General features: G+C 36.3%; 117 protein-coding genes and 1 tRNA gene (2 of these 118 cut by a window edge). 96 read left to right on the forward strand and 22 right to left on the reverse strand.

The window, feature by feature from the left end:
- The 9 genes in view from KUA55_RS02530 to KUA55_RS02570 are tightly spaced (at most 13 nt apart) and all read left to right on the forward strand, a layout consistent with a single transcriptional unit that may run on beyond the window.
- Window positions 1-894, forward strand: the 3' portion of a protein-coding gene (locus KUA55_RS02530; RefSeq protein ID WP_218324596.1) for a V-type ATP synthase subunit I. The gene continues 1,080 nt to the left of window position 1, outside the view; 894 of the gene's 1,974 nt are visible here — the last part of the coding sequence; its start codon lies beyond the left edge, outside the window; the stop codon is at window positions 892-894.
- Window positions 891-1,361, forward strand: a complete 471-nt coding sequence (locus KUA55_RS02535; protein WP_218324597.1) for a V-type ATP synthase subunit K — start codon at window positions 891-893, stop codon at window positions 1,359-1,361. Before KUA55_RS02530 ends, KUA55_RS02535 begins: the two co-directional genes overlap by 4 nt.
- 12 nt (window positions 1,362-1,373) lie before the next feature.
- Entirely contained in the window at window positions 1,374-1,958 is a 585-nt protein-coding gene (locus tag KUA55_RS02540; RefSeq protein ID WP_218324598.1) for a hypothetical protein, read from the forward strand.
- A 10-nt stretch (window positions 1,959-1,968) separates the two neighbouring features.
- Window positions 1,969-2,961, forward strand: a complete 993-nt coding sequence (locus KUA55_RS02545) for a V-type ATPase subunit (RefSeq protein WP_218324599.1) — start codon at window positions 1,969-1,971, stop codon at window positions 2,959-2,961.
- Entirely contained in the window at window positions 2,951-3,262 is a 312-nt protein-coding gene (locus KUA55_RS02550; RefSeq protein WP_218324600.1) for a V-type ATP synthase subunit F, read from the forward strand. Before KUA55_RS02545 ends, KUA55_RS02550 begins: the two co-directional genes overlap by 11 nt.
- A gap of 13 nt (window positions 3,263-3,275) precedes the next feature.
- On the forward strand, window positions 3,276-5,057 hold the full coding sequence (locus KUA55_RS02555; RefSeq protein WP_218324601.1) for a V-type ATP synthase subunit A: 1,782 nt from the start codon (window positions 3,276-3,278) through the stop codon (window positions 5,055-5,057).
- Complete coding sequence (locus KUA55_RS02560; RefSeq protein ID WP_218324602.1) at window positions 5,050-6,426, forward strand: V-type ATP synthase subunit B; 1,377 nt, start codon at window positions 5,050-5,052, stop codon at window positions 6,424-6,426. Before KUA55_RS02555 ends, KUA55_RS02560 begins: the two co-directional genes overlap by 8 nt.
- A gap of 6 nt (window positions 6,427-6,432) precedes the next feature.
- Window positions 6,433-7,065, forward strand: a complete 633-nt coding sequence (locus KUA55_RS02565) for a V-type ATP synthase subunit D (protein WP_218324603.1) — start codon at window positions 6,433-6,435, stop codon at window positions 7,063-7,065.
- 12 nt (window positions 7,066-7,077) lie between these two features.
- Window positions 7,078-8,418: a TrkH family potassium uptake protein gene (locus KUA55_RS02570; RefSeq protein WP_218324604.1), complete on the forward strand. Its 1,341-nt coding sequence runs from the start codon at window positions 7,078-7,080 to the stop codon at window positions 8,416-8,418.
- 35 nt (window positions 8,419-8,453) lie between these two features.
- Here KUA55_RS02570 and gloA read toward each other — a convergent pair whose 3' ends face one another.
- Window positions 8,454-8,825 carry a lactoylglutathione lyase gene (gloA, locus tag KUA55_RS02575; RefSeq protein ID WP_218324605.1) on the reverse strand — a complete coding sequence of 124 codons (372 nt, stop codon included), beginning with the start codon at window positions 8,823-8,825 and terminating at the stop codon, window positions 8,454-8,456.
- Window positions 8,826-8,998: 173 nt separating this feature from the next.
- Between gloA and KUA55_RS02580 the strand changes: the two genes are divergently transcribed.
- Window positions 8,999-9,433 carry an NUDIX hydrolase gene (locus tag KUA55_RS02580; protein ID WP_246601350.1) on the forward strand — a complete coding sequence of 145 codons (435 nt, stop codon included), beginning with the start codon at window positions 8,999-9,001 and terminating at the stop codon, window positions 9,431-9,433.
- Window positions 9,434-9,465: 32 nt separating this feature from the next.
- Here KUA55_RS02580 and KUA55_RS02585 read toward each other — a convergent pair whose 3' ends face one another.
- Together KUA55_RS02585 and KUA55_RS02590 are read right to left on the reverse strand one after the other, a co-directional pair.
- Window positions 9,466-10,809: an HD domain-containing protein gene (locus tag KUA55_RS02585; protein ID WP_218324606.1), complete on the reverse strand. Its 1,344-nt coding sequence runs from the start codon at window positions 10,807-10,809 to the stop codon at window positions 9,466-9,468.
- Window positions 10,799-11,602, reverse strand: coding sequence for a lipoate--protein ligase family protein (locus KUA55_RS02590; protein ID WP_218324607.1), 804 nt, complete (start codon window positions 11,600-11,602; stop codon window positions 10,799-10,801). Before KUA55_RS02590 ends, KUA55_RS02585 begins: the two co-directional genes overlap by 11 nt.
- Window positions 11,603-11,741: 139 nt before the next feature.
- Here KUA55_RS02590 and KUA55_RS02595 point away from each other — a divergent pair, with 139 nt between their 5' ends.
- Both KUA55_RS02595 and rpoE read left to right on the forward strand, forming a co-directional pair.
- Window positions 11,742-12,176: a YwiB family protein gene (locus tag KUA55_RS02595; protein WP_218324608.1), complete on the forward strand. Its 435-nt coding sequence runs from the start codon at window positions 11,742-11,744 to the stop codon at window positions 12,174-12,176.
- Window positions 12,177-12,248: 72 nt separating this feature from the next.
- A complete protein-coding gene (gene rpoE, locus KUA55_RS02600) occupies window positions 12,249-12,866 on the forward strand; it encodes a DNA-directed RNA polymerase subunit delta (RefSeq protein ID WP_218324609.1) in 618 nt (205 codons plus the stop codon).
- Between the two features lie 116 nt (window positions 12,867-12,982).
- Here the strand turns inward: rpoE and KUA55_RS02605 are convergent.
- Window positions 12,983-13,054 (reverse strand) — tRNA-Arg (locus tag KUA55_RS02605).
- Window positions 13,055-13,107: 53 nt separating this feature from the next.
- On the opposite strand from KUA55_RS02605, the gene rpoN reads away from it, so the two are divergent.
- From rpoN to pyrG, 18 genes are all read left to right on the forward strand, one after another.
- A complete protein-coding gene (rpoN, locus tag KUA55_RS02610) occupies window positions 13,108-14,409 on the forward strand; it encodes an RNA polymerase factor sigma-54 (RefSeq protein ID WP_218324610.1) in 1,302 nt (433 codons plus the stop codon).
- 181 nt (window positions 14,410-14,590) lie between these two features.
- On the forward strand, window positions 14,591-15,628 hold the full coding sequence (locus tag KUA55_RS02615) for a sugar-binding transcriptional regulator (RefSeq protein WP_218324611.1): 1,038 nt from the start codon (window positions 14,591-14,593) through the stop codon (window positions 15,626-15,628).
- Window positions 15,629-15,669: 41 nt separating this feature from the next.
- A complete protein-coding gene (gap, locus tag KUA55_RS02620; RefSeq protein ID WP_218324612.1) occupies window positions 15,670-16,671 on the forward strand; it encodes a type I glyceraldehyde-3-phosphate dehydrogenase in 1,002 nt (333 codons plus the stop codon).
- A 138-nt stretch (window positions 16,672-16,809) separates the two neighbouring features.
- Window positions 16,810-18,000 carry a phosphoglycerate kinase gene (locus tag KUA55_RS02625; RefSeq protein WP_218324613.1) on the forward strand — a complete coding sequence of 397 codons (1,191 nt, stop codon included), beginning with the start codon at window positions 16,810-16,812 and terminating at the stop codon, window positions 17,998-18,000.
- Between the two features lie 34 nt (window positions 18,001-18,034).
- Window positions 18,035-18,790 carry a triose-phosphate isomerase gene (gene tpiA, locus KUA55_RS02630; protein ID WP_218324614.1) on the forward strand — a complete coding sequence of 252 codons (756 nt, stop codon included), beginning with the start codon at window positions 18,035-18,037 and terminating at the stop codon, window positions 18,788-18,790.
- A 109-nt stretch (window positions 18,791-18,899) separates the two neighbouring features.
- Window positions 18,900-20,210 carry a phosphopyruvate hydratase gene (gene eno, locus KUA55_RS02635; RefSeq protein WP_218324615.1) on the forward strand — a complete coding sequence of 437 codons (1,311 nt, stop codon included), beginning with the start codon at window positions 18,900-18,902 and terminating at the stop codon, window positions 20,208-20,210.
- A 302-nt stretch (window positions 20,211-20,512) separates the two neighbouring features.
- A complete protein-coding gene (locus KUA55_RS02640) occupies window positions 20,513-22,102 on the forward strand; it encodes a hypothetical protein (protein ID WP_218324616.1) in 1,590 nt (529 codons plus the stop codon).
- 237 nt (window positions 22,103-22,339) lie between these two features.
- A complete protein-coding gene (locus KUA55_RS02645) occupies window positions 22,340-24,028 on the forward strand; it encodes an amidohydrolase (RefSeq protein ID WP_218324617.1) in 1,689 nt (562 codons plus the stop codon).
- A gap of 14 nt (window positions 24,029-24,042) precedes the next feature.
- A complete protein-coding gene (locus KUA55_RS02650; protein WP_218324618.1) occupies window positions 24,043-26,007 on the forward strand; it encodes an oxidoreductase in 1,965 nt (654 codons plus the stop codon).
- Between the two features lie 164 nt (window positions 26,008-26,171).
- Window positions 26,172-27,362: an MFS transporter gene (locus tag KUA55_RS02655; RefSeq protein ID WP_218324619.1), complete on the forward strand. Its 1,191-nt coding sequence runs from the start codon at window positions 26,172-26,174 to the stop codon at window positions 27,360-27,362.
- A gap of 11 nt (window positions 27,363-27,373) precedes the next feature.
- A complete protein-coding gene (locus KUA55_RS02660) occupies window positions 27,374-28,285 on the forward strand; it encodes an amidohydrolase family protein (RefSeq protein WP_218324620.1) in 912 nt (303 codons plus the stop codon).
- Window positions 28,286-28,296: 11 nt separating this feature from the next.
- A complete protein-coding gene (locus KUA55_RS02665) occupies window positions 28,297-29,196 on the forward strand; it encodes an amidohydrolase family protein (RefSeq protein ID WP_218324621.1) in 900 nt (299 codons plus the stop codon).
- 17 nt (window positions 29,197-29,213) lie between these two features.
- Window positions 29,214-29,579: a nuclear transport factor 2 family protein gene (locus tag KUA55_RS02670; protein ID WP_218324622.1), complete on the forward strand. Its 366-nt coding sequence runs from the start codon at window positions 29,214-29,216 to the stop codon at window positions 29,577-29,579.
- A gap of 128 nt (window positions 29,580-29,707) precedes the next feature.
- On the forward strand, window positions 29,708-30,535 hold the full coding sequence (locus tag KUA55_RS02675; RefSeq protein ID WP_218324623.1) for a helix-turn-helix domain-containing protein: 828 nt from the start codon (window positions 29,708-29,710) through the stop codon (window positions 30,533-30,535).
- 21 nt (window positions 30,536-30,556) lie between these two features.
- Window positions 30,557-31,480 carry a nitrilase-related carbon-nitrogen hydrolase gene (locus tag KUA55_RS02680; RefSeq protein ID WP_218324624.1) on the forward strand — a complete coding sequence of 308 codons (924 nt, stop codon included), beginning with the start codon at window positions 30,557-30,559 and terminating at the stop codon, window positions 31,478-31,480.
- Window positions 31,481-31,741: a hypothetical protein gene (locus KUA55_RS02685; protein WP_218324625.1), complete on the forward strand. Its 261-nt coding sequence runs from the start codon at window positions 31,481-31,483 to the stop codon at window positions 31,739-31,741. It abuts the gene before it with no gap.
- A 65-nt stretch (window positions 31,742-31,806) separates the two neighbouring features.
- The gene (locus KUA55_RS02690) at window positions 31,807-32,253 is read left to right on the forward strand and encodes a YueI family protein (protein ID WP_218324626.1); all 447 of its coding nucleotides are present in this window, start codon (window positions 31,807-31,809) and stop codon (window positions 32,251-32,253) included.
- A 171-nt stretch (window positions 32,254-32,424) separates the two neighbouring features.
- Window positions 32,425-34,035: a CTP synthase gene (pyrG, locus tag KUA55_RS02695; protein ID WP_218324627.1), complete on the forward strand. Its 1,611-nt coding sequence runs from the start codon at window positions 32,425-32,427 to the stop codon at window positions 34,033-34,035.
- A gap of 41 nt (window positions 34,036-34,076) precedes the next feature.
- Here pyrG and KUA55_RS02700 read toward each other — a convergent pair whose 3' ends face one another.
- A complete protein-coding gene (locus KUA55_RS02700; RefSeq protein ID WP_218324628.1) occupies window positions 34,077-34,865 on the reverse strand; it encodes a MerR family transcriptional regulator in 789 nt (262 codons plus the stop codon).
- Window positions 34,866-35,048: 183 nt separating this feature from the next.
- Between KUA55_RS02700 and KUA55_RS02705 the strand changes: the two genes are divergently transcribed.
- The 5 genes from KUA55_RS02705 (at window position 35,049) to KUA55_RS02725 (ending at window position 40,680) form a co-directional block, all read left to right on the forward strand.
- Entirely contained in the window at window positions 35,049-36,545 is a 1,497-nt protein-coding gene (locus tag KUA55_RS02705) for an AcpB/EbpR/MafR family transcriptional regulator (protein WP_218324629.1), read from the forward strand.
- 167 nt (window positions 36,546-36,712) lie between these two features.
- Window positions 36,713-37,582, forward strand: coding sequence for a class II fructose-bisphosphate aldolase (locus KUA55_RS02710; RefSeq protein ID WP_218324630.1), 870 nt, complete (start codon window positions 36,713-36,715; stop codon window positions 37,580-37,582).
- A gap of 160 nt (window positions 37,583-37,742) precedes the next feature.
- Complete coding sequence (locus KUA55_RS02715; RefSeq protein ID WP_218324631.1) at window positions 37,743-39,020, forward strand: UDP-N-acetylglucosamine 1-carboxyvinyltransferase; 1,278 nt, start codon at window positions 37,743-37,745, stop codon at window positions 39,018-39,020.
- A gap of 1 nt (window position 39,021) precedes the next feature.
- Window positions 39,022-40,317: a transcription termination factor Rho gene (rho, locus tag KUA55_RS02720; RefSeq protein ID WP_218324632.1), complete on the forward strand. Its 1,296-nt coding sequence runs from the start codon at window positions 39,022-39,024 to the stop codon at window positions 40,315-40,317.
- Window positions 40,318-40,416: 99 nt separating this feature from the next.
- Window positions 40,417-40,680: a type B 50S ribosomal protein L31 gene (locus KUA55_RS02725; protein ID WP_218324633.1), complete on the forward strand. Its 264-nt coding sequence runs from the start codon at window positions 40,417-40,419 to the stop codon at window positions 40,678-40,680.
- 92 nt (window positions 40,681-40,772) lie between these two features.
- Here the strand turns inward: KUA55_RS02725 and KUA55_RS02730 are convergent, their stop codons facing one another.
- On the reverse strand, window positions 40,773-41,138 hold the full coding sequence (locus tag KUA55_RS02730; RefSeq protein ID WP_218324634.1) for a hypothetical protein: 366 nt from the start codon (window positions 41,136-41,138) through the stop codon (window positions 40,773-40,775).
- A 236-nt stretch (window positions 41,139-41,374) separates the two neighbouring features.
- Here KUA55_RS02730 and KUA55_RS02735 point away from each other — a divergent pair, with 236 nt between their 5' ends.
- On the forward strand, window positions 41,375-42,541 hold the full coding sequence (locus KUA55_RS02735; RefSeq protein ID WP_218324635.1) for a pyridoxal phosphate-dependent aminotransferase: 1,167 nt from the start codon (window positions 41,375-41,377) through the stop codon (window positions 42,539-42,541).
- 38 nt (window positions 42,542-42,579) lie between these two features.
- On the opposite strand, the gene KUA55_RS02740 is transcribed toward KUA55_RS02735, so the two are convergent.
- Window positions 42,580-42,780 (reverse strand): hypothetical protein, encoded by a 201-nt coding sequence (locus KUA55_RS02740; RefSeq protein WP_218324636.1) that lies wholly within the window; start codon window positions 42,778-42,780, stop codon window positions 42,580-42,582.
- A 201-nt stretch (window positions 42,781-42,981) separates the two neighbouring features.
- Here KUA55_RS02740 and KUA55_RS02745 point away from each other — a divergent pair, with 201 nt between their 5' ends.
- Complete coding sequence (locus KUA55_RS02745) at window positions 42,982-43,860, forward strand: phosphate ABC transporter substrate-binding protein PstS family protein (protein ID WP_218324637.1); 879 nt, start codon at window positions 42,982-42,984, stop codon at window positions 43,858-43,860.
- Between the two features lie 40 nt (window positions 43,861-43,900).
- On the opposite strand, the gene KUA55_RS02750 is transcribed toward KUA55_RS02745, so the two are convergent.
- Together KUA55_RS02750 and KUA55_RS02755 are read right to left on the reverse strand one after the other, a co-directional pair.
- A complete protein-coding gene (locus KUA55_RS02750; protein WP_218324638.1) occupies window positions 43,901-45,640 on the reverse strand; it encodes a sensor histidine kinase in 1,740 nt (579 codons plus the stop codon).
- Complete coding sequence (locus KUA55_RS02755) at window positions 45,637-46,338, reverse strand: response regulator transcription factor (protein WP_218324639.1); 702 nt, start codon at window positions 46,336-46,338, stop codon at window positions 45,637-45,639. The genes KUA55_RS02750 and KUA55_RS02755 overlap by 4 nt, the downstream gene beginning before the upstream one ends.
- 172 nt (window positions 46,339-46,510) lie before the next feature.
- Between KUA55_RS02755 and KUA55_RS02760 the strand changes: the two genes are divergently transcribed.
- Genes KUA55_RS02760 through ffh form a run of 3 tightly spaced genes read left to right on the forward strand, consistent with a single transcriptional unit; the run spans window position 46,511 to window position 48,735 of the window.
- Window positions 46,511-46,978, forward strand: a complete 468-nt coding sequence (locus KUA55_RS02760) for a 2-thiouracil desulfurase family protein (RefSeq protein ID WP_218324640.1) — start codon at window positions 46,511-46,513, stop codon at window positions 46,976-46,978.
- Window positions 46,968-47,306: a putative DNA-binding protein gene (locus tag KUA55_RS02765; protein WP_218324641.1), complete on the forward strand. Its 339-nt coding sequence runs from the start codon at window positions 46,968-46,970 to the stop codon at window positions 47,304-47,306. Before KUA55_RS02760 ends, KUA55_RS02765 begins: the two co-directional genes overlap by 11 nt.
- A 13-nt stretch (window positions 47,307-47,319) precedes the next feature.
- Window positions 47,320-48,735 (forward strand): signal recognition particle protein, encoded by a 1,416-nt coding sequence (gene ffh / locus KUA55_RS02770; protein WP_218324642.1) that lies wholly within the window; start codon window positions 47,320-47,322, stop codon window positions 48,733-48,735.
- Window positions 48,736-48,786: 51 nt separating this feature from the next.
- On the opposite strand, the gene KUA55_RS02775 is transcribed toward ffh, so the two are convergent.
- The 5 genes from KUA55_RS02775 to KUA55_RS02795 are packed head-to-tail and all read right to left on the reverse strand — an operon-like array spanning window position 48,787 to window position 52,425.
- Window positions 48,787-49,299 carry a VanZ family protein gene (locus KUA55_RS02775; RefSeq protein WP_218324643.1) on the reverse strand — a complete coding sequence of 171 codons (513 nt, stop codon included), beginning with the start codon at window positions 49,297-49,299 and terminating at the stop codon, window positions 48,787-48,789.
- A 15-nt stretch (window positions 49,300-49,314) separates the two neighbouring features.
- A complete protein-coding gene (locus KUA55_RS02780; protein ID WP_218324644.1) occupies window positions 49,315-49,926 on the reverse strand; it encodes a VanZ family protein in 612 nt (203 codons plus the stop codon).
- 18 nt (window positions 49,927-49,944) lie between these two features.
- Window positions 49,945-51,147, reverse strand: a complete 1,203-nt coding sequence (locus KUA55_RS02785) for an ABC-2 family transporter permease (RefSeq protein ID WP_218324645.1) — start codon at window positions 51,145-51,147, stop codon at window positions 49,945-49,947.
- Window positions 51,140-52,042, reverse strand: coding sequence for an ATP-binding cassette domain-containing protein (locus tag KUA55_RS02790; protein WP_218324646.1), 903 nt, complete (start codon window positions 52,040-52,042; stop codon window positions 51,140-51,142). Before KUA55_RS02790 ends, KUA55_RS02785 begins: the two co-directional genes overlap by 8 nt.
- Window positions 52,039-52,425, reverse strand: coding sequence for a GntR family transcriptional regulator (locus KUA55_RS02795; protein WP_218324647.1), 387 nt, complete (start codon window positions 52,423-52,425; stop codon window positions 52,039-52,041). The genes KUA55_RS02790 and KUA55_RS02795 overlap by 4 nt, the downstream gene beginning before the upstream one ends.
- Before the next feature lie 109 nt (window positions 52,426-52,534).
- Here KUA55_RS02795 and KUA55_RS02800 point away from each other — a divergent pair, with 109 nt between their 5' ends.
- Window positions 52,535-53,113 carry a DNA-3-methyladenine glycosylase I gene (locus tag KUA55_RS02800; protein ID WP_218324648.1) on the forward strand — a complete coding sequence of 193 codons (579 nt, stop codon included), beginning with the start codon at window positions 52,535-52,537 and terminating at the stop codon, window positions 53,111-53,113.
- A complete protein-coding gene (locus KUA55_RS02805) occupies window positions 53,114-53,635 on the forward strand; it encodes a dihydrofolate reductase family protein (protein ID WP_218324649.1) in 522 nt (173 codons plus the stop codon).
- Window positions 53,636-53,673: 38 nt separating this feature from the next.
- On the opposite strand, the gene KUA55_RS02810 is transcribed toward KUA55_RS02805, so the two are convergent.
- A complete protein-coding gene (locus tag KUA55_RS02810) occupies window positions 53,674-54,237 on the reverse strand; it encodes an NADPH-dependent FMN reductase (RefSeq protein ID WP_218324650.1) in 564 nt (187 codons plus the stop codon).
- A 194-nt stretch (window positions 54,238-54,431) separates the two neighbouring features.
- Between KUA55_RS02810 and rpsP the strand changes: the two genes are divergently transcribed.
- The 41 genes from rpsP (at window position 54,432) to KUA55_RS03015 (ending at window position 95,867) form a co-directional block, all read left to right on the forward strand.
- On the forward strand, window positions 54,432-54,707 hold the full coding sequence (gene rpsP, locus KUA55_RS02815) for a 30S ribosomal protein S16 (RefSeq protein WP_218324651.1): 276 nt from the start codon (window positions 54,432-54,434) through the stop codon (window positions 54,705-54,707).
- Between the two features lie 11 nt (window positions 54,708-54,718).
- On the forward strand, window positions 54,719-54,964 hold the full coding sequence (locus KUA55_RS02820) for a KH domain-containing protein (RefSeq protein WP_218324652.1): 246 nt from the start codon (window positions 54,719-54,721) through the stop codon (window positions 54,962-54,964).
- Between the two features lie 99 nt (window positions 54,965-55,063).
- Window positions 55,064-55,858, forward strand: coding sequence for a hypothetical protein (locus KUA55_RS02825; protein ID WP_218324653.1), 795 nt, complete (start codon window positions 55,064-55,066; stop codon window positions 55,856-55,858).
- A gap of 18 nt (window positions 55,859-55,876) precedes the next feature.
- Window positions 55,877-56,404: a ribosome maturation factor RimM gene (gene rimM, locus KUA55_RS02830; RefSeq protein ID WP_218324654.1), complete on the forward strand. Its 528-nt coding sequence runs from the start codon at window positions 55,877-55,879 to the stop codon at window positions 56,402-56,404.
- On the forward strand, window positions 56,394-57,131 hold the full coding sequence (gene trmD, locus KUA55_RS02835; protein ID WP_218324820.1) for a tRNA (guanosine(37)-N1)-methyltransferase TrmD: 738 nt from the start codon (window positions 56,394-56,396) through the stop codon (window positions 57,129-57,131). The genes rimM and trmD overlap by 11 nt, the downstream gene beginning before the upstream one ends.
- A 134-nt stretch (window positions 57,132-57,265) precedes the next feature.
- Window positions 57,266-57,613, forward strand: coding sequence for a 50S ribosomal protein L19 (gene rplS, locus KUA55_RS02840; protein WP_218324655.1), 348 nt, complete (start codon window positions 57,266-57,268; stop codon window positions 57,611-57,613).
- Window positions 57,614-57,957: 344 nt separating this feature from the next.
- Window positions 57,958-58,602 carry a hypothetical protein gene (locus KUA55_RS02845; protein WP_218324656.1) on the forward strand — a complete coding sequence of 215 codons (645 nt, stop codon included), beginning with the start codon at window positions 57,958-57,960 and terminating at the stop codon, window positions 58,600-58,602.
- A gap of 109 nt (window positions 58,603-58,711) precedes the next feature.
- On the forward strand, window positions 58,712-59,695 hold the full coding sequence (locus tag KUA55_RS02850) for an ABC-three component system protein (RefSeq protein WP_218324657.1): 984 nt from the start codon (window positions 58,712-58,714) through the stop codon (window positions 59,693-59,695).
- Window positions 59,682-59,915 carry an ABC-three component system middle component 6 gene (locus KUA55_RS02855; RefSeq protein ID WP_218324658.1) on the forward strand — a complete coding sequence of 78 codons (234 nt, stop codon included), beginning with the start codon at window positions 59,682-59,684 and terminating at the stop codon, window positions 59,913-59,915. Before KUA55_RS02850 ends, KUA55_RS02855 begins: the two co-directional genes overlap by 14 nt.
- Window positions 59,906-61,624: a DUF2326 domain-containing protein gene (locus KUA55_RS02860; protein ID WP_218324659.1), complete on the forward strand. Its 1,719-nt coding sequence runs from the start codon at window positions 59,906-59,908 to the stop codon at window positions 61,622-61,624. Before KUA55_RS02855 ends, KUA55_RS02860 begins: the two co-directional genes overlap by 10 nt.
- Before the next feature lie 91 nt (window positions 61,625-61,715).
- Entirely contained in the window at window positions 61,716-62,066 is a 351-nt protein-coding gene (locus KUA55_RS02865; RefSeq protein ID WP_218324660.1) for a hypothetical protein, read from the forward strand.
- Window positions 62,067-62,068: 2 nt separating this feature from the next.
- Window positions 62,069-62,479: a DUF961 family protein gene (locus KUA55_RS02870; protein ID WP_218324661.1), complete on the forward strand. Its 411-nt coding sequence runs from the start codon at window positions 62,069-62,071 to the stop codon at window positions 62,477-62,479.
- A gap of 59 nt (window positions 62,480-62,538) precedes the next feature.
- A complete protein-coding gene (locus tag KUA55_RS02875; protein ID WP_246601351.1) occupies window positions 62,539-64,059 on the forward strand; it encodes an FtsK/SpoIIIE domain-containing protein in 1,521 nt (506 codons plus the stop codon).
- Window positions 64,060-64,076: 17 nt separating this feature from the next.
- On the forward strand, window positions 64,077-64,388 hold the full coding sequence (locus KUA55_RS02880; RefSeq protein WP_218324662.1) for a hypothetical protein: 312 nt from the start codon (window positions 64,077-64,079) through the stop codon (window positions 64,386-64,388).
- 395 nt (window positions 64,389-64,783) lie between these two features.
- Complete coding sequence (locus KUA55_RS02885) at window positions 64,784-66,034, forward strand: replication initiation factor domain-containing protein (RefSeq protein WP_218324663.1); 1,251 nt, start codon at window positions 64,784-64,786, stop codon at window positions 66,032-66,034.
- Entirely contained in the window at window positions 66,024-66,572 is a 549-nt protein-coding gene (locus tag KUA55_RS02890; RefSeq protein ID WP_218324664.1) for a hypothetical protein, read from the forward strand. Before KUA55_RS02885 ends, KUA55_RS02890 begins: the two co-directional genes overlap by 11 nt.
- Before the next feature lie 16 nt (window positions 66,573-66,588).
- The gene (locus tag KUA55_RS02895) at window positions 66,589-67,074 is read left to right on the forward strand and encodes an antirestriction protein ArdA (RefSeq protein WP_218324665.1); all 486 of its coding nucleotides are present in this window, start codon (window positions 66,589-66,591) and stop codon (window positions 67,072-67,074) included.
- Window positions 67,075-67,104: 30 nt separating this feature from the next.
- Window positions 67,105-67,605: a hypothetical protein gene (locus KUA55_RS02900; RefSeq protein WP_218324666.1), complete on the forward strand. Its 501-nt coding sequence runs from the start codon at window positions 67,105-67,107 to the stop codon at window positions 67,603-67,605.
- Window positions 67,606-67,777: 172 nt separating this feature from the next.
- Entirely contained in the window at window positions 67,778-71,053 is a 3,276-nt protein-coding gene (locus KUA55_RS02905; protein WP_218324667.1) for a VaFE repeat-containing surface-anchored protein, read from the forward strand.
- A 62-nt stretch (window positions 71,054-71,115) separates the two neighbouring features.
- Window positions 71,116-72,075 carry a class A sortase gene (locus KUA55_RS02910; protein ID WP_218324668.1) on the forward strand — a complete coding sequence of 320 codons (960 nt, stop codon included), beginning with the start codon at window positions 71,116-71,118 and terminating at the stop codon, window positions 72,073-72,075.
- Between the two features lie 164 nt (window positions 72,076-72,239).
- On the forward strand, window positions 72,240-73,643 hold the full coding sequence (locus tag KUA55_RS02915; RefSeq protein ID WP_218324669.1) for a glucosaminidase domain-containing protein: 1,404 nt from the start codon (window positions 72,240-72,242) through the stop codon (window positions 73,641-73,643).
- A gap of 43 nt (window positions 73,644-73,686) precedes the next feature.
- Entirely contained in the window at window positions 73,687-74,262 is a 576-nt protein-coding gene (locus KUA55_RS02920; RefSeq protein ID WP_246601352.1) for a hypothetical protein, read from the forward strand.
- 364 nt (window positions 74,263-74,626) lie between these two features.
- Window positions 74,627-75,004 carry a hypothetical protein gene (locus tag KUA55_RS02925; protein ID WP_218324670.1) on the forward strand — a complete coding sequence of 126 codons (378 nt, stop codon included), beginning with the start codon at window positions 74,627-74,629 and terminating at the stop codon, window positions 75,002-75,004.
- Window positions 75,005-75,021: 17 nt separating this feature from the next.
- Window positions 75,022-75,753, forward strand: coding sequence for an LPXTG cell wall anchor domain-containing protein (locus KUA55_RS02930; protein WP_218324671.1), 732 nt, complete (start codon window positions 75,022-75,024; stop codon window positions 75,751-75,753).
- A gap of 34 nt (window positions 75,754-75,787) precedes the next feature.
- Entirely contained in the window at window positions 75,788-76,744 is a 957-nt protein-coding gene (locus KUA55_RS02935; RefSeq protein WP_218324672.1) for a conjugal transfer protein, read from the forward strand.
- 18 nt (window positions 76,745-76,762) lie between these two features.
- Window positions 76,763-76,981, forward strand: coding sequence for a TcpD family membrane protein (locus KUA55_RS02940; RefSeq protein WP_010743153.1), 219 nt, complete (start codon window positions 76,763-76,765; stop codon window positions 76,979-76,981).
- Between the two features lie 2 nt (window positions 76,982-76,983).
- Window positions 76,984-77,373, forward strand: a complete 390-nt coding sequence (locus KUA55_RS02945) for a TcpE family conjugal transfer membrane protein (protein WP_218324673.1) — start codon at window positions 76,984-76,986, stop codon at window positions 77,371-77,373.
- 243 nt (window positions 77,374-77,616) lie between these two features.
- Entirely contained in the window at window positions 77,617-80,136 is a 2,520-nt protein-coding gene (locus KUA55_RS02950; protein ID WP_218324674.1) for a cation-translocating P-type ATPase, read from the forward strand.
- 136 nt (window positions 80,137-80,272) lie between these two features.
- A complete protein-coding gene (locus KUA55_RS02955) occupies window positions 80,273-82,789 on the forward strand; it encodes an ATP-binding protein (RefSeq protein WP_218324675.1) in 2,517 nt (838 codons plus the stop codon).
- 79 nt (window positions 82,790-82,868) lie between these two features.
- Window positions 82,869-83,867, forward strand: a complete 999-nt coding sequence (locus KUA55_RS02960; RefSeq protein WP_218324676.1) for a hypothetical protein — start codon at window positions 82,869-82,871, stop codon at window positions 83,865-83,867.
- Between the two features lie 71 nt (window positions 83,868-83,938).
- The gene (locus KUA55_RS02965; protein WP_218324677.1) at window positions 83,939-86,002 is read left to right on the forward strand and encodes a CD3337/EF1877 family mobilome membrane protein; all 2,064 of its coding nucleotides are present in this window, start codon (window positions 83,939-83,941) and stop codon (window positions 86,000-86,002) included.
- 48 nt (window positions 86,003-86,050) lie between these two features.
- Window positions 86,051-87,907 (forward strand): phage tail tip lysozyme, encoded by a 1,857-nt coding sequence (locus KUA55_RS02970; protein ID WP_246601353.1) that lies wholly within the window; start codon window positions 86,051-86,053, stop codon window positions 87,905-87,907.
- A 23-nt stretch (window positions 87,908-87,930) separates the two neighbouring features.
- Entirely contained in the window at window positions 87,931-88,572 is a 642-nt protein-coding gene (locus KUA55_RS02975; protein WP_218324678.1) for a hypothetical protein, read from the forward strand.
- A gap of 337 nt (window positions 88,573-88,909) precedes the next feature.
- Window positions 88,910-90,988, forward strand: coding sequence for a BglG family transcription antiterminator (locus KUA55_RS02980; protein ID WP_218324679.1), 2,079 nt, complete (start codon window positions 88,910-88,912; stop codon window positions 90,986-90,988).
- A gap of 17 nt (window positions 90,989-91,005) precedes the next feature.
- A complete protein-coding gene (locus KUA55_RS02985) occupies window positions 91,006-91,608 on the forward strand; it encodes a KpsF/GutQ family sugar-phosphate isomerase (protein ID WP_218324680.1) in 603 nt (200 codons plus the stop codon).
- A gap of 23 nt (window positions 91,609-91,631) precedes the next feature.
- Window positions 91,632-92,093: a PTS sugar transporter subunit IIA gene (locus KUA55_RS02990; protein ID WP_218324681.1), complete on the forward strand. Its 462-nt coding sequence runs from the start codon at window positions 91,632-91,634 to the stop codon at window positions 92,091-92,093.
- Window positions 92,094-92,114: 21 nt separating this feature from the next.
- Entirely contained in the window at window positions 92,115-92,534 is a 420-nt protein-coding gene (locus KUA55_RS02995; protein ID WP_218324682.1) for a hypothetical protein, read from the forward strand.
- Complete coding sequence (rpe, locus tag KUA55_RS03000; protein ID WP_246601354.1) at window positions 92,527-93,177, forward strand: ribulose-phosphate 3-epimerase; 651 nt, start codon at window positions 92,527-92,529, stop codon at window positions 93,175-93,177. Before KUA55_RS02995 ends, rpe begins: the two co-directional genes overlap by 8 nt.
- A gap of 16 nt (window positions 93,178-93,193) precedes the next feature.
- Entirely contained in the window at window positions 93,194-94,270 is a 1,077-nt protein-coding gene (locus KUA55_RS03005; RefSeq protein WP_218324683.1) for a galactitol-1-phosphate 5-dehydrogenase, read from the forward strand.
- A gap of 22 nt (window positions 94,271-94,292) precedes the next feature.
- The gene (locus tag KUA55_RS03010) at window positions 94,293-94,586 is read left to right on the forward strand and encodes a PTS sugar transporter subunit IIB (protein ID WP_218324684.1); all 294 of its coding nucleotides are present in this window, start codon (window positions 94,293-94,295) and stop codon (window positions 94,584-94,586) included.
- 18 nt (window positions 94,587-94,604) lie between these two features.
- A complete protein-coding gene (locus KUA55_RS03015; RefSeq protein ID WP_218324685.1) occupies window positions 94,605-95,867 on the forward strand; it encodes a PTS galactitol transporter subunit IIC in 1,263 nt (420 codons plus the stop codon).
- Window positions 95,868-95,960: 93 nt separating this feature from the next.
- On the opposite strand, the gene KUA55_RS03020 is transcribed toward KUA55_RS03015, so the two are convergent.
- Together KUA55_RS03020 and KUA55_RS03025 are read right to left on the reverse strand one after the other, a co-directional pair.
- Window positions 95,961-96,608, reverse strand: coding sequence for a cadmium resistance transporter (locus KUA55_RS03020; protein ID WP_218324686.1), 648 nt, complete (start codon window positions 96,606-96,608; stop codon window positions 95,961-95,963).
- Window positions 96,609-96,814: 206 nt separating this feature from the next.
- Window positions 96,815-97,015, reverse strand: coding sequence for a hypothetical protein (locus tag KUA55_RS03025; RefSeq protein WP_218324687.1), 201 nt, complete (start codon window positions 97,013-97,015; stop codon window positions 96,815-96,817).
- Window positions 97,016-97,384: 369 nt separating this feature from the next.
- On the opposite strand from KUA55_RS03025, the gene KUA55_RS03030 reads away from it, so the two are divergent.
- From KUA55_RS03030 to KUA55_RS03060, 8 genes are all read left to right on the forward strand, one after another.
- Window positions 97,385-97,858 carry a hypothetical protein gene (locus tag KUA55_RS03030; protein ID WP_218324688.1) on the forward strand — a complete coding sequence of 158 codons (474 nt, stop codon included), beginning with the start codon at window positions 97,385-97,387 and terminating at the stop codon, window positions 97,856-97,858.
- The gene (locus KUA55_RS03035; RefSeq protein WP_218324689.1) at window positions 97,851-98,246 is read left to right on the forward strand and encodes a sigma-70 family RNA polymerase sigma factor; all 396 of its coding nucleotides are present in this window, start codon (window positions 97,851-97,853) and stop codon (window positions 98,244-98,246) included. Before KUA55_RS03030 ends, KUA55_RS03035 begins: the two co-directional genes overlap by 8 nt.
- 70 nt (window positions 98,247-98,316) lie before the next feature.
- Entirely contained in the window at window positions 98,317-98,526 is a 210-nt protein-coding gene (locus KUA55_RS03040) for a helix-turn-helix domain-containing protein (RefSeq protein WP_218324690.1), read from the forward strand.
- A gap of 428 nt (window positions 98,527-98,954) precedes the next feature.
- Window positions 98,955-99,221, forward strand: coding sequence for a DNA-binding protein (locus tag KUA55_RS18260; RefSeq protein WP_246601355.1), 267 nt, complete (start codon window positions 98,955-98,957; stop codon window positions 99,219-99,221).
- Between the two features lie 109 nt (window positions 99,222-99,330).
- Window positions 99,331-100,512, forward strand: coding sequence for a tyrosine-type recombinase/integrase (locus KUA55_RS03045; RefSeq protein ID WP_218324691.1), 1,182 nt, complete (start codon window positions 99,331-99,333; stop codon window positions 100,510-100,512).
- Between the two features lie 234 nt (window positions 100,513-100,746).
- Window positions 100,747-101,646 (forward strand): NAD(P)-dependent oxidoreductase, encoded by a 900-nt coding sequence (locus KUA55_RS03050; RefSeq protein ID WP_218324692.1) that lies wholly within the window; start codon window positions 100,747-100,749, stop codon window positions 101,644-101,646.
- A 96-nt stretch (window positions 101,647-101,742) separates the two neighbouring features.
- The gene (locus KUA55_RS03055; protein ID WP_218324693.1) at window positions 101,743-102,720 is read left to right on the forward strand and encodes a tRNA dihydrouridine synthase; all 978 of its coding nucleotides are present in this window, start codon (window positions 101,743-101,745) and stop codon (window positions 102,718-102,720) included.
- 122 nt (window positions 102,721-102,842) lie between these two features.
- Window positions 102,843-104,612 carry a 1-deoxy-D-xylulose-5-phosphate synthase gene (locus KUA55_RS03060; RefSeq protein ID WP_218324694.1) on the forward strand — a complete coding sequence of 590 codons (1,770 nt, stop codon included), beginning with the start codon at window positions 102,843-102,845 and terminating at the stop codon, window positions 104,610-104,612.
- Between the two features lie 39 nt (window positions 104,613-104,651).
- Here the strand turns inward: KUA55_RS03060 and KUA55_RS03065 are convergent, their stop codons facing one another.
- A complete protein-coding gene (locus tag KUA55_RS03065) occupies window positions 104,652-105,428 on the reverse strand; it encodes an SDR family NAD(P)-dependent oxidoreductase (protein WP_246601356.1) in 777 nt (258 codons plus the stop codon).
- 279 nt (window positions 105,429-105,707) lie between these two features.
- Between KUA55_RS03065 and KUA55_RS03070 the strand changes: the two genes are divergently transcribed.
- Genes KUA55_RS03070 through KUA55_RS03080 form a run of 3 tightly spaced genes read left to right on the forward strand, consistent with a single transcriptional unit; the run spans window position 105,708 to window position 109,471 of the window.
- Complete coding sequence (locus KUA55_RS03070) at window positions 105,708-106,109, forward strand: YbaN family protein (RefSeq protein ID WP_218324695.1); 402 nt, start codon at window positions 105,708-105,710, stop codon at window positions 106,107-106,109.
- A complete protein-coding gene (locus tag KUA55_RS03075; protein ID WP_218324696.1) occupies window positions 106,106-107,815 on the forward strand; it encodes an ABC transporter ATP-binding protein/permease in 1,710 nt (569 codons plus the stop codon). Before KUA55_RS03070 ends, KUA55_RS03075 begins: the two co-directional genes overlap by 4 nt.
- Entirely contained in the window at window positions 107,816-109,471 is a 1,656-nt protein-coding gene (locus KUA55_RS03080; RefSeq protein WP_218324697.1) for an amino acid ABC transporter ATP-binding/permease protein, read from the forward strand.
- Between the two features lie 17 nt (window positions 109,472-109,488).
- Here the strand turns inward: KUA55_RS03080 and KUA55_RS03085 are convergent, their stop codons facing one another.
- From KUA55_RS03085 to KUA55_RS03095, 3 genes are all read right to left on the reverse strand, one after another.
- Entirely contained in the window at window positions 109,489-110,409 is a 921-nt protein-coding gene (locus tag KUA55_RS03085) for a LacI family DNA-binding transcriptional regulator (RefSeq protein ID WP_218324698.1), read from the reverse strand.
- Window positions 110,409-110,690: a hypothetical protein gene (locus KUA55_RS03090; protein WP_218324699.1), complete on the reverse strand. Its 282-nt coding sequence runs from the start codon at window positions 110,688-110,690 to the stop codon at window positions 110,409-110,411. Before KUA55_RS03090 ends, KUA55_RS03085 begins: the two co-directional genes overlap by 1 nt.
- 74 nt (window positions 110,691-110,764) lie before the next feature.
- On the reverse strand, window positions 110,765-111,649 hold the full coding sequence (locus KUA55_RS03095; protein ID WP_218324700.1) for a LysR family transcriptional regulator: 885 nt from the start codon (window positions 111,647-111,649) through the stop codon (window positions 110,765-110,767).
- A gap of 265 nt (window positions 111,650-111,914) precedes the next feature.
- On the opposite strand from KUA55_RS03095, the gene KUA55_RS03100 reads away from it, so the two are divergent.
- A complete protein-coding gene (locus tag KUA55_RS03100) occupies window positions 111,915-113,969 on the forward strand; it encodes an NAD(P)/FAD-dependent oxidoreductase (RefSeq protein WP_218324701.1) in 2,055 nt (684 codons plus the stop codon).
- Window positions 113,970-114,006: 37 nt separating this feature from the next.
- Here KUA55_RS03100 and KUA55_RS03105 read toward each other — a convergent pair whose 3' ends face one another.
- Window positions 114,007-114,870 (reverse strand): SPL family radical SAM protein, encoded by an 864-nt coding sequence (locus KUA55_RS03105; protein WP_218324702.1) that lies wholly within the window; start codon window positions 114,868-114,870, stop codon window positions 114,007-114,009.
- 167 nt (window positions 114,871-115,037) lie between these two features.
- On the opposite strand from KUA55_RS03105, the gene alsS reads away from it, so the two are divergent.
- A protein-coding gene (gene alsS, locus KUA55_RS03110; RefSeq protein ID WP_218324703.1) for an acetolactate synthase AlsS crosses the window boundary here: on the forward strand, window positions 115,038-115,343 show its start. The gene runs 1,353 nt beyond the window's last position; only the first 306 of its 1,659 coding nucleotides appear in the window; it begins with the start codon at window positions 115,038-115,040; the stop codon falls past the right edge of the window.

Here is a 115,343-nt window from a genome sequence, read left to right on the forward strand (position 1 = left end):
CCGACACCTTGGTTCACGCCGTTTTATTTAGTGTTTTTTGGCATGATGGTCGCTGATATTGGATATGGATTATTGATGTTGATAGCAACGACAATAGTTTTAAAATCGCAAATATTACCAAATGGGACCAAGCGATTCATGGAATTCTTTCAAATTTTGTCCATACCAACTATTGTATGGGGACTCATTTATAATGGATTCTTTGGTTTTTCATTACCATACAAACCAATATTGTCTACCAGTAATGATGTAATTACGATTTTAATTTTATCCATCATTTTCGGATTGATCCAAATTTTCGTTGGCTTAGGATTGGCAGCTGCAGAAAATATTAAAGCAAAAAATTATTTGGCAGCTATTTCTCAAGGCTTTGCTTGGCAAGGGATTTTTGTAGGCGGTATTATTGCTGCCGCTGGGAAGATGCTTTTAACTAGTTCGCCAATCTTTATTTTAGGGATAATTATTGCTGGAATTAGCGCTCTTTCAATAGTCGTTTTACCGATGGTTGGCAGTAAATCAAAATTGGCAGCGTTAGCCGGTGGGGCCTATGATTTATACGGCATCACAGGTTATATCGGAGATTTAGTAAGTTATACACGTTTGATGGCTTTAGGTATTTCAGGTGGGAGTATCGCCGCAGCGTTTAATATGCTGGTGGGTTATATGCCACCGGTTGCAAAATTTAGTGTAGGGATTTTGCTAATGTTGGTCTTGCATGGCTTGAACATTTTCTTATCCTTATTAAGTGCTTATGTTCACGGTGCACGATTACAATACGTAGAGTTTTTCGGCAAATTTTATCAAGGTGGAGGCAAACCCTTCAAGCCTTTGAAAACAGAGGAAAAATATATCAATATTGAAAAGAAAGATAAATTGGAGGAAATTTCAAAATGACAGAGTATTTAATTAACAATAGTGGTGGGATTATTTTTGCGATTTTGGGTATGGCAACAGCAACAATTTTTTCAGGAATTGGTTCTTCGAAAGGTGTGGGGATGACCGGTGAAGCAGCGGCAGCTCTAACAACTAGTCAACCTGAAAAATTTGGACAATCATTGATTTTACAACTATTACCCGGAACACAAGGATTGTACGGGTTCGTAATTGCCTTCTTAATTTTTACTAATCTATCGTCTGATTTAACAGTTGTTCAAGGGTTAGGCTATTTAGGAGCATCTTTACCCATTGCTTTTACTGGTTTATTTTCTGGAATTGCCCAAGGGAAAGTGGCTGCAGCGGGTATCCAAATCTTGGCTAAAAAACCTGAGCACGCAACAAAGGGAATCATTTATGCAGCAATGGTAGAAACTTATGCCATTTTAGGCTTCGTTATTTCTTTCCTATTAGTAGGTCAAGTATAAGGAGCGATTTAAATGGATGCTATTGAAAAAATCATTGATCAATTAAATGAAGAAGCACAACTTAAGCAAACAGAATTTCAAGTAACGGAAAAAATGCGAATTGAGCAAGAATTTCAAGCTAGTTTACAAGAGATTGAATTGGAACAGAAAAAAAGATATGAAAATCAATTAGATCAATTAGAAGAAAAAAATAAGCAATTAAAAAATCGCCAACAAGTAGCAGCTAAACAAGCTAACTTAAATTTAAAACAACAATTATTGGATGAAATGTTTATTGCCGCACAAGAAGCCATGAATGACTGGTCAATTGAAGAACACCAAAATTTTGCTAATGGAGCATTAAAAAAATTAGCAGTTTCTGGCTCGCTGAAATTCATTTCTGGTGGAATAACTAAAGATGTTTACACCGAAGAATGGTTGGCTATCCAAAATGCACAGTTAAAATACCAACTAACATTATCAGATGAAGTGATTCCCAATCAAGCGGGGTTCATTTTAGATCAAGCAGGTATTCAATATAATTTTCTCTATCAAACATTAATCGAGGAACAAAAAGAAACATTAAGCTTCGAACTGGCACAAACCTTTTTGGATTAAGGAGGTCTAAATGAAAACTTATAGCTATCATGAGTTAAATCCTCTGATTCGCTTAAAAGAACTTGAATTGTTAACCCCAGATATGTTTGATCGTTTAGTTGCTGCAAAAGACTTAAAAGAAGTTCAGCAATTGCTAAATAGTACTTTTTATGGGGAATTTTTACAGGGAGATTTTGCTGAGACTTTTGAAGAAAGCTTACAAAACTCTTTTAATCAATTAATTACAGAATTAATCGAACTGGCACCTGAGCCGGAAGTGATATGGATTTATACGATGCGATTTACTTATCATAATTTAAAAGCCCTGATGAAGGCAGAATTACTTGAACAAAACTTTGATGAATTATTTTTGTATGATGGATTTTATTCTTTAGAACAAATTAAAAGTGTGGTTAAAACTGGACAATCTAATAGTTTACCTGATGAGATTATCGGTACGGTAAATGCGGTTAAGGCACATTTTTCAGAGTCTAATAGTCTACAAGGAATCGATATTATCTTTGACCGTGATTTTTTGCGTAATCAAGAAATAGTAGGAGAAAAGTTAGGCTATGTCGCGCTACTATCAGAAATCACAGCCTTTATTGATTTTACTAATTTAATTATTTTAGGTCGTGGCATTCGTCAAAAACGAAGTAAAGCCTTTCTATCTACAGTTCTTTCTAGTCAAGGAAGTATCGCCAAAGAAGATTTATTAGCGATTATTGAACAGCCCCAAACATTTGCTGATTTTATTTTGGCTAGTCCTTATGGAAATGAAGCAGCTTCAGCGGTAGTAGATGGAAAAGTTGACTTAGCAAAATTGGAAAAGGCCAAAGATGATTATTTGGCAAGTTTATTTGAAGCTTATCAAGTTGAAGCTTTCGGTCCATTACCAATGTTAGCTTTGTTGCACGGAAAAGAAACTGAAATAAAAAATCTGCGTTTATTAGTTGTTGGAAAAAAAATCGGAATGGATCAATCTGATATTAAGGAAAGGATGCGAGTAACCCATGACGCATAAAATTGGTGCAATTGGCGATAAAGACTCGGTATTGCCTTTCAAATTATTTGATTTTGATGTAAGAACGGATAAACAACCAAGTGCTATTCGAAAAAATATTGAAGAAATGGCTCAGTCAGGTTATGGGATCATTTATCTGACTGAACAATTTGCGCAACTGGTTCCTGAAACTGTCAAAAGATATGAAGAAGAGATGATCCCTGCGATTGTTTTAATTCCAAATTTTGCAGGAACAGATGGACTGGGGCAAAAAATGATTCAAGATCAAGTAGAACGAGCAGTCGGAATGAATATATTGTAAAGGAGCAGACAGCTTGCAAGAAGGAAGAGTAATCAAAGTATCTGGGCCGTTAGTAATGGCTGAAAATATGGGTCACGCAGCAATTCAAGATATTTGTTATGTTGGAGAGCTGGGGGTAATTGGCGAAATTATTGAAATGCGAAAAGATGTCGCCTCCATCCAAGTATATGAAGAAACTGCTGGGATTGGACCAGGGGAAGTCGTAAAAACAACGGGAGAAGCTTTATCGGTTGAATTAGGTCCAGGAATTGTGTCTCAAATGTTTGATGGCATTCAACGACCCTTAGATAAATTTCAAACGTTGACCCAAAGTAATTTTTTGAGTCGAGGTGTCCAATTACCGGCTTTAGATCATCAAAAAAAATGGTGGTTTGAAGCAGCTTTAGAAATTGGTACAGTTGTTTCTGCTGGAGATGTAGTAGGAATCGTAGAAGAAACGAAAGTACTAACACATAAAATTATGGTTCCGAATGGTGTTAGCGGCACCATTACAAAAATTCACTCAGGTGAGTTTAATATCACTGAAACCGTTTATGTTTTAGCGACTGAAGAAGGTGAAAAAAGTTTTTCAATGCTGCAAAAATGGCCTGTTCGTCGCGGTCGACCAGTCAAAGAAAAATTAAATCCAGAAGCACCAATGATCACTGGTCAACGAGTAATTGATACTTTCTTTCCAGTGGTAAAAGGTGGAGCGGCTGCTGTACCAGGACCATTTGGTGCTGGGAAAACGGTTGTGCAACATCAGATAGCCAAATGGGCCGATGTCGATTTAGTAGTTTATGTTGGCTGTGGTGAACGTGGTAATGAAATGACCGATGTGTTGAATGAATTTCCGGAATTGATTGATCCTAAAACAGGAGAATCCTTGATGGAACGAACGATTTTAATTGCCAATACATCGAATATGCCAGTGGCAGCACGAGAAGCATCTATTTATACTGGGATTACCATTGCTGAATATTTCCGTGATATGGGTTATAACGTAGCAATTATGGCAGATTCAACCTCTCGCTGGGCTGAAGCTTTGCGAGAAATGAGTGGACGTTTGGAAGAAATGCCTGGTGATGAAGGTTATCCCGCTTATCTAGGTTCTCGCTTGGCGGAGTATTATGAACGTGCTGGGCGAGTCGTGGCACTGGGATCAGATGGGCGTGAAGGTTCCATTACTGCAATTTCGGCTGTATCACCATCAGGGGGAGATACTTCAGAGCCTGTCACGCAAAATACTTTACGAGTTGTAAAAGTATTTTGGGGGTTGAGTGCAAACCTAGCCCAACAAAGGCATTTCCCATCAATTGATTGGTTGTCCAGTTACTCATTGTATTCAAATGAAGTGGGATTATATTTAGACCAGCAAATGCAAGTTTCTTGGTCAGACTTAGTAACTGAAGGAATGAAAATTTTACAAGAAGAATCGCAGTTAAGTGAGATTGTTCGTTTAGTGGGGATTGATTCACTGTCTGAAAAAGATCGCTTAACTTTGGAAGTAGCGAAATCTATTCGCGAAGATTATTTGCAACAAAATGCTTTTGATGATGTGGATACATTTACTTCAAGAGAAAAGCAATTTAAAATGTTAAACAATATTTTGACTTTTTATAGTGAGAGTCGCAAAGCGCTAGATCTAGGTGCCTACTTGAAAGAAATCATGGAGGGAACAACTGATTTGCGAGATAAAGTTGCCCGCAGTAAGTATTTACCAGAAGCAGAGATTGAAAAATTGAGTGATATTCATCAAAGCATACCAATTATTTTACAAGAGATAGTTGCTAAAGGAGGGATGACCAATGATTAAAGAATATATGACAATCAGCGAAGTGGTAGGTCCCTTAATGGCTGTTGATAAAGTTGAAGGCGTCAAGTATGAAGAATTGTTAGAAATTCGTATGAAAAATGGCGAGATTCGAAGAGGACAAGTTCTTGAAATTAGTGAAGATAAGGCCTTGGTTCAAGTGTTTGAAGGAACTAGCGGAATTCATTTGCAAGAATCTACAGCTCGATTTTTAGGTCATCCACTTGAATTAGCCGTTTCTGAAGATATGATTGGCCGGGTGTTTGATGGACTAGGACGTCCTAAAGATAATGGTCCAGCAGTTTTAGCAGAAAAACATCTAGATATTAACGGCGAAGTAATCAATCCAGTTTCTCGTGATTACCCTGATGAATTTATTCAAACAGGGATTTCAGCGATTGATCATTTAAATACTCTTGTTCGTGGACAAAAATTGCCAGTTTTTTCTGGTTCAGGTTTGCCCCATAAAGAATTGGCAGCTCAAATTGCTCGCCAAGCAGCAGTTTTAAATGCTAATGATGATTTTGCTGTAGTTTTTGCAGGGATTGGGATCACCTTTGAAGAAGCCGAATACTTTATGGAGGATTTCCGTAAAACCGGCGCGATTGATCGCTCTGTCGTATTTATGAATTTAGCTAACGATCCGGCAATTGAACGAATCGCGACACCTAAAATGGCCTTAACAGCGGCTGAATATTTGGCTTACGAAAAAGGGATGCATGTCCTAGTTATCATGACAGATATGACCAATTACTGTGAAGCTTTGCGAGAAATTTCTGCTGCGCGGCGAGAAGTTCCTGGTCGTCGAGGCTACCCTGGTTATTTATATACTAATCTAGCTACTTTATACGAGCGGGCTGGACGGATACGCGGTTTGAAGGGTTCAGTCACGCAAATTCCAATATTATCAATGCCAGAAGACGATAAGACTCATCCGATACCCGATTTAACTGGTTACATTACAGAAGGTCAAATTATTTTATCTCGAGATTTATACAAGAGCGGAATCAAACCACCAATTGATGTTTTGCCATCCTTATCTCGACTAAAAGATAAAGGGACCGGTGAAGGAAAAACACGAAAAGATCATGCTGCTACCATGAATCAATTGTTCTCTGCTTATGCCCAAGGTAAACAAGCCAAAGAATTAGCAGTTGTTTTAGGCGATTCAGCTTTATCTGATACCGATAAAATATATGCAAAATTTGCAGATTGTTTCGAAGCCGAATATATTAATCAAGGTTATTACACAAATCGCTCAATTTTTGAAACCTTAGATTTAGGCTGGGAGCTATTATCAATGTTGCCGCGTACTGAATTAAAACGAATCAAAGATGATATGCTTGATGAGTATTTGTCAAAAGGAGTGTGATCACTCATGGCAAAGTTAAATGTCAACCCAACCCGAATGGAGTTGTCAAAACTAAAAAAACAATTAGTCACAGCGACACGAGGGCACAAATTATTAAAAGATAAACAAGATGAATTGATGCGTCGTTTTATTATTTTAATCAAAAAAAATAATCAGTTGCGTAAAGAAGTTGAGGTAGAATTAAATCAAGCGATGAAAGATTTTGCCTTAGCTGACGCTATGATTAATGATAAATTTATTGATGAGCTATTAGCAGTGCCAAAAGATCGCGTATCAGTAGATGTGATTGAAAAAGATGTTATGAGTGTCAAAGTGCCGGTAATGAATTTTCAACATCAAAATGATTTGGCTGATGGACCGCTAGAGTATGGATTTTTAAATTCTAATGAGGAACTTGATCAAAGTGTCGCTCGTTTTGCAGAAGTATTACCAAAGCTTTTGGAACTGACAGAGATTGAAAAAACTTGTCAATTGATGGCTAAAGAAATTGAAAAAACTCGACGTCGTGTGAATGCCTTAGAATATATGACCATTCCTCAGTTAGAAGAAACGATTTATTTTATTCAAATGAAGCTCGAAGAAAATGAACGGGCCGAGGTTACACGTCTAATAAAAATCAAAAATATGGGGAATAATTAAAGGATAAAGCGAATGAAAAAATTGAGGAATGTTTCTAGAATCCACAGTATTCAATATATCCCTTTGGGCTTTTTAGCATTGATTCTGATAGGTAGTGGTTTATTAACATTGCCTTTTTTTAGTCAGTCGGGTGAAACAACACCCTTTATTGATGCACTATTTACCGCTACATCGGCTACATGCGTTACTGGATTGACCACTTTGCCGACAGATTTACATTGGAATTTTGGTGGGCAAGCCATTATTTTATGTTTAATTGAAGTCGGTGGTTTAGGCTTTATGATGATCCCTATTTTATTTTTTTCAATGTTTCGAATGAAGGTGGGATTGCGAGCACGGATTGTTTTGCAAGAAGCCTTAAATTTGGAGTCATTGTCTGGAGTCATGAAATTAATGCTTTATATTATTCGGCTGGCTCTATGTATTCAATTATTAGGAACCTTCTTGTTGGCAATAGATTTTTTACCTAAATATGGTATTGCGCAAGGACTTTGGTTGAGCATATTTCATGCTGTATCAGCTTTTTGTAATGCTGGCTTTGATTTATTTGGCGATAGCATGGTGGGATTTGAAGATAATCCTTATGTCTTAATGATTATTGCCGGCTTGATTATTGCTGGTGGGCTGGGTTTTATCGTGTGGCGAGATTTGTTGGATTTTACAAAAAGGAAAAAATTCTCTCTTCATAGTAAAATTGCTTTGACCGTGACGATTGGCTTATTAGTTGTCGGAACTGGATTGTTCTATCTAACTGAAACTAATGGAAATGGTGGCTTAACTAGATTAGTTGATATGTTCTTTTTAGCTGTCACGCCAAGAACAGCCGGCTTTTTCTCGATCGATTATTTCAAAATGAGCTCTGCTGGGATTATTGTGACAATCCTTTTGATGTTTATTGGAGGAACGTCGGGTTCGACAGCTGGTGGGTTAAAGACGACTACCTTCGGAGTATTATTGATTCAAATATTTTCAATGCTAAGAGGGCGTAATAAAGCAGAAGCTTTCGGTCGAACGATCAAACCATCAGTGGTCTTTAAAGCTCTAACAATGTTCTTTTTAGCTTTGTCGATTTGTATCGTTGCGGTGGTGATTTTATCAATTACGGAAGAATTGCCTACAACTGCTGGAGTGGAATATTTCTTTTTTGAAGTTGTCTCAGCTTTTGGAACAGTTGGCTTAACTATGGGATTGACACCTGATTTGACAGTAGTTGGCAAATTAGTCATCATTTTGTTGATGTATATTGGTCGGGTAGGAATCTTGACCATTGGCTTGTCATTGACTATTCAGATTGCAAAAAATCAAGCAACTGGACACTATAAATTGCCAGAAGAAAGTGTCATGATCGGATAAAAAAAGGTGAACTGAATTTTCAGTTCACCTTTTGATTAGGCACGAATAACTTCGATTTTGTAACCATCAGGATCAACGATAAAATAATAAGAAGGATCAGTACCAGGTAATCCTTTTAAATCTGTTACGTTAAAGCCAGCTGCTTGATGCTTTTCATGTAATGCTTCCAAATCATCTACGCTGATAGCGATATGACCATAACCGTTACCTAAGTCATAAGCTTCATGATCGTAATTATAAGTTAATTCCAATTCGTAGTCATCTCCAGCTAAGGTCAAGTAAACCAAAGTGAATTTTGATTCAGGAAAATCTCTACGGCGAGAAACTTCGAAATCGAAAGCTTTTTGATAAAAAGCTAGTGAAGCATCCAAATCCTTTACACGAACACAAATATGAGCCATTTTCATAAATATATTTCCTCCTATTTAATCCACGTAAGAAAAATAAGTGAAGTGGATTGAAATGAATTGTTAACTGTATCATAGCATAATTAAAAAAGAAGCTGGAAATATTTGCTTGTTGGCTTGTTTGTGGGATTTTTATCAGGTAAACTAAAATAAAACATCTTAGGAGGAGAATTATGATTCCAACATTTGGTACGAAAGAAGAAAAAGATTATCAGGCACGTTATGCAGCTTATGCGATTTTAGTTAATCAACACGGGAAGATAGCGATCGTGGAAGCGCCAAATGGAGCATTCTTTTTACCAGGTGGAGAAATCGAAGGTTCTGAAACGAAAGAAGAAGCGATTGATCGCGAGATGATGGAAGAATTAGGTTTTAAAGTCGACTTGGCAGAATACTTGGGTCAGGCAGACGAGTATTTCTATTCCCGCCATCGAGATACTTATTTTTATAATCCAGGCTATTTTTTTGTAGCAAAAAATTGGGAAAAAGTTTCTGAACCAACCGAAGAAGGAAGTTTGAGCCGCTGGGTTGCTCCTGAAGAGGCCATGGTTTTATTAAAAAGAGGCAGCCATAAATGGGCTGTTGAAAATTGGTTAAAAAAAGTTTAGTGACCGACAACATGTGGTCACTAAACTTTTTTTTATTTTGCCAATGCACCATTGTGAATGTGGCTACTGAAAGCTTGATAATAATCTTCAAACAAATTTGTCGGATCTTTTTGAATCATTTCTTTTGGAAAATAAAAACGAGCATCCCCTTGCCCTTGACCTGCTAGAGCTGCAACCAACTGACTGGCTTTCGATAATTCCACCAATGAGCCATCTTTTTCCATTAGTTCTATTTGAGTGCGATGACGTCCTTGTTCGGGGCGGTAAAAGTCGTAAGGTAAGTCGTAACTGGAATTTATTGCTGTATAATAATTAGGGTTAAAACCAGCTTTTTCCACTAAATCCCGCATGATTGGTAGATTAGGGTTGTCAACTGAATCAATCGTAATTGATTTCAATGGTTTACGATCTAGAAATCGGCGAGCCAGATCACTTAAAATCAAATCTTTTTCCGAAATCCACTGAGAAAAGTAGGTATTTAATACACCGTCATCTAAACGTAGATAATCTTCTAAAGTAAATTTCCCTTTTAAAAAGGGTTTTAAAAATTGTGAATGGTACTCGAATAATTGATTGTCCTCATGGAATAATTCATGGGCGCGATCTAATAAATGAGCCAATATTACTTCCATGCCACGAGAAACAGGATGAAAATAAACTTGAACATACATTTGATAACGGCTGACAATATAATCTTCAACTGCATGCATCCCATTGATTGAAAAGGCAATTCCACCGCGATAAGGACGAATTACTCGTAAGATTCTAGTTAAATCAAAGGTCCCATATTCTGTGCCGGTAAAATAAGCATCTCGTAATAAATAATCCATCCGGTCAGCGTCAATTTGACTAGAAATCATTTGTACGACCTGTTGATTAGGATAGGTTTTAGTTATGACGCTAGCAACCTTTTCAGGAAACCCTTCAGCCACCCGATTTAAAATTTGAAATACTTCTGTTTCCGGTGAAGTGATAATTGCGACTGTTAAAGCTTCATGATCAGTATTAAAAATATGCTCAAAGGTATGGGAATAGGGACCGTGGCCCACATCGTGTAATAAAGCGGCACATAAAGTAACCAAACGCTGACTGTCATCCCAACCATCAGGACCAATTTTTTCAATTGAATAGTTACGTTTAAAAATATCGCAAATCTGACGCGTGATTTCATATACGCCAAGTGAATGGGCAAAACGGCTATGTTCGGCACCGTGAAAAGTAAAAGATGAGGTGCCTAACTGTTTGATTCGTCTTAAACGTTGTACTTCGCGAGAATTAATCAAATCTAAAATCACTTGATGTTGGACATGGATATAATTATGGACCGGGTCACGAAAAACTTTTTCCATTGGTAATGCTTGATTATTAATTTTCATGAGTCACCTCTGTTAGTAGTTGGTTGCGCTGAATCATGCTATCGATTCGCTTGCGGTAGTCTTCTGTATGGTAAAAATTTTCTAAAAAGTCTGTCTGATGATCAATTGATAAGGGTGCAATTAAGTCCGCTTTAATTTCTTCGACGGATAGATTTGTTTGATACGCATCAGCGAGAGTTGTCATACTATTTGGATTAACTGGTGGGTAACCATGTTCACCAAAATCTTTTTTAAGTCCAGCTAAATAAAAATCTCTGACAATTTCCCCACGTTCGAATTGCTTTCCATTGACACTTAAATACATCATAATAGCCACACCGTCTTTCACACGACGTTGTGCAATCCCAGCAATTTTTTTGCCAGCTAAAGACAAGTCAAATTTTCCTGGACAATAAGAATCAGTGACTTCTCCACTAATTAAGGGTTGTTTTGCAATCATCGTTTGTTCTAACCAAGCAATCATTTTTTGATAGCCTTGATCAATTGATAAATCTCCTTTTGGCAAAATTAAGGAGACATTCAAAATGCCCAAATCGCTGATTACACCTAAGCCACCAGCATTTCTAAGCAAAGCTTGATAGTCAGTTTGTTGGATAGATTTTAACCCATCTGCCAAAAAAGGAACACGGCTGTCTTTCATGCCTAAGATTAACGTTTTATCTAATTGCCAAAAATGTATGATAGGTTGTTTCTGATCACCTGCAAAGGCTGTTAGCACATCGGTTAGAGCAAAAGGGGAGAAATTTTCTGATGGTTTTACTAAGCCTTGATCAAAAAATAATAGTTTATCCATAATAGCTCCTTCATTTGAATTTTCTTCATTATTATAAACAATATTTGGTAGTTATTGGATTAATCTGCTTAAAAAGTTAGAAGTAGTTGACAAAAATTAAAAAACCGTCAAAAATATATGCTGAAAGGGGCGGATTCAAATGAGTATCCAACAAGGAAGTCCAGCAAAAATAAAATTACGTACAACAGTGATTCAAAATAATCAAAAAGAAGAATTTGCCTTCGATTTAAATGGCCAAGTTGTTCAAATGGGAGATACGCTTTACATTCGTTATAAAGAAAAACAAGAAGATGGAGAGACTGTCCCAGTGACAGTAAAAATCACGCCTGACAGCACAATATCCATCATTCGCTCTGGCAATGTTCGCATGCAGATGAAATTTGCTTATCGAAAGAAGATGGATACGAACTATCGGACACCTTATGGGATTTTTCTAATTTCTACTTATACAGAAGATTTACATGTCAGTTTAAAAGACCGGCCGTTTTCTGGAATCGTGACAATCGATTATGGTTTGTACATGAAAGATGCCAAAGTGGGTGACTATCATATGGTATTAGAATTTACCACTTAAGAAAAGAAAGGTTTGCTTTTTGAAGATCAATTTTGTATGATAAAGAGTAGACTTTGAAAGGACGTGTCATACTTGGAACTTAGTATATTTGAGAGCTTAAACAAAGATGAATTGTCAATGATTGAAGTGGCTCATGCAATTTTAGAAGAACGTGCCGATGTGATGGATTTTTCTGATTTGGTTAACCAAATTCAAAATTATTTAGGCAAATCTGATGGAGAAATTCGTGATGCTTTGGCACAATTCTATACTGATTTAAATATTGATGGCAGTTTCATTTCTTTAGGCGACAATCGTTGGGGCTTACGCTCATGGTATGCGATTGATTCCATCGATGAAGAAGTCAACCATGGTTTGGAAGACGATGAAGAAGATGCGCCACGTCGTAAGAAACGTAAAAAAGTGAATGCCTTCATTAATGATGATGAAGATGCAATTGACTATAACGATGACGATCCAGAAGATACAGATCTTGTGGACGATGAAGAAGATGAAATCGATGACGATGACGATGATGACGATGATGATGAAATCGCAGAATACAATACTGATTTACAAGAAATCGGTGCTGATGAAGAAAATGAAGATGATGAAGAAATCGTACCCGGCGGAATCGAAGATGAATTAAGCGTTATTGACGATGATGATTTCGACGATGATGATGAAGATGACGACGAAGAGGATATTTAAAGGAAAAATGCCAAGTGAGCGATTGCTTACTTGGCATTTTTAAATAAAAAAACTCGCCGATTGAAGGGCGAGGAAGCTTTAAAAAAATAAAAAATTCAGTTATACTTGTAAAAAAACGCGCCCTGAGGGAATCGAACCCCCGTCTCAAGAACCGGAATCTTACGTGATATCCACTACACTAAGGGCGCAGGCACAATTGATAGTTTAGCATAAAAATTAGAAAATACAAGGGGAAATTCCAATGAAGTTTCAACAACAACAAAGTCAAAAACAACAACAGACGCAAAAATTGGCCATGACCCAACAATTACAGCAATCTATCCAAATTTTACAATATAATACTGAAGAACTGTTAACTTTTGTTGAAAGTGAAGCTTTGGAAAATCCATTAATCGAAGTCCGGGCACCAAAACTGCAAAGTGATTTAATGAAGAGTCAAAGTCCCGCCAGTCAAGACAATCAAACAATTCAAATTCCTGATGTACAAATCTCCCTGTTTGAATATGTAATGAATCAGATTCATCTAAATTATCGTGATACTTTTTTACGCAAAATTGTTCTAGTTCTTGCGGAATCACTAGATTTAAATGGTTATTTGCGCGTAGATGAGGCAGAAGTTAAAGCCCAACTTCAGGCTAGTGACATTCAATTTTTAGATGGCTTAACCTTATTACAACAATTAGATCCTGCTGGTGTAGGCGCTAGGAGCTTGCAGGAATGTTTAATGCTTCAGACAGAGCGAGATGACAATGCACCTGAACTAGCTTATTTAATATTAGAAGAAGCCTTTGAAGCGATTGCCAATCGACAGTTTCAGCAGATTGCCAAGAAATATCAATTGAGTTTACCAGAAGTACAAAATATTTTAGACTATATTCGTAGTTTGGATCCTTTTCCCGGAGCAAGCTTTGGAGATAATCAAGCGGAATTTATTATTCCAGATCTGACTTTAATGAGAGACGGCGAAAAGTTAAACGTGGTCTCTAACCGACGAGGTCAATTGAAAGTGAATTTCCAAACCAAGTATTTTGAGCGATTAAGCAAAGAAGCGGATGAAGAGACATTACAATATTTAAAAGAAAAACAGCAACGTTTCCAATGGTTGGAAAAAACTTTGGGTCAGCGGCAAGATACAATTTTAACTGTTGGAGAGATTATTGTTGAGCGGCAGAAAGATTTCTTCTTAAATCAATCTGGTGCCTTAAAACCGCTTCAATTGAAAGAAATTGCTGAAATTGCGGGTGTTCATGAATCAACTATTAGCCGCGCTGTCAATGGAAAGTATATTGAAACAGATTTTGGGACCTTTGAGTTGCGTCAATTTTTTGTTAATAAAGTTAATAATGAAGATAGTTCAGCTGATGGTATTAAGTTGAAGATTAAAGAAATGATTGATCAAGAAGACAAAAATAAGCCACTGTCTGATCAAAAGTTAGTTGAATTATTAGCAAACGATGGCGAAAAATTATCTCGCCGAACGGTTGCAAAATATCGTGAAAATTTGAAAATTCCAAGTTCTGCTAAGAGAAAACGTTTTGATTAAGCCAAGGGGGAAACTTCTTGGTTTTTTATCTTGCAGAAAATGGAAAAAACTGATACACTCTGTTTTGTAGGAAGTTTGAAATAAATGAGTTTATTTTTACAATTTCTTACTTTTTTTTAAGCTTGATGGGTCAAAAAAAGTCTATGAGGGACTAATTAAGTCCAAAGGCGGAGGATTCCTTTTGTTAAGTGAATTAAAAGTATTGGAAACAATCGTCCCTGACATTTTAGAACAAGTCAATAAGCGCTACCGAATTTTGCAAAGTATTTTTTGGATGCAACCGATTGGACGTCGAAATCTTGCTGAATCACTTCATCTAACAGAACGTGTTTTAAGAAGTGAAACAGATTTTTTACGAGAACATCAGTTAATCGATGCAACAAAAAGTGGCATGCAGTTAACCGATAAAGGTACGGCATTACTCGCTCAGTTGGAAGACTTAATGGATCAGTTCTTTGGAATGGATCAATTGGAAAAAAAGCTAGCTGACGAACTAGGGATTGAACGCTGTTTAATTGTTTCAGGAAATTCTGACGAACAGCCTAAGGTTATTAGTGATTTCGGTACAATCATTGATGAAACATTAAATGAAAGACTTCCCGATGGAGAAAATATTATTGCAGTAATGGGTGGCACAACCATGGCGGAAATTGCACAGCAATTGACTCCATTGGAACGAGCCAATCGCCACAATATATTTGTACCTGCTCGCGGAGGAATAGGTGAATCAGTTTCGATTCAAGCCAATTCTGTCAGCGCGACCATGGCAGCAAATGCCCGTGGAACCCATCGTGTTTTATATGTTCCAGAACAGCTAAGTCAAGCTGCCTATCATACATTGTTAAAAGAACCAGCTATTAAAAGTGTTTTAGAGACAATTAAAAATGCTGATTGTGTGGTTCATAGTATTGGTCGCGCGTTGCATATGGCAGGTCGACGAAAAATGAGTGAGGAAGAAATTCTTCATTTAAAAAAAGAAAACGCCGTAGCAGAATCATTCGGTTATTTCTTTAATGAATATGGTGAAATTGTTTATCGGGCACCGAGAATTGGACTTTCTTTAGAAGATGTTCAAAAGTTGCCGATTGTACTAGCAGTTGCCGGTGGTAGATTAAAAGCCAAAGCAGTTGTTGCTTACATGCACAATGCACCAAAACAAACGTGGCTGATTACTGATGAAGCCGCAGCAAATGAGATTTTAAAAGGGCCTACCCTTTAAAAATAAAAAAATTTTTTACATCCCTGAGGAGGAAATCTTTAATGACAGTAAAAGTTGGAATTAATGGATTCGGACGTATCGGACGCTTAGCTTTCCGTCGCATCCAAAACGTAAAAGGATTAGAAGTAGTAGCAATCAATGACTTAACAGATGCTAAAATGTTGGCACACTTGTTAAAATATGACACTACACAAGGACGTTTTGACGGTACCGTTGAAGTTCACGAAGGTTCTTTTGACGTAAATGGTAAAGAAGTGAAAGTTTTATCTAGCCGCAACCCTGAAGAAATTCCATGGGCTGACTTAGGCGTTGATATCGTTTTAGAAAGTACTGGATTCTTTACTTCTAAAGAAAAAGCTGAATTACATTTAAAAGGTGGCGCTAAACGCGTAATCATCACTGCTCCTGGTGGAAACGATGTACCAACAATCGTTTACAACACTAACCACGAAATTTTAACTGGTAAAGAAACTGTTATCTCAGGTGCTTCATGTACTACTAACTGCTTAGCTCCTATGGCTAAAGCATTAAATGATAACTATGGTATTGTTGAAGGTTTAATGACAACTATCCATGCTTACACTGGTGACCAAATGACATTAGATGGCCCTCATCCTAAAGGTGATTTCCGTCGTGCTCGTGCTGCTGCTGAAAACATCGTTCCTAATTCAACTGGTGCTGCTAAAGCAATCGGCTTGGTAATTCCTGAATTAAACGGTAAATTAGATGGCGCTGCACAACGTGTTCCAGTTGCGACTGGTTCATTAACTGAATTAGTAACTGTTTTAGACAAAGAAGTAACTGTTGACGAAATCAACGCGACTATGGAAGCAGCTGCTAACGAATCTTATGGTTACAACACTGACGAAATCGTTTCTTCTGATATCATTGGTATGACTTACGGTTCATTATTTGATGCTACTCAAACTAAAGTAATGACTGTTGGCGACAAACAATTAGTTAAAACTGTTTCTTGGTATGACAATGAAATGTCATACACTGCACAATTGGTTCGTACTTTAGAATATTTCGCTAACTTATAAGATTTAACGAAAATGTCTGAATCGAGCGGGGAAGCTGCGCGCTTCTCCGCTTTTTTTAGAGTAAATATTGGCTCAAAAGAGCTATCTAGTTGTATAATTTGATTTGTGCAACAAATAAAATATTAGGAGGTTTCTTTCATGGCAAAAATGACAGTTAAAGACATTGACTTGAAAGATAAGAAAGTCTTAGTCCGTGTAGATTTTAATGTACCATTAAAAGACGGTGTAATCACTGACGATACTCGGATCAAAGCAGCATTACCAACAATTAATTATATTTTAGAACAAGGCGGCAAAGCTATTTTGTTCTCACATTTAGGTCGTGTGAAAACAGAAGAAGATAAAGCTGGCAAATCTTTAAAACCAGTTGCTGAACGTTTAAGTGAATTATTAGGTAAATCTGTGACTTTCGTACCTGAAACTCGCGGTAAAGAATTAGAAGGCGCAATTAGCAAAATGCAAGATGGCGATGTTGTGGTTTTTGAAAATACGCGTTTTGAAGACGTTGATGGTAAAAAAGAAAGTGGCAACGATGCTGAACTTGGCAAATACTGGGCTTCTTTAGGCGATGTATTTGTAAATGATGCATTTGGTACAGCTCACCGTGCCCATGCTTCAAATGTCGGAATTGCCTCAACTGGTATTCCAACTGTTGCTGGTTTCTTAATGGAAAAAGAAATCAAATTTATCGGTGAAGCAGTAGAAGATCCTAAACGTCCGATGGTGGCAATTTTAGGTGGCGCAAAAGTTTCAGATAAAATTGGCGTAATCAAAAACTTAATTCCAAAAGCTGACAAGATCTTAATCGGTGGTGGAATGACTTATACTTTCTATAAAGCTAAAGGTATGGAAATCGGTAATTCTTTAGTGGAAGAAGATAAAGTTGAATTGGCAAAAGAATTAATTGCTGAAGCTGGCGACAAATTAGTTTTACCAGTAGATTCAATTACTGTTGCAGAATTTTCAAACGATCTTCCAACTGAAGAACACACTGGTGATATTCCAACAGGTCAAATGGGTCTTGATATTGGACCTGAATCAATTGCTTTATTTGCTCAAACATTAAGTGGTGCAAAAACAGTTGTTTGGAATGGCCCAATGGGTGTATTCGAAATGAGTAATTTTGCTCGCGGAACAATCGGTGTTTGCGAAGCAATTGCTAATCTTGAAGGTGCAACAACAATCATTGGTGGTGGTGACTCTGCCGCTGCAGCTGAACAATTAGGTTTTGCTGACAAATTTACCCATATCTCTACAGGTGGCGGTGCCAGCTTAGAATTATTAGAAGGCAAAGCATTACCAGGCTTAGAAGCAATTAACGATAAATAATTAAAAAAATCATATATCAAAAGGAGTGCAAGAAATGCGTAAACCTATTATCGCTGGAAACTGGAAAATGAATTTGACAGCTTCTGAAGCAAAAGATTTTGCTGAAGCAGTTAAAAATAAAATTCCTGCAAACGACAAAGTGGATTCTGTGATTGGCTCACCAGCTTTATTCTTACAAGAATTAGTTGAATCTGCTAAAGGTACTGACTTGAAAATTTCTGCTCAAAACTGCTACTGGGAAAATTCAGGAGCTTTCACTGGTGAGACTTCACCAGCTGCTTTAGCAGACTTAGGTGTTGACTATGTTATCATCGGTCATTCTGAACGTCGCGAATATTTCCATGAAACAGATGAAGAAATTAATAAAAAAGCCAAAGCTATTTTTGCAAACGGCATGTTACCAATCCTTTGCTGTGGTGAATCTCTAGAAACTTATGAAGCTAATAAAACTTCTGAGTGGATCGAAGGTCAAATTAAAGCCGGTTTAGCTGATTTAACAGCTGAACAAGTTTCAAGTATGGTCATCGCTTACGAACCAATCTGGGCAATTGGTACTGGTAAATCTGCGGATGCAACAATCGCTGACGAAATCTGTGGCGTAGTTCGTTCAACAGTTGCTGGTATTTACGGTTCAGAGGTTGCTGACAAAGTTCGTATCCAATACGGCGGTTCAGTAAAACCTGAAAATATTGCAGAATATATGGCAAAAGAAAACGTTGATGGTGCTTTAGTTGGTGGCGCAAGCTTACAAACAGAGTCATTCTTAGCATTATTAGAAGGCGCTCAATAATTTTTTCTGAAAATCGACGTTTTTGTTTGCAGAAACGCTAAATTTTCACTATTATCAATAATAAGGGCTTGCCCTATTAATAAAAACAATCTTAAAGGAGAGACAAAACATGTCAATTATCTCAGATGTTTACGCACGTGAAGTCCTAGACTCTCGCGGTAACCCAACAATCGAAGTAGAGGTTTATACAGAAGACGGCGCATTTGGTCGTGGAATGGTTCCTTCAGGCGCTTCAACTGGTGAATACGAAGCCGTTGAATTACGTGATGGCGACAAAGCTCGTTACGGCGGAAAAGGTGTTACTAAAGCAGTCGATAACGTAAACAACATTATTGCAGAAGCAATCATTGGTTATGATGTACGTGACCAAGCTGCGATTGACCAAGCAATGATCGAATTAGACGGTACACCTAACAAAGGTAAATTAGGTGCGAACGCTATTTTAGGTGTTTCAATCGCTGTTGCTCGTGCTGCTGCTGACTTTTTAGAAATTCCTTTGTATAACTACTTAGGTGGATTCAATACGAAAGTTTTGCCTACTCCTATGATGAATATCATCAATGGTGGTTCACATGCTGACAACTCAATTGATTTCCAAGAATTCATGATTATGCCAGTTGGTGCACCAACATTTAAAGAAGCTTTACGTTATGGTGCGGAAGTATTCCACGCTTTAGCAGCTATTTTAAAAGCAAAAGGTTTAGCAACTTCAGTTGGTGACGAAGGTGGATTCGCTCCTAACCTTGGTTCTAACGAAGAAGGTTTCGAAGTAATTATCGAAGCAATCGAAAAAGCTGGCTACGTTCCTGGTAAAGACATCGTTCTTGCTATGGATGCTGCTTCTTCAGAATTCTACGACAAAGAAAAAGGTGTTTACGTTCTTGCTGATTCAGGCGAAGGCGAAAAAACAACTGACGAAATGATCGCTTTATACGAAAGCTTAGTTGCTAAATATCCAATCATCTCAATTGAAGATGGCTTAGATGAAAACGACTGGGAAGGTACTAAAAAATTAACTGATGCTTTAGGCGACAAAGTTCAATTAGTTGGTGACGATTTATTCGTTACAAACACTGAAAAATTAGCTGAAGGTATCGCTAAAGGCGTATCTAACTCAATCTTGATCAAAGTTAACCAAATCGGTACTTTAACTGAAACTTTTGATGCGATTGAAATGGCTAAAAAAGCTAGCTACACTGCAGTTGTTTCTCACCGTTCTGGTGAAACTGAAGATTCTACAATCTCTGATATTGCTGTAGCAACTAATGCTGGCCAAATCAAAACAGGATCTCTTTCACGTACTGACCGGATTGCTAAATACAATCAATTATTACGTATTGAAGATCAACTTGGTGATGTTGCTGAATACCAAGGAATCAAATCTTTCTACAACTTAAAAAACAACCCATTTATCGGTTAATTTGATTTAAATACTCGGACCTAAGACTGTGAGATTCTCTCGCAGTCTTTTTTTATTTCAAGAATCAATTGTCAATGCGCAAACTATTTCGCAAGTAATAATACTTGTATCAAAAGGGAATATATTTTTCTCTCAAAAAAATATTTTTAATATAACTTTGAATATTATTTTTTTGTGCTGTAATCATCTTTATAATAGCTTGTTGATAAGGATTTTGGTTATCTTTTAAAATTATATTTGAAAATATAATAACTAATGATATAATTTAAAGAGATGTTAAAATGAAAGGGGAAGATAACATTATGAAACAAATTAAAAAACCAGTATTGGGGGTATTGAGTGTTTTATTAATGTCGACTGTATTGACTACTGTAAGCAGCGTGAAAGCAAGCGCTGACGTTATTGAACAAAGTGAACAGATAGCGGTTGAACAACAGCAGCAAGAAGAAAAAACACAAAATGTTCAAACAACCGTGGCAGCTTTGCAAGAACAAGCGACAGCACAGCCAGCAACTACTATTGATGTTGAGACTACAGAAGAGGTAGTTGTGCCAGAAAGCACTGAAAATTCAGAGGTTTCTACTGATGCTAATGAAACGCCAGAAGTGACAGAGGATATTAAAGACGAATCAGTCAAAGATGAAAATGCTGAAGTTGCTGATCCAGCCGAAGAGGAAGTGGTGGATCAAACAACACCAGAAGCAGAAACTGAAAAAACTTCTGGGAATCAAAGTACTTCACCGATTAACGATAACACGGTATCAGTAAACGGTATTGCTGATAGCCAAAAAGACCAAGAAGTGAAAACTATTAACGCTGAAGGTATTACAAGTAATGTATTAACTGAAAATGATTTAACAACAAATGTCATTTGGCAAAAATATTTAAAATCCCTTGAAGGAAATACAATGGGTGATATTGTTATCAATAATGCAGGAAATATGACGATTGTATATGATGTAAATACTGGTGAAAGTATTATTTTAATCAATGGTGTCGTAGCTAGTATTCCTAAAATGGGCTCTGTAGATGTGACAGATGATGAAGGCAATGAATGGAACATTCATAATCTTGGAAATGGAAGCTTTGATTTACAAGATAAACAGCTAGCTGCTGATAAACACGCTGCTGAAGAAGCCATTCAAGCTGCTATTTTAAGCTTGATTGGTCCTGGATCAGCTGTTGTTGGTGGAGGGGCCAATTTAGTTGCCAATGTCGTTGAAGGTGTTGTGGAAACACCGATTGATTTGGCTTTCTTTTTACCAATGTTAGGTTTAGGGTTTTTAAGTGCGATTCCAGTTGTAGGTATTTTGCCGTTGTTCCTTGATGGATTGTTAGCTTTTCCAGCCGCTGCATTTAATATCGGCAAAGATTTATTAATGACAGGTCGGACAGTTGTAAACAATACATTGAGTACAATTACACAGCTTTTAGCATTGAAAACACAACTTGATAGTGCTAATGGTCATATTGAAAATATGAATGTAACGGGTTCAGATCGTGATCAAGCAGCTTTGAACAATGCTTTGTTTATTGCAAGTGCACTAGGTACAATTGTTCCTTCTCTTTTAGATAGTGGGATTCAAATCGCTAGTACTGCTCTACATGCAGTTGTAGAAGTTGCATTTGTGGCAGCTTATTGGGCACTAGGTATTTTAAGTGCGATTCCAATTTTAGGGATTATTCCATTAGCAATTAATGGTCTATTATTAACTGGTCACTTTGCTTTAAATACGGTATGGAAGTTAGCTGATCAAGGTCGTCAAACTGTCTTAAATGGTGCTTCAATCGCTTTAGGTGGGTTGGCTTCAGGTGGCAGTCTACTTAACGCATTAGGCCAAAAAGATAAATCAGATTTGTTAAATGAAGTATATACTTTAGGTTTTGCATAATTTAATCGCGTAATTAAAAACAAGTAGTTCAACCTGTGAGAATTAATTTTCTTACAGGTTTTTTTGTGTTTTCGAATAAAAAACGTATCTTTTTTTTGAGAGAATATTTCTTGCTAATTTTCAAAGTAATTTAGTAGGATAAAAAATTTTTTAGTTCTTTTTTTTACAATTTTAGACAACAAGCGATTGATACAATTAAGAAAAGAAAGCGCTTGTTAAAATTTAGGAGGCAATCAGTTGGAAAAAGCAGATGTGATTTTTTTAAACGGAAAAGTTGCAACAGTAGATGACGAATTCTCATTAGCCGAGGCAGTGGCGGTTAAGTCTGGTTGGATTATCGCCGTTGATTCAAATGAAAAGATTAAAAAATATCTCGATGAAGCAACCGAAGTTATTGATTTACAAGGCAAGTTGATGTTGCCAGGCACTCATGATGCCCATATGCATGGTGTTCATACCGGTTTGTCTTTAAGTCCCCTTTTTTTAGATGTCCGATTTCCTAAAGTTAAAAAAATTTCTGATTTACAAGAAATTATTCGAGCAGCCGTTGAAAAAGTTCCTGAGGGTGCTTGGATTGTCGGTATGGGCTGGAATGAAATGTTAATTGAAGAATGTCTGGCAGAAGGACGAACCTTAAAAAAATGGGATTTAGATGTTGTTTCACCAAATAATCCAGTTGTTTTAAATGATTATGGCGCCCATCGAATGGTGGTTAATAGTCAAGCTTTGGGGCGTTGCGATATCTCTGAAAAAACACCAGATTTGCCACCAGAAGCTGGTTTGATTGAACGACTCGAAAACAGTCGAGAACCCACGGGCTATTTAAATGAATGGGGTGCTCAAGTTTTAGTTTGGCAGCAGGTGCCAACATTACCAGCAGAAGAAATTGAAGCTTGTATTTTAGAAATGAACCGAGAGTTAAATAAATATGGCATTACTAGCCATGTGGATATTTTAGGCATTGGTGGTAATCAGCTTATTCGAGGCACTTGGGGCGAGAAAAGTATTGGAATTTACGAAAAATTAGCAAGGGAAGATAAATTAACTGCTCGAGTAAGTATTAATTTATTAGCGGGAATTGATGGTATTCAAAGTTATCAAGCAATTACGGAAGGATTGGAGAAAACTACTTTACCAGATTTTCAAGATCGAAACTGGGTGAAGGCTGAGACAGTCAAAATATTCGGTGACGGTGGCGGTTGGCTAAGAGAAAATAATCAAGTGGTCGGAGATCATGGGCGTTCAACTTTTCCGGGAGAGACCGATTTAGCACAAGAAAAAGAATTGATTAAGACAATTATCGAAGTTCATCGTCGTGGTTGGCAATTAGGAATTCATGCGATTGGTGGTCGAACAATTGATACAATTATTGAAGGTTATAAACAAGCCTTAGAAAAATATCCGCGGGAAAATCCTCGTCATTTTATTATTCATGGTGATGATATGACAGTCGAAAATGCCCAAGTTGCTGCAAGATATGATATTAGTATGTCAGTTCAAGCGGTGGCAGCTTATCAAATGATGGATTTTATGCGGTTGCGTTTTGACGAAGAATATGGAAATGCGCTGTTTGCCTGGGATGTCTATCAAAAAGCTGGTGTAAATGTTGCCAATGGATCAGATTCTAACATTTTTTCTTTAAATTGGTTAGAAGGGGCGCAATTTGCAGTGACTCGGCAAACCGTCTCTGGAAATAAATATCGTCCAGATTTAACTAGTGAGCGTGCCGATGTGATTCGCATGTACACCATTAATGGCGCAAAACAAGAACACCTTGAAGCGGTTCGGGGATCAATTGAAGTGGGGAAAGTAGCCGACTTTCAGATTTTAGACCAGGATATTTTAATGATTCCACCAGAAGAAATTGGTAAAACAAAAGTAGTCATGACAATGGTTGATGGGAAGATTGTTTATAAAAATAGCTGAAAGAAGGAATTAAAATGAGACAGTACCCACATTTATTCAGTCCCAAAAAGATTAAGAACATTACCTTTAGAAACCGCATTTTTGCTTCACCGACATCCTTAGTTTGGCCGGATTATTATACCGGTATGCCTGATGAAAGCACAGTTTTTTATTACGAAGACAAGGCCCGCGGTGGTGCTGCTAGTGTGACGTTGAGTGAAACCGCGATTAATCGTTATGATGCGAGTCGACGGCCGAATGATGATGTACTGGTACCTGATTTTGAAAGAGCTATTTTTCCGACTTCTGGTTGGTTAAAAGTTACCGATGCAATTAAACGTCATGGGGCAGTTCCTTCGATCCAAATTTTCCACGGTGGCGATACTAGTGAACCTATTTTTACCCGCGGACACCAACCAATTGGGCCAAATGGTTTTACGAAAGAAAACGGCACTGTTGTAAAAGAGATGGACGAAGACGACATGAAGCGGGTGGCCGATGAGTTTGCGGAAACAGCTTGGTATGCTAAATACAGTGGCTTCCAAAAAATTATGATTCACGGTGCCCACGGTTGGTTATTGGCTCAATTTTTATCTCCAGCTACCAATCATCGAACAGATGAATACGGTGGGAGTCTAGAAAATCGCGCAAAATTTCCTTTAATGGTGGTTGATGCGATTCGTGCAAAAGTTGGAGAAGATTTTCTTTTAGAATATCGAATTAGTGGGGATGAATATCTAGAGGGTGGTATGGAAATTGATGAAGCCGTTGAATTTGCTAAAATGTTAGATGGGAAAATTGACTTATTACATGTTTCCGCAGGTTCTTATTATGCTACAAAACAATATACCTTCCCGTCTGTTTACTTGCCTCATGGCTGTAATTTACCACTAGCTGAAGCAATGAAAAACGGTGGGGTGAAAACACCAATTGTGACAGTTGGTGCCCATTATAATCCAGAGGACATGGAAAAAATTATTGCTGAAGGTAAGGCTGACTTTATTGCGATTGGTCGAGGAATTGTGGCAGATCCACAACTTCCAAATAAAATTTTTGCTGGTCGTCAAGCCGATGTGACGCCTTGTTTAAGATGTACGAATTGTTTAGGTGGTAAGTATGATGGTCACAATGAATGTGATGTTAACCCAATAGCCGGAAATGAATTGTATACACTAAGAACGCCAAATGTAGTCAATCATAAACGGGTCTTAGTTATTGGCGGTGGACCTGGCGGGATGAAAGCAGCAATTACCGCAGCCAAAAGAGGCCATCAAGTAACCTTGGTAGAAAAGGAAGCTCAACTAGGAGGCAACTTAAAATTTACTGATATTGACGCTCATAAAGATGATTTAAGACGCTTCAAGGATTATTTAATTAGACAACTAGCTAAGAATGCTGTTGAAGTGAAATTGAATACAGAAGCGAATCTAGCATTGGTGAAAAAACTTAACCCTCAAGCAATTATTGTTGCTTCTGGTGCCACACCGGTGGAATTAAAACTACCTGGCAGTGATAAGTTTGAAATGATTCATGCAACCGAGGTTTATCAACACCCCGAGCAGGTCGGAAAAAAAGCAATTATGATCGGTGGGGGATTGATGGGCTGTGAAGTTGCTTTACACCTAGCTGAAGCAGGAGTTGATGTAACCGTTTTAGAACTTCAAACTGGCTTGGCAGTCGATTCTAATCGGATTCATCAAGCAGCTCTATTTGAAATGATGGATAAAATGGCTGATTTGGTTCATAGCCAGACACAAGTTCAAGTCACTGAGGTAACAGAAAGTGGCGTAACTTATTTAGACGCTGAAGGACAGGCTCACAGTCTTGAAGCTGATACTGTGATTTACGCAGTAGGTATGAAACCAAATGAAAAAATTGTCGAAGAAATTCGTAGTTGGGATGGCTGGGAAAGTTTTATGCCGATTGGCGATTGTACCGGCGCATCAGTTGTGAGAAAAGCCGTCCACACCGGCTATTATGCGGCGATGGACATTATTTAAGCATGTGAATTTAAGGAGCGTTTAGACTGCAGCTAAGCCATCCTTAGTAAAATAAATTCAAAAATTAAAATCATGATTTTAAAGTAAAGATGACGAAAGATTTTTGTGTTCGTTCTATTTTCCCAAAATTGACACTCATTTTTGTAGTACGAGGAGGAAAAGTAGTGAATAACTTTAAAATAAAAGCTGCCGTGCTATCTCAATCATTTATTGTAATGGCAATCATGGTGGCTTCGACAGTCTTAGCAAATATTGCGCAAAACTTTCCTGAAGCCAGTTTGACAGCGATTCAGATGGTAATGACTTTTGGGATGGTGGCTTCATTTCCTGCTACCTTATTGGCAGGAGTCCTAGGTAATAAAATCAATAAGAAATATCTAGTATTAGTTGCATTGTTTTTAATGATGATTGGCGGTTTGATTCCAGCCTTTTTAAATGATCAATTGATTTATATTTATGCTTCAAGTTTGTTAATTGGTGCCGGACAAGGGACTTTAATGACGACCATCAGTAATATTTCTACTGAGTTATTTGAAGGAGAAGAGCGTAGTCAGATGTATGGTTTACAGACGGCTTTTCAAAATGGAGGTTCAGTAGTCATGATGATGTTAGCAGGGATGCTAGCGCGGGTGCAGTGGTCTCAAGCTTATCTGACTTTTGGGATTATCATTGTGACGATTATCATTGTGACAATCTGGTTACCAGCTGAAAAAGTCGCACCAGAAAAAACAGCCGCTGATAGTGGCGCGCCAAAAGCAAAAGTTCCTGGTTCGATTTATTTTATTGGTTTGTTGATCTGCTTGTTCTGTATTGGCTATTCGACTTTTTCATTGAATGCTTCGCTTTATATTGCTTCAATGAACTTAGGCGACCCTTCAACGGTAGCTTTGGCTATGTCACTAAGTACCGGAGCCGGAGTAGTGGGTGGTTTTGCCTTTCCTAAAATTTTTAAAGTTTTAAATCGTTTCGTCTTAACCTTAGCATGTGCGGTAACCGCAGGAGGCTATCTGCTATTGGTACTATTCCCAAGTATTGCTGTGGTCTTTTTAGCAGCGATTACGGCCGGGATTGGTTTCTCATTGTCGGTTCCTTTAGGGATTCAGGCAATTTCTGAAACGGCGACACCTGAACAAATGTCTAGTTCAATGGGAAGTTACATGGCATTCACCTCAGTTGGTGCAGCCGCCTCTCCACTGATTATCAATGCCTTAGCTGGCTTAATTCCCAATGCTGACGACGGTACGGTCTTTTTAACTAGTGTAGTTTTTCTAGCCATTTTAACAGTCATAACTATTTTTTGGAGTATCAAAACCAGCACCTCAAAAAATGTGAACCAACAAAATTTAGCAGAGTAAAGGAGAAAACAATGGTTAAAATTTTAGATATTCATACTCACGTAGGAGATATTTTCCACGAAAATCGCAGTATTACCTTTAAAACCAATATTAAAAAAGGTGACTACGAAGATCCATTTATTGAAGTTGAACGTTCTGGCTATACTAAGCCGCTGATTGTTAAAGATGAAAAAGACCATCAACGTTTAATCGATGCAGGTCAATACCGAGTTTGGGAATGTACAATGGAAAATTTTGGCAATGATATGACGGAAGATCATGTTGATTACGCCTGCTTGCTGCCGGTTTTACCAAATACAAGTTTTGAAGAGTATCTAGCTGTTTCAAAATTAGATTCTCGCTTTATTCCCTTTACTTGTCCTGATTTCAGTTTATCGATTCCAGAATTAGAGAAAAAATTGGAGCTTGACATTCAACGAGGAGCGAAAGGTTTAAAAATTCATCCGATTTTACAAAATGTCAGCTTAGAAGATCCAAAAGTTGAAGCAGCGGTGGAAGTTTTCGGTAAAGCCAATATTCCAACAATTTTCCACGTTGGTGTGACTTCCTATTATGGACCAGATAAAGATTATCCGACAAATCCAGAATTTGGTGATCCACAGTATTTCTATGATTTTGCACCTCGTTTTAGTAAGTATCCGTTGATTGCGGCTCATTGCTGTTTGTTGGCTGAGGACTTTGCAAAAAATACTAAGGGTCTAGATAACGTATATACCGATACTACTATGTGTTCGGCTGAATTGATGCAGCAAGGAGTAAAATATATCGGCGAAGATAAAGTGCTCTTTGGGACGGACTATCCATTTGGAACCTTTAAATATTCAATCGAAGAAGTTAAACGAGCTTTCGCTGATGACGAAAGAATGATGAATAAAGTTTTCTTTGAAAATGCGGCTAAAATTTTACATCTTGAAGGATATTAGGAGGAGATAAGATGAAAATTATTGATTTTCATACTCATATAGGAGATATTTTCCACGAAAATCGTAGTATTACCTTTAAAACCAATTATAAAAAAGGTGATTATGTTGATCCGTTTATCCCTTTTGAAGCTTCTGGTTACAATACGCCATTTTTCCCAGAAAATCCGGTAGCCTTGCAACAGTTGATTGATGCGGGACAATATCGCGTTTGGGAATGTACGATGGAAAATTTTGCCCACGACATGACTGAAAATGAGATTGCTTATGCTTGTCTTTTACCGGTCTTGCCAAACACAAACTTTGAGGAATATTTGGCTGTCTCTAAATTAGATCAGCGCTTCATTCCTTTTACTTGTCCAAATTTTGATTTGGAGATTCCAGAGATGGAAGCAAAATTATTAAATGATATTAAATTAGGAGCCAAAGCTTTAAAAGTCCATCCGATCTTGCAAAATATTAGTTTGGAAAATGAAAAAGTAGAAGCTGCGGTAGATTTATTTGGTAAAGCTGGTCTACCAGTTATTTTTCACGTGGGGATTGGTCAGTATTATGGTCCAGATGTAAATTATCCGCAAAATCCAGAGTTTGGTGATCCGCGTTACTTCTATGAGTTTGCACCACGCTTTAAAGATTATGATTTGATTGCAGCACACTGTTGTGGCTGGCCAGAAGAGTTTGCTAAAAAAACGGCTGGTTTAGATAATGTGTATACTGATACCACTTTCTGTAATGCGACTTTGATTAAGCAAGGGGTGGACTTATTAGGGGCAGATCGAGTGCTTTTTGGTACGGATTATCCTTTTGGTAATTTTAAATATTCAATTTTGGAAGTTAAAAAAGCTTTAGCAAATGATCCTGAAAGTATCGAAAAAGTTTTTTATCATAACGCTGCTAGACTATTAAAACTATAAGGAAAGAAGGAAAAAATATGACAAAAGAAGCTGTTCAAAAAGTAGTAGAGAATTATATCGAAGGAACTTATACTGCTGACACCGAAATGTTGAAAAAAGTTTTTCATCCTAGTGCAATTATGACTGGCTATATGGGACCGGATTTGATGATTGCGACACCGACACCTTTTATCGAAGATGTGGGTTCTCAGCCAGCAATGAAAGACAGTGGTGCCCCTTATAAGGCTGAAATTACTCATTTAGTAGTAACCGGAAATATTGCTGAAGCAACCGTCTATGAAACAGGTTTCTTTGGAGATGGGACTTTGGAGGATCATTTCCACTTGATTAAAGATACTGAGGGTCAATGGAAAATCGTTTCAAAATGTTTTACAACTTTATAGAAACTGAGTAGGTACTGAAAAAATTCTTGATGCCATATTTTTATAACTAAGAATGACAAAATATGTTAGATTTACAGTATAACGATTGTGTCCTTCAGTTAAATTGATAATGGAAAAGAGTGAGTCTGATGAAAATCATAGAAACCAAAAATAAAATAATTGACGCCAAACCTTTTCAGCTATTTTCCCATGATCATAGAATTATTGATTATCAAGAAGAGCTGTTGGATTGGTCGCGGGAACATTTAAAAACCGAGGCATTATTTTATCAGTTTCAAGTTAAGGAAGAGATGGTGGTTACCTATCTGCCGGATGCTTGTGTCAACCTAATCTTTGAAATCAAAGGAGAAGAAGTGACTAGTAAAATGCTAGGGATTTTAACCGAGGCAAAAGAAACTATTTTCGAACCGGGAATTTGTTATTTTGGGGTGAAACCTTATACCAATGTCGGTTTGCGTTGTAAGGAAAAAGATCAGAGCTGTTTAGTCAATCAACTGGTTTCTTTGGATAGCCAATTTCCCGCTGCAAATGAGTTAATTCAAAAATTTAAACTGGTGAAGGATTTTCAACAACGGAAGGATTTGATTTTGGCTGATCATCGCAGTATTTTCTTGGATGAAAATCGCCGTTCAGTATTGTCGGAGTATTTATCAGTCTTGCTGTGTACTAATACAACGGCTATTTCGATGGAAAAAGTTGGCGATGAAACAGGCTATTCTAGACGCTATACCCAACAAATTTTTCGGAGAGAGATTGGGATTAGTCCTAAAAAATACAGTCGAATTATTCGCTTTCAAAATGCGATCAAAGCTGTTTTTGCTAAGACTGACATGACTTTGGCGAAGTTAGCTTGTCAATTAGGTTATTATGATCAGGCTCACTTAATTCATGAATTTCAATTATTTACTCAGCAGTCACCTAAAAATCTAATGGAAAGTGTTACTTTGTCTAAATGATATTTTAGTTAGGAGGAAGATATGAACGTAGGTAATTGTTTTCCCTTACCTGGTAAAATTGAAACTGAGTGTTTAAGCGTTGTGCTTTTTCAAATGAGTTTAGCAGTCGTGCCGAAATCAAAAGAAGAAGTAATGAAAAATGTCGATAAATTGATTGAATGGATTGAAAGGGCAGTCACTGGTTATCCAGGTCTAGATATGATTGTCACTCCTGAAGCATCTTTAAATGGTGTTGGTCCACATGCATCTTTATGTTGCATTTCTCTAGAGGGACCAGAACTTGCTCTTTTAAAAGAAACTTGTAAAGAATATCAGATTTGGCTAGTAGTAGGCGCTTGTGTGGATGAAGAAGATGGCAATTTTTATAAAAACTGTGGTATTACTATAAATGATCGCGGGGAGATTGTTGACGTTTATCGGAAGGTGACGCCTTGGAATCCAGTGGAACCCACTAGTCCAGGTGATGAAATTAACGTTTTTGCCGGACCAAAAGGAGCAAGAATTGCTACTATTATTTGTTCTGACGGAGACTACCAAGATAATTGGCGGGAAGCGGCGACCAAAGGAGCCAATGTTGTATTACGTTTAACGACTTATATGACACCTTTTGAAAATGCTTATGAAATTACAAACCGAGCTGGAGCGTACTTTAATAAAGTTTATGTTGTAGCCGTCAATAATTCAGAAATGGATGATTGTTATTCCTTGTTTGGCCGTAGTATGGTAGTTAATCCAGAAGGAGATATAATTACTCAAGCCCCTGTGGGTCTACCATATATTTTTAAAGCGGATTTATATCCAGGAATTTGTGACGCAATTCAAAAACAGGCTTATATGGGAGATTTAATTTGGCTGGGTAATCATCGTGGTGCAGCTTCTCCTGATATGTTTGGTATTGGTAAAGATAAACAAATGTATCAATATTTACGTCAGGAGGAAAACTAGATGAGATTTCCTAATATTGGTATGCACTTTTTTTTAAAAGCTGTAGCAGAGTTAGATATTAAGTTTCCAATCACAAAAAGTGAATTAATCAAAATGGCAGAGGATATTCAAGTAAGAACTTGGGAAACGGAATATACACCGTTAGCGGTTTTCTTTGAAAGAATGGTTCCTGAAGTTTATCCAAATGGGACAGCTTTTATGTGTGCGTATACTTCAGCGAACTTACAAGCGGCTAAACTGGCCTTTATCGAAAATAAATAGAAAAATTTTTATATCTTTATTTTGTTTGCTATAATGTTGGCAACAAAACTAAAGGAGCGATTTTGATGGCGAAAGATGAATTGCAACAGCATTTAGATAAAGGAATGTATGGCAAGCCACAAATAAATCCTGATGAGCAAAAAAAATACTTAGGTACTTTTCGTGAACGTTGTTATTTGAGCATGAATATCAAAGAAATGCGTGATCCAATTTATTCAATTGCTTTGAAAAGTGAAATTGAAAAGGAACCAAATGCAAAACTATTAATTAATGGAGCAATGCCAGAAACTCTACAGCAAAAATATATTACATTTGCTAGTACCAATAAGATTGATTTTACTATTGTTAGTACGGCAACAGCAGAAAGTGATGATAAAATCGGTTTATTATTGGTGGCTGATCATGCAGTAGATGAACCAGTAATTGATGTAGCAGAAAAGTATCCTGATTTGGAAAAAAAGGAATTACCTGAATCCAAGAAAAAGAGTTTCTTTGAGCGACTATTTGACTAAGAATTTTTAAATCCTAGTTGACAATTTTAGCAAGACTGGTTATTATACTGCTTGGGCACCCTTTTAAGAGGGTCAGGTTTAGAAATTACGCTCCCTATCATTTTTTGGTGGGGAGCTTTTATTATTTTCTAGACACTTCCTGTAAAATTATAATGGAGGTTTTTTTCTTATATGACAAAGTATATTTTTGTAACTGGTGGCGTTGTTTCTTCTATCGGGAAAGGAATTGTAGCAGCATCTTTAGGTCGTTTACTAAAAAATCGTGGCTTAAAAGTGACAATTCAAAAATTCGATCCATATATTAATGTCGATCCGGGAACAATGAGTCCTTATCAACATGGTGAAGTGTTCGTTACAGATGATGGTGCTGAAACTGACTTGGATTTAGGCCATTATGAGCGTTTCATTGATATTAATCTAAACAAATATTCAAATGTGACAACTGGAAAAATCTACTCTGAAGTTTTACGGAAAGAACGCAAAGGGGAATATCTTGGTGCAACAGTTCAAGTCATTCCACACATTACTAATGAGATTAAGTCTAAAATCATGCGGGCAGCTAAAATGACTGATTCTGATGTGATCATCACTGAAGTCGGGGGAACTGTTGGAGATATCGAATCGCTACCATTCTTAGAAGCTTTACGTCAAATGAAAGCTGATGTGGGTTCTGATAACGTGATGTACATTCATACAACTTTAATTCCTTATTTAAAAGCGGCTGGTGAAATGAAAACCAAGCCTACGCAACATAGCGTGAAAGAATTGCGTGGATTAGGGATCCAACCGAATATTTTAGTTGTTCGAACAGAATTACCAGTATCTCAAAGTACCAAAAATAAATTAGCGCAATTTTGTGATGTCGCACCTGAAGCGGTAATTGAGTCTCGTGATGTTGAAACATTATATTCGATTCCATTAGCTTTACAAGCACAAGGAATGGATCAAATCGTTTGTGATCATTTAAAAATTGATGCGCCACAAGCTGATATGACAGAATGGCAAGCACTTGAAGAAAAAGTTTTAAGTTTGAAGAAAACAACGAGAATTGCTTTAGTTGGTAAATATGTAGAATTACCAGATGCGTATCTATCAGTAGTTGAAGCATTGAAACATTCTGGTTTTGCCTTTGATTCTGATATTGAAGTTGATTGGATCAAAGCCCAAGATGTGACTGCTGAAAATGTTCATGAAAAACTAAAAGATGCAGATGGTATTTTGGTTCCTGGTGGTTTTGGTGATCGCGGTGTTGAAGGTAAAATCGAAGCCATTAAATATGCTCGCGAAAATGATGTACCATTTTTAGGGATTTGTCTTGGCATGCAAATGATGTGTGTTGAATTTGGACGCAATGTAGCAGGTTTGGAAGACGCAGCATCAACTGAAACGAAACCTGATGCAGAAAATAATATTATTGATTTGATGGCTGATCAAGAAAATGTAGAAAATCTAGGTGGTACTTTACGTCTTGGTTTATATCCATGTAAAATTAAAAAAGGCACAGTAACTGCTGATGCTTATCAAAATGAAGATGTGATTCAAGAACGTCATCGTCATCGTTATGAGTTTAACAATGCTTATCGTCAATTATTTGAAGATCAGGGGATGATTTTCTCTGGTGTTTCACCAGATAATCGCTTAGTTGAAATTGTTGAATTACCAAATAAAAAATTCTTTGTAGGTTGTCAATTCCACCCAGAATTGATTTCACGTCCTAACCGCCCACAACCGTTAATTAAAGACTTTGTTGGCGCTGCATTAGCAAATAAAGAAGTTAAATAGAAAAAGTAAGCCAGCATGCCGACTCGACATGGTGGCTTTTTTTAGCTTCTAACAACTGGGAAATAAACAATTACCTCGTTTTCATCAGGAGCTGCTTCACTTGGATCTGTTTCATAATATTCAAAAGGACTATCGATCAGGTGATAATTATTTTCAGCAATCCACTGAGATAAAGAAGCATAAACTGCTGGCATTTCTTGGTAATTACCTTTAAAGGCTAATTTTGCTGCTTGATAAGCAGGTAATTCTCTAGTAGACTTATTTACTTCTTGGATTGGAACAGCTAGTTCTAAATCATAATTTTCTGGCGTATATTCATCACTATGATAAATCGCCATAGGCGCGCCCATAGGTTGTATCTCGGCGATTTTCATTTCGGAAAATAGTTTCTCCATCAGTTGACCAAAATTCTTGATGTTAATTGTTTCTCGCACTGAAAATAAATGTTGTGTCGGACTGTTGACTAGTTTGATCTGATCTTTGTAAAGCATAAAATCTCCTCCTTCAGCTAAAGCCGTAATATCCGTGGCGATTTCCTCTTGAAGCTTTTGATAATGTTTTGCTTTACCAATCATTTCATGTTGTTTTTGATTTAAAAGAGTGGGTAAAAAACTTTCATCTTTTAAAACCTGTTGAATTTCAGCGAGACTACTATCATACTTTTTTAAATAATGAATAGTGATGACATCTGCTAATTGCTGAACTGAATAGTAACGATAATTGTTAACCGCATCGATTTTAGCAGGCTTTAGTAAACCAATTTCATCGTAATAGCGCAAGGTTTTTGCCGGAATTTGGGCGGCTTTTGAAAATTGATTGATTGTTAACATTATTTTTCTCCTTCGGAAATTTTCCACATCTTTAGACTAAGCTTTCCAGTAGCTGGAAGGTCAAGTAGTGTTCTATTAAATTAGTATAACAAGTTTAAAGAATCTTTGGAGACGGAAATAATTATGAAGCGTGCTATAATTTTATAAAGGGCTTACATTGATTATGGTAAGGAGTTTTGCAATATGGAAACAATTTTATCCAATACGATGCGCCGGCGATTTTATTTATTATATGCGTTACATAGTTCTACTGGTTGGTCCACGATAGAGGATTTAATGGTAGCAACGAATGCTTCTCGGAAGACAGTTATAGCAGATTTACATTACTTAGAAGATCATTGGTCAGAATATATTACGATGGACTATCAAAAAAAATTAGGATATCGATTGGTCCAATCGAAAGATCATTCGATCCATGACATTTATCGCTATATTTTAAAGGATTCTAGCGCCTTTAAATTATTAGAAGCTATATTTTTCCAGCCAAATCGAACAGCAGAATACTGGAAAAAAACGTTTCATTTAAGTAGCGCTTCTTTATATCGTTTAGCACAAAAGATTCAAAAAGTACTCAATTTAAGAGGGATGGACTTAAATAAAACACCTTATCGAATTGAAGGAAAAAATGAACGGCAAATCCAAATTTTTTTTAAGAGGTTTTTTTGGGAGGCTTATGGCATTCATGAATGGCCCTTTAAGCTTGATCAAAAAGCGGTCTATAATTTTGTAGAACAAATGAATCAAGATTTTCATTGGGAGCACGGTGATGTAGATCGTGTTGATTTAGCTTATGCAATTGCTGTAACTATTGTACGTAGTGAGCAAAATTATTTAATGGTCAAAGTGCCAAGGATGACTGCAAGGCATCGAAAACTAATCGCTTTGATGGAAAAGTATAAACCAGACATGGAAAAAATTATCGCTCCTTTAGGATATCAACTCCCTGAAAAATGGAAAGAAGATTTTATCATTACTGTTTTTTGGTGGGAATTTGCGTGGGATAACTTTGAGGAATCATTGCGTTTGCGAAAAATTGGTTATGATTTTGTTGACCAAGTAATTACTAGCTTTGACTTTACCATCGATAATGAGAGTCGTGAGCGAATTAATGCGGCTTTTATAAAGACTTATATGCGTCATAAAATTTATCCTTATCCAAGATATATTTTTTATAATCGCAGTTGGTATAGCAGCCATATTCTAACTCAAGATCATTTGTTTTTTGGTAAAGTAATGGAAAAGATCTTAAAAGATTTAGAAGCAAAGACTGATTGCCCTTGGTATTCAATGTATTTTGACCATATGATTACAGTAGTCGCTTTTTATTGGAAAGACTTCTTTTTACAATTTGATAATTTAAGAAAAGTTGTTGAAGTTGCAGTATTTAGTGATCTAGGAAGGTATCATGCGGAATCATTAGCTAATTACCTAAAAGCAGTTTTTGGCAAAAAAATAGAAACTAAAGTTCAGCCCGACTCATTCTATTACTTGAAAGATCCTCAAACAATTGAAGTGGATATTTTCGTAGCCAATTTTACTTTGAAAAAAATTCCCAATGAAAAACTCTTTGTTGTGGAGGATATTCCTTCGTATAAAAATTTGGTTGATTTACAACAAGGAATAGATAAATTACGGGTTCCACGATTGAAGGAAACAACTTTTTTTAGTCCATCAATTTAATTCATATGTTTTCACTTATCTGAAAAAAATAAAATAAAAAATATTTGTAAAATGTAAGTGTTTACTAAAAGGTTTGTGGTAGCAAACTTGTAAAAACTTTGATATGATAGGGTCGTTAGTTAAGATTCGTCTTAGCCAAAAAGAAAATTCTTAGGAGGAATTTATTTATGCCAGTAGTATCAGGAGCAGAGTTCTTAAATGCAGCACGCCAAAGCGGTTACGCTGTCGGAGGATTTAACACAAACAACTTGGAATGGACACAAGCGATTTTACGAGCTGCAGAAGCTAAAAAAGCGCCAGTTTTAATCCAAACATCAATGGGTGCTGCTAAATATATGGGCGGCTACAAATTATGTGTAGATTTAATTACTGACTTAGTAGATTCTATGGGTATCACAGTTCCCGTAGCAATTCACTTAGACCATGGTTCATACGAAGCTGCTTTAGAATGTATCGAAGTTGGCTATACTTCAGTTATGTTTGATGGTTCTCATTTACCATTCGAAGAAAACTTGAAATTAGCTAAAGACGTTGTAGAAAAAGCACATGCAAAAGGTGTATCAGTTGAATGTGAAGTTGGTTCAATCGGCGGCGAAGAAGACGGCATTATCGGTGCTGGTGAATTAGCTGACGTAAACGAATGTGTACAAATGGTTGGCACTGGTATCGACTACTTAGCTTGTGGTATCGGTAATATCCATGGTGTATATCCTGAAAACTGGAAAGGTTTAGCGTTTGATCACTTACAAGAAATTGCAAATGCTGTAGGTAATGATGTACCTCTAGTATTACACGGTGGTTCTGGTATTCCTCAAGAACAAATCGAAAAAGCAATCTCTATGGGTGTTTCTAAAGTAAACGTAAATACTGAATTCCAATTATCTTTCGCTAAAGCAACACGTGCTTACATCGAAGCTGGTAAAGATCAAGAAGGTAAAGGATTTGACCCTCGTAAATTATTAGCACCAGGTGTGGAAGCAATCATCAAAGATGCTGAAGAACACATTGACTGGTTTGGTTCAGCTGGTAAAGCTTAATTAAAACAGATTTAACCTCGGAGAAATCCGAGGTTTTTTTTTGTGCTTTTCATAAGTTCTTACGCCTATCTTTTTATAAAATCAATTTTATGATAAAATGGTTATTGGTTTATGTAATTTAAAATGATGAAAATAAAAAACGTATAGGTGAATATAAATTATGAAAAAAATAGAAATTATTGGTGGGAAACCATTAAAAGGCGATGTTACTGTTAGTGGAGCAAAAAATAGTGCGGTAGCGTTGATTCCTGCAGCGATTATGGCGGATTCGCCGGTAACTTTAGAAGGTGTACCAGACATTCAAGATGTGTATTCTTTGATTGAAATTTTAGAAATTATGGGTGCAAAGGTTGATTTTTCAAATAATAAAATGGTGATTGATCCTACCAATGTGGTGTCAATTCCAATGCCAAGCGGAAAAATTAATTCACTACGAGCATCCTATTATTTCATGGGTGCTTTGTTAGGAAAATTTGGGGAGGCCGTTGTTGGTTTGCCAGGTGGTTGTTTCTTAGGTCCGCGTCCGATTGATCTGCACATTAAAGGCTTTGAATCTTTAGGTGCAGAGGTTTCCAATGAGCATGGTGTGATTTACTTGCGTACTAATGAGGATGGCTTGAATGGTGAGCGAATTTTTATGGATGTTGTTTCCATAGGGGCGACGATTAATGTCATGTTGGCAGCTGTTAAAGCAAAAGGGCGAACAATTATCGAAAATGCTGCCCGTGAACCAGAAATTATTGATGTAGCGACCTTACTAAATAATATGGGCGCAAAAATTCGTGGTGCGGGTACTGATGAAATTAGAATTGAAGGTGTAGATGAATTACATGGCACGATTCATTCAATTATCCCCGATCGAATCGAAGCGGGGACTTACTTATCGATGGCAGCAGCAATGGGTGAAGGGATAACAGTCCACAATGTGATTTATGAACATTTAGAAAGTTTTATCGCAAAATTACAAGAAATTGGCGTAAAAATGAATATTTCTGAAGATGCGATTGAAGTATTGCCTTCTCATGATTTAAAGATGGTTAGTGTGACGACTTCTCCTTATCCAGGATTCGCGACTGATTTACAACAGCCGCTGACATCATTATTGCTTAAGGCTCATGGAACAGGCGAAATTACTGATACGATTTATTCAAAGCGGATTAATCATATTCCTGAGTTGGTAAGAATGGGTGCTAACGCTCGAGTAGCGGGTAATTTAATTATTTTAAATGGCCCGAATAAATTGCATGGTGCTGAGGTTGTAGCTTCTGATCTAAGAGCAGGCGCTTGTTTAGTAATTGCTGGATTAATGGCAGAAGGTAAAACAACAATTTACAATGTTGAATATATTTTAAGAGGCTATGACCACATTATTGAAAAATTGACAAATCTTGGTGCAACCATTGAAATGATCGAAGAAGAAGTGCAGGAAGAGGTTTAAAATGAGCGACTATTTAACAATGGCTGAACTGGAAAACAAAACTCTAAAAGATATTTATGGTTATGCGCGCCAGTTCAAGATTCCGTATTACAATAAAATGAATAAAAAAGAATTGGCTTTGGCAGTTATTCGTGCCCAAGCTAAAAAGCAAGGCTTCTTTTATATGGAAGGTGTCTTGGATATTGTCGGACAAGAAGGCTACGGCTTTTTACGTCCAATTAATTATGGGCCAAGTGCGGAAGATATTTATATTTCTTCTTCGCAAATTCGTCGTTTTGGATTAAGAAATGGCGATAAAGTTGCCGGAAAAGCCCGTCCACCAAAAGAATCAGAGCGTTATTACGGATTAATGCACGTAGAATCAGTTAACGGTAAGGATCCTGAAGAAGCTAAAGAACGTCCTCATTTTCCAGCCTTAACCGCGCTTTATCCCAACCGTCATATGACGCTAGAAACAACCGGTGGCCGTTTATCTACTCGAATGATTGATATATTTGCACCAGTTGGATTTGGTCAACGAGGATTAATTGTTGCACCACCGAAAGCTGGTAAAACTTCTATGTTAAAAGAAATTGCCAATGGTATTACAGATAACTACCCAGAAGTTGAATTAATTGTGCTATTGATTGATGAACGTCCGGAAGAAGTAACTGATTTAGAACGTAGCATTAAAGGTGACGTTGTCTATTCAACATTTGATCAACAACCAAGTAATCACACGCGTGTCTCTGAATTGGTGCTAGAAAGAGCAATGCGCTTAGTTGAAGACAAACGCGATGTCGTGATTTTAATGGATAGTATTACCCGTTTGGCTCGGGCTTATAATTTAGTAGTACCGCCAAGTGGCCGGACTTTGAGCGGCGGTATTGATCCTAATGCTTTATTTAAACCAAAGAAATTCTTTGGCGCGGCACGAAACATTGAAGAAGGCGGTAGTTTAACAATCTTAGCTACAGCTTTAGTTGATACAGGTAGCCGTATGGATGACGTTATCTATGAAGAGTTTAAAGGAACTGGGAACTTAGAGTTACAATTATCACGTGAATTATCTGAACGTCGCGTCTTCCCAGCAATTGATATTAAAAAATCTGGTACCCGAAAAGAAGAGTTGCTGATGGCACCAGAACACTTAGAAGAAATTTGGAAAATTCGTAAAAATATGGTGGGAGATTCTTTGGAATATACCCAACAATTTATTCAGTTTCTACGTAAAACCAATAATAATGAAGCCTTTTTTGAAGCTTTCAAAGATGTTTCATTTGGTAGTCGCGCCCCACGAAAAAATATGAAAAGATAATTGCATTGCTGAATTTTTCATGATAGTATATATCTGTTGCGAAAATGCAAAAATAACTCTGATTCAGCAAATGATTCAGGGCAAAGGAGCGAAAAAAAGATGAAACAAGGAATTCACCCAGAATACCACCCAGTTGTATTTATGGATTCAACGACTGGTTTCAAATTCTTGTCAGGTTCTACAAAATCTTCACAAGAAACAATCGAATGGGAAGATGGCAATACTTATCCTGTTATTCGTGTTGAAACAAGTTCTGACTCACATCCATTTTATACTGGACGTCAAAAATTCACACAAGCAGATGGACGTGTCGATCGTTTCAACAAAAAATACGGTCTCAAAGATACAAACGCTGCAGAATAATTCAATTATTCGCGATTGTTTTTATGACAATAATCAAAGAGCTTTCCTGGCAACAGGAAAGCTCTTTTTTTTTGAATAATTATTTATTTTTGCTACTTTAGTAAGCCTTTTTTTTCACTCCTAAACAGTTTGCCCCAAAAGCAACTGATTAATTGTGCTATTAAGAATAAACTGTACAAAACAGAAATATTTAAAAAGCTATTGTCATAAGCAACAACGAATTTTGTTTCTAATAGAATAATTAGGTAAGAAAGAATCAGATTGATAAAGTTACCTAGTAATAAATGGAAAACATAATTGGTTTTACCAGCAAAAAATCCTAATATGGAGACGATAAATAAAGCAGCGAAAATACCTATCAATGAATGGTATTGGTAGTCAATAGCTAAAGCTAGATGGCAATAGGGAATTAAAAAGTAGATAAAAGAAAGCGACCATACTTTATTATAAAATAGCATATTTATCTCCTAATAGTAATTATATTGTTATTTTATAGTTACTAATATCATTATTCAATCTTCAGATAAGAATGATGATAGATAATTAAAGTTATTTTATTTTTCTTCCATTGAATCTTAGTGATAAGGAAATTTTGCGATATTTTAATAACTATTTCTATTTGAATTGAAAAAAAGAAATTGAATCTTTACTATCTTTTTTATTGTGATAATATGATTAGAAATGGAGGGTTTTTATGAATAAATTACAGGATAGATTTAATGATAATGTTTATAAGATTGAAGTATCGTTGATTCGTCAATTTGATCAGGAAGTATCACAAATTCCTGGGATGTTAAAATTGACTTTAGGTGAACCAGATTTCAATACACCAGGGCATGTTAAAAAAGCAGGACAAGATGCGATTGAAAATAATTACAGTCATTATAGTGGTATGGCTGGTTTAGTGAACGTTCGTGAAGGTGTTAGTCAATTTTTCAAAGAGAAATATGATTTACATTACAATCCTGAGAATGAAATCTTAGTTACAGTCGGTGCCACAGAAGCAATTTCTGCTAGCTTATTGGCGATTTTGAATCCGGGAGACAAAGTGCTGATTACGGCGCCAACTTATCCTGGCTACGAACCGATTGTTACTTTGGCTGGCGCTGAGCTAGTTGCGATTGACACACGAGATAGTGGATTTGTTTTGACGCCAGAAAAATTAGAAGCAGCAATGGCAGAGCATGGTGATAAAGTAAAAGCGATTATCATGACATCACCGTCTAATCCAACTGGGGTTGCTTATAACGATCAAGAAGTACGAGTCTTGGCAGAAACTTTGAAAAAATATTCAGTCTTTGTGCTAAGTGATGAAGTTTATAGTGAATTGAATTACGAAGGTGAGCATGTTTCATTTGGGAAATACTTGCGCGATCAAACTATCGTTATTAATGGGTTGTCTAAATCTCATGCAATGACTGGTTGGAGAATCGGATTTATTTGTGCACCGAAAGAATTAACCGATCAAATTATAAAGGTCCATCAATATTTAGTTACAGCAGCATCTACGATTTCTCAAATGGCTGCAGTTGAGGCTTTAATTGAGGGTATTCGCGATGGTGAAATTATGCGGGTAGAATACAAAGCTAGAAGAGATTATTTGTATCAAGCTATGACGGATTTAGGATTTGATGTGGCTCGTCCATCAGGGGCATTTTATTTATTTGCAAAAATACCTGCTGATATCCAGTTGAATGCCATGGATTTCTGTTTGGATTTAGCAAAGAAAAATAAACTGGCGTTAATCCCAGGAAGTGCTTTTGGTCCTGAAGGAGAAGGATATGTCCGTTTGAGTTATGCTGCATCGATGGAAGATTTAGAAGAAGCGGTAAAACGACTAACTGAATATTTAGGGAAATAAGAAATAAGGTTGCGATTTAGATGTCGCAACCTTATTTTTTATTTATTCAAATGATCGAACAAGCCACCGATAGTTTTATTTTTCAGCGTTAATTCTTGGTCGGCTAAAATCACTTTATCAATTCGATAGTAATCTTCTAAATCGGGGACTTCTTTTAATTGCGCACCAATGAAATCCGCTGCATTTTGATAAGCTTTTTTAGTAACAGTATCGTCGATAAAATAATAAATGATAAGCATTTTCCTCACCTCGAAAATATTGTACGTCAAAACTAGGAAAATGACTTTTATTTTGTCTTTACTAAAAATTTACATATCTTTACGAGAGCTTTACCTTAAAACAATTCTTCATTTACAAAGCTTTGTTAAAGTTGTTTTTGTAATAAAGAAACGACTTTTTCAAATAAGACGAAGACAGTCGAAATGTTAAGGAGATTAATGATGAAGAAATTATTTTTAACGTTATTTGTATCAGGACTTGTATTAGCAGGTTGTGGAAGTAGTAATGATTCTAGTCAGGATAGCAGTGGTGGTGATGAGGCAGCTAAAATTACTGCAGTTGGATCAACAGCTTTACAACCATTAGTTGATGCTGCTCAAGAAAGTTACGTAGCAGAACATCCGAATGTTCAAATTTCGGTCCAAGGTGGCGGAAGTGGGACTGGTTTAAGTCAAATTAATAGCGGTGCTGTTGAGATAGGTAATTCAGATATTTTTGCTGAAGCCGGTGAAGGTGTCGATGCTAGCAAATTAGTCGATCATAAAGTTGCTGTTGTAGGATTTGCTCCAGTAGTAAATAAAGATGTAGGCGTTGAAGACGTGTCGAAACAAGAATTAATTGATATCTTTACGGGTAAAATTACTAATTGGTCAGAACTTGGTGGAAAAGATCAAGAAATTAACGTGATTAATCGCGCTTCTGGAAGTGGTACACGGGCAACTTTTGAAGAATTTGCTTTAGATGGACAAGAGCCAATCAAGGCACAAGAACAGGATTCTTCAGGAACTGTGAAAAAAATTGTTGGCGATACACCTGGGGCAATCAGCTACCTAGCACTTTCTTATTTAGATGATAGTTTACAAGCGTTGAAAGTTGATGGTATCACTGCTAATGCTAAAAATATTGAAACAAACGACTGGAAAATTTGGTCATATGAGCATATGTATACTAATGGTGAACCTAAAGGCGCATTGAAAGATTTCATGGATTATATGACAACTGATGAAATCCAAAATGGACCAGTCAAAAAATTAGGTTATCTGCCAATCACAGAAATGAAAGTGGAACGTGATGCAGAGGGTAATGTAACAAATCAATAATATGAAAAAGGACTGTTAGAAAAAATCTAACAGTCCTTTTTTAATGTTTTGGTAGAGTTACAATAAAAGTTGAGCCTAGTTGAGGATGGCTGTCAATGTTGACGGTGCCGCCAAGGATTTCACTATATTCTTTTACGATAGCTAACCCTAAACCAGTACCGCCAGAATGGCGACTACGGTCTTTATCGACTCGATAAAATCTTTCAAAAATACGTTCTTGATCCGCTTGACTGATACCGACGCCTTGATCTTGAATTTTCAAAATTAAAGGGTCATTGGCATTATCATAACTTATGATAATTTGACTATCTTGTGAAGAATATTGAATCGCATTTTCCAGTAAATTTTTGACAATTGGCTGGAAGAAAGTTAATTGTGTTTGGAAAAGTGCTGGGCCTTTTTTATCGATGGATACTGAAATATTTTTTTGTTTTAATAGATGATTATACAAATCGACTTGCTGTTGTAAAAATAAATCTAAATCAATCGTTTGCCACTGATCAGATAAATGGGTGCTGTCTTTAGAAAGTTCGATGATATCAGTAATTAAATGTTGCAAACGTTTGGCATCTTTTTCGATAATTTCCAGAAATTGAGTGGTTAGTTCAGGATCCTCTTTTGCGCCATCTAATAGGGTTTCTGTAAAACCAATTAGTGAAGTCACTGGCGTTTTCAATTCATGGGAGACATTACCCACAAAATCCCGTTGAATTTTTTCTAAATTACGGACATGGGTTAGGTCATAAACAGTAGCCATAATCTGATCACCATTGACTAAATTTTCTAAATAACGCATACGCACTTCTAAGCTAAGTTGCGAGGGTTCTTGTAAAGTAATTTCTTCATAAATCTGTTTTTTTTCGACAAGTGTTTGCTGAATTAATTGAATCATTTTATTGTCTTTAAAAACATCCCAATAGAAATGATTTTCCGCACCAGCAACTTGTAACATCTCTTCCATCGTTGGATTCATCATAACGATTTTTCCTTCAGTATCAATCATGAAAACCCCAATCATTAACTCATGAAACAAGGTAGTAAATTGTTCCTCAGTTGAAGTATAGGCAGCATATGTCTGATTAATTTGTTCCCCTAATTCATTGATGGTCAGATATAATTCCTGCCACTGAGAAGAGTTTTGCATGACATAATTGCTTTTATCAGGTTGCTCGACCATTCGCTTTAATACGGGTAGGACCGCTTGGATAGGTCGATTACGTTGATAGATTAAATAAAAAATAATGCTATAGATGACTAAATAAAAAAGTAAAAAGACAAAGAAAATGGAGCGACGGAAATTTTGCGTTTGCTCTTCGAAAACAGCTGTTGGTTTCGCAATTCGAATAATCCCCACCATTTGATTTTGTTGATTTATCGGCTGAGCAGTATAGAGCAAATTTTCTTTTAAAGTAACACTATAGCGGACAGCAGAGCCGACACTATTACCATCAATGGCAGACTTTATTTCAGGCCGATTACTCCGACTGTCGTGTAGACTGTGATCAAAAGTATCATAGATAATTTTTGCATCAGCATCCAATAAAGTAATTCTTTCTTCTGTTTCTTGTGAAAATTGATCAATGGTTTGCTGATTTTTTTCATCAGTTAAATTATTTAAATCCAGTTGAGTAGATAAAACGCGACCATTTTCTTCTAGCGTTTGTTCCTGTTGGCTAATTAATTGATTGGTATAAAATCGATTTGCTAAACGCCAGCTGCCAAAAAATAATAGCCCAATGATGAGTAATAAAACAACATAGTCTAGTTGTCTGCGTTTCATTGTTCCGGTACCTGAAATTTATATCCAAAGCCACGAACAGTTTGTAGATATTGCGGATGTTTTGGATCGGCTTCGATTTTTTCCCGTAAATGTGAGACGTGTACATCAACAATTCGACTTTGACCAGAAAAATCATACTGCCAGATGCGATCTAACAAAGTATCTCGGTCAATGACTCGATTTTTACGCTTCATAAAATATACCAACAGCTCAAATTCTTTAGGAGTTAATTCAATTTTTTCGCCACGAACGGTGACTTGATAATTGCTTAAATCAGCTTGAATTTCACCGGCAGTTAAATATTCGTGAGTAGTATCTTCTTTTTCCCGTCTAGGCTCGATCCGACGGAAAATAGCTTTCATCCGGGCCAAAACTTCTCTTGGAGAAAAAGGTTTGGTTAAGTAATCATCTGCACCAATCTCTAACCCTAAAATTCGATCAATTGCCTCATCTTTAGCTGTCAGCATTAGTATTGGCGTGTCAATTTTTTCTTGTCGTAATTTCTTTGCAATTTCTAAACCATCCATTGAAGGCAGCATGACATCTAAAATGATAAAGTCATAGTTTTCTGCTAAAGCTAGTTCATAACCAATCAAACCATCTTCTGCTGAAGTAACCTGATAACCCTCTTTTTCAAGGTTAAAGGTTAATAGTGTAACAATTGACGGTTCATCGTCAACAACCAGTATATGTTTCATTAGGTTCTCCTTTTAAATATATAAATTATTGTTCGCTTATTAATTTTAAATCTGAAAAATGAAAAATCAATGTTGTTTTCTTTTCATTCCTTGTAGGACTATTTACTACTATGAATAAATGGTATAATGAATAGGCAGTTTTGTCACCTTTTTTATCGGATTGGAGGAGCTTATGTTAGGAATTAGTTCGTGCTTGGCGGGAATTGCTTGTCGTTATGATGGTAACCATAATGAAATCAAGCAAATTAAAGATTATTTAGCTGACCATGAAGCAGTTTTAATCTGTCCAGAAGTTTTAGGAGAGATGTCAACACCACGAACACCAGCAGAAATTGTTGGCGGAGATGGCTTTGATGTCTGGCAAGAAGAAGCTAGAGTAATCGATAAAAACGGTCAAGATGTGACAGAATCTTTCAAGCAAGGTGCAATTCGTGCCTATGAAAGGCTAGAAAAGCAACAAATAACTGAATTAATTTTAAAAGAACGCAGTCCGTCTTGTGGCAGTAAAAAAATTTATGATGGCACTTTTTCAGGGACAAAAATAAACGGTGTAGGTGTTGCAACAGCTTATTTCATCAATCATGGAATTAAAATATATTCAGAAGAAAGTCAGTTAGAGGGTGTCTTAAATGGAAATTGAGAAAACGAACCGTATGAATGCACTGTTTGAATTCTATGCAACATTACTGACAGAAAAGCAGATGAATTATATGGAACTGTATTATGCCGATGATTTTTCTTTAGGAGAAATTGCTGAAGAATATGGCGTGAGTCGACAAGCAGTTTATGATAATATCAAAAGGACAGAAAAAATCTTAGAAGAATATGAACGCAAGCTATCTTTGTTTTCTGACTATATGGTACGACAAGATGTGTTAGAACGTCTTGAAACGTATGTCAGCGAACATTATCCAAAAGATGAGCATTTAGCTAGTGATATCAAGGAATTACAAGATTTAGATGAATAGAAGGAGAAAATAAATGGCATTTGAAAGTTTAACCGAACGTCTGCAACAGGCGATGAGTAAATTAAGAAGAAAAGGTAAAATTACTGAATCAGATATTACCGAAATGATGCGAGAAATCCGTTTGGCTTTATTAGAAGCCGATGTTAACTTGCAAGTTGTGAAACGCTTTACAAAAGATGTACGGGAACGGGCTTTAGGCCAAGAAGTTTTAGACAGCTTATCTCCAGCACAACAAATCGTCAAAATTGTTGATGAAGAATTGACTAAAACTTTAGGCTCTGAAACTGTCGGTCTAGAAAAATCACCTAAGATTCCAACGGTAATTATGATGGCTGGTTTGCAAGGGGCTGGTAAGACAACCTTTGCTGGAAAATTGGCAAATTATCTAATAAAAAATGAAAATGCCCGACCATTAATGATTGCTGGAGACGTTTATCGTCCCGCGGCGATTGATCAATTAAAAGTTTTAGGACAACAGTTAGATGTACCCGTTTTTGATATGGGAACAGATGTTAGTCCAGTTGAAATCGTGCGTCAAGGGATGGAATTAGCCCGCGAAAAGAAAAATGACTATGTTTTGATCGATACCGCTGGTCGTTTACATATTGATGAAACGCTGATGGATGAGTTAAAACAAATCAAAGAATTGGCTAATCCAAACGAAATTTTATTAGTTGTCGATGCGATGACTGGACAAGATGCAGTCAATGTAGCAGAAAGCTTTAATGAACAATTAGGTATCACTGGGGTTGTTATTACTAAATTAGATGGGGATACTCGTGGTGGTGCAGCACTATCAATTCGGTCAGTGACTGGTGCGCCAATTAAATTTATTGGTTCTGGTGAAAAACTAACTGATTTAGAAGTATTCCATCCAGATCGTATGTCTTCTCGGATTTTAGGGATGGGGGACATGCTGACTTTAATTGAAAAAGCGCAGCAAGATTATGATGAACAAAAGGCTGAAGAACTTGCGCGTAAGATGAAGGAAAATAGCTTTGATTTTAATGACTTTATCGAACAATTAGATCAAGTAATGGGCATGGGACCAATTGAAGATTTAATCAAAATGATTCCAGGAATGAATCAAATGCCTGGAATCGAAAATATTCAAGTTGATCCAAAAGATGTGGAACGAAAAAAAGCAATGGTCTATTCAATGACGAAAGCCGAAAGGGAAGATCCTGATTTATTAAATCCAAGTCGCCGTCGTCGAATTGCAGCAGGTTCAGGAAATTCTGTGGTTGAAGTTAATCGAATGATTAAACAATTTAAAGAATCTCGTAAAATGATGCAACAAATGTCTAAGGGCTCGATGCCAGCAGGAATGGACCAAATGTTTGGCTCAGGAATCAAAGGTAAAATGGGTAAGATGGCCATGAACCGGATGGTGAAGAAAAATAAGAAGAAGAAAAAGAAACGTAAATAGATTGAAGTGAAAAAATGGAGCATCTTATCTGGATGCCCCATTTTTTTTTTTTTATAAGTTGTAAATAATAATAAAGGCAACGAAAGCCAAACAAAGTACGAAAATTACACTACCAAGCATAACTAAAAACTTGTCTAATTTTATCTCAGGAAATGAACGTAATAATAAACGATAAATCAGCAAACCCATTATCCCCCCTAAAGCATTCATCAATAAATCGGTCACATCAGATGCCCCAATACCTAAAATAAACTGTAGAATTTCAATGGTTAAACTAAAAGCGATCATCAGCATTGTTTTTTCTAAAAATGAGGTTCGTTTACTGGAAACAGACAGTAAACCACCAAAAGGAAGGAAGATTAAAAAATTATAGAAAATTTCTAAAAAACCAATTTTCCCATTAATAATTGTTGAGCCTTGGAAAGGGATCAAGTTAAGACTGCGTTGCGTATTGAACGATTGAATAATTCCAGGTAAAGAAAGAGCGAGTTTAAAAAGTAAAATCCAGACGAGAACAATTAAGTAGACTGTCAGTAGTATTTTGCCATTTCTTTTTGTATTCATTAAAAATGCCCTCCTCTATAAAAAACGCAAGAAAAAGCGCCAATTGTATAAAAAGAACGTTCCTATCAAACTAAGAAAAATATAACTAGCAGCTTCATGTTTGTTAAATGCCATAATTTCTTTACTCTCTTGGTTTATTAAGCATTGCCCTCCTCTCCACATAAGAAAACCTAAAAAAGCACCTAAGGTATTCATCATCAAATCATTAATATCAGTCACCCGACGATTAAATAGTTGCAATAATTCAATCATTAATGAAAATCCAAAGGCCAAGGAAGTTGAAGTGAACCACTGACGATACTTTTTCCAGATCAGTGGCAACAAAAAACCTAAGGGCATAAACATGAAAGCATTCAATATATTTGTCATCAAACTACTAGCCTGAAAAGGGACTAAACTAATTTCGTCAATTCTGATAATTTCTGGATAGCTTAAAATATCCCAAAGTGTTCCAACACCAGTGATATTGATGACTAAATAAAGATAAAAAATAAAAATATAACGCCAAACTAATCGAGATAAGGGAATTGGATCAATATTTTTTCGTAAATAGATCCATTGATAAATAAGGCATGGAAGAAAAATACAAAAAATCTGATATAAGGTAAAAAGAATCTCTAAAAACATGGAGTATCCCTCCCAAAATCATTCTGAGTGAATTATCTGTTTTCTTCTTGAAGCATATTTTTCTTTGATGGTTGAAAAGAAAACCACCACATAACAAGTCAAACCAACTAAGATTAAAATCAATAAACTAATTCCGATTGGACGCCAAACTGAATAGATTTCACCAATTGAGCGGCTGATATAATATGAATACCAAGGACTAAAAAAAGTATTTCCTAAAATGAATGTACAAAAGCTAGTCATGAAAATCCATATGGGCCAGCGAGATTCTTGATTGAGTAGATAGTTACCATCATTTTCTAGGCTGATTGTCTGATATTTTTTATATCCCCAAGTTAAGAAGCCTAAACTGAGCAATATAAAGAGCAGACTCATCGATAAATAACCACCTGTTTTTCCAACTGTGGTGATAAATAAGTTACTAGGTATCGAAGGTGTGTTATTTTGACTAATCGAAATGGTTTCAAAAATAGCAGAGATGGCATTAGGGAAAGAATAGGTGAAAAGCCAAAAAACCAACCAAGTCAAGGGCCCAAAAGCTAGATTACCTACCATTGAGCCAATAAAAGTACTGACAAAAAATATTGTCGAAATTAAGAAAAAATAATTGATAACTGAAACAAAAAGTTGACCTAATGTGGCATTCATATAAGGTGCTGGAATCATATTATGGATCAATACAGCATAAAGAAATTGTCCCGCTAGAACTGCTAATAATATCGGTCCACCAATATAGATAAGTTTTTTTATAAATAATTCTTTTCTGGTCACTGGCAGAGAGAAAAGAAAATGATTGAAACCTGTTTTTGTGTCCAAGAAAAAAAGTAAAAAACCAGCTAAAGGTACTAGGAATAATAAAATTGAAGAATAATTTGTTGTATTAGTAATATAGGTTTCATGTGATTCATAGTCTGTTGCAGCGGGAATTTTCAATAGATTATACATGTTCGTTGCTGGCTGATAGACATACAAATTAGAATCAATATATTCTTGGAAATTCTGGTAATTTCGATTATTTTGAGATTTGTCATCCCAGTAGGAGTATTCTGTTTGAAAATCTTCAAAATTTTGTTTAGCTTGTGAGTCCTCTGTGTAATGGGTGTAGGATTGATGCCAAGAGTCACTCTGAAATTTCGCATTGACTAAACAAATTCCGATAATCAGCAGGCAAAAGGCGATCAGTGGTTTTTTATACCGTTCAAAATAAATCGATTTAACCATTTGAGATACTCCTATCTAAAATTTTTTTCTGGGGCGCATTTAAATTTGCTTCAAATAAATCCTCTAAAGATAATGGTAATTCTTCAAAAACTAAAGGATCATAAGCTTTTATTTGATCAGCTAATTCTGGAGTGTAATGTTCAAAAACAACAGTAATCACCCGACCTTGAAAATTAATCAGTTTAGAATTTTCTTTGACAATTACCGGGATTTTCTTGGTTTTAAATACCAGCTGGATTTTTTTAGCTGTTTCTCGCATATTTTCCAGACAGTATTCTTTATTAATCTTGTTGTCTTTTAAAAGTAATGCTCGATCAATTAATCCTTCTAATTCACTTAAGTTGTGGGAAGCAATCAAAGCAGTCCGGTTTTTTTCACTTAAATGCTCTAGTAATAATCCAATGACCTGCTTACGAACAATAACGTCTAAACCATCGAAAGGTTCATCTAGTAATAAATAAGTTGCGTTGGAACAAATCGCCAGAATCATTTGAAACAAACCTTGCATGCCTTTCGATAATTGACGGTAATTTAGTTGAAGTGATAAGTCATATTGGTGAGTCAATTGCAAAAATAAATCTTGATCAAAGTTTTGATAGTTTAAACGATAAAAAGCATTAATCTTTTTAAGGGAATAAGTATTTAAAAAATTTTCCTTTTCGTCAATAAAAAAAATTTGCTCTTTGATTGTCGGCTCTTGGTAAATGGATTGTTGATTAATTTGAATATCCCCTGAGTCAGGTAAATAGTAGCCAGCTAATAAACGAAAGAGACTGGTTTTTCCTGAACCATTTCGACCAATCAGACCAACAATTTCATTTTGAGTTAATGTAAAATGAATATCTTCTAGCACAATTTGCTGATTAATTGTTTTATATAATCCGTGTATCATCATCGATTAGGTCCTCCTAGTTTGTCTTCTTCTTGTTGTATCCAACCAATTAATTCTTCTGAAGTAACTTGTAAATGTTTTGCCTCTACGACTAAATCGCCAATCTGCTCTTTTAATTGTTGGATCTTTTGTTCATTTCGAGGAAGTTTACTGTTTTCCCGGACAAAAGTTCCTTTACCTTTGACGGTGATTAAAACTTGTTCAGCCTCAAGAACTTTATAGGCTTTACTCACTGTATTGGGATTCATTAATAATTGTTTGGCCATTTCACGAACAGAAGGAATGCGATCTCCAGGCTGCAAAATATTTTGAAGAATATCTTCTTTAATACCCAAGACAAGTTGTTCATAATAGGCTTTATGGCTATTTTTATTTATTTTAACCATCTGGAATCTCCTTCTATTATTTTATGTGTACTAGTATACATAGTACACTTGAATGACGCAATCTTTTTTTTGAAATTTCTGGTACACTAAAGAAAATGAGGTGGAAAAAATGCACAGATGTATTTGGGCTAACAGCAGTAAAAGTGAAGAAAAATATCATGATGAAGAATGGGGCGTGCCGGTTTATGATAGTCAAAAATTATTTCGCAAATTAATTCTGGATATGAACCAAGCTGGATTAAGCTGGTCAACAATATTGAATAAATCAGATAATTTTGATGCCGCTTATGATAATTTTAACATTGAAAAGATTGCTCATTATGATGAGGCTAAAATTACAGAATTAATGCAAGATGCAGGCATCATCCGCAATCGCAGAAAAATAGAAGCAGCGATTAATAATGCGCAAAAAGTCTTGGAGATGGAAGCTAGTGGATTAAGTTTTTCAGATTATATTTGGGAATTTACGCAAGGAAAGGTGATTGATGGCAAGCGAAAAAATGTCAATGAGGTTCCCGTATCCAACGAATTATCAGATGAGATTACGAAGGATTTGAAGAAAAAAGGCTTTAAATTTGTTGGCTCAACTACCATTTATGCTTTCTTACAAGCCGTCGGCATAATAAATGATCACGAAATCGCTTGTTTTCGATACCGTGAGGTAAAAGAATTAGAGAGGAATTTCTAAATGGCAAGAGTTGTCTTTTATGGTGCTATCAGTTTAGATGGCTATTTGGCTGATCAGGATCATTCATTAGAGTGGTTAACTACAAATCCAGGAGATAATTCTGATGATTATGAGAGATTTTACCAAAGCTTGGATTATACTATGATGGGTCGAAAGACTTATCAAGGAGCACAGGCAGAGATGGGTAAAGTCAATTTCTATCCTGACACTGAAAATTTTGTTTTTAGTCATCAGCGTCTAGATTTAATAGATGGGTTTGAATTGATTTCAGGGGATCCGGTTAGATTTGTTCAAAATCTACCAGCAGATAAAACCATTTGGGTTGTAGGTGGCGCCGGTCTAGTTAAAGAATTATTGGCAGCCGAACTAATTGATGAATGGTGGATTCAGATTGTTCCAATTCTATTAGGCTCAGGAATTCCCTTATTTTTAACGCAAGAACGAAAACAGCAATTTACTTTAGTAGAAACCCGTCAATTTGGACAATTTGCGGAGTTACATTTAAAGAAAAAAAGCGAGTAACATTCGGTATTGAATGTTACTCGCTTTATTTTTTTATATTAAGCTTCAAACGCAGCTAAGTTGTTGAAGAATGTTACATATTTTTCGATGATTACTTTGAAGAAATCAACTGTACCTTGATCAATATTTCCATTTTCATCAATTAAGTTTGCAATGCCGCCAATGTAAGCTTCTGGTTGTTGTAATGTTGGTACATCCAAGAAGACTAAGCTTTGACGTAAGTGATGGTTTGCACCAAAACCAGCAATCGCACCTGGTGATACAGAAACAACTAAACCTGGTTTGCCGCCCCAAATACTTTCGCCATAAGGACGAGAACCAACATCTAAAGCATTTTTCAAAGCAGCAGGGACTGAACGATTGTATTCAGGGGTGAAGAAGAATACACCATCAACTTTTTTCATTTCATTACGGAAACGAGTCCATGCAGCAGGAACATTTCCTTCAGCATCTAAATCTTCGTTGTAAAGGGGAAGGTCACCGATCTCGATAAATTCTGCTTCAAAACCTTCTGGTAATAATTCCGCGAATTTTTTGGCAACGATTTTGTTGAAAGAGTCTTTTCTTAAACTACCTACGATAAAACCAATTTTTTTTGTCATGAATAATTTCCTCCTAAATTTCGATTACAAATTTATCTTACAAAAAATAAGTAATTTAATCAAACAATAAGCTCACCATTATAAATAGATGATAACTAAAGTATTTTCACGCTGTAAAGAAAAAACTCTTTACAGGAGTTTGAAAGCATGTTAGACTACATCTTGTGATTAATTATATGGAGGTGTAGTAATACATGGCAGTAAAAATTCGCTTGAAACGTATGGGTTCTAAAAAGAAACCTTTTTACCGTATCGTCGTAGCTGATTCTCGTTCTCCTCGTGATGGACGTTTTATCGAAACTGTAGGTACATATAACCCATTAAAAAAACCTGCAGAAGTCGTTTTAAAAGAAGAAGATATTTTAAACTGGTTACAAAAAGGTGCGCAACCTTCTGATACAGTTCGTAATATCCTTTCTACAGAAGGAATCATGCAAAAACATCACGAAGCTAAATTTACAAAGAAATAAGGTGAAGTCAGATGCAAGATTTAACAAAATTAGTCTTAGCAATTGTTCATCCACTGGTTACTAAGCCAGACGAAGTAAAATTAGAAATTGACGAATCCAAAGACTTTTTCGAATACAACTTAACGGTTGCACCGGAAGATATCGGACGGATTATTGGCAAACAAGGTCGGGTAGCGAAAGCTATTCGTACATTAGTTTATAGTGTTCGAACAACTGGCCCCAAAAAAGTTCGTCTAAATATCGTTGATGGTAAATAAATGAATGAACCTGACGCCGAAGTCTTTTGATTTTAGCGTCAGGTTTTTTATTTGGTTTAGGACGTATTTACGGTAAAATAAATACAGGAGGAGATTTCAATGAAAAAATATTTTTTATTGGCAAGTACGTTACTTTTATTTGCAGCTTGTCAAAACAACGATGAGAATAGTCAAAATAGTTCTACTAAAGAAAAAACTGTTGAAACTAGTCAGACAAATGCGGATAGCCAACAAACTTCTGAAACAATCTCCAACGACAATCAAGTAAATAAAAGTCAAAACCAAACTAGTGATAATATAGCCATGACTGAATTACAAGCTCATTATCCAAGAGAAAGATTTCCAATGATCACTTCAGTTGATCCAACTGAAGAAATCGCCATCGCAGTTGGTGAAGAGGAAAATACGCTAACGGTTTCCTATTATTTAGTAGATAAACAAATTCCGTTAAATGATCCATTATTATCAAATGCAACACCTATAGGACAATTTCAACGAATTCTCCATAATACTACAGAAGAAGCAAAAAATGATGTCGCACCCAATACTGATGCAGGTGGTCAAGCAATTGACTTAGGTCATAATATTATCGGCCATCAACAAAGTGGTGCAGGTTCGACTTATTTAAATTGGCAAGAAGGCAATTGGTCGATGGCGATCCAGGCAAACAATTTAGAGGGAGAAGATCCTCAACCTTTAGCTAAAGAAATTGTCGAATACTTAGAGAAAGCTTTTTTACCAGCGCCGAAAGATGTTGGATCTGGTAGTTTTATGATAAATAGTAGTGACTATCATTCAAATGTAGTTGCTTGGCAAGAAGGAACCACTGTTTATAAAATCAGTAATGAAAATACTATGAATAGCTTAAAAATGGCTGTCTCCATGAATCAATAATAGAAAGTAGGGAAAATTTTGATAAATTATTACACTGTCGGTAAAATCGTCAATACTCATGGCGTTCAAGGTGAAGTTCGAGTAATTTCACAGACTGACTTTCCAGATGAACGGTATCAAGTTGGAGAAACCCTTTATCTTTTTAGAGAAGACGATAAAAAACCAACGAAATTAACGGTGACGAACCATCGAAAACATAAAAACTTTGATTTGTTGAGTTTTGAAGGGATTTACAATATTAATTTAGCAGAAGCGTTACGAGATGGTGTCTTAAAAATTTCTGAAAATCAATTAACTGATTTAGAGGAAAATGAATTTTATTACCATGAAATTATTGGTTTAAAAGTTTTTGATGAACAAAATCAAGAATTGGGAGAAATTACTGAAATACTGTCTCCTGGAGCAAATGATGTCTGGGTAGTCAAACGCAAGGGAAAAAAAGATGCTTTAATTCCTTATATTGAATCAGTCGTAAAAAAAATAGATCTAGAAAATGAACGGGTAGATGTAGAAATTCCTGAAGGGTTGTTAGATGATGCGGATTGATGTGCTAACCTTGTTTCCTCGGATGTTTGAAGGGCCAATGGGAGAATCAATTATTGGAAAAGCCGTGGAAAAAGAATTATTAGAAATTAAACTGCATAATTTTCGGGAGTATTCTGATAATAAACACCAGCAAGTCGATGACTATCCTTACGGTGGCGGAGCTGGTATGCTCTTAAAAGTTCAACCAATCTATAATAATTTAAAAGCAATTGAAGAAGAAACTCCCAATAAAAATCGACGAGTGATCTTGTTAGATCCTGCCGGCAAACAATTTGACCAAAAAATGGCAGAAGAATTTTCGCAAGAAGAGCAATTAATTTTTATTTGCGGTCATTATGAAGGCTATGATGAACGAATTCGCAGTTTAGTTACTGATGAAGTGTCATTGGGAGATTATGTTTTAACTGGTGGCGAACTAGGAGCGATGGTGATGATTGATGCGACGGTTCGTTTATTACCTGAAGTATTAGGCAATAAAAATTCTGCTCAAACAGATTCTCATTCTACTGGGTTGTTGGAGCACCCACAATTTACGCGTCCAGCTGATTTTCAAGGAATGAAAGTTCCTGAAGTATTAACCAACGGAAATCATAAGCTAATTGAAGCATGGCAGTTAAAAGAATCTTTGCGACGGACTTATTTACGTCGACCAGATATGCTAGAGAATTTTGACTTAACACCTGAAATGGAAAAAATGCTGGAAGAAATTAAAATTGAAGAAAAATGATTCTGACAAGAAAATTCTCTTTACAGTGCTCTTTTATTTGTGTTAAGATACTCGAGTGAGTGTAAGCTCATCTATTACGATATTCCGCTGAGGTTTTTCCTTAAGAATGTTTGGAAATAAGGAGAATGATAAAGATGAATCCATTGATTCAAGAATTAACTCAAGAACAATTACGTACTGATATCCCTGCATTTCGCCCTGGTGACACTGTCCGTGTTCACGCAAAAGTTGTGGAAGGTACCCGTGAACGTATTCAGTTATTTGAAGGCGTAGTTATTAAACGTCGTGGCGCTGGCATCAGCGAAACTTATACTGTACGTAAAATGTCTAACGGTGTTGGTGTTGAACGGACATTCCCAGTTCACACTCCACGTGTTGCGCAAATCGAAGTTGTTCGTTATGGTAAAGTTCGTCGTGCGAAACTTTATTACTTGCGTGCTCTTCACGGAAAAGCAGCTCGTATCAAAGAAATCAGAAGATAAGAAAGCAAAAATCTGTCTATCAAATTTCGAATGTGAAAAGTCCTTGTATATCAAGGGCTTTTTCTATTTCTCTGAATTCCTAAAAATCGTAAAAATCGATGTTTTTGTCTGTAATTGTCCTAGATTGCCCCATTTTGACGACTAATGTAGTCAGAAGAGGGCAAAATTTACATTTTTGACTGACGACAAAAGTCATACGAAAAAACCAATACGAGCCTCCGAATTTAGCAAGTGTTGAGGCTGGCTTGCTCAGATGAGAGGTTAGTACCGTTACGTACTTTGCGGTTGCTAAAAAGGATGATAGAACTATATTCTCTATAATATAGTTGAGGGGATAGTTGTTTATGAAATCAGATGATAAGCGAGTAATATGGAAGAAAAAAAGCGATTTGCAGTTAATGCAGATTATTTTAGAATTTATCGAAAAACATCAAGTTCATTCCGTTAGGGAGTATCAACAAAAGTTAAAGGAGTATCCTAAAGAGGTTCCAAGTGTGTGGTTTATCAAAGAACGCTTTGGATCTTGGGATAAACTGCTAATTCAGCTTGGAGAAACTAGGTTTGAGAGGTACTGTTGGTCAAAAATGACTGATGAAGAAATAAAGTTAGTTGCTTCAGAATTCATTAAAAATGAATCAATCCTGTCTCAAAGAGAATATGAAAAAAGAACTGTCGGTAATAAAAGTGTTCCTTCGTTAGATACCTTAAAAAAGAGATTTGATGATCTTAAACCTTTGTTTAAAAATCGAAAAGAGGATACAATTTCAGATTTTCAACTTCTTTTTGAGTTGAGAAAAGAAATTGTTCGTCTCGAAATGGAAACCTCTCTTTCAATGACTGAGTTTAGAAAGAAATCTAATTCAGAAAAATTGCCATCTGTAGACACAATTATGAGAAGAACAGGTAAATCATGGGAAGACTTAATGGAAGAAATCGGTTTTGATTATCGAACTATAAAAGTAAAGAAACTGACTATAAATTTAATGTGACTAAAAGTTTTTTAATCACAAATTTTTAGTTCAATATTTTTAAATTTGCTACATCATTCAAGATGAGTGATGTTATAATTACTTTAACTTAAAGGAGAGTAGGACAGTTATGAACCGAAAGTTTTACTATGATTATATATCTGAAAAAATTGATTTATTATCGTTGAGAATAAAGCGAAATGGGAAATTAAACTTGTTAGACTTGAACGTCCATTCAGAAGTATTTTTTTGTGGGTTTTTAAATGGGCTTTTCGGTTACTCTCTTTCAACCGCAAATGATCTTACCGCAAATGCTGAAGCAATTGATTTAGTAGATGATGAAAATCATATTGTGATTCAAGTTACATCCACTAGAACCAAAAATAAGATTAATGCTACTTTGGAGAAGCAAACGACTAAAGAGTACGCAGAAAAGCAATACAATCTAAAATTTTTATTTATGGTTGGGGAAGTCAAAAATTTGAAGAAACAAGAGTTTGAGAATATTCATAAGATTGATTTTACTCCAGATTTAGATCTTTTAGATACGGTTTTCTTATTAAGAACAATCTATTCTTCTAAAATTGATGTTTTAGTTTATTTACATGATTTTGTTCGAAAAGAACTCGGCGAATCTCCGAGCGTGATAAAAATTACTTCGAATCTGGCATCAGTATTAAATATTCTTGCTGAAAAAGATTTGAGCAGACCAGACACATCTTTTCAATTGAATGAGTATAATATAGATAATAAAATCGCATTTAACGATTTAGGAGCAATCAAGGACTCTACTATCAATGACAAAAAGAAATATTATGGAACATTGGATAGAATTTATAAAGAATTCGATCGACAAGGAACAAATAAAACACTATCAGTGTTTAGCAAATTATCTTCATTTTATGAGGAAGAATTGTTAAATGAAGAAAGTTCAAACGTAGAAAAATTCTTTAGCATTATTTCCAGTACAACTGATTATATAAAAAATAGTGCGAATTATGTTGCTATTCCAGATGATGAATTAGAATTGTGCGCTCGCATAATTGTTGTGGATGCATTTATCAGATGCAAGATATTTAAGAATCCGGAGGACTATACACATGTTATTACCTAAAGATATTTTACCTGAAAATAGTATATATTTTTATGGAGCTTTAGTTCTTAAATACTTGAATGCTAATGAGCTTGAGAAAACTGATATCATCACTTTATACCATAGAATAAAGAAGGAAAGTGACATTTCAATGATTTCATTTTCTTTAGCTTTGGACTGGCTATATTTGATTAATACAGTTGAGATTGACTCAGAAGGAGTGGTGAATCTATGTACTTAAAAAAATTAGTAATTTCATCACGTTCAGGAACTATTAGAGATATTTCCTTCCATTTAGGTGTGAACCTAATAGTTGATCAAACAGTCACTATTGGCGATACTTCAACAGGCAATAATGTTGGAAAGACAACAGTATTAAAATTAATTGACTTTTGTTTGGGAGCAAAAGAGTCGATTATATACCAAGACTCTGAGACTAAGAAAACTTTTGAAGATGTAAAAGATTTTTTAATAAATGAAGAGATTATCATATCGTTAGTCTTATCAGAAGATTTGTTGGATGAATCCGCTAAAACAATACGAATAAGACGCAACTTTTTAAAAAGAAATAAGAAGATCATGGAAGTCAATGGAGTTAATCTTATTGCCAACCAAGGAAAAGAGTTTGAAGAGGAATTGGACTCATTATTGATTGGTGACAGAGAAAATAAAAAGCCTTCTATGAGACAGATACTGGCCCATAACATTCGATATTCTGACATTAGAATAAACAACACTTTGAAAATGATCAATAATTATACATCACTACCTGAGTATGAAGCCCTATTCTTATTTATGTTTGGTATCGAAATTCCTGATCGGGCCCCTTATTTAAAAAAGCTAAAGCTCGAGAATGATTTCAAAAGGAGAATTACTAAAAGTCAAGGTAAAAATGAATTGGAACTCCAATTATCATTAACTAATGAAAAATTACGAAAGTTAGATAGTCAGAAATCAACACTAAATATAAATGAGCACTACGAAGAAGATTTACAAAAGCTAAATATTATCAAATATCAAATAAGCAGAGTTAGTTCTGAAATAAGTGAGCTAGACCTTAGAAAAGAATTAATACTAGAAACTGAAAAAGAATTAAAATCAGATGTTTCAACTATTGATATAGAAGCTTTGAGGGAAGTATATACTCAAGCTAATAGTTTAGTTGAAAATGTTCAAAAGACTTTTGAAGATCTAGTCAACTATCACAATAACATGATTGTCGAAAAAATCAGATTCATTATTCAGGATATTCCTGCAATAAATGATGAGTTGAAACAAGTTCGGATGAGACTGAATGACTTATTAACCACTGAAAGAGAACTAACCAAAAAAATTGCAAATAGTGATACATTTCAAGATTTGGAATTAATTATCAATGAAATGAACTCTACTTATCAAAAAAAGGGAGAATTAGAAAAATCTATTTCTCAAATTGTTGAAGTAGAACAGAGTATTAAGAATTTGACTGATGATATTGAAAATATTGATAAAAATATTTTTTCGGAAGAGTTCAGTCAAAGAATTTATGATCAAGTAAATAAGTTCAATGTATTTTTCTCACAAGTTTCCAATACGTTGTATAATGAAGATTATGGTATAACTTTTGATAAAAGATACGATAAAAAAACTCAAAGATATATTTATGTTTTTAATTCATTTAATGATAACAATAGTTCTGGGAAAAAGCAGGGAGAAATCATTTGTTTTGATTTAGCATATATTCTTTTTGCTCGAGAAGAGAATATTCCAAAACTTGATTTCATATTGAATGATAAAAAAGAATTGATGCATGGCAACCAATTACTAAAAATAGCGGAGTATGCAGCTGAAAATAAAATTCAGCTACTATTTTCTATTTTAGAGGATAAATTACCGCAGGCATTAAATAATGATGATAATATTGTTTTACGGCTTTCACAAGAGGAAAAGTTGTTTAAAATCGAAAATTAAATAGATATAAGTCAAAAGAGTCGCACAAAAAAAGTGTGGCTCTCTTTTTATACAAATTTTTTTGTAATCCAATTGGAGAGAAGGAAGAAAATTGAAATTAACTAAAATCAAAGTAAAAAAAGAATGGGTTGGAAGAGTCTTCATTCTAGGTACACAATTTAAAGAGGCACCAAAAGAAGTGAATGGTCTTTTAGGTAGTTACGTAAAATTTTATGGTGATTCTGAAAAACATGGTGCTCTACCAATCGTCATTGATAAAAGTGATGCTGCATTACCAGAAGGTGAAGTGGAGGTTGAATTTGAAGAAGCTTACCTTGTTCCAGATAAGGTTCGGATCACAAGTCGAGAAACAAATGATGATGGCCGCATGATCAATTCCGTAAATGGCTACTTGGACTTTTCTCTATATTTATCCGGCATGACAGTTAAGGAAGGTGTGTAATTATGGTTTTAAAATTTAAAGACAATAACAACATTACAGATGCAATGGACGTTTCAAGTTTAGGTTCTATTCGTTTCAGTTCGTTAGAAGATCCAGTTCTAGGATTCGATGAAGAAACGCGACAAAGCACTGGTGAGATCACCAAAAAGAGAGCTGAGCTAGTTTTTGGTGACAAGAAGAAAATTTCTAGTCGTGTAACCTTCCCACCAACTGCTGAGATTGAAATGTTCAAATGGCGTGATCCTGTTGAGTTAGTCAATCCAGAATTCCATCTAACTTATATTGCTGCTCAAGATGGAAACCGAGAATATTTTGAGTTAGATATTTATGCTGAAGGATTGAAAAAGGTAACTCCTCAAAAGGCTGCTATGAATACTGCTCAAGCTGCTGAAAATGAAAAGAACAAGAAATAGGGGAGGGAAAACTACTCTCTCTGATCGACAAAAATGACGACTGCTGCTGATAATTATTAATGGATAAGGAAGGTGAAGCTTTGAGAGGTCTATTCTACTACAGAGGAAAGAGAATCCAACTCTATCATCAATATCTGAACGTTTGGTATGTATTTCTTTTTTCGATTCCATCCTTAATGATTATTAGCTGGTTATTCTTTCTGAATCATGCAAAAATAAATTCTCAAATCGAAGGTAATCAGCAATACCTAAAGCAATTAGTAATACTTGGGATGTTAGCAATAGTTCTCCTGTTCGTAAACATATTCTTTTCCTTTTTCATTATCAAGCGATCCAAAGAAAATGGTGGATACTTCAGCCGACTACAACGTTGTCAATGGCTGCTGAAGTATCTGATTAAAAATAACCTGGTAGAAACAAAAAAGGAAAAAACGGAGAATGGAACAAAAGAAATTATCCAATTACCAAAGCTGTATTATCGGAAAAAAGATTCCTTAGATTGTTTCACCTTTGAACTTGGTGGAAAGAACCATAAGGAATTTTTGATGATGGGATCAGTATTGGAAGAAATGTTTCTCGGTGATCTGGTTGAAGTTGATCGAAAACCTATGTTGGTCACTTATAAATTGTTACTGGATACTATTAGCCGCCGATTATCTATCCGAGAAGTAAAAGCAAAGAATGGATCAATCGAAATTATGGCTGGTGTCTTTTGGGACTATGACAAAATGCCAAACATGCTCATCAGCGGCGGAATCGGTGGTGGTAAAACTTATTTCATTTATATGTTGATCAAAGTGTTTATGGAAGTAGGAACGGTGAAGATTGCTGATCCAAAAAAATCAGACTTAGGCGTTCTAGCTGATTTGCCTGCATTCAAAGGACATGTTGTGATGGAGAAAGAAGAAATTTTCCGACTCCTTGAAGATAGCTTCGAAATGATGATCAAGCGCTATAAATATATGCGTGAACATGAAAACTATACAATGGGAAAAAATTATGCCTTCTATGAAATGCCACCTTATGTTGTGATCGTGGATGAATGGGCGGCTTTTTTTAGTACTTTGGATTATAAAGAAACGGAACGAGTGTTAAAAGTGTTGATGCCGCTTATCCTTCAAGGTCGTCAATCAGGTGTGTATATGATCATTGCCTTACAGCGACCAGATGCTCAAAGTTTACCCAACGGTATTCGAGATAATTTACTCGCAAAAGTTTCGTTGGGTCGCTTGTCTGAACTGGGCTACAAAATGACCTATGGAGACGACAACAAGAATAAAAGCTTTGTCAATAAGTCGGGCGTTGGTAGAGGTTATTTAGATATTGGAAAAGGGATTCCACAAGAATTGTACAGCCCATTTGTTCCAGAAGACTTTGACTTTTTAGAGGAATTTTCTAAATTTGATCAGATGATCGAACTTGATTTTGAATCCATACGGATCACTGGAAGGGATCGGGAAATGATGGATGACATGCATAGCGCTGAAGATGAAATGAAAATTAGAAAAATGGTTTCGGAAGAATACCAACGGAAGCGGCAAGAAAAGTTAGACAAAGCGAGTGATATTAAGATCGAATAAAAGTGAGGTGACAAAACATGAGTGAAAAATATTATCGAGTAAAAACTGCCGCAAAGTTAATTGATCCAGACTTTTCTTCAAGAACGTTGTATTCGTGGATCGCAAAGATTGAAAAACGAACAAAATATCGTTTTTTGCGGAAGACTATTTTGAGAAATGGTATTCTTGTTGATCAACTTTTACTGACGGAAGAAGATATTCAATTGTTAAGGAAACTCTATCGATTGAGAAATAAGGAACGGAAGGATTTGACGGCGGCTATTTTCACAACATTTTTGTCGCCAGAAGAACTTTCAAAACGATTACTACTTGAAGAAAACATTTTTTAGAAACATTCCACTACTTGATACTGGTGGGGTTACTATGCCCGCATAGCCATGCACTCAGTAGAGCGTGGCGTATGCACAGGACACTGGCGCCAGCCAGGGGCATTGTGCATACGCACACGCCAAGTGTGTGCGTGGATAGTTTGTGGCAGGCGCTTGCGCCTGCCCCAAACTGTAACCCCCCAGTATCTAATAGGGGGGGGAGAATTAAAATAACGAAAGAAAAAAAGTTTCGTAAACATTGATAGGAGCGGCTTCATCGAAGATGCGTTCTTGTGTCCTTTTTAATGATTTTGAAGGGACACAAAAATAAAAATCCAGTGGAATCAGTACTTGGAGTCGACTTTATGAATGTTACTAAAAATGCGATTTCGTTATTTTAACAGAGGTGTAGAAAATTGGAGCCTAAAGAATTACGAAAATATCGCTATAAGTTTGGGTTATCCAATACAACGACTGGAAAAGTAAAGCCAGTCTCACAAAGAAAATTTGCACAAATATTGGGCATATCATTGTCTTATTATAAAAAAATGGAGCAAGGCAAGCGATTGATTCCAGAAGAGGTGACACAAAAGCTCGAAGAGTACTTTCGTGTCTATATGAAACACGGCATAGAGATGCGAGTCATGATCGATTATTTACGATTGTCTTTTTTCGATGCTACTCCCAAAGATATTATCCAACGAGTATTAGGCATGGATGAGTTAGAGTTTGAAACCCGTTCAACAGGACTCTATATGTTTGATCAAGTTTCAGTACGTGGAAATATTTGGGTCTTTTGGCATACGAAAGAAACGACAAAGAATGTGTTGATTCAATTTTCTGGTCAAGGTTGTCGTGAATATGAAATGGTACTGAAAGAGCGAAAAACGGATTGGCAGGAATATTTATTGTCTATTTGGCAAAAGCAGGGAATGCTTGAAAGCTGCTACAGCCGTGTTCAATGCAGTCGAATTGATATAGCGATTGATGAGATGTGGATGCGTGAGGATGAAGAATACTTTGACTTGTTTTCTATTTTGGAAAAGGAACACAAGGGATTGATCGAAGATAGCTTCAAATTATTCGAAAACTATGGCGGCTATTATACGGAATCAGGGGTGGCTAGAAACAAGGGGCTATCCCTTTATTTTGGTTCAAGAAAATCACCGATGTTTTTCAATTTTTATGAGAAGCGTTATGAGATCGCGAACCGTGAACGAATATCGGTTGAGGATGCTTTGCTGAAATACGGTATCTACAATCGGTATGAGCTGCGCTGTGCAGCAGAAAAAGCAACAGAAATCATCAATCGATTTATTACTGGAACTAATTTAGGTGAGATTGGCGCTGGCTTGATCAATGATAAATTGACGGTTTATGACTTGTTAGATTCAGAATCAAAAATCGTGAATGAACGTTGGGCCAAAATGTTTCGAACGGTAAGAGAACTGAATTTCTCAATGAAAGCAGAAAAGTTTTCGATTGAACGGGCTGAGCGTTGGTTTGAAACACAAGTTGCTCCCACATTAAAACTGCTGAAAATGATTGATGAACTTTCCGGTAGAGATTTTGTGAATGCAACGATTAAAAATGTGGAATTGAGTGAAGACAAAGAAAATTATCTTACTTGGTTCCAATCATCAGGAGGTGATTTGATTGGAGGATAAGAAAGAATACGTCTTTTCAGGAATTAGAAACTATCGAAAGAAAATTGCCGCTATCGATCAACGAATTGGAGAATTGAGTGTCTTCAATTATTCGAAAGAGCTGATCCAGCGAATACTAGAACGGGGCGAATTTCAGGATGATCCCGCTTGGCAAGAAGTTACTCGATTGTTGGAAGTACGAAAAAGCTATGAATTGAAATTGGAAGAACTATGTTGGCAAGTAATACCGAGTGACTTAACTCAAATTGAATTCTACTCTTTTTCTATTCCACAAAATGCATTAATTGCCGTTAAAGCTGGAATCAAACCATTATCGGTTTATTCGTGCTGCGTGACGGAGGTGTATAACCGGAAGGTCAACTATGAAAAAATTTCCTTATCGGATGTACAACAACTGTTAAGTCAATCTATTTGCGAAGAGACACAACTTGGCATTTCCGATGAAGTAATTCAAGCGGAATTACAGGATTTAGGAAAATATGTCAATGAGCCTTTTTACCAAGGATCGGTGCTGATTATTGAAAATGTATTTGTTTAGTTAAGGAGTGTGTCGGATGGAAGCACAAATTTATATTGCCAACCTTTCTAAGTACGTTGGTGGAACGATTCAGGGTGGATGGTTTGATTTACCCGTTGATTATTCTGAAATTGTAGGCAAATTAGGCTTGAATGAATCAGAAGAAGAAACCATCATTTTGGATTCTGAGGCACCATTTACCGTGAATCAATACGATAGTCTGGATCGTTTAAATGAACTTTATGAGCAGTATTCTGATTTACCAAGTGAGCTACGTGACCATGCCAAGGAATTAATTGGTGACTTATTTTCTTCAGAAGATGATCTTTTGGAGAACGCCGATGATGTCATGTTTTTACCCGAAGTTGATACTGATGAAAAGTTAGGCAGTTACTGGATTGATCAAGGGTTAATCACTGTACCAAAAGAATTGGAAAACTACATTGATGAAGACGCTCTTGGTCGAGATATTCGATTGGATGGACAAGTCATTTATGTTTCAGATGGCTGTTTTATGCGGTAGTTACTTTTTGTCTGAAAGGTGTAGTTTGAAATGGATTTAATAAAATATGTAGGCTCCTTTCATTTTGGCAATCAAGCCTCACTTAAAAATGCCGAAGAGGGTAAAGCCTTCTTTAGCGAGATTTTCTACTGGTATAAATCTAAGTTATCGAATTATTTATTGACTGTTCCTTTTAAAGATATGGACTTTGACGATTTGTATGATCGTTTTAAAAATCTATTTTTGAGAGAGAAAGAAAAATTAATTAAAAAAAGCTATCCAGTGACTTTTGAATCGATGGATGCTCATTTTAAGTTAAACATTTATGATCCGATATTGAATCAGGTCATTGACCAAATAGCGGAAGTTGATCAAGAGCGGACTTTCTTTATGAACTATGTAAAAAAGAGACGATGGAGTGTCACGGATCAGTTTTGGTTACACCTTCAAGAATATGGAGAAATTCATATAGCGGAAATCCGTTCTGATTATGCGGTGAAGTTAATTCCAGTATCTTTTGTAGAAAAGTGTCATTTGAAAATCATCAGATAGCTTAAAAACAAAATTGAATAAAATACAAGCAGCAATGTCCTAAGAAGTTCCTTCATAGAGCATTGCTATTTTTTTGTCTAAAAAAGGTGGTGAGTGCTTTTCTCAAGATCAGAATTCGAAGCCCATAAGTGAGATCAATACAAATTTAAAATAAATTTAATGGAGGAAGTTCATGAAAACAAAAATCGGAAGAATATTATTGTCACTATTTATGATCGTTACTTTGCTAACCCAAATCATTCCCATCGATGCAATCACTGCGTATGCGGAAAGTACCGCTTCAACTCAGGCACAAAAAAATGAAGAGAAGAAGAAAACTGTAGAATCCACCAAAGATGATCCAGTAGAATCAACCAGTGAATCGAGTCAAGAATCCTCAGAACCTGCAAAGAGTTCAGAACCTACTGAAAGTTCGAGTGAGAAAAAGCTCGCTGATTTTGAGAGGGAAGAAAGCGAACCTAAAAAAGAAAATGATTTAGATGGAAGTGTCTATGGTTCGGGTGCGGGTGTACCCGGTGAGCGAATTCTTTTTCGAAGTGCTAGAGCATTATCGGCGGATTTGCCAACATTTTTCGGAATCTCGACAAAGGCGATTACCGCTGAATTGACAGCACACCAAAGTGACGGCTTTTATCTTGGAACACCTTATCGTGGTTTGTATTTAAACCCAGATGAAGGGTATTGTCTAAGCCCAAATGGTGCACCCACAAGTTATGGGCCTGGTATGAACTGTACAGGTTTTGTTGCTACGGTCATTCGTAGAGCGGGTGGCGATATTTCAAGAATTACGAATAATAGTACGGGATTCGGTGGAGCCGCTAATGCCTACAACTGGCGTGATGTATTAAGCGCAACAACTCATAGAGATTCGTACAATACGGTTTCTGAAATGCTTGCGAGTGGAACCATGCGTAAAGGGGATATCATTTATTTTGAACCGGATACGTCTGTGACAAATTACGATTGCCACATTGGTTTCTTCTGGGGAAATACATCCAGCGAGAATAAATTCTGGCATTCTTATTATCCCGATGGGAATATCATTTCTGATATCAAAACAAAGTCACCTGCTGAAAAAATTTATGTCTTCCACAACGCTAAGGAAGAGGGGCACATTTCATTAAAAAAAGTGAACGATAAAGGCGACAATATGGCTGGAGTGACGTTCAAACTGACAGCCGATGGAAAATCGACAACGGTAAAAACTGATGCAAATGGGAATCTAAAATCCCCAGATTATCCGGTAGGTACGGTGGTTGAGTATGAAGAAACGGCAACGATTGCTGGTCATTATATTGACTCTGCTTCTTCTAAAGGAAAAATCACTATTAAAGAAGGTTCCAATGAAATCAAAGTGACGAATCCTCGGTACGCAAATGTCACTTTGAATAAAAAGAATGATGTCGGTCTTAACTTGGAAGGTGTTCAGTTTAAGCTTACTTACAACGGAAAAGATCATACCGTCAAGACAGATAAAAATGGTCAAATTCAAGTGACGAATGAATTGAAGAGCAATACTAAAATTGAATGGGAAGAAACGGCAACGATCGCTGGTCACTATATTGATACGGCAAATGCGAAAGGATCGCTAGTCGTTAAGTCGGGATCGAATACAATTAACGTGACCAATCCTCGATATGCCAATTTAACTCTGATCAAACAGGATGATAAAGGGTTAAATCTTGAAGGCGTAGAATTTAATCTTCACTACAATGGCAAGGATCATAAGGTGAAGACGGATAAAAATGGTGCAATCAAGATCACCAACGACTTGAAGAATAATACCAAAGTCGAATGGGAAGAACTTAAAACCATCAAAGGACACTATATTGATCCAGAAAACTGCAAAGGGTCAATCACTGTTAAGTCCGGTGAAAATACAATCAATGTAAATAATCCAACGCTGAATTTTGGCATGACTTCCCAAGCAAGCAATCAAGATGGCGCACAATTTGTGAATCCGATGAAGGGCCAACAATTGCGTGACGAAGTATTGATTCAAGCAAACCAAGCGCCTAAAAATGCCAAATTACGTTTAACTTCTGATTTTGTGGAATTTGGAACGGGTGAACAGTTGGGTGAAGAATCATTGAAGCAAGTCAATGAGTTTGAAGCCAAACAAGCTCAATTCGTGAAGAATGTGTATTTAGATTTTGATGCAACAGGCATGAATGGCAAAAAGGGCGTGTGGATCAACACCTTAGAATTCTATAATACTTCAACTGAAGAATGGGAGGAAGTTGCCCGTCACGATGAGTTAACGAATGAGGCGGAAGCGATTCAATTCGTTGCACCAGAAATCCATACAGAATTTTTCTTTTATGATCAAAATGATAATGAAACAAAGTTGTCTGATCCATTGGCAAAAGTGAAAGGGTTCGACCGAGTATTTTATAAGAACTTGATCTCTGGTCAAACCTATACGTTTGATTTAACGATGATGGATCGCGAATCAGAAGAAGAGTTCAAAGACCCGAACGGTCAACCAATCAAAGGATCAATTACAGTTGTTGCTGGTAAAGATGGTACAGTGACTTCTACGATGAATGCAAAAGAATACTATGAAAATCTTGCAAAAGAAGAAGCTGAAAAAGAAAACGAGGACAACAAAGAAAAAGAAGAGAGCAAAGACACTGAAGACTCAAAAGATGCTGTCCAGCCAAAAGCCGCAATCCAAGAAGTCGTTGATACTGAAACTCCAGAAGAGATCGAAGAACAGGAAGAAGCAACTGAATTTTCAACACTGAATGATGTTGAATTATTGGAAGGGTATGTGGATGTTCCTTTTGAAGCAAACCTATCCGCTGCGAATGGCAAGGTTTTAGTCGCCTATGAGCAATTATCTACCAATGATACACCGATCGCTGAAGAGAAGAAGATCGATAACGAGAAACAAACCGGACAAGTAAGAAATCCTAAAATTGGGACTCAAGCATTGGTTAACGGCAAGGTGGAAGTTACCACTGATGGTAAAGTAACACTAACGGATAAAGTTGCTTTTGAAGACTTAACACCTGGCGTTGAGTATGATCAAAAAGTTACTTGGATGGATAAACGTACCAAATTACCCGTGATGATTGATGGAAAAGAATTGACTTCAACCATTAAGTTTACGCCAAAAGAATCATCAGGATCAGTGACCGTTACGATTGAAGATGTGGCTGTTCAACAGCTATTTGGTAACGATAGTAAGATCCAATTGGTCGCTTTTGAGGAAACAACATACAATGATGAACCCGTTGCTTCTGAAAAAGATTTCGATAATGAAGGCCAAACTATTACCATCAATAAACCAGTCGAGCCAACGAAGCCGACAACTCCAGGAAGTACTTTGCCTCAAACTTCAGGATCATTAGGGAGTCCAATTACTTGGATTCTATTAGGTCTTGTTTTAGTGGTAAGTGCTCTTTTTATTATCCTTTATAAGAAACATCAAAGCAGTAAGTAAAAATATTTTTACTAAGCGTCTTAACGGGCGCTTAGTATTTTTAAATAAGTAAGGAGGCCATTGTGACAAAACTATGGAGAAACCTTCCGTTTTTGTGGATCGCATTTGGACTGCTTTTGTCTTGTGCCAGCTATTATGGCTATCAGTTACTCCTTGATGCGAATGGGAATGCGGAAAAGATGCCACATTCCATTGAATCGAAGGAGTCTAGTCACAGAAAACGAAAAAAGAAATTAGAAGATGCGATCTATTGTCCACGGCAAATCAAACCAGTGACACCTGCGGCATATGCGAAAGCACAATTACAGTATGTCGAGATCGTCCATCAGTGGGGTGTAGGTTCTTTGTTTATTCCAAGTGCTGATATCCATTCAAAAATCCTTGCGGGCATTGATAATCAAAATTTAATGGTTGGTGTCGGAACGTACTACAAAGCCCAGCAGCTAGGAAAAGGAAATGTGGTTCTCTTAGCACACAACCTGGTTCAAGGGGGTGGGGTGCTGAGAAATCTGCGTAAAACAGGTCTGCAACAAGTCTTCTATCTGACTGATTTTACAGACGTTTTCGAGTATGTAGCAGAAAAGAATGAGGTCGTTGATGAAAGCCGTGGGGAGTTAATGGATATTCCAGATGTGGATGAGTCCGCAATTGTGACGCTCATTCGATGTGAGGGTGGTATAAATACACCAAACCGAGCGATCGTCCAAGGAAAGTTTTTGAAGAAGTACCCAGCAAGTGAAGCGACTGAAGAAGTGAAACTTGGATTAGGGCTTACTGAAGCCCAATGGATCAGTGAAGAAGTTTCATCCGATCAACAAAGTCCAATTCAAGAACCAACGATAACTATGGCAAAGAGTCCAACAAAAAGATCAAACAAGCCAATTTATTCGACTCTGCAAGTACTCTGTATTTACTTGTATACAGTATTGAATGAGGCTCCGATCATTGTTGGAATTGGTTATTTAGCAGGTCTTCTAGCAATAACTCACATAGCGACACGTATGCAATGTGCTATTAGTTAGTGGTAATTTTTTTAAATGAATGTAAAGGAGAGTAGCCTATGTTTTGGATTATTATTGCCTTCATGACGGGTGCGTTGTTTGGCGTGATCATTATGGCGATATTGAGTGCAGGTAAATATGACGATATGTTAAACAATAGAATTGAATAAGGGGGAATTAATCAAGTGAAGAAATTTTCGAGAATTGCTTCAGCTTTGATTTTCACTATACAAGCGTTTCTTTCGACACCAGTAGCAGTATGGGCAAATGAATTACCCTCTGTGAAAGAATCGACTGAACAAGTTCAAAAGTCAGTGGATACTACTGAAACCAAAGAAAGCAGTTCTGAGTCTAGCAGTGACTCATCAACTGAGGAACCATCAGAAAGCAGTACTACCTCAAGTAGTGAGTCTTCTAAGGAATCCTCTAGCAGTGTGACGAAATCTTCGGAATCCACGACACCAAGTGGTCAGGATAATTCAAAAAAAGAGGAGTCAAAAGAAGAATCGTCAAAACAAGAAGAACCAAAACAAGAAGAACCAAAACAAGAAGAACCAAAACAAGAGAATTCAACAGCACCATCTATTCAAGAGACACAAGAAGTTCCAGATCAAATTAATCAAGAAGCAACGGTGGAGTTGTCCCGAACCGTACCAGCAAGCCTCGTTACCCAAGATGGAAGCATTCACTTTGAGAAAGATGAATCGGTGGAAACATTTATCCGAAAAATTGGTGAATCAGCTCGAAAGATTGGGAAAGAAAAAGACTTGTATGCGTCAGTGATGATCGCCCAGGCAATCTTAGAATCAGCTTCGGGTCAAAGTCAATTAGCGCAAGCACCAAACTATAATTTGTTTGGGATTAAAGGAAGTCACAACGGGAAATCTGTTTCGATGGCAACACAAGAAGACTTCGGGAATGGCACACTCTATGCCACGCAATCGGGTTTTCGAGTTTATGAGAATTATGAGGATTGTTTCACTGATTATGCCACGCTGTTAAAAGAAGGACTCACTGGAGATTCCAATTATTATTCTGGAGTCTGGAAATCAAATACAGACACCTATCAAGAAGCAACAAAGTTCCTTACCGGACGCTATGCAACGGATACTCAGTATGATCAAAAATTGAATGGTCTGATTGAAACCTATGATCTGACTTATTACGATAAAGAACTACAAGGACCTGAAATAAGCAGTGCTGGTTATAAAGTACCCATTCGCAACTATACAATCTCAAGTCAATATGGGAATCGTGGATCAGAATTTCATCGAGGATTAGACATGGCGGCACGGCAGGGAGAACCAATCCATGCAGTTAAGTCTGGAACTGTCATTAAGGCGGAGTATCACAATTCTTGGGGAAATGTGGTCGCTATTCAACATGAGGATGGCTCAACCGCCTTGTATGCTCACCAACAACAGTATGCAGTAAAAGTTGGAGATAAGGTATCACAAAGTCAATTAATCGGCTACGTTGGAAGTACTGGAAATAGTACAGGTAGTCATCTGCATTTCGAACTTTGCAGGGATAACAGCCTTGATCAAGGAATGTTGATTGATCCGCAAACAGTACTTTTTGATAATTAAATTCGAGTAGTTGGGATAGAAGAGTCTCGCTGGAGTCTCTTTTTTGTATGGAGGTGAATTTGTAGAAATGGATTTCATAGGAGAACCAATTGCTGAAGAGGAATTCGTTGAACACTACCTATATTTGTTTGAATCTTCAATCCGTCAGTTGTGTGCCATCGATGAGTTTTTGCCAAAGGAAAAGGAATACCTTCAGGCAGAATATCGATGTGCATGGCTGCTTTATCAGAAATTTGAAGCTGATCAAAATCGACCACCAGATTATCGGTATCTCAGTGACAGTGTGACAAATGCGGTGATTGCTCGTGAGTATCTATTCCAAGAGCGAGAGAAAAATATCATGAATGCGGAACATTTTGCGGAACGATATATCAACCTTCTTTATTCTGAAGGGTTGCTTACACCAGTGATTTTTGGGGCGACAGATTTTGCGTTCATTAAACAAAGTGAGCGACATCGAGCAACAAAACGCTATGAAGAGGAGGATCACTTTACCGAAGGCTATGAAATGATGCGTATTCAGAATAATCGGTTTCTGCAAAATTATGTGATCCAGCAATTAGCGGACAGCTTTCTTGATCTCTATTCTGTGTACATGAAAAAAAGACAGGAGGGATAAGCATATGTTTCGTTCACTGTTTGTCATTGGACTTCTAGCTCTTCTGATAAATGTTTTTCACTATCTTTTATGTTCAAAATTCGAGCGGATGCAGATGAAAGACGCTTTATCTTGGAAGCAAGGGATCAAGCGGAATAGATATGAATTGTATTTAGCATTTGATGACGGGCGTTTTGCGTTCTATCACTTGTTCGCTAATTACTAAAATTATCAAGCGAATGACTTGTTACTGAAGCTCTTTGAGGGGAATTCTTTCGTTGAGATCGAAAAAATGGACGTGTTTTCTATTATCGGTGCTCACAAATTATCAGAATTGAATCTCAAAAGGTTTCGCTCAAGCTAGGAAAGAAAGGGCTGTTTTAGCATGTCCAATTTTTTTACCTGGTATGAAGATGAGCAATTTCGAGATTTTCATTTATTGATCGAAGCCGTTTTAAATTCCTTGAACCCAAAGAATCAACCGTTCGTTGGATTGCCAAAAGAAATGAAGATCAGATGCAAGAATGATCCAGCTGCTTATCAACGATACGTCAATCAGCGAGTTCGCTATATTAAAGAGAAAGAAGCGCAACGGTCGCAATTCATTAAATGGTGCAGCAGAGAAGTCATTGATCAATTTAAACAACTTTTTCCAGAGGTGGACGCTGTACAAATTGTGTCTGAAACCATTTCTGGACTGAATCAACTATTTTTAGAACGCTATGAGAGCAAGACAATTTACTCTTTAGAAATAAACTTTTAGTGAATGGAGAAAAGTATATGAAAAAACGAATGATCACAACATTGGCGCTGACCAGTATCACATTATATAGCCTTCATTTTAGTGAGCAGTTGGCACAAGCCAGTGAATTGAATGAACCAGCGATAGATCAAGTGGATCAGATGGTTTCAACATCTGATGGATTAACTGAAGAATTGCCTGTTGAGTTACCAACAGACCCAGAATTACCGACTGATCCTGAATTACCAGGAGAACCCGAAACACCAGAGGTTCCCGAAACGCCAGAAGTACCGGAAACACCGGAAGTTCCAGAAACACCAGAAGTACCGGAGATACCAGAGGTTCCCGAAACACCAGAAGTTCCCGAAGTCCCAGAGAAGCCCGAACAGCCGGAAAAACCAAGTAAGCCAGAGCAACCCGCTCAACCAGAACAGCCTCAGACACCACAAGTACCGTCAATTCCAGTTAATAATCCAGTGGCTGTTGTAATAAATCCAACTGTGGATGCACCTGTGGAAACGGTAACTGGCGAACAAATTGTTTCAGTGAGAGACGGTATTGCATACAAACAAACAGCAGCCGGACTAACACCTATCGAAAGCGAAGCCACAACTTTACCGGATGGTAATATTTCCATCAAGGCCAAAGACGGTTCGATTAAAGTTTTACCTCATACGGGGGAATCCGCTACGGGAAGTTTATCTGCATTAGGATTGGGCTTAATTTCATTGGTTAGAATGGTCTGGAGGAAACGGTTAATTAAACAATAAAGGGTTTTGACGATTGGAGGTTGTATTCCCTGGGATGAAGAGACGGCTAATTAAAAAGAAAGAGAATACTACGAGTGAAAAAATACCGAAAGCACGAAAAATTCAGACAAAGGGAATGAGACGTGTTTTCTGGGGAGTGATCCTTTTTTTGAGTGTCTCTGGGGTTTTGGCGTTTCTTCAGACCCAGGGACTACGAATAAAAGTGAGTTTACTTAATAAAGAGGTTTCTGCGATCCAACAAAAAAGCAAAGATACCGCCAGCAATTCAGTAGTGCTCACTCCTGAAATTGAATCTTTCATGAACCGTTTTGTGGCCTTGTATATGGCGATCTCTGAAGATAGTGATACTCAAAAGTTGAGAGAGGAAACCCTACTAAAAGAGTATTTTGCTCAAGGGATCAAAGAAGACAATTCGATCTTTTCTGGGAAGCGTACTTTAAAGGCAGCATCATTTGTTTCCTTAAAAAAAGTTTCTGGTGTTTCGACTGCCATATATAAAGTTACTTATGTGATTGAAACTAACGGGGAAGAGGATCAATTAAAGGAAGTATCTGCTAGTCAATTACTAAATATTCCCTTTCAATCTTCTAAAGCTGGGAGTCGAGTGATTTCCTATCCCTATTTCACTGCCTTGAAGGAAAACAAAGAAAAAGCAAAAATTTTGGATTATGATCAGAACGATTTTAATTCTGTTGATGGCGATACTCGAAGAAAAGTGATGACCTATATTGAAGAATTCTTGGAAAAGTATGCGAAGAGTTCTTCAAAAGATATGCGCTATATGATGGACAATCCAGAAGGGCTGCAAGGTTCAGCAAGTATTGATCAGGTGACTGGTCAAGTGTTTAAGGAGAAAAAGTACTTCTTGGTTAAAGCAGCAGTCAAATTCAAAGATAGAGGGACAGAGTTACTATGGCAAGAAAATATGTCGTTTGAAGTAGTAAAAAAATCCGACAAGTATTATGTCCAGAAACTAGACCATACTTGGTAGAAATGAGGGAAAGACAGAATGGGATTAAAACAATTATCTGATTTTATACTGGAGCAAGGGAAATATGCGATCATCATGCTTGTTGTCTATTTAGCATCAAAGAATTTTGCGAAGTCAAAAGTGGTACAAATTATTTCGGCTTTTGTCGGTGGAGCCATTGCTTATTTCTTCTTGAATGATCCAGAAAAAGTTTTTGACGGCATGGGCACGATTATTGAAAAGTTATTTGGAGGTTAATCATGAAGTGGGAACCGTATAATTACTCGGTAGCGTTCAAAGAACCTTATCGGATACAAGATTTAGGTAATTTGGGTCGTTTGCCTGCGCCAATAGCCGTGGTAAATATCGGCAGTTTTATCTTAGTGCTGGGATTGATGTGGGGATTTTTTCGTGAATTCATTCAAAGCGTTTCAGAAACACTCCCATTTTTCCCAGCACTTTGTTATATAGGTCTTCCAGTAGCAAGCGTACTTCTACTAAATAAGGTTCAGCCAGATGGAAAGAAACTTCACTACTATGTTTTCGATCTTATTCTTTATACTGTATCTATTCAATGGAGAAATGTAGTATTCTTCAACGGGTCGTCTTACAAGCGATCAGAAGTAGATAAGAAGATACATTTTAAATAATCAATCCAAACAGTTGTATAAAACGGATTCTCCTTATGGGTAATACGAATATATTTTTTAATGGTGCTTATTTTTGATTTAGGGGCGCCTTTATTTTATTTTTTATGGGTAGGGGATGACTTGAAATTCCCCCCTGCTAAACAGTTACAATCTGCTAAAAAGTGCTCCTTATTTCTCGCATATCCCTTCACAAAAACGTATGATGGAACAATCGATTTACAAAAAATGAAGGGAAGAATCGATATGAAAAAGATAAATTGGAATGGATTAAATAAGGAAGAAGTTGCACTTAAAAGGGATGAATTCGGGCTAAATCAGCTGGAACAAAAAAAGAAGGAACCTTTTTACATGAAGGTCTTTCATATTATTATGGAGCCGATGTTTTTACTTTTGATTATTGCAGCTTTGATCTACTTTTTTTTAGGTGAGCCTCAAGATGGTTTAATTATGCTGGTTTTTGTGGTAGTGATTATTGCCATAGAAGTGATACAAGAATGGAAAACGGATCAAACCTTGAATGCTTTAAAAGACCTTTCCGCACCAAAGATCAAGGTCGTTCGTGATGGTCAAACGAGTGAGATTTTAAGTCAAGAGTTGGTCCCCGGAGATTTAATGTTGATTGAAGAAGGGGTCAAAGTTCCTGCGGATGGTTTTGTCATTAAAGCTAACGATTTACGAATCAATGAATCCTCTCTGACTGGCGAAGCCGAAGCCGTATGGAAAAAAATTGCGGAAGCAGAGGAATCATCATCAGAAGACTATTGGCGCGATGACTACGTGTATACTGGGACGCTGGTAACGACAGGTAGTGGAACAATCTTAGTCGATAAAATCGGTTCGCATACAGAGTATGGAAAAATTGGGAAACATTTGGCTACAGCGGAAGATGAAGCGACTCCTTTGGATAAGCAGATTGGAAAACTGGTTAAAGTCTGTGCGATCATAGCACTGATTTTCTTACTATTAGTCGCAGGAGTGACCTTTTTCAACGACGCTGATCTGCCGTTGAAGGATCGCTTTGTAGAAAGCATTTTATCAGGTATCACCATTGCGATGGCCATGATCCCTGAAGAGTTTCCAGTTGTATTGACGGTCTTTCTTTCTATGGGGGCATGGCGATTAGCGAAAAAAAATTCATTGATTAGAAAACTTCCTGCTGTTGAAACAATGGGAGCTGTTTCTGTTTTAGCTGTAGATAAAACTGGGACGATCACGGAAAACAAAATGACTGTCACAGAAATTTGGACGGTCTCAGGACAATCCGAAGATCGATTGATTGAAACGATGGGCTTAGCCAGTGAAACCGATCCTTATGATCCAATGGAAATTGCGATGTTAGAATATGACGAAGCCCATGGTTGGAGTAAAGAGAAGCTGTTTAACGGACCGCTAGTAAAAGAGTACCCTTTTACCGATGAGTTAAAAATGATGGGACATATCTGGCAACGAAACAATCAGATTGAAGTTACTGTAAAGGGATCACCAGAAAGTGTGCTGAATATCTCAACGATTGGTTCAAAAGAAAAGGCAGAAATAATGAGCGTGATTGATCAATTCGCTCATGAAGGATTGCGCGTAATCGCAGTAGGAGAGCAAATCGTCTCATCGGAAAATGAGGTGCCAGCTTCCATTGAAGAGAGCGAGTTGGATTTTCTTGGGTTGATCGGTCTCTCTGATCCGCCAAGAAAGGGTGTCATGGAAGACATTCAACAGTGTCAGAAAGCTGGAATCAAAGTCGTGATGATCACTGGTGACAATGGAGTCACGGCTGGTGCGATTGCACGAAAGGTTGCTATAGCTAATACCAATGAATTCATTACTGGAGCAGAGATCGACACATTGTCTGACAATGAGCTGATAGAAAAAGTAACGGATATTAATATCTTCTCTCGTGTAACGCCAGAGCATAAAATGCGTATCGTTCAAGCCTTCAAAGCACGAGGAGAAGTTGTTGCCATGACCGGAGATGGCGTGAATGACGCGCCTGCATTAAAATATGCGGATATTGGGATTGCCATGGGCAAACGCGGATCGGAAGTTTCCAGAGAAGCCGCCGATTTGATTTTGATGGATGACAATTTTTCTACTATCGTAAACACCGTGAGAGATGGTCGCCGGATTTACGATAATATTAAAAAAGCGATTGGTTATATTTTTGTGATCCATATTCCGATCGCGTTGACTGCGCTTTTTGGTCCAATACTCGGCATTCCACAAGCAGCGTTGCTTCTGTTACCAGTTCATGTGGTGCTGTTGGAATTAGTCATTGATCCTACCTGTTCCGTTGTGCTGGAAAGACAACCTAGTGAGCCGGATATCATGGATCGTCCGCCACGTGATCCAAAAGAAAGTATCCTAAGCAGAGGACTACTTTTCAAAAGTGTACTGCAAGGACTGTTCATTTTCTTGGCATCATTTTTGGTGTATTATTTTACATTACAACAAGATCCATCAAATGATGAGCTAGCCCGTACCATGGGGTTAGCCGTTTTGATCGTAGCCAATCTTTTCTTAGTGCAAGTTAATAGTTCGAATCATTTGTTTGGCATTCAAACATTTGTCAAATTGATTCACGATAAAGTCATTTGGCTAATACTTGGCGGAACTATACTTGTTCTATTAGCTTTGATTTATTCACCGATTAATGGCTTTTTGGATTTAGCGCCATTATCTTTGTCACAATTAGGAGTTTGTGCGATTTTAGGCATGGTCTCAGTTTGTTGGTACGATTTGGTTAAGTTAATAAGAGGAACATATAAATAGATATTTTGAAGAATGCACAATTAAAAAATTTAAGCGATATAAATGAAAGTCTCACTTATTTCTCTAAGTAACTTTTTCAGAAGTACTTAGAGTTTTTTATTAATAGATATGATGATTTTAGTTTGGAGGGGAAGAGATGACTAATACTAAAAGTCCTGTTCGTATGATCAAGGATAATTTGTTATTGTCAGGTGACAATAATATTTGGGCTTATTATCAAGTGTCACCAAAAACGATTTCGCAAAATAATCCCAAAGCAGTTCAAGAGAATAAGGAACAGATGGCAAATTTGATGCAGTTACTGGCACCGTATGAGGATGTTGAGTTGATTATGTTTCCTCGAACGATGAATTTATCTAGTCGATTTACAAAATTATCTGAAGGTTTTGATCAAAAAAATTCTGATCTTGGGGAATACTATTCCCAGGAAACAGTCAGTTTATTGGAGAGAGAAGGTACGGTTTACCGACCTTCTTTTTTGTTGGGTTTGAAGGTGAAGGATCAATATATTGCTGAAAACTTTAAAGATGTGTTCAAGAAAGTCTCATCTGAGATAGCAGATGAAGTTCTAGGTTTTGTTGGATATGAATTGACGGACGGTGAATCGATTTTAGACCAAGTGGCTTCTATTTCAAAAGAAATTACTCAACTTCTCTATTCGTTTTCGATTCGTCCATTGGATAAAACTGAAATGATCTATGTAAATCGTTTGCAATACATCAGAGGCATGCCACACAAAATTGAAGACGAAAACCATTGGCAGGATATTGAGGATATTCAATCAGCGATTATTCGGTCGCTGAAAAACGGGAAAGGTATTTTGAAAATCGAAGATGAACTGGGAGAAAGCTATTTATCCATTTTGCCAATTGGGACTTTTCCAGATAATATGAGCAATATGAACATTTTTCAGTTCGCTCAAGATTTGAATTTCCCTGTAGAATTCCGAATGAAGCTCCATTATCCCGAACTAAACGGTTCGCAAGGACTTCAAATACGAGCAGGTTGGTTGAATAATCGATTTAAGGATGAACAAAGTGATCAGGAGAAGCACGGAGATGAACCAACAGATCGTGTTTTGACAATTCGTTATTTGCTGAAGCACATGAGGGAACGCATGAGTAATAATGAACCGATCATTGACTGGTTGGGGTGCTTTGTTGTGTACGGCAACACGAAAGAAGAAGTCCGACAGCGGAGCTTATCTATCATCAAATTACTGAGTCAAAGTGTGAAAGTCTGTCGAGGAAAAAACGATCAAATCAAATTGTTTTATAAGCTCCTGATGGGTCATCCGTTAGGAAGTCAAATGCATTGGAAGCAGCGAACCAATGTTGATGCTATTGCTGAGCTGCTATTTGGTACGATTACCGAATTGGGAATGGATTCGGGCTGGTATATTGGGCGACAAGATGTTGTCGGCTTGAAGGGTTCCAAAGGTGAAAAAACTGAATTAGAAGAACTCATTTATGCCTCAAATAAATATGTCTTTCTAAATCCATTGGCTATCGCTGAAGGGATTAAAGGAGCACTGTATGATGCACCACACATGGCGGTCACCGGAAAAACTGGTAAAGGTAAAACGTTTCTAGTCGGACTAATCTTTCTTTATAGTTCCTTTTTAGAAGCTAAGAGTCTTTTTATCGATCCAAAAGGTGAAAAGAAAAAATGGTTTAGAAAACTGACCAATAATCCTTATTACCAACAGAATTATCCATTATTTGTCCAGCATCTAAACAGCATTAACTATGTGACGTTGGATGTAAGTAAAGAAGAGAATTATGGAGTATTAGACCCGTTTGTTTATCTGAATAGAATCGATGCAAAACAGGTGGCTCAAGATATGATCAATGAATTAAGTCCGTTAGGAAAAGATCATAAATTAAAAGGAGCCGTGCTTGAAGGTATTCAAAAAGTGTTATACCAACGAGAAAAAGGAGAACAAGTGGGATTAATGCATGTTATTGATTGGTTAGAGGATCATGGTGATGAAAAGATAAATGAATATGGCCGTTTTCTGCACCTAACAATTATCGACTCTATTTTACGTCTTGGCTTCAGTTATGGCGAAAATGCTGGTCTTGATTTTAAAGAAAAAACAACCGTTCTAGAAATTCAAGACTTAACGCTACCCAAAGACGATATTTCACCTGAACTGTATTCGGATGCGGACAGAAAGGCGCTCTGCTTGATGATCAGTTTAGGGCGTTTTTGCGAGATGTTCGGGAAACGGGATATCGAACAAAAGACGGCAGTTTACTTTACCGAGGCTTGGGTTTTTTATAAATCAAATTCAGGTCGGGCGATCATTTCATCAATGGCTCGTGTGGGTCGATCTCAGATGAATCAGTTAGTGTTAGATACTCAGTTTATTGATGATCTAGGCACAGAAGATGAAAAGGGGAATTATGGAATTGTCTTTGCTTTCGATGAAGATAGCGAGCGAGATAAAATTCTTACTCATTTAGGTTTAGAGTGTAATGAGGTAAATCGAAAAGAAATGAAACGAATGATTAAGGGTCAATGCTGGATGCGTGATATTTATGGACGAGTTGGAAAGTTGAATGTCCATAGTTTATTTGAGGAATTCACCGAAGCGTTGAAAACGACAGAGAAAACCAGTAATAGTGAGGCAGAGGAACAAGTTGTTTAGATTTATTATTACCTTATAGACAAAGCAAACCATTAATTGCTATACTTTTACTCATATTTGTGAAAAGGAATGATATTGAATGAAGAAAAAGAGTGTTTTGGGTATTCTTTTTGTGTTGGGATTACTACTAAGCGGATGTGGTGGAAATAAGCTTAGTGGGAAGTGGATTCATTACTCCAGTTACTCTGAAAAAACGACTACAGTATGGGAAATAGAAGATGATCAGAAAAAAATAGTTGAAACTGATTATTCAGATGGAGATAAGGGGAAAGTTACAGTTGTCGATGTAGATATTGATGAGGAGAAAGAAATAATGACAGTTTCTTTGGATGGTCAAAGTGAGACGCTTCCTTTTTCATTAAAAGATGATCATTTGGCAATAGAGGGTGAAGATTTTTATAAAGAAGGCTCCAAAGCCGAAAAGGAAGCGAAAGAGAAAGCTAAAGAAAGCCGTTTGAAGTCTAAAAAAGAAGAAGATGAAGAAAAAGCGAAGGATGCTAAATTAGCAAAAAAAGAGAAGGCATATAATAAAACTGTTGCAGCATTGGAAAAAAGATTAAATGAAGAATTCAAAAATAAATATCAGGGAAATTGGTATTATGGTGAAGGTCTTAACACAGAGTCCTTCTTCCCTTCAACAAATGTTTCTAAATTGAAATTTGAAGGTGATAAAATTTCAGTAAAAAAATCTGATATTTCAGCACCAAAAGATGATCCAAGAAAAGTATCAAAAGATGATGTGACGAACTATACGTTTGAAGGGATTAAATTACCTAAGAAAAGCGAATATACGGATGATGATTCTGATTATGACAGCTACACAGAATACGAACTTCCTGAAACTGAGAAGGAAATTGAAGAAATTAAAACACTTGATGATTTTGCAAGCTATGAAAAAGAACATAATATCAGACAGTTATCGTTTATCTATCAATCAAATGGAGGTAGCATGTCAGATTCAGAACTAATTCTGAATGTGAATGATTTAACCAATATCATTCCTGCAAATAGTTACTCAGAGGATACTTACAAAAAAGAGCTACCTTCTGGTGTTCAAGATAGTGATTTTGATATCTAGTCTAAAATGTAATTTGAAAGGGTCTGGAAACAGGCTCTTTTTTATTGCTGAAAATCGAAATGAGGGATAATATGACTCTAAGGAAAGTGAATAAGCGGCTCAAACTATTTGCTATGGGATTCATTCTTATAGCATTCCTTTTTTCTGTTTCCGCTTTTGCCAAAGTAGAAAAAAGCGATATCTATGTTGTTGGAAAATATCACCTGGATACATTCTCCTCCTACATAGGTGATAACGAATTTTCTCTCGGTAAAATGTTATTTGGGAAAAACGGTACTGACTTTATTCAGATGATTACCAATATGTCCTTCAGTACAAACAAAATTATTTGGCAAGTTTTCGATTTTATCATTGAAAAACTCTATAAAGGTGCTGCTATGGATGGCCTCATACATACTTTTTTCCAATTCTCTAAAAATATTTATGATCAACTATTTAATGTTGTAGGATTGGGATTAACCGGATTATATGTAGTCTATATTTTTTATTTAAAGGTCTGTAAAAACGGCAATCAAGCAAAGCGTACCTTGGTGCGCTTTTTGTGTGTAGTCGGTTTTTCTATTTTATGGTTTGGCAATGGTAGAGTAACAAGTCAGGGAGAGAAATTGACAAAGGACTTAAATACTTGGTCAACCGCTGTTGAAGGGATTATCTTTGAGGCAACCAATGGAATTGATGATCTGAGTGTTGCAACGACAAGTGAAGAAGCCATTAATCAGATTCGAGAAATGTATTATCAAAAGGCTGTAGTAGACCCGTATCTGTTATTAAATTATGGTACCACTGATATTTCGGAATTAAAAAAAGCAGGAATTGATCCGGCCGAATTCTTGTCGAAAACTATTAAAAATGAAGATATGAGTACGATTTCTGCTGCCGTCAGCGATGCGGCAAAAGAAGATGATGAGAAGACAGACTCTTACAGAGCATTTATCCAACCAACGAAAAGTATCTATAAAATGATCGTAGGAATCATGAGTCCAAGTTTAAATGTATCACTAGGAATTCCCATTCTGATGATTGGAATGGTGCGTTTCCTATTTCAATTAGGTGTTTTATTGATGCTACTGGCGATAGCGTTTATGTTGATCGTCTCCTTCTTTCCAGGCATGGATTATATGATCTTTCGTGGGGGGAAAACTTTTGTGGGATTTATTTTCCAGAAATCTATTTATAGTGTGCTGATCCTGGTAGCATTTCTTGTTTTCAATATTATTGATGATTTGATCACGATGAATACCATTGCGGGCTTTATCGGTAATATGTTTGTTAGGGGAATCGTGTCGCTGATTGTATTTCTAAAACGAAAAGATATTTTAGCGAAATTAGGATTGGGATATGCGGATCGTACACTGTCCAAAGCTAAAACAAATGCTCAAAACACAACAAAAGAAGTGACTCAAACAATTCATAGGGGGAAAAATTTAACAGAAAAAGCGATTTTGAAAGGTGCGAACATTGCTGGGAAGATCCATCCTGGTATTATCGCAGCGAGCCAATTGTACCAGCGAACAAAACAGCAACGTACCACACCTGTTAAAAAGTCGAGTACAAAGCCTACTGAAATTGCACATGGACGTAAGAAGCAGTTGCCTTATGAAAGAAAACAACTGCCAGCAGAAATTCGACCCACTATTGGAACACCACCTTCTCCGCTGCCAAGAAAAGTAGCAGAACCTATAAGTGAACCTTCTAAAGCAGTGATCAAGAAAAATATTCCACTCTCGATTTCATCATTACCAATTGATAGGCTAATACACGATGGGAAGACTCCGAATGCGGGCAATCGAAAACTAACGTTGGCACAACCAGCTAAAAATCATGTTGGCAAATCAATACCACTACGACTGAATACGCCACAACTAATTGCGAACGACTCTTTGACACAACAAATCACGCAACTAAAACAATCACGAGCGTTGGTCAATCAACATACTTCATTGCATTCAATGCAACGAGTAAGTGATCACTCACGAAATGATCGAACAATAAAGATGACGGGTAGCTCCAAAAAGATGATTTATGACAATCCACGTTCGAGTGATCACTCAAGTAGCATTGTATCAGGCAAAATGATTGAAGCCAAGATTGGTAGAGATTTTACTTTGCCAGAAGGTAGAAGTCCACAAAAATAAATATCGCATTGATCCCTAGAGAAAAACAATTCTTTGGGGGTTTTTTTTTTGGAGAGGAATATTGTAATGGAAAAAGTTGAGAAAAAAAGAGGCTGCGGTTGTGGCTGCTTGGGATGTTCGCTCTCAGTATTAGCTGCTATTTTTCTATTTCTGATGGGTATGTACATTATGGGGATTGATGACGAGGAAACTTGTCAAGATATCCCAAGTGCCATATCCATTGATGCGGATAATGTTGGAACAGAAGAAAATGCAAAAGTCATCTACGATTTTTTTATAAAAGAGCTAGAGGCAACAAGCCAGGGTGCGGCTGGACCGATGGGATGTATTGATTTTGAAAGTGGAGGATTTAATTCTGCTATCGAAAATCCCTCAAGTGGTGCTTTCGGATTAGCCCAATGGTTAGGTTCTCGAAAAGAGGCATTGAGGAAATTTGCGGCCGAAAAAGGGAAAGAAATGTCTAATCTAGGTGTTCAACTAGAGTTTTTGAAGAGTGAGTTGGATGATCCCTACTATGCAAAGGCGAAAGCGGCATTGAAATTGACGGATGTTCATGAAGCCCAACACCAATGGTTGATGTGGTTTGAAGGGCTTAGTCAGGATTCGTCTCAGTGGCATTCGGCCGAACGAAATGCAAGAGCGGATAAATGGTTTGCCAAATTTGGTAGCAGCGACCCAATTTCAAGTGTTGCTTTGGAAAATGCGGCTGCCGGACAATTGGAAAGTTTAGCCGCTGAATGTGCTTCAGCAGCCACAGGTAATGGTGGAGATATTTTAGAAGTCGCTAGAGGATTGATAGGCTATTTCAGCTATTCTCAAGAAAAAAGAACGCAATTCGGGACGATTGAGAATCCAGCAAAGAATGGTTTTGCAGACTGTTCCAGTTTCGTCTGGTTTGTTTTGACCAAGGCTGGATATAGGACTCCTCAAACACCTTGGGCAACACCATCCATGACTTCTGATGCACGAGGATCAAAGCAATATCTTCAAGAAATACCGGAGAGTGAAGCCAAAGCAGGGGATATTATTGTGGTTAATTTGGGAGCTGGATTTGGTAACGATGGGCACACGGCGATTTTAGCAGAAAACTACCACGGAATCGGAACGAAGATTATTGAAATTGGTGGTTACGGTGCTGACTCTGTTCATGAAGGACAGATTGATACTTCCTTTGGCTACTTGTTGTCAGGTGATATCTGTTTTGCTCGTGCTGTCGGAGCACCTTCAGGTGGTAATAGTAAAGGACAAAAAGGATCATTTAAGGCTTTGGATCAGATTAATCAATCAGCAGGGAAGGTTGCTTACGGTGTCTATTATTTCAACGACAAGAAATATCTCTCGAACAACAACAATACACAAATGGTTTCTGCTTCAGTAATTAAGGTCTTTATCATGGAATATCTCTTCGATAAAAGACGGACTGGTGAGAGTGCATCTGGTCAATCTGTTCAAAGTTTGATTGATCGAATGATTACGGTAAGTGACAACGATGCAACGAATACTTTAATTGATCATGTTGGTATGAAAACACTAAATAATTATTTTGTGGAGAAAGGATATTCAAGCACGAAACTACAACGAAAAATGTTAGCGACAGGTAAAGAAAATTACACGTCACTTCAAGACACCATGAAGTTTCTAAAAAAACTTTATCAAAATAGAGGAAATCCTAAGTATTCCTCAATGCTTGAAATCATGAAGCGTCAACAAGTAAAAACCAAAATTCCTAGTCAATTAGATTTTCCAGTAGCAAATAAAACAGGTGAGCTTACGACAGTAGAAAATGATATAGGGATTGTACTGAGTGATAAGCCCTATGCGATTGTTGTCTTAACTAACGATGTTTCCAATTCGTCAGCGGTGAGAGATGGAATCGGAAAGTTAGCTAAAGAAGCGAAAAAGTAAAGCAAAAGAAATGAGGCGATAAAATGAAAAAACATATATTTATTGAAGCGATTTTAGTGATAGCTATCCTAGGAGTTAGCTTTTGGAATATTCAGCAGCATCAAGAAAATTTATCGCTAAGAGAATCTGTTGCAGATCAAGATGAAAAGCAGAAAGAACTCAAACAAAAACAGGAAGAGTTGTTGCAAGAAAATGGGCAATTATCAGAGAAAAATCAGGCTTATTCTGAATCAATAAAAAAAAAGCAGATTGTTGAGAAAAATACGGGAGTAGATTCGGAATTGAACACGGAGTTTATCAATATAGTTACGAAGTTATTTGAAGCAAATCTAAATTTTACTCCTGAGAATTATGATGATCGAAAGAGAGAAGTATCTTCATATTTATCAGAGGATTTGAAAATAAATTATTTAGGAAAAAATAGAAATACTTATCAAGAAGTGAACGGTACTTCATCTCGATTGACAAATTTAGAGATTTTTTCTAAGAAATCACAAAATGGTAAGGAGGAAGGTTTAGCAGTAGTCAATTATCAAAGCAAGAAGAGTAATCAAGAGTGGGTAAACGGGATGAACATTTTTAAAGTAGTCTACGATTGCAAATTAAAGAGGATTTCAAAAATTGAAAACCTAGGTAGCGGATATCAAAATGAAATAATAGAATAAGTTTTTAACAAGATGATTAAATCAGTGGACCTGAATTCTCAAAAGTTAATCAGTGAGGAAAACTTGAGGGAAATAAATTAGTACACTGTGCAACTTTGATTATTCTTGATAAGTAATAAAATATAAAAAAACGATTTTTTTATAAAAAGGCCTCCATATTATTTATATATTTGGAGATTGATGCTTTAATAATAACGTCACCAAGTGAGGGATTAGGTAAGGGAAATTTCGTCATGAAAACGCTTATACATTTTTTCGCTGACAATCTATAATGAAGGCATAAGGAAAGGAAGAAAAATTTTGAAATCGGGAAAACAAGCAAAGGAGGGGTTAGAAAATGTTAGAAGAAAAATATTTTACAGTATTGCAAGAAATCGTTGCTAACCCTAATACAACAAGGAAGGGGTTGGAAACAAAACTACAGCTATCAAAAGATCAAATCAAGTATGCGATTAGTAAGATCAATGCGTACTTGAATGAAAATGAATTGCCAAGTATACGAAGAACAAAAAATGGTGGATTTATTATTGATCGCTCAGTAATAAACTTTATTCGAAAAGACGAAGAGATAGATAAAGATATGGACCTTTTCTATTCTGAGGATGAGCGAATAATGATACTTGCACTATTATTATTCAACGAATCCCTGGATCTTTCTTTAGAGTACTTTTCATATGAGTTGAAGGTTAGTAAAAATACGATTTTACGAGACCTTTCAAAGCTCAAAGAAAAACTAAGTATTCACTCGATTAAGATTAGTTATTCTCGCATACAAGGCTATTCAATTTCGGGCAATGAATTACTGATCAGAGATTTCATAAAAGAAACTCTCTATCATGTTAACAAAATGTCGAATGGAACTCAAATACTAGATGGATTTTCTGGTGCGACGACGCAAGAAAATTCAGAAATGGTGCAGAAACTAAAACGAATTGAAAAAGAGTTAGAAATTCGTTTCACTGATGAGCAATTTAGGATTCTACCTTACTTTCTCCTAATCCTATTTAATCGAATTGAAAATGGGAAATTCGTGAAGGAAAGGACGTCAGAAGAGGAGTTAGATATCTCGAAACTGACCGAGGTTCGATTGATTAAAGAAATACTCTCACTTGAAAAATATGGGCGAAGAGAAACAATCTATATTTCTCTACAGATTCTAACTTCAAAAATAATTTCTGCTAAATTCGTGAATGAAACAATTACAAAGAAGCTGCAAAAAGCCTTAAATGCATGCATCGACAATTTTGAAGTGAAAACTTCCATCGAACTAAAGGATCGAGAAACGATTCTTAATAGCCTTATGTACCATCTGACACCGGCGTATTATCGTATTCGCTATCTAATCAATGAAAACAATGAATTATATGAACAGGAATTTTTAGAAAACGTCATCGCTCGATATGACTTCTTGAATTCGATTATCAGAGACTGTTTTAAACCTTTAGAAGAACTATTAGAAGTACCGTTACCCGATATAGAAATCATGTACATTTCCTTAATTTTTGGTTCAAAAATCTTGCCACAAGGGAAAACCGATTATCCGAAGATGAAGACAGCAATCGTCATTTGTCCCAAGGGAGTTACTTATTCTCAGCTAATGCTGTCACAGTTAATGGATATCTTTCCTGAAGTCTATTTTTATGAACCAGTGTCTCACCGAGCCTTTGAAAAAAGTAATCTCAAAGTAGATATCATTTTTTCAATCGGTCATTTTCATTCTTACGATAATTGCTTTGTTGTTCAAGCAACAATGACAGAAGAAGAAAAAAAGCAATTACGCGCATTTGTTTTTAAAAAAGTATTTGGTATAGAGGATAGACTCAACACTGTCGAAAGGATCATGGGAGAGATATCAGAATTTATTCCGAATGACAAGAGAGCTGAGGTTAAGGGGAATATTCTTGCAATTTTGGGTGACAATTCACCGATTAAGCATGAACGAATCTCTTCCTCATTTGAAAATAGCACGTTAAGAATTTCCGACTTTCTTTCAATTGATCGGATATCAATTATTGATCAGGTGGAAGACTATAAAGAAGCGATGGTTCTTGCAGGGAAACCATTATTATTGGATGGTTCCGTCACGGAAAACTATATTCAAAGTGTAATTGATACCCACGACTTTGATGATCCTTACACGATTTTAGGTGAAGATGTCGCCATTCCGCACGCGCTTCCAAGTGAAGGCGTACAAAAGATTGGTATTAGCCTACTGATCGTTCGAAAAGGATTCAACTACTCAAAGGACCAATCCTTGAAGCTTGTCTTTTTCATCGCACCGATTGATAAAAAACAACACAATCAAGCGATTATCGACATCTTAACGATTGCTGAATCTCAAGAGATCATTTCCAGACTTACCAATACGGATGACAAGCATGAAGTAGTAAAAATATTAAAAGAAATTTCTAACTAAGAGAGGAAACTAAAAATATGAACAAGCAAGAAATCAAAGATAGTATGTTGAATACATTGAGTATCGAAGCAGATACAATCGCAAAATTAAGTGAAACGGTTGATATGGACGTTCTGACAACATTAGTCGAAAAAATTGGCGAGAAGCAAGGGAAAGTAATCGTCAGCGGGTGTGGAACATCTGGGGCTGCGGCTAAAAAAATCGTTCACTCACTATCTTGTGTCAGTGTACCAGCAGTTTATTTAAATCCAGCAGATGCTGTTCATGGATCGATGGGTATTATCACCGACAAAGACATCGTCATTGTTATCTCTAAGGGAGGCAATACGATTGAGTTGACAAACTTATTGGATTCCTTCAAAGCACAGAAAGCTTATATTGTTGGAGTCGGAGAAAATCCAGATTCAACAATTGGTAAGTATGCTGATTTATTCTTAAAGATCTCTGTAGATAAAGAACCAGATACGTTCAATATGCTGGCGACTGCAAGTACTTTGGCAGTGATGTCTACGTTTGATGCTGTCTGTATCGCACTGATGACCTACACAGGATTTACAAAAGAACAATTTGGCATTAATCATCCTGGTGGGGCTGTTGGTGATCGTTTATTAGGTAAATAAAGGAAAATGGAAGGTAAATACGTATGAATGACTTGGTAAATATGGTAATTTCGAAAAACATCACTTTTTTTGATGAACAGGAAGAATTAAGTAAAGAAGCAGTTCTAGACTATATAAGTCAGCTGCTGTTTAAGAATGGCTACGTTAAGGAAAGCTATGCACAAGCAATTAAGGATCGTGAAGCGATTTTCCCAACGGGTTTGAATACTACGACCTTTGGAATAGCTATTCCTCATACGGATAGTAAGCATGTAAATGAAGCAACAATCGCAGTTGGAATATTGAAGCAGCCGGTTATCTTTCAAGAAATGGGTGCTGAAGAGGTTGAAGTTCCTGTCAGACTAATCTTTATGCTGGCAATCAAAGAACCAGAAAAACAATTGGAGACACTTCAAGCGGTAATTTCATTGATTGAGAATGAAGAGAAAATGAATGCGCTTGTTCAGGCAAAAAATGAATCAGATGTTATTCAATTACTAAATTAACAAAAGATAGGAGAAATAGACATGAAGAGTCTTTTTGAAGAAATAAATGACCGGTTACTCGGTAAACCTGGACGAGAGCTTCTGGCATTTTTAGTGGAACATGAAGGTATCTTCTTGATTCTGTTCGCACTATACGGGTTCCTACTTTTGTATTCAAAATTCATTTATATGTATTACATTCCAGCTAAGATCAAAAAAATTATTATTGAAAGTCCAGATTTATCAGTTGAACAGGTATGTGAAGCATGGCAGGAAACGAAAGCTTCATTACCTTGGTTCTTCTTAGTCCCATCAAAAAATGAACTATGGGTTAAGCCGCTGAATAAATCAGATGGGATTTATCACATGCTCTTCTTCAACAAAAAAACTAGCTACTCAAGTGAAATAGATATGCTAGAAAAGATTTACGCGAATTTGAAAGGAGATTTCACTCTTGGTTAAAAATAAAATCATGCCTTCAATTTTCGGCGCGGACATTGGAAATATTCAAAATGATGTCAAACCGTTAATTGAGTTAGGAATTGAAATTTTACATGTAGATATGATGGATGGAAGCTTTGTACCCAATATAGCATTTGGTCCGACACAAGTAGCGGATCTGAAAAAAATTCTGCCTTTTCAATTTGATGTTCACATGATGGTTGAAAATCCAGAAAAATTTATCCCACAATTAGTTGACGCTGGCGTTGAATATATCAGTATTCATCAAGAAGCAACCGCGCACTTGTTAAGAGGAATTCAATTGATTAAAAAGCTTGGCGCAAAAGCTGGGGTCGTTTTAAATCCTGGTACGCCTATTGAAACAATTAATATGGTGTTGGATGAAATCGATTACGTGCTAATTATGACGGTAAATCCTGGACTTGGCGGTCAAGCGCTGTATGCACCAATTTACAAAAAGATTGCTGCATTGAAGGAAATGATCGGTGATCGCCCAATTGACATTCAGGTTGATGGTGGCGTAAATAACGAAAACATTAAGGCTTGCGCTGAAGCAGGCGCAAATTGGTTTGTAGTAGGGTCTTATATGTTTTCAGGAGCTGCGGCTGATAGGTTGGCAACACTAGAAAATGCATTAAAGTAAGGAGATTGTCAGATAAATGAGATCGTTAAAACTATATGGAAAACAAGACTTACGATTTGAAGAAGCAGATAAACCAGTATTAGAAAAAGATACAGATGTCATTATCAAAGTAAAAGCGGTAGGAATTTGCGGATCAGATTTATCACGCTATAAAAAATTGGGACCATACGTTGAAGGGATGGTTTGGGGACACGAGTTTTCAGGAGAAGTCGTTGAAACAGGTTCTGAAGTCAAACATGTCTCAATTGGTGATCGTGTAGCAGGTGCACCGTGCTTTACTTGTGCAGATTTGGATGTTGAAGAAGAATGCCATTACTGCAAAAAGTCGGAGTTCGCTCGTTGTGAAAACTTGACTGTCATTGGAGCACGTCATGGTGGCGCATATGCGGAATACATTCGATTACCTGAAAAAAATTGTGTACCGATCCCTGATTCTGTTGATTATGAATCAGCAGCGATGATCGAGCCTTCTGCTGTAGTCGTACACGCATACTATCGTACAAACTTGACGGCTGGTGACACTGTAGTAGTAGTTGGCTGCGGAAATATTGGCTTACTATCGATCAAATTTGCGAAGATTTTTGGAGCAACAAAGATTATCGCAGTAGATATTGCAGATGAAGCGTTAGAAATGGCAAAAGAAGCAGGTGCTTCTCACACAATCAACTCTTTGAAAGAAGATACACTTGAAGCCATTGGAAAATATACTGATGGATTAATGTCCGATATCGTTGTTGAGTCTGCTGGATCACCAATTACTTCAGCACAAGTGTTTGCTTATGCTAAAAAAGGTGGTGGAGTAGTCTTCATGGGTATACCTTACGCAGATATCATGATTGAACGCTTCTATTTTGAAAAGATTGTACGCAGTGAGTTGAATGTTTGGGGAGCTTGGAGTTGTGTTTCAGCACCTTTCCCAGGCAAGGAATGGCACACTATCATGGCACTTTTAGAGAATGGACAATTAGAACTGAAATCGATGATTACTCATAAGTTGAAACTCTCTGATGGTCCAGAAATATTCGATACAGTTACTCATAAAAAACCAGAAGATAACTTCGGAAAAATTATGTTTTTCCCTGAAGAAGCTTAGGAAACGGGAAGGAAGAAAGAAGATGAATAGAAAAAGAATTTATGTATGCTGTGGAACAGGGATCGCTACTTCAACAGTTATTGTTAAAAAAGTTTCAGAGTTTTTAGATGAAAATAAAGTTCCCTATGACATTAGCCAATGTATTGTTTCAGATGTCCCTTCAAAAGTCGCAAATAAAAAGCCAGATGTTGTCATTAGTTCGACGACAATTTCGGCTGATCTAGGAGAGGTGCCTGTTGTATTAGGGCGTTCATTCCTAACTGGGATCGGTAAAGAGAAGACGAAGCAGGAAATCAGAGAGATTCTAGGATTCTAATTATAGGGAGGAAAAAAGATGTCAGTTGTTTTTGACTTTTTTAAATACATCATCGACTTAGGTGTTAGTGTAATGATGCCAATCATCATTACTATCTTAGGGGTTGTTTTTGGTAGAAAACTGTCTGTATCATTTAAAGCTGGATTAACAGTAGGTATTGGCTTTATTGGGATCAATGTGATGTCCGGGGTTATGATGAATGCAATCACTCCGGTGACTAAAGCATTGGTTGAACGGTATAACTTTAGTTTAACGGCTACAGATATTGGTTGGGGAATTGGTTCATCAATTGCATGGGGAACGCCCGTTGTTCCTTTTGTATTTATTGCGATTATTGCAACAAATATTATCATGCTGATGTTTAATTTAACTAAAACAATGGACGTTGATATTTGGAATTATTGGCAACCATTATTTATCGCAAGTGCGTTGTATTTAACCACTGGCAGCATGATACTGGCGGTTTTAAGTGCTGTTATCAATATGGCAATCATCTTCAAATTAGCCGATTGGACGCAGAAAGATGTTTCAGAAGTATTGGGGCTAGAAGGTATTTCTCTACCAGCTTTGCAAACAACCGGTTGGGCGGTTTTGGGTTATCCGATGAACTGGTTATTAGATAAAATTCCAGGTATCAATAAAATTAATTGGACAACAGAAAAAATTCAGCAAAGACTGGGAATTTTCGGGGAACCAATGATGATGGGTTTAATTATTGGTGGTCTTTTATCTGCGGTAGCTGGTATGTCAGTAGCTGATATTTTAACAACAGCAGTATCAATAGCTGCGTCATTAGTTCTGATCCCAAGAATGGTTTCCTTATTGATGGATGGGCTAATCGTGATCTCTGAAGCTGCACAAGAATTTATGGAAAAACGATTTGAAGGTCGGGAAATTCATATCGGGTTAGATGCTGCTTTAGGAATTGGTCATCCATTTGTGTTATCGTTAGGTCTACTAATGATTCCGATTACTTTAGTATTGGCATTTATTTTACCAGGTAATAAAACAATGCCTTTAGCAGATTTAACAGCTTTGCCGTTCTATATGATCTTTGCAATTCTGCCGTCTAAGGGAAACTTGTTTAGAGGGGTAATTACAGGGATCTTTATTGCAGCCATAACTTTATATATTTCTGGTATTGCGGCTCCGATTATGACAGGTTTAGCTGCTGATATTGGCTATCAAATTCCCGGTGGTGCAACAGAAATTACTTCATTGGCAGTCGGAACACAATGGTATTCATGGATCGTTTACTATGTGTTGAGTTTACTTTCTTAAAAAAATTAACAAAAAAATCCAGCCATTGCTCGTCTTGAGACAATAGCTGGATTTTTTTTGATTAATTTTGAAAATAGTATCAGATTTTTCCATTTAAGAGATCAAGCCGCTCTCAAAGATGATGTAAAGGCCTAATGCAATAAATACCAAAGGAATCGCGATATGTTTGTATTTTTCTAGCTGCCGTTTGATAAAAGGGAAGTTTGCTAACTTGTATCCTAAAAAACACCAAAAGGCAATCATTATTGAAAAGATGATTATTGTAATAACTAGTTGACCAAGTGAATATCGGCTGAATAAAGGAATGTAAATACCAATATTATCCGCACCATTTGCGATAGTGACGAACATAACTTTTAGAATTTGAGGACGAATAATTCCTGTTAAAATATTCTTATTGCCAACATTGTCCACAGTTATCTGGGTTTCCACTCTTTCTTTGTCATCTTCAGAAGAGACCGCATTTTTAGACTCTTTTTTATGATCAATCAAGGATTTTATGCCAAGAATAATAGGAATAAAACCTAGCAACCCCAGTTTATCCGAAGAAAAAAAGCTCAAACCATATGAAGCAATAATGCTGATTAATACTAATAGTCCAATACCAAGGTATTGTCCAAACACGACGTCAGTCTTTTTTACTTTGCTTCCAATCTGCGAAAAAAATATCGTTAGGACAAAAATATCATCAAGATTAGTACTGACAAAAGAAACTATATTCGTAATTATTAATGCGGTCATTTATTCTCCTCCCAAACAAAAAAACCTATGCACACAAAAATATTGTGTGTATAGGCTTACTATTCCAGTTCTAACAACGAAGTTTCGAAGTTGACTTTGATACTAAAAATTAGTATGAACTGCCCCCGCCCTATACGGTTAGGGATATTTTAGCATACATATCAAAAGAGATGCCAGTCCCACTTTCCAAATAGAGGGTCCTATTTTTATATATCAATAATATTCAGTTCTGTCTCCTCAATGATAAAAACTTTTTTGTTCTCATTAAAGGGCATCAAGGTGTTATCACTTTTCGGTTTGACTGTAATAATTGGGACGATAGCATCTCCGATATTAGTTGATATATCTGAATATTCAATAAATAGATCGTTAGTCAATGCTTTAAAAATGTCTGACTTCCGTGTCAATCCTCTCCTCCAAATAATATAAGTTCAATTAAATTATCTAGAAAAATTACTGATTAACGTACAGAAAAATGCAACGATAAAAAATTAAGTAAGGTCAATCGCGTCTTTAAATTTTTTTTTTCGGCAACTTTTTTTATTGACGATTTTTTAAAATGAACTTAGGCACGTCATAAATTATAAATTCCTTTTGGTGTTTTTTAAAGCAATCTGAGCCATGAAGAGATAGGTCAAAAAAAACAAAGGAGAAGTATAAAGGCTAGTATATTTTAACTTTATTTAACTACGATAATAGCAGAAATTAAACCATCTAATCGAGTTGGTTTCAAAATGTGTATTTCTTCTAATTTATTTTGTAGGAGGGAAATTTTTATGTCAATTGATAAAGAAAAATTAATTATCTATCAACTCATGCAAGAAATAATTGAAGAAAGGAGAGAATTATCTAAACAGTATTATGATTTAAAAATAAAACTCGATCAATTTGAGGGAAAAGAAACTTGTACTTCTAAACTATCCAAATCCTCTCTTACAAATTTAGATAGAGAAAAAATTAAGCAACAGGACTACTTTTATAAAAAAAATAAAACACAACATTATAATTCATTTGAAAGAACTTCAAGAACCGTTGTATCAATTTTAAAGCAATCTCCAATACCATTAAGTAACAAACAGATTTTAGACAAGCTAACTACGGAATATGAGCTTTCTATCACACTTGAGAATTTAACATCCAACATTCTACCTAAAATGATTAATGAACGTTCACTACCAATTCAGAGAGCTCAACGTGGATATTGGCAATACAAGTTATTAAGTAAAGAAGGGAGCTCGGCCAATGACTGAAATGGATATAACATATATTTTTATTCGATATATATCAGTGATCATAAGGAGACAGGCAAGAGCGTTTTATTATAAATATGATAGAGTTTTTTACTACGAGAACAAAGAATTCATTGAAAATATTGAGATTGAAAATGAAACGAGTGAAAGTAGTTTAAATCAGCCAAGTACTTTTTATAGAAATATTGAAGAAAAATTATCTTATCAAGAACTGTTGCTTGAAGGGTTAAATTTACTTGATGATACAGAAAAAAAAATAATATTTGATAAATTTTTAAAACAGCGATCAGATGCTGATATAGGAAAGGAGTATTCAGTTAGCAGCCAAATGATTTCAAAGAAGAAAAGGAAGATCCTTGGTAAATTAAAAAGCTTTTTTCCCGCTTGATTTGTGATCTTCGTAACAAATCTCCGCCAGGAAATACGGTAATGTGTATTTCTTTGACAGGGGTGATTTAATGACTAGTAATCTAGTTCCTTTGATAAAAAAAGCTAAATCAGGTGATGAAAGCGCAATGGCATCTCTTTATGAATCTTTCAAACCATTACTCTTAAGTAATGCAACTGCCACATCCAAAAATTTTAATCATGATTGCTACCAAGAATTATCATTACAATTTATTCTTGCGGTTCAAGCTTTTGATTTAGAAAAATATTTAGACGAATAGTCAATAAATCAAACATTTTGAAACTATTGGTTTCAAAATGTTTGATTTTATCTATTTATTTAGTGAAGGCGAAATATTGCCTCTAGTTCCTTGAAAACTGAATATTATACTTTTAAATTAAATGCTCTGTCATTTGAGCTATTGTGTAGTTTCGCCATGACCTTTAAGAGCGACTACAAGCTAACACAGAACCTGATTTTGGTGATTAGGTTGCAATGATGATGATAGAAGACAAACACTTCCGCAAGGCTCCCGTAGACTGAGGAGAGGTGAAAAACCTATGCGCTTTACCTAGAGCGATTTAAAAGTGAAAGATTATGAAAAATTTTAGTTAGAAAAAATGAGATTTTTTAATTATAGATTGATTTAATAAAAGAAAAAATGTGGAGTGATCGGTAATCAGTTCAAGTTATAAAGAAACACAAATTATGAATAGGCTAATCATTTTTATAGATGAATACACATCCACTCTTTTGAATTTAAATAAACTACCTTTGGTTTTAACTAATGAAGATTTAAAAAGAGAATTTCAAGTTAGCGACAGTACATTAAATAGATTAATTAAACTAGCAGATTTTCCTAATTGTTGGTACGGTATCCGTGGTCACTACTCAAGAGACCAAGTTATTGATTGGTACCAAAAGAACGATTATGAAGATTTCAAAGATAAAATGCGGTTATTACGTTCTGTATAACCTTCATAATTGAAAGGAGATGCTTTATAATGTTAAGTATAGAGAATATAGTAGTTATGCTTTTGCTTTCCAGAAAAGCAGCCTCCTTTAAATAGAGGGGGGAAACGTAATGGTAGAAACAAAAGATCGTTTTAAAAAACATACTAGTTCTACGGGTGTTATTACTTGGTACTTTCAAGCATTTCGAACGACACGTAGAGGATTTAAAACAAAAAGGGAGGCACAATTAGCATTTCTTGAGCTAAAGAAAAATCGACAAAATAAAAAGAAATTTGTTAATTCGAATGAAAAATTTTCAGTCGTTGCAGATCAATGGTTTAAGTATTATAAATCATTGAGAGAACAAAAGAACAGCACCTATGACAAACGTCATGACCTGATTGTTGTTCTCAAACGATGGATTGGTGAAAAGAAACTAGTCGAATTAACACCTGATTTTTTAGAAGAGTTGATGTTTTCTTTGAAGGAAAAAGGAATTGATGGCTTTTCCAAAGGTTATTCAAAAAACTCCTTGTATTCATTAAGACAGACTTTGAACATGATTTTCAAATACTGTTTGAAAAGAGAGATATTGAATGACAACCCATTGACGAGAATTCGCATGCCTAAGTATCAAAAGAGTGTAAGTGAATTAAAAGAGACGCTGAATTCTTTGGATCAAAAATATCTTACGATTGATGAGCTCAGAATATTGTTGAATTATTCTATTGTCCATGAGGAGTTACCGCTGTCTACACTTTTTCATGTTCTGTTTTATACTGGATGCCGAATTAGTGAGGCATTGGCTTTGCAAGTTGAAGATATTGATTTTGAAAACAATGAGATTCTTTTTTACAAGCAAACATCTGTAAGAGGAAAGCAAATGGATTTTAAAATCGAAACTACGAAGTCGATTAGTTCAGTAAGAAGAGTAGTAGTAACTGATTTAGTGATGGAGAAACTTCAACAACTTATTTCAGCTCTTGATAGTATGAGATCGCAATTCGTTTTTCGATCAAAAGAAAAATATCTTTTTGTTTATCTGGCTCCGTTCAAGAGAGGTATCCCATACCGTAGAGACTACGTAAATAATCACATCAAACGTTGCGTTGAACGTTGTGGAATTAACAAACCTTTTCATACACATCTTACCAGACACACGATGGCTAGTTTAGTTGCTGAACATTGTAGCTGGGAAGTCTTGAAAGGAAGATTGGGCCACGCAGATAAGTCTACATCAGAGATTTATCGTCATCTAACATCGGATGAAAAATTGAAACCATTGAAGGCATTTGAAGCGTTGGAAAAGTAGAATATCCACCTTTTTACTGTCGTCACGATGTAGTCAACACAAAATAAAAGGCTTTATATCAATAAAAAAGTGACTTTTCATTAGAACAAAGAAATCCGTCGTTAATATTTGTTTTACAAATGTACGTCAAGTCTCAGAGAAATCTGAGGCTTTTTCTTTTTTCTAAATTAGCAATTGATAAATGAAATCGCTATAATGAATACTAACGAAAACAATCCAAATAAGGAGCCCAGAATGACTAAACAGTTCAGAAAAATGGTAGCAATCGAACCAACAAAATTGCTTCCTGAGTGGAATGAAAAATTAAAAGCATATGCGACAGAAAGTATTTTTTATTCGGACATTCCGCAGGATTCGCAAGAGATTATCCGACGAATTGGCGATGCTGATTGTATAATGCTAAGTTTTTCTAGTGAAATAAATCAGGAAGTCTTGGAAGCTTGTCCGCAAATTAGATATATTGGTATGTGTTGCAGTCTTTATGCACCAGAAAATGCGAATGTCGATATTCTAACTGCTGAAAAAATGGGGATCGCAGTTACAGGTGTTCGTGATTATGGCGATGAAGGTGTGAAAGAATATGTGATTAGTGAACTGGTTGGATTATTACAAGGTAATGGTCCTGCGATGTGGAAGAATGATGCGACAGAGCTGACAGGATTAAAAGTTGGCATACTAGGTATGGGAACATTAGGCTCACTTTTAGCAGAAACATTTCGCTTTTTTAATTCAGAAGTTTATTATTACAGCCGAACAAGAAAAATTGAACTAGAAGAAAAATATGATATAAACTATTTGGAATTACAGCAATTATTACCGACAGTGGATATTTTAATCACCAGCTTAAGTAAAAATACAGTGTTGCTTAAAGAGCAAGAATTTCAATTGTTTGGAAACGAGAAGATATTGTTTAACGTATCTCTAACACCTAGTCACGACGATGGAGCAGTTAAGCAGTGGCTTGCGCAACCAGGAAATTTTGTATTGGGTGATACAGCAGCATCGGTAGGTGAAACAATTACAGAATTAGACAACGTATTCGTGAGTAATCGAAATGCGGGCATGACTTCCTTGGCAAAAGAACGGTTAGCAAAAAAAGTCATCCTGAATATCGAAGGCTATTTAGCTGATTAATAATAGTGAAAAATTTCAAACTCAAGTTTTGCTTCTTTCTGTAATTCTTAGTACAATATGAATGTTTTGTAAGCGTAATAGGAGGAAGAATAGATAATGAGCAACAATTTTTGGGCTGATTTACCAAAGCCCTTTTTTATACTAGCACCAATGGAAGATGTGACTGATGTCGTTTTTCGTCATGTAGTCAAGGAGGCTGGCGCACCCGACGTATTTTTTACTGAGTTTACTAATTCAGATAGCTTTTGCCATCCGGAAGGAATCGAAAGTGTTCGTGGACGATTGACTTTTACTGAAGATGAACAACCGATGGTAGCACATATTTGGGGTGATAAACCAGAATTTTTCAAAGAGATGAGTATCAGTCTTGCGGAAATGGGCTTTAGTGGTATTGATTTGAACATGGGTTGTCCGGTGCCAAATGTTGCTGAGAGAGGAAAAGGCAGCGGGCTGATTCTACGACCAGATGTTGCTGCTGAATTAATTCAGGCGGCCAAAGCAGGTGGCTTACCAGTGAGTGTCAAAACACGTATTGGTTTTAATGAAATGGCTGAACTTGAAGCTTGGATCAGTCATTTATTAAAACAAGATATTGCTAATTTGTCGGTTCATTTACGGACAAGAAAAGAAATGAGCAAAGTAGATGCCCATCGGGAAGTGATTCCTCAAATTATTGCTTTACGGGATAAAATTGCGCCCGATACATTGATTACTATTAATGGAGATATTTCAGATCGCCAGATGGGTATAGAGTTAGCTGAAAAGTACGGCGTTGATGGGATAATGATTGGTCGTGGGATTTTCAAGAATCCTTATGCTTTTGAAAAAGAACCACAAAATCATACACCAAAAGAATTGATTGGTTTGCTACAATTACAAATTGATTTACAAGATCAGTTTGCAGAAAAAGTTCCTCGTTCAATCGTTGGTTTACATCGATTCTTCAAAATATATATCAAAGGATTTCCGGGAGCCAATGATTTACGTGTGAAATTGATGAATACAAAATCCACCCAACAAGTCAGAGAAATCTTAGCTGAATTCCAGCAAGAAAGACCAGAAATATTTGCATAATAAGCTTGAGTCTCAGAGGGATCTGAGGCTTTTTCATTTTATTTCAAAATTTTTTTCTTTTTGTGCTTGACTTAAAGTCCACTTTAAGTTGTAGGATGTTCAAGTACGAAAGGGGAAATATCATGTTATTACAAAAAACGTTATTAGAAAAAATTGAAGGACCACAAGATTTAAAAAACTTATCACCTGAAGAATTACTACAAGTGTCAACTGAAGCTCGTCAAGCTTTATTGGAAAAAATTAGCAGTCATGGCGGACACAATGGCCCAAATTTAGGGGTAGTAGAGATGACAGTTGCTTTGCATTATGTTTTTGATTCACCGCGAGACAAATTTATTTTTGATGTTTCTCATCAATCTTATATTCACAAAATGTTGACAGGTCGGATGCAAGCATTTACTGATGCAGCGCATTATGATGATTTTTCTGGTTATACTAATCCAAAAGAAAGTGAGCATGATTTATTTACGGTGGGTCATACTTCTACTTCTTTATCATTAGCTAATGGCGTGGCTAAAGCTCGCGACTTGAAAAATGAAAATAGTAATGTAGTGGCTGTGATTGGTGATGGGTCACTTTCTGGTGGTTTGGCTTATGAAGGTTTAAATAATATTGTTGAACAAGGAACCAACACGATTGTTATTGTTAATGATAATGATCAATCCATCGCTGATAATTTTGGCGGTCTTTATGGCAACTTGAAGGCTCTAAGAGAATCAAACGGTCAAGTAGAAAATAATTTTTTCAAGGCATTAGGCTTTGACTATTACTATTTAAATGATGGAAATGATTTAACAGCTTTAATCAGTTTATTTGAAACGGTGAAAGATGTGAATCATCCAGTTTTATTGCATATTCATACGGTTAAAGGAAAAGGATTTAAATTTGCAGAAGAAAATCGTGAGCAATTTCATGCTGGGGGACCATTTAGTCTGACGACAGGAGAATATCTTGGTAGTGGAAATCATCCCGCCACTTATAGTAGTGTTACAGCAGAATTCTTACTAGAAAAAATGGCGAAGGATCCTAAAATTGTCGCGATTAATGCAGGTACGCCAATGCTTTTATTTAATCAAGCACAGCGTCAACAAGCAGGGAAACAATTTGTTGATGTAGGTATTGCTGAAGAACAGGCAGCAACTATGACAGCTGGTTTAGCAAAAAATGGTGCAAAACCAGTTTGGGCAGTTTATTCAACCTTCATGCAAAGAAGTTATGATCAAATCTCTCATGATTTAGCTTTAAATGATTTACCAGGCACAATTTTAGTTTATGGGGCTTCGGTTAATAGCATGAATGATGAAAGTCATTTGGGCATATTTGACATTCCTTTTCTAAGTCATATTCCTAATTTGGTTTATTTAGCACCCACAAATAAAGAAGAATATTTGGCCATGTTAGATTGGTCACTTGAACAAACCAATCATCCTGTAGCGATTCGAGTACCAGTGGGTGATTTAATTGAGACGGGCAAAAAGGATGTGACTGATTATAGTCAATTATTCAAAAATCAAGTGGTAGCAAAAGGTTCAAAAGTTGCTTTGATTGGTGTGGGGAATTTTTATTCTTTAGCGGAAAAAGTAGCTGCTGACTTAAAAGAAAAACTAGATTTACAGTCTACCTTGATTAATCCAAAATTTATTTCTGGTTTAGATACTGAATTGTTAGATTCCTTAAAAGAAAATCATCAAGTGGTTGTAACATTAGAAGATGGGATTTTAGATGGTGGGTATGGTCAAACAATCGCCAGTTACTTAGGTGATTCTGATTTACACATCCAGAATTATGGATTGGAAAAAGCTTTTCATGATCGGTTTGAAGCGACAGAATTGTTAGCAGATAGTGGGCTGACTACTGATCAGATTGTCCGTAAAATTCTGGCAAAAATATAAGAAAAGGTAGCCAGCTAAAAAGTTGGCTACCTTTTTTGACTAAACGATGGTTGCACCACCGTCAACAGTAATAAATTGACCAGTTACATAACTTGAAGCATCAGATGAGAAGAATAAAAGAGCGCCATTTAATTCTCCTCGTTTACCAGGACGAGAAGCTGGTGTGTTAAAGTTGTATCCTTTTAAGAAATCATCGTTTTTGAATAGGGTGCCTTCTGTCATTTCACTTTCGAAAAGACCAGGACCTACTGAGTTTACAGTGATATTATCTTGCGCATAAGAAGCGGCCATCCCCATTGTTAAGCCACGAACTGCATCTTTTGATGCGTTATAGTTATGGCGCCATAAAACGGGAATTTTATCAGCAATAATTGCGTTCACCGAAGCGATGTTAACAATTTTACCGTATTTAGCTTTGCGCATATGAGGGACCACATATTTACTCATGAAGAATGGACCTTTAACATTGATATTCATCCCGGTATCCCAATCTTTTTCAGAGATATCTTCAACGCCACCACCGATAGCAATTCCGGCATTGTTCAGTAAAATATCAATTTTTCCAAAGGTATCAATAACTTTTTGAACCCCTGCTTTAACTGCTTCTTCGTTTGTTACATCAGTCGGTACAACTAACGCTTTGCGGCCCATTTTTTCAATATCAGCAGCCACTTGTTCTAGTTTTTCTGCACGTCTTGCAAAAAGAGCGACATCCGCACCGTTTTCAGCATAAGCTCTGGCAGCATCTGCACCTAGACCGGAAGATGCTCCTGTTACAATTGCGACTTTCCCTGATAAATTAAACAAATTTGACATAATTGAAACCCCTTTCTATAACAACTATTATTAGTATAACGCAATTGTGAATGTTCTACCAACACAATCATAGTGGCCCCTCAAAAAATAATTTAATCTATTGCATTTTTAAGATCTAAAACAAGCAATTTTATAAAGGTATCTGAATTAAAAAAAGAAAAGCATAAAAAAAATTGTAGAAAAGTGCTAAAAACAAACTTTTTTTGTAAAAAAATACTGATAATGATTCTCAATCATTTTTCTGTGTGTTATACTTAACAAAAAAGTAGGAGTGTTGAGATGAAGAAAGGATTATTTATTTTCTTAGGTAGCATGACCTTTGCATTAGGAACGCTGGGTATTTTTCTACCGTTTTTACCGACAACAGTCTTTTATTTATTAACTGGCTTTTTTTGGTTAAGAAGTTCAGATAAATTGTATCAAAAATTTGTTCAATCTGATAAGTATCAGCGATATGTGAAAAGTCCCATTATTGAAAAGAAGATTACTAATAAAGGTATGATTCGGATGTTCTTGATGATCTTTATTATTTTCTTGATTCCTGGCTTGTTGGTAGACAATACTATCATGCGAATCTCATTAGCAGTTGTCTATATATGTCACGTTATTGGCTTAACTTGGTATTTAAGAGGGAAGAAAGCTCGAAAATTTAAGTCTGAAAAGATAGGTGAACTAGATTGATTGATCAGCGTTTATTTAAATTAACTGAGAAGAAAAATCTGATTAAGCTAGTCTTAGTCAGACTTTTTTCTTTGGCTCTATCTATCATTATGTGGTGGCAAATTGCTGGTAAGCTAGCGAATTACCTCGCTGGAGAGCCAGTCAATTTGTTGCCATTAATTTTGACCTTGATAGCAGTCATTATCTTAAAAGCATTGAGTAACAAGTGGTCAGAGCGCTTAACATATAGAGCTTCGGCAGATTTACGTTTAAAACTGCGTCACCAAGTAATGACAAAAGCCTTTCGTTTAGGGAAAAGTCAAGAGCAATTACCACAAGCAACTTTGGCGCAACTATCTGTTGATGGAATTGAACAGTTAGAAATTTATTATGCGCGTTTTTTACCACAATTATTTTATTGTGTCTTGGCTTCTTTGTTAATTTTTGCTACCTTAGTGCAATTTGCGGTTTTCCCAGCAATTATTTTGTTAATCTGCATGCCACTGATTCCAGTTGTTATCATGAGTGTTATGAAAATTGCTAAAAAGATATTAGATAAATATTGGACCCGTTATACTGACTTGGGCGCAAAATTTCATGAAAACCTAAGTGGCTTAGCAACCTTAAAGGCTTATCATCAAGATGAAGCACGACAAAAAAATGCAAAAGACAGTGCAGAGCAATTCAGAAAAATTACCATGCGATTATTGTCGATGCAATTAAATTCGATTACCGTAATGGATATTATTTCTTATTCTGGTGCGGCATTAGGGATTGGTTTAGCTTTAATCAGTTATCAAAATGGACAAATATCAATCATGGGTGTTTTAATGTTCGTTTTATTAGGAGCTGAATTTTTTATTCCCATGCGTCAGTTAGGTTCATTATTTCATGTAGCAATGAATGGGATCAGTGCTTGTAAAAAACTATTTGATTATTTGGCGTTACCAGAACAGATCTATGGTGAAAAAGATATGAATCATGTCAGTGAAATTCAATTCAAACATGTCGATTTTGGCTATACGGATTATGCGCTGGCTTTAAAAGATGTCTCCCTCGAATTCAAAAAAGGACATTTCACAGCGATAGTGGGCCAATCTGGTTCTGGAAAAAGCACTTTAGTTCAACTGATGCTTCATCGCTTTCAAGATTATCAGGGTCAAATTGTTTGGGATCAATTAGAGTTGCAAGAGCTAAGTCATAAAAGCCTGACGAATTTAAGTACTTTGGTGGATAATAAGGGTTACATTTATCCGATGAGTATTCGTGATAATTTATTATTGGGTAATAAAACAGCCAGTGAAACAGAATTGTGGCGAGTTTTATCAGAGGTTCAATTAATTGATTTTGTAAAAGGTAGACCCTATCAATTAGATGAAATTTTAAATGAAAATGGCAGTGATTTATCTGGAGGTCAGAGACAACGATTGCTATTAGCGCGAGCTTTATTAAAAAAATCTGATGTTTATATTTTTGATGAAATTACCTCAGGTGTTGATTTAGCAAGTGAAGAAATTATTCTAGATTGTTTGAAACAACTGGCACAGAAAAAAATTATTATTTTTATCTCTCATCGTTTATACAATGTACTATCTGCGGATCAAATTTATGTGTTTGAAAATGGAAGAATCGTCGAGGCGGGAACGCCAGAAGAGCTACAAGCCCAAACAGGCTACTTTAATAATTATTTTGCTGAAGAAGTCGAAGTATTTTCGGGAGGGCAATAGATGAAAGAGAAAACAATTATTCGCTGGCTATTATCTTTTGTGTTCAGCGAAAAGAAAAAAGTTGCTTTAGCTGTCCTTTTAGGAATTATTAGCAATTTGGCTGTCATTGCGATTCCAATAGTCGGCGTAATTTCTTTGTTGCGCTTAATTGGTGGCGAAATGTCACAGGGGTTTCGACCATTAATAATCATGGTTTTTTGTGGTGTTTTAAGAGGTGTTTGTCGCTATTTAGAGCAATATTTAAACCATGACATTGCTTTTAGTTTATTGGCAGATATTCGTGATTATATTTTTGCAACAGTTAGAAGATTAGGTCCGGGCAAATTAAGTGGGAAAAATAGTGGTGATTTAGTCACAGCTATTACTTCAGACGTCGAAGCTTTAGAGGTATTTTTTGCCCACACAATTTCTCCAGTGCTGATTGCGACCGGTACCACGATAGTGACTTTTATTTTTTTAGCAAGTTATAATCTATTATTAGCAATAGTTTTGCTGATTGGACAAATTGTCGTTGGTATTTTCATTCCAATATTTGGTTATCGAAAAAGTAGTCAGTTAGGTGATGATTATCAAGCGGCCTTCGTCCAATTAAACCAAAATGTTATGGAAAATGTTGCTAGTCTAACAGATATCGATCAATATCAGCTTGCTTCTGATCGTTTAACCAAACTTGATCAGGCAGGTAAAAAATTAAATCAACAATATGACCGTCGCTTAAAACAAGAAAGCTTTTTAAAAATATTTAGCGAAACAGTTTTATTAATAACGGCTATCGCAATTTTTGTACTAGCCAATCAGCTTCATTTAAGTAGTGAAATAGTTGTAGTCAGTGTGGTATTAAGCTTGAGTTCTTTTGGTCCTGTTCTAGCACTAAGCGGTTTAGGCAGTGCACTGTTGACAACTTTTGCCAGTGGAAGAAGGCTTTATCAACTGACGAATGAAGCAGCAGCAGTTACTTTTCAAAATAGTCAACAAACATTGGCAAATTTTGCAACGGCTGGTTTAACAGATGTATCTTTTTCCTATGATACAAAGGAAGTTTTAAAGGATTTAAGTTTGTCAATTCGTCACGGAGAAATTATCGGAATAGGTGGTGAGAGTGGTAACGGAAAAAGCACGTTAATCAAATTATTGATGCGTTACTGGGATCCTCAAAGTGGCTATTTACAAATGAATCATCATGACTTAAAAACGATCGATGAAACAACTTTGCATCAAATTGAAGGTGTCATGGAACAACAGACTTTTATTTTTGAAGATACTTTAGCGGCTAATATTGCGATTGGAAAAAGTACTGCAACAAATGCTGAAATAAAATTGGCTGCTGAAAAAGCGGCATTGTCAGAATGGATTGAGACTTTGCCAGATGGTTATAATACAGTGATTGGCGGAAACGAACGAACTGTTTCAGATGGTGAGCGACAACGGATTGGGTTGGCGAGATTATTTCTACATGATGCACCATTTTTACTTTTAGATGAACCTACTAGTAACTTGGATTATTTAAATGAGCAAGCCATTTTAAATACTTTAACCTCTGAATTGAAACATAAAACCGTTTTGTTAATTTCTCATCGGGAGACTACTTTAGCTATTACTCAAAAACAATATGAATTAACTAATCATAAACTCAAAATAAAAAACACTAACAGCTGACAAATGTTTGTCAGCTGTTAGCGTTTAATAAAGGTATGGGGATGACGAATTTGCTGAATACTACCTGTATGAAAGAGACGAAAAGCTGTTTCACCACATTCTTTTAAATGGTGGTCCACAGTTGAAAATTGCAAAACTTCACTGACCAATAAATTTTCACGTCCCACCACAATCGGTTTTTTCCCTTTGTGATGCAATAAAATATTGGCAGCTACATCATCGCCGTTAACAACGATCGCCTCGACTGGATGTTTTTCAAAAAAAGCAGCAGCTTGAATGCCATCTTCAGCATCGCAACAATCCCAAAAAATATTTTTTTCATCAAATGTTGGAAAGATTTCGTGGGCAAGTTTTACTGCTAAACGAGAATTCCGACTAATATCGTGACTTCTGCCTAAAGTTAGACCAATTTTTTTCATGCCGAGATCTTTTAAATACAGCATAGTTTCCGAGAGTGACGCCTCTAAATCAATATAAGAAGTTGCTACCGGTAATTCTGCTATATCTTCACAAAAAACAATTGGGCCATATTTCAGGTATTCTTTAAAAACTTTGGTGGGATTGGAGCGACTTGAAATAATCAATCCATCAAAACTTTTTTGTGCAAATTCTTTTAAATAATTCATTTCTAATTCTGGGTCGTGATTTGTTGGCAATAAAGTGACTTTATAGGTATATTTAAAAGCTTCTGACATAATGCCTTTTAACAATTGATTGTAGTATGAGGCATTTAAAAATGGAATTACAACCCCTACATGTTTTGTTTCACCATGGCTTAAATTTTGCGCCAAACGATTAGGGACATAATTTAATTCGTCCATTATTGCTAGCACTTTTTGACGTTTTTCTTCATCTACATAAGGGAATTCATTGATTACCCGAGAGATTGTTGATACTGAATAACCTGTGATTTTAGCAATGTCACGAATCGTTGTCATTATACAGCCTCACTTACCAAATGTTGTTGTAAATATTCTATCACACCAGTGCCGTTTTGATAGAAGAAATAATGTTTATTTTGATAAACAAAGCTGACGCGTTTACCACCAATAAATTCATCGAAATACAAATGTTGTAGTTCTCTTAGAGGGACATCTACCATTAACTCTCGACGAAAACTGTGGGAACTTAAAATACGCAAGAAATTTTTTTCAAAAAATATTTCAACTGCAAAATTTTGGATTTCTGTACCTGATTGAATAGTCATAATCGTGTTCATAAATGATTCCTCCTTTTGATAAATTGAGTATAATTTATGAAACGAGTTTCAATGCAAGCTTTTTGTCAAAATTTTTATAGACGAAATTGATGCCGGCAAAAATCCCAAAATTCTTTTACAATTGGAAGTGGAATTTTATTTTTTCTTGTAGCTAAAAAAATGTTACGGTCAGGCAGAGAATCTTCAATTTCAATCTTCTTCACTTTATAAGAACTAATCGAAGGAATATCTGGCATAATCGCAATCCCAAAGTTATTCTCAACAAATCCAAGAACACTGTGGTCTTCATCTAATTCACAAGCAATCTTAGGGTGAAGATCTAAATCAGTCATTACTTCGTCCAAATAAGTACGCAGACCACTATACTTTGTAAAATAAACCAAAGGATAATTTATGATATCTGCTAAATAGGTCTGTTCCAGTAAAGCAAGAGGATGTTTTTCTGGTACTACCAAAACCAATTTTTCTTGATAAATAATCGAATATTGGATTTCAGAAGATTGTTGCACTTTGGAACAAATCCCCACATCAATGACATCGTCTTTTAACATTTGAATCATTTGGGCCGACGTCCCTTGAAAGAATTCAAATTGAATCAATCCTTCAGGATGTTCTTCAATAAAATCTTTGACAATTTTTGGTGCTACTTTGGATCCCATGGTATAAATGAAGCCAAACTTTATTTCTGTAGTTGTCGGTTTGGCTATTTCCTGTAAAAATTTTTGTCCCTCGCCAATTTCCTTTAAAGAAGGTGCGACGTAACTGTAAAATATTTTTCCGTAACGGGAAAGCTTAATATTTCTGCCCTCTTTTTCAAACAAAGCAATACCTAACTCTTGCTCCAGGCTAGACATCGCATGACTAATATTTGGCTGAGAAGTTTTTAGTTCTTTGGCAGCTTTTGTCATATGTTCCGTCTCTGCTAAAGTTAAAAAATACTCCAATTGTCTTAAATTCATTCTTCCACCTCAATTAATAAATTCTCTTCATCAATTGTATCAGAAAAAATAATGATTTGCTGGGTTATTTGATTAGGAATCAATAAATTTTATTTATTGTTACCATACAAATAAAGCATTAGATTTTATTGATTAAATCTCTTACAATGGTCTTGTAAACGAATTTGTGAAAAATTGTATTTGTTCAAGTGTATTTATAATCGTTGTGAAATCAGTATTTTTAATAATTTTAGTTATTTTTTCTTGAAAAGAAAGGAAGAGTTAGTTGAATAAATATCAAGCTATTTTTGAACCATTAACTATTAAACGGATGACCTTGAAGAATCGGATTGCAATGCCACCGATGGGAACTAATTTTGCGAATCAAAATGGTAGTTTTAATGATAAGCATTATTCATATTATGAACAAAGAGCAAAAGGTGGAACCGGCCTAATTATTTTAGAAAATGTTTGTTTCGATTATCCAATGGGGACCAACGGAACCACTCAATTAAGAATGGACAATGACCAATTTATTCCTGGATTATGGGAATTTAACGAAAGAATGCATGCTTATGGCACAAAAACCTGTGTACAAATTAACCATGCTGGTGCTTCAGCTTATGGTTTACGTTTGAACGGCGTTCAACCAGTTTCTGCTTCTAATATTCCAAGTAAAACAGGAAATACCGTTCCTCGTCCATTAACTAAAGAAGAAATTTATGAAATTATAGCGAAATATGGTGAGGCTGCCAATCGTGCCCAACGTGCTGGTTTTGATAGTGTTGAAATCCATGCCGGACACTCTTATTTATTGAGTCAATTTCTTTCTCCTATTTATAACAAACGGACTGACGAATTTGGTGGGACACCAGAAAATCGTGCGCGCTTTACTAAATTAGTAATCGAAGCTGTTCGTCAAGCAGTTGGACCATTTTTCCCAATTTTCTTGCGAATCAGTGCGGATGAAATGTTACCAAATGGTAATACATTAGAAGATTCCATTGAATTATTGAACTTTATTGCAGAAGATGTAGATGTAATCGATGTGTCCGCTGCTTTAAATGATTCATTACAATATCAAATTGATAAAATGAATTTACCTGATGGTTGGAGAAGTTATATGGCTAAAGCCGTCAAAGAAAAATTCCCAGAAAAAATAATCGCAACTTCTGGAAATATTCGTGATCCAAAAAGAGCAACTGAAATTTTAGAAAATGGCGATGCAGATATTTTACACATGGGTCGTGGTTTAATAGCTGAACCAAATTGGGCTAATAAGGTTGAAAATGGACAAGAAGCCTTACTTAGAAAATGTATTTCGTGTAACATTGGTTGTGCCGATCATCGAATTGCTAAATCTCGACCACTACGTTGTACTGTTAATCCAGATGTATATTACGAAGATGCTTATAAAGAAGATCAAATTAAAAATCCAATCAAGATGGTCGTTGTCGGTGGTGGAACGACTGCTTTAGAAGCTGCCAACACAGCTGCTGAAATTGGTGCTGAAGTCTCATTATATGAAGAAAAAAATTATCTAGGTGGCTTGGCTCACGAAATTGCACGCTTCCCAGACAAAAAAAGAATCGATGATTTTGTTGAATATTTAGAAAATCGTACGACAGAAAACAATATCACTGTTCATTTGAATCAACGTTTTGGTTTAAATGATCTAGCGAATGAAAAACCAGATATTATCGTTAATGCAACTGGTGCGAAACCATTATTACCACCAATCAAAGGATTGCACGATGAACTTGCCAAAGACAATCGTAAAGTCTTTACTATCTTTGATATCTTAGGGGATTTAGCTAAGTTTGATACTTTTGAAGGTGAAGAAATCGTTGTTATTGGTGGCGGTGCTGTCGGGCTTGACGTGGTTGAGTATTACGCTGAACGTGGTGCTAGAAAAGTTTCTATCGTGGAAATGCAAGGAACTGTAGGAAAAGATTTGGATATGATTACCCGTCTAGCAATGATGGAGGTCATTGAAAAATATGATGTCGAAGTTCATACAGATACAACACTATTAGAAGTTCGTGGTGACAATTTCTTAGTAAAAATGCCGAATGGTGAAGAGAGAGAATTACCATTTACTAAAGGTTTTGTTGCCTTAGGTATGAAAGCAGATGCACCATTAGAAAATGATTTTGTTACTTATGCTAATGAAAATAATGCAACTTACTTAAATCTTGGCGACAGCAAACAAGCACGTCGGATTTATGAAGGTTCACAAGAAGCAAGAGCCAATATTTTAACTGCTGTTCACGGAAAAGATCGCCAACTAACAGCTACAGTTGTCCACAGAAAAAATCGTCAACTAGCAGCTACAGTTTAATAGAAAAGAGGTGGAGACTTGATCTCCACCTCTTTTTTTAGAATAAAGATAATTGTTCATCCTTTGTTTCAAACTGCTGCAAGTAATCAAAAACCTCTTCTGTACGCCAAAGTATTCCAGCATTTTGGCAAGTCTCGATAAAATAGGTCATCAATTTCTGATGATGTGGACTATTACAGACATACTGTTCGCCAAACGCCCCTCGGTATTTGTCTTTCATTCCAGGAAACAAACGATCCAACATCTGATAAAAATACTCCCGGTTTCCACTCCGCATTGTGACTCCAAAACCAAAACAAACAATACCTTTTACATTCACTTCTATGCACGCTGCTAATAACGCCACCAAATTTTCCATAGAATCATTAATAAAAGGCAGAATTGGTCCCAACCACACAACTGTCGGAATATATCTTTTTTGTGCTTCTTTTAAAACTTCAATTCGGTCCTTTGTACCTGAAACATTTGGTTCAAGCTTTTTACATAGTTCTTCATTGAAGGTCGTGAGAGTTATTTGAATAACTGCTTTTGTTTGTTGATTTATTTCTTCTAATAAATCAATATCAGCTAAAATCTGATTGGATTTTGTTAAAATACTAACACCGAAGCCATATTTTTTTATCAATTCTAGTGCGCCGTGGGTTAACTGTAATTTTTTTTCAATTGGCATATAGGGGTCGGTCATGGCCCCAGTTCCAATCATAGCTGGCTTTCTTTTTTTTCTTAGTTCATTTTCTAAAATAAGTAGGGCATCCGATTTTACTTGAATATCTTCAAAGACGTGATCAAATTGATAGCAGTCGCTGCGACTGTCACAATAAATACAGCCATGAGTGCAACCGCGATACAAATTTAAATGGTTTTTAGGAGATAAAATAGTTTTATAAGTTTTAAAATGCATGTCGACCTCCAGAACATATGTTTGTATCTATTTTATCTTAAACTTAACGAGAAAACAAACTAAAAATTATATAACAAAAAATATCGGTGTTTCATTGTTGATATATATAAGTTTAAGTGGTATTATTCATAGTGTTAATAATACAGATTTTTAGGAGATGTATAACAGTGGCGAAAAAAGGATCAGAAATTATTGTTAAAAGTTTGGAAAATCATCAAGTTCCTTATATTTTTGGTATTCCAGGTGCGAAGATTGATGGTGTTTTCGATGAATTAGAAGATCATGGACCGCAATTAATTTTAGCACGGCATGAACAAAATGCAGCCTTTATGGCACAGGCAATCGGGCGATTGACTGGTGAACCAGGGGTAGTGATTGCTACCAGTGGTCCTGGAGCGAGTAATTTAGCAACAGGCTTGGTGACTGCAACAGCTGAAGGAGATCCTGTTTTAGCTTTAGCTGGTCAAGTCAAG

This window comes from Enterococcus alishanensis (genome assembly GCF_019218635.1).
GTDB classification, from domain to species: Bacteria; Bacillota; Bacilli; order Lactobacillales; family Enterococcaceae; genus Enterococcus_A; species Enterococcus_A alishanensis.

Excerpts from the sequence above, each read along its gene's own strand:
- tpiA (WP_218324614.1), top strand. The coding sequence starts at position 18,035 with ATGCGTAAACCTATTATCGCTGGAAACTGGAAAATGAATTTGACAGCT.
- KUA55_RS02560 (WP_218324602.1), top strand. The coding sequence starts at position 5,050 with ATGATTAAAGAATATATGACAATCAGCGAAGTGGTAGGTCCCTTAATG.
- KUA55_RS02590 (WP_218324607.1), bottom strand. The coding sequence starts at position 11,602 with ATGGATAAACTATTATTTTTTGATCAAGGCTTAGTAAAACCATCAGAA.
- KUA55_RS02990 (WP_218324681.1), top strand. The coding sequence starts at position 91,632 with ATGAATGACTTGGTAAATATGGTAATTTCGAAAAACATCACTTTTTTT.
- KUA55_RS02625 (WP_218324613.1), top strand. The coding sequence starts at position 16,810 with ATGGCAAAAATGACAGTTAAAGACATTGACTTGAAAGATAAGAAAGTC.
- KUA55_RS02790 (WP_218324646.1), bottom strand. The coding sequence starts at position 52,042 with ATGATGATACACGGATTATATAAAACAATTAATCAGCAAATTGTGCTA.
- KUA55_RS03085 (WP_218324698.1), bottom strand. The coding sequence starts at position 110,409 with ATGACAACGATTCGTGACATTGCTAAAATCACAGGTTATTCAGTATCA.
- KUA55_RS02965 (WP_218324677.1), top strand. The coding sequence starts at position 83,939 with ATGACTCTAAGGAAAGTGAATAAGCGGCTCAAACTATTTGCTATGGGA.
- rho (WP_218324632.1), top strand. The coding sequence starts at position 39,022 with ATGAGCGACTATTTAACAATGGCTGAACTGGAAAACAAAACTCTAAAA.
- KUA55_RS02880 (WP_218324662.1), top strand. The coding sequence starts at position 64,077 with ATGAGTGAAAAATATTATCGAGTAAAAACTGCCGCAAAGTTAATTGAT.
- KUA55_RS02960 (WP_218324676.1), top strand. The coding sequence starts at position 82,869 with ATGAAGAAAAAGAGTGTTTTGGGTATTCTTTTTGTGTTGGGATTACTA.
- KUA55_RS02535 (WP_218324597.1), top strand. The coding sequence starts at position 891 with ATGACAGAGTATTTAATTAACAATAGTGGTGGGATTATTTTTGCGATT.
- KUA55_RS02860 (WP_218324659.1), top strand. The coding sequence starts at position 59,906 with ATGTACTTAAAAAAATTAGTAATTTCATCACGTTCAGGAACTATTAGA.
- KUA55_RS02810 (WP_218324650.1), bottom strand. The coding sequence starts at position 54,237 with ATGACAAAAAAAATTGGTTTTATCGTAGGTAGTTTAAGAAAAGACTCT.
- KUA55_RS02680 (WP_218324624.1), top strand. The coding sequence starts at position 30,557 with ATGAACGTAGGTAATTGTTTTCCCTTACCTGGTAAAATTGAAACTGAG.
- KUA55_RS02905 (WP_218324667.1), top strand. The coding sequence starts at position 67,778 with ATGAAAACAAAAATCGGAAGAATATTATTGTCACTATTTATGATCGTT.
- KUA55_RS02940 (WP_010743153.1), top strand. The coding sequence starts at position 76,763 with ATGGGATTAAAACAATTATCTGATTTTATACTGGAGCAAGGGAAATAT.
- KUA55_RS03095 (WP_218324700.1), bottom strand. The coding sequence starts at position 111,649 with ATGAATTTAAGACAATTGGAGTATTTTTTAACTTTAGCAGAGACGGAA.
- KUA55_RS02540 (WP_218324598.1), top strand. The coding sequence starts at position 1,374 with ATGGATGCTATTGAAAAAATCATTGATCAATTAAATGAAGAAGCACAA.
- KUA55_RS02955 (WP_218324675.1), top strand. The coding sequence starts at position 80,273 with ATGACTAATACTAAAAGTCCTGTTCGTATGATCAAGGATAATTTGTTA.
- gap (WP_218324612.1), top strand. The coding sequence starts at position 15,670 with ATGACAGTAAAAGTTGGAATTAATGGATTCGGACGTATCGGACGCTTA.
- KUA55_RS03080 (WP_218324697.1), top strand. The coding sequence starts at position 107,816 with ATGAAAGAGAAAACAATTATTCGCTGGCTATTATCTTTTGTGTTCAGC.
- eno (WP_218324615.1), top strand. The coding sequence starts at position 18,900 with ATGTCAATTATCTCAGATGTTTACGCACGTGAAGTCCTAGACTCTCGC.
- KUA55_RS02820 (WP_218324652.1), top strand. The coding sequence starts at position 54,719 with ATGCAAGATTTAACAAAATTAGTCTTAGCAATTGTTCATCCACTGGTT.
- KUA55_RS02730 (WP_218324634.1), bottom strand. The coding sequence starts at position 41,138 with ATGCTATTTTATAATAAAGTATGGTCGCTTTCTTTTATCTACTTTTTA.
- trmD (WP_218324820.1), top strand. The coding sequence starts at position 56,394 with ATGCGGATTGATGTGCTAACCTTGTTTCCTCGGATGTTTGAAGGGCCA.
- KUA55_RS02795 (WP_218324647.1), bottom strand. The coding sequence starts at position 52,425 with ATGGTTAAAATAAATAAAAATAGCCATAAAGCCTATTATGAACAACTT.
- KUA55_RS02710 (WP_218324630.1), top strand. The coding sequence starts at position 36,713 with ATGCCAGTAGTATCAGGAGCAGAGTTCTTAAATGCAGCACGCCAAAGC.
- KUA55_RS03065 (WP_246601356.1), bottom strand. The coding sequence starts at position 105,428 with ATGTCAAATTTGTTTAATTTATCAGGGAAAGTCGCAATTGTAACAGGA.
- KUA55_RS02670 (WP_218324622.1), top strand. The coding sequence starts at position 29,214 with ATGACAAAAGAAGCTGTTCAAAAAGTAGTAGAGAATTATATCGAAGGA.
- KUA55_RS03055 (WP_218324693.1), top strand. The coding sequence starts at position 101,743 with ATGAGCAACAATTTTTGGGCTGATTTACCAAAGCCCTTTTTTATACTA.
- KUA55_RS03040 (WP_218324690.1), top strand. The coding sequence starts at position 98,317 with ATGACTAGTAATCTAGTTCCTTTGATAAAAAAAGCTAAATCAGGTGAT.
- KUA55_RS02705 (WP_218324629.1), top strand. The coding sequence starts at position 35,049 with ATGGAAACAATTTTATCCAATACGATGCGCCGGCGATTTTATTTATTA.
- KUA55_RS02765 (WP_218324641.1), top strand. The coding sequence starts at position 46,968 with ATGGAAATTGAGAAAACGAACCGTATGAATGCACTGTTTGAATTCTAT.
- KUA55_RS02945 (WP_218324673.1), top strand. The coding sequence starts at position 76,984 with ATGAAGTGGGAACCGTATAATTACTCGGTAGCGTTCAAAGAACCTTAT.
- KUA55_RS02595 (WP_218324608.1), top strand. The coding sequence starts at position 11,742 with ATGAGTATCCAACAAGGAAGTCCAGCAAAAATAAAATTACGTACAACA.
- KUA55_RS02800 (WP_218324648.1), top strand. The coding sequence starts at position 52,535 with ATGCACAGATGTATTTGGGCTAACAGCAGTAAAAGTGAAGAAAAATAT.
- KUA55_RS03035 (WP_218324689.1), top strand. The coding sequence starts at position 97,851 with ATGACTGAAATGGATATAACATATATTTTTATTCGATATATATCAGTG.
- KUA55_RS02780 (WP_218324644.1), bottom strand. The coding sequence starts at position 49,926 with ATGTTTTTAGAGATTCTTTTTACCTTATATCAGATTTTTTGTATTTTT.
- KUA55_RS03015 (WP_218324685.1), top strand. The coding sequence starts at position 94,605 with ATGTCAGTTGTTTTTGACTTTTTTAAATACATCATCGACTTAGGTGTT.
- gloA (WP_218324605.1), bottom strand. The coding sequence starts at position 8,825 with ATGAAAATGGCTCATATTTGTGTTCGTGTAAAGGATTTGGATGCTTCA.
- KUA55_RS02930 (WP_218324671.1), top strand. The coding sequence starts at position 75,022 with ATGAAAAAACGAATGATCACAACATTGGCGCTGACCAGTATCACATTA.
- ffh (WP_218324642.1), top strand. The coding sequence starts at position 47,320 with ATGGCATTTGAAAGTTTAACCGAACGTCTGCAACAGGCGATGAGTAAA.
- KUA55_RS02995 (WP_218324682.1), top strand. The coding sequence starts at position 92,115 with ATGAAGAGTCTTTTTGAAGAAATAAATGACCGGTTACTCGGTAAACCT.
- KUA55_RS02735 (WP_218324635.1), top strand. The coding sequence starts at position 41,375 with ATGAATAAATTACAGGATAGATTTAATGATAATGTTTATAAGATTGAA.
- KUA55_RS02855 (WP_218324658.1), top strand. The coding sequence starts at position 59,682 with ATGTTATTACCTAAAGATATTTTACCTGAAAATAGTATATATTTTTAT.
- KUA55_RS03050 (WP_218324692.1), top strand. The coding sequence starts at position 100,747 with ATGACTAAACAGTTCAGAAAAATGGTAGCAATCGAACCAACAAAATTG.
- KUA55_RS03005 (WP_218324683.1), top strand. The coding sequence starts at position 93,194 with ATGAGATCGTTAAAACTATATGGAAAACAAGACTTACGATTTGAAGAA.
- KUA55_RS02805 (WP_218324649.1), top strand. The coding sequence starts at position 53,114 with ATGGCAAGAGTTGTCTTTTATGGTGCTATCAGTTTAGATGGCTATTTG.
- KUA55_RS03070 (WP_218324695.1), top strand. The coding sequence starts at position 105,708 with ATGAAGAAAGGATTATTTATTTTCTTAGGTAGCATGACCTTTGCATTA.
- KUA55_RS02980 (WP_218324679.1), top strand. The coding sequence starts at position 88,910 with ATGTTAGAAGAAAAATATTTTACAGTATTGCAAGAAATCGTTGCTAAC.
- KUA55_RS02895 (WP_218324665.1), top strand. The coding sequence starts at position 66,589 with ATGGAAGCACAAATTTATATTGCCAACCTTTCTAAGTACGTTGGTGGA.
- KUA55_RS03105 (WP_218324702.1), bottom strand. The coding sequence starts at position 114,870 with ATGCATTTTAAAACTTATAAAACTATTTTATCTCCTAAAAACCATTTA.
- KUA55_RS02925 (WP_218324670.1), top strand. The coding sequence starts at position 74,627 with ATGTCCAATTTTTTTACCTGGTATGAAGATGAGCAATTTCGAGATTTT.
- KUA55_RS02665 (WP_218324621.1), top strand. The coding sequence starts at position 28,297 with ATGAAAATTATTGATTTTCATACTCATATAGGAGATATTTTCCACGAA.
- KUA55_RS02565 (WP_218324603.1), top strand. The coding sequence starts at position 6,433 with ATGGCAAAGTTAAATGTCAACCCAACCCGAATGGAGTTGTCAAAACTA.
- rplS (WP_218324655.1), top strand. The coding sequence starts at position 57,266 with ATGAATCCATTGATTCAAGAATTAACTCAAGAACAATTACGTACTGAT.
- KUA55_RS02755 (WP_218324639.1), bottom strand. The coding sequence starts at position 46,338 with ATGAAACATATACTGGTTGTTGACGATGAACCGTCAATTGTTACACTA.
- KUA55_RS02785 (WP_218324645.1), bottom strand. The coding sequence starts at position 51,147 with ATGGTTAAATCGATTTATTTTGAACGGTATAAAAAACCACTGATCGCC.
- KUA55_RS02750 (WP_218324638.1), bottom strand. The coding sequence starts at position 45,640 with ATGAAACGCAGACAACTAGACTATGTTGTTTTATTACTCATCATTGGG.
- KUA55_RS02650 (WP_218324618.1), top strand. The coding sequence starts at position 24,043 with ATGAGACAGTACCCACATTTATTCAGTCCCAAAAAGATTAAGAACATT.
- KUA55_RS02580 (WP_246601350.1), top strand. The coding sequence starts at position 8,999 with ATGATTCCAACATTTGGTACGAAAGAAGAAAAAGATTATCAGGCACGT.
- KUA55_RS03030 (WP_218324688.1), top strand. The coding sequence starts at position 97,385 with ATGTCAATTGATAAAGAAAAATTAATTATCTATCAACTCATGCAAGAA.
- KUA55_RS02585 (WP_218324606.1), bottom strand. The coding sequence starts at position 10,809 with ATGAAAATTAATAATCAAGCATTACCAATGGAAAAAGTTTTTCGTGAC.
- KUA55_RS03010 (WP_218324684.1), top strand. The coding sequence starts at position 94,293 with ATGAATAGAAAAAGAATTTATGTATGCTGTGGAACAGGGATCGCTACT.
- KUA55_RS02875 (WP_246601351.1), top strand. The coding sequence starts at position 62,539 with ATGGATAAGGAAGGTGAAGCTTTGAGAGGTCTATTCTACTACAGAGGA.
- KUA55_RS02675 (WP_218324623.1), top strand. The coding sequence starts at position 29,708 with ATGAAAATCATAGAAACCAAAAATAAAATAATTGACGCCAAACCTTTT.
- KUA55_RS02825 (WP_218324653.1), top strand. The coding sequence starts at position 55,064 with ATGAAAAAATATTTTTTATTGGCAAGTACGTTACTTTTATTTGCAGCT.
- KUA55_RS02985 (WP_218324680.1), top strand. The coding sequence starts at position 91,006 with ATGAACAAGCAAGAAATCAAAGATAGTATGTTGAATACATTGAGTATC.
- KUA55_RS02690 (WP_218324626.1), top strand. The coding sequence starts at position 31,807 with ATGGCGAAAGATGAATTGCAACAGCATTTAGATAAAGGAATGTATGGC.
- KUA55_RS03060 (WP_218324694.1), top strand. The coding sequence starts at position 102,843 with ATGTTATTACAAAAAACGTTATTAGAAAAAATTGAAGGACCACAAGAT.
- KUA55_RS03020 (WP_218324686.1), bottom strand. The coding sequence starts at position 96,608 with ATGACCGCATTAATAATTACGAATATAGTTTCTTTTGTCAGTACTAAT.
- KUA55_RS02545 (WP_218324599.1), top strand. The coding sequence starts at position 1,969 with ATGAAAACTTATAGCTATCATGAGTTAAATCCTCTGATTCGCTTAAAA.
- KUA55_RS02660 (WP_218324620.1), top strand. The coding sequence starts at position 27,374 with ATGGTTAAAATTTTAGATATTCATACTCACGTAGGAGATATTTTCCAC.
- rpoN (WP_218324610.1), top strand. The coding sequence starts at position 13,108 with ATGAAGTTTCAACAACAACAAAGTCAAAAACAACAACAGACGCAAAAA.
- KUA55_RS02935 (WP_218324672.1), top strand. The coding sequence starts at position 75,788 with ATGAAGAGACGGCTAATTAAAAAGAAAGAGAATACTACGAGTGAAAAA.
- KUA55_RS02640 (WP_218324616.1), top strand. The coding sequence starts at position 20,513 with ATGAAACAAATTAAAAAACCAGTATTGGGGGTATTGAGTGTTTTATTA.
- KUA55_RS02740 (WP_218324636.1), bottom strand. The coding sequence starts at position 42,780 with ATGCTTATCATTTATTATTTTATCGACGATACTGTTACTAAAAAAGCT.
- KUA55_RS18260 (WP_246601355.1), top strand. The coding sequence starts at position 98,955 with ATGAATAGGCTAATCATTTTTATAGATGAATACACATCCACTCTTTTG.
- KUA55_RS02550 (WP_218324600.1), top strand. The coding sequence starts at position 2,951 with ATGACGCATAAAATTGGTGCAATTGGCGATAAAGACTCGGTATTGCCT.
- KUA55_RS02715 (WP_218324631.1), top strand. The coding sequence starts at position 37,743 with ATGAAAAAAATAGAAATTATTGGTGGGAAACCATTAAAAGGCGATGTT.
- KUA55_RS02975 (WP_218324678.1), top strand. The coding sequence starts at position 87,931 with ATGAAAAAACATATATTTATTGAAGCGATTTTAGTGATAGCTATCCTA.
- KUA55_RS03045 (WP_218324691.1), top strand. The coding sequence starts at position 99,331 with ATGGTAGAAACAAAAGATCGTTTTAAAAAACATACTAGTTCTACGGGT.
- KUA55_RS02870 (WP_218324661.1), top strand. The coding sequence starts at position 62,069 with ATGGTTTTAAAATTTAAAGACAATAACAACATTACAGATGCAATGGAC.
- KUA55_RS03090 (WP_218324699.1), bottom strand. The coding sequence starts at position 110,690 with ATGAACACGATTATGACTATTCAATCAGGTACAGAAATCCAAAATTTT.
- KUA55_RS02900 (WP_218324666.1), top strand. The coding sequence starts at position 67,105 with ATGGATTTAATAAAATATGTAGGCTCCTTTCATTTTGGCAATCAAGCC.
- KUA55_RS02725 (WP_218324633.1), top strand. The coding sequence starts at position 40,417 with ATGAAACAAGGAATTCACCCAGAATACCACCCAGTTGTATTTATGGAT.
- KUA55_RS02845 (WP_218324656.1), top strand. The coding sequence starts at position 57,958 with ATGAAATCAGATGATAAGCGAGTAATATGGAAGAAAAAAAGCGATTTG.
- KUA55_RS02760 (WP_218324640.1), top strand. The coding sequence starts at position 46,511 with ATGTTAGGAATTAGTTCGTGCTTGGCGGGAATTGCTTGTCGTTATGAT.
- KUA55_RS02950 (WP_218324674.1), top strand. The coding sequence starts at position 77,617 with ATGAAAAAGATAAATTGGAATGGATTAAATAAGGAAGAAGTTGCACTT.
- KUA55_RS02850 (WP_218324657.1), top strand. The coding sequence starts at position 58,712 with ATGAACCGAAAGTTTTACTATGATTATATATCTGAAAAAATTGATTTA.
- KUA55_RS02685 (WP_218324625.1), top strand. The coding sequence starts at position 31,481 with ATGAGATTTCCTAATATTGGTATGCACTTTTTTTTAAAAGCTGTAGCA.
- KUA55_RS02775 (WP_218324643.1), bottom strand. The coding sequence starts at position 49,299 with ATGAATACAAAAAGAAATGGCAAAATACTACTGACAGTCTACTTAATT.
- rpsP (WP_218324651.1), top strand. The coding sequence starts at position 54,432 with ATGGCAGTAAAAATTCGCTTGAAACGTATGGGTTCTAAAAAGAAACCT.
- KUA55_RS02745 (WP_218324637.1), top strand. The coding sequence starts at position 42,982 with ATGAAGAAATTATTTTTAACGTTATTTGTATCAGGACTTGTATTAGCA.
- KUA55_RS02570 (WP_218324604.1), top strand. The coding sequence starts at position 7,078 with ATGAAAAAATTGAGGAATGTTTCTAGAATCCACAGTATTCAATATATC.
- pyrG (WP_218324627.1), top strand. The coding sequence starts at position 32,425 with ATGACAAAGTATATTTTTGTAACTGGTGGCGTTGTTTCTTCTATCGGG.
- KUA55_RS02700 (WP_218324628.1), bottom strand. The coding sequence starts at position 34,865 with ATGTTAACAATCAATCAATTTTCAAAAGCCGCCCAAATTCCGGCAAAA.